The 115,343-nt window shown below is 42.7% G+C and carries 114 protein-coding genes, 1 pseudogene and 2 other annotated features (1 of these 117 cut by a window edge); of the genes and pseudogenes, 74 read left to right on the top strand and 41 right to left on the bottom strand.

Features of this window, described 5'->3' with window-relative positions; translation table 11 throughout:
- Positions 1-902: 902 nt before the first annotated feature.
- Together V1500_RS08915 and V1500_RS08920 are read right to left on the bottom strand one after the other, a co-directional pair.
- Positions 903-2,669, bottom strand: a complete 1,767-nt coding sequence (locus V1500_RS08915; protein WP_409305207.1) for a B12-binding domain-containing radical SAM protein — start codon at positions 2,667-2,669, stop codon at positions 903-905.
- Positions 2,670-2,865: 196 nt separating this feature from the next.
- Positions 2,866-3,921: an acyltransferase family protein gene (locus V1500_RS08920; RefSeq protein ID WP_409305208.1), complete on the bottom strand. Its 1,056-nt coding sequence runs from the start codon at positions 3,919-3,921 to the stop codon at positions 2,866-2,868.
- Positions 3,922-4,400: 479 nt separating this feature from the next.
- Here V1500_RS08920 and V1500_RS08925 point away from each other — a divergent pair, with 479 nt between their 5' ends.
- Positions 4,401-4,907, top strand: a complete 507-nt coding sequence (locus tag V1500_RS08925) for a methylated-DNA--[protein]-cysteine S-methyltransferase (RefSeq protein ID WP_409305209.1) — start codon at positions 4,401-4,403, stop codon at positions 4,905-4,907.
- Positions 4,908-5,022: 115 nt separating this feature from the next.
- Here V1500_RS08925 and V1500_RS08930 read toward each other — a convergent pair whose 3' ends face one another.
- From V1500_RS08930 to V1500_RS08940, 3 genes are all read right to left on the bottom strand, one after another.
- A complete protein-coding gene (locus V1500_RS08930) occupies positions 5,023-5,652 on the bottom strand; it encodes a class D sortase (RefSeq protein WP_409305210.1) in 630 nt (209 codons plus the stop codon).
- A gap of 57 nt (positions 5,653-5,709) precedes the next feature.
- On the bottom strand, positions 5,710-6,153 hold the full coding sequence (locus tag V1500_RS08935) for an LPXTG cell wall anchor domain-containing protein (RefSeq protein ID WP_409305211.1): 444 nt from the start codon (positions 6,151-6,153) through the stop codon (positions 5,710-5,712).
- A gap of 313 nt (positions 6,154-6,466) precedes the next feature.
- Complete coding sequence (locus V1500_RS08940; protein ID WP_409305212.1) at positions 6,467-6,907, bottom strand: YkvA family protein; 441 nt, start codon at positions 6,905-6,907, stop codon at positions 6,467-6,469.
- 223 nt (positions 6,908-7,130) lie between these two features.
- Between V1500_RS08940 and V1500_RS08945 the strand changes: the two genes are divergently transcribed.
- On the top strand, positions 7,131-7,307 hold the full coding sequence (locus V1500_RS08945; protein WP_409305213.1) for a Spo0E family sporulation regulatory protein-aspartic acid phosphatase: 177 nt from the start codon (positions 7,131-7,133) through the stop codon (positions 7,305-7,307).
- A 333-nt stretch (positions 7,308-7,640) separates the two neighbouring features.
- On the opposite strand, the gene V1500_RS08950 is transcribed toward V1500_RS08945, so the two are convergent.
- The 3 genes and pseudogenes from V1500_RS08950 to V1500_RS08960 form a co-directional block, all read right to left on the bottom strand.
- Complete coding sequence (locus V1500_RS08950) at positions 7,641-8,372, bottom strand: ZIP family metal transporter (protein WP_409305214.1); 732 nt, start codon at positions 8,370-8,372, stop codon at positions 7,641-7,643.
- A 191-nt stretch (positions 8,373-8,563) separates the two neighbouring features.
- A complete protein-coding gene (locus tag V1500_RS08955) occupies positions 8,564-9,784 on the bottom strand; it encodes an MFS transporter (protein ID WP_409305215.1) in 1,221 nt (406 codons plus the stop codon).
- Between the two features lie 450 nt (positions 9,785-10,234).
- A pseudogene (locus V1500_RS08960) lies at positions 10,235-10,342 on the bottom strand (hypothetical protein); the annotation flags it as partial.
- A gap of 662 nt (positions 10,343-11,004) precedes the next feature.
- On the opposite strand from V1500_RS08960, the gene V1500_RS08965 reads away from it, so the two are divergent.
- A complete protein-coding gene (locus V1500_RS08965) occupies positions 11,005-11,445 on the top strand; it encodes a MarR family winged helix-turn-helix transcriptional regulator (protein WP_409305216.1) in 441 nt (146 codons plus the stop codon).
- Positions 11,446-11,653: 208 nt separating this feature from the next.
- Positions 11,654-13,348: a M3 family oligoendopeptidase gene (locus tag V1500_RS08970; protein ID WP_409305217.1), complete on the top strand. Its 1,695-nt coding sequence runs from the start codon at positions 11,654-11,656 to the stop codon at positions 13,346-13,348.
- Between the two features lie 729 nt (positions 13,349-14,077).
- Here the strand turns inward: V1500_RS08970 and V1500_RS08975 are convergent.
- Both V1500_RS08975 and V1500_RS08980 read right to left on the bottom strand, forming a co-directional pair.
- Positions 14,078-14,953, bottom strand: a complete 876-nt coding sequence (locus tag V1500_RS08975) for an IS3 family transposase (protein ID WP_409305893.1) — start codon at positions 14,951-14,953, stop codon at positions 14,078-14,080.
- Positions 14,950-15,243, bottom strand: coding sequence for a transposase (locus tag V1500_RS08980; protein WP_409300131.1), 294 nt, complete (start codon positions 15,241-15,243; stop codon positions 14,950-14,952). Before V1500_RS08980 ends, V1500_RS08975 begins: the two co-directional genes overlap by 4 nt.
- A gap of 601 nt (positions 15,244-15,844) precedes the next feature.
- Between V1500_RS08980 and V1500_RS08985 the strand changes: the two genes are divergently transcribed.
- The 5 genes from V1500_RS08985 (at position 15,845) to V1500_RS09005 (ending at position 18,633) form a co-directional block, all read left to right on the top strand.
- The gene (locus V1500_RS08985; protein WP_409305218.1) at positions 15,845-16,159 is read left to right on the top strand and encodes a transposase; all 315 of its coding nucleotides are present in this window, start codon (positions 15,845-15,847) and stop codon (positions 16,157-16,159) included.
- 82 nt (positions 16,160-16,241) lie between these two features.
- Positions 16,242-16,988, top strand: coding sequence for a transposase (locus V1500_RS08990; RefSeq protein WP_409305219.1), 747 nt, complete (start codon positions 16,242-16,244; stop codon positions 16,986-16,988).
- Between the two features lie 4 nt (positions 16,989-16,992).
- Positions 16,993-17,109 carry a hypothetical protein gene (locus V1500_RS08995; RefSeq protein ID WP_409305220.1) on the top strand — a complete coding sequence of 39 codons (117 nt, stop codon included), beginning with the start codon at positions 16,993-16,995 and terminating at the stop codon, positions 17,107-17,109.
- On the top strand, positions 17,109-17,267 hold the full coding sequence (locus V1500_RS09000) for a hypothetical protein (protein WP_409302963.1): 159 nt from the start codon (positions 17,109-17,111) through the stop codon (positions 17,265-17,267). The genes V1500_RS08995 and V1500_RS09000 overlap by 1 nt, the downstream gene beginning before the upstream one ends.
- 322 nt (positions 17,268-17,589) lie before the next feature.
- The gene (locus V1500_RS09005) at positions 17,590-18,633 is read left to right on the top strand and encodes a hypothetical protein (RefSeq protein WP_409305221.1); all 1,044 of its coding nucleotides are present in this window, start codon (positions 17,590-17,592) and stop codon (positions 18,631-18,633) included.
- A 43-nt stretch (positions 18,634-18,676) separates the two neighbouring features.
- On the opposite strand, the gene V1500_RS09010 is transcribed toward V1500_RS09005, so the two are convergent.
- Both V1500_RS09010 and V1500_RS09015 read right to left on the bottom strand, forming a co-directional pair.
- Positions 18,677-19,423, bottom strand: coding sequence for a hypothetical protein (locus tag V1500_RS09010; RefSeq protein WP_409305222.1), 747 nt, complete (start codon positions 19,421-19,423; stop codon positions 18,677-18,679).
- Between the two features lie 170 nt (positions 19,424-19,593).
- Positions 19,594-19,770 (bottom strand): YkvS family protein, encoded by a 177-nt coding sequence (locus V1500_RS09015; protein WP_409305223.1) that lies wholly within the window; start codon positions 19,768-19,770, stop codon positions 19,594-19,596.
- Between the two features lie 365 nt (positions 19,771-20,135).
- Here V1500_RS09015 and V1500_RS09020 point away from each other — a divergent pair, with 365 nt between their 5' ends.
- Entirely contained in the window at positions 20,136-20,330 is a 195-nt protein-coding gene (locus V1500_RS09020) for a hypothetical protein (RefSeq protein WP_409305224.1), read from the top strand.
- Positions 20,331-20,393: 63 nt separating this feature from the next.
- Here V1500_RS09020 and V1500_RS09025 read toward each other — a convergent pair whose 3' ends face one another.
- The gene (locus tag V1500_RS09025; RefSeq protein ID WP_409305225.1) at positions 20,394-20,894 is read right to left on the bottom strand and encodes a sigma-70 family RNA polymerase sigma factor; all 501 of its coding nucleotides are present in this window, start codon (positions 20,892-20,894) and stop codon (positions 20,394-20,396) included.
- A gap of 517 nt (positions 20,895-21,411) precedes the next feature.
- Here V1500_RS09025 and V1500_RS09030 point away from each other — a divergent pair.
- A complete protein-coding gene (locus V1500_RS09030; protein WP_409305226.1) occupies positions 21,412-22,152 on the top strand; it encodes an SDR family NAD(P)-dependent oxidoreductase in 741 nt (246 codons plus the stop codon).
- A 53-nt stretch (positions 22,153-22,205) separates the two neighbouring features.
- Here V1500_RS09030 and V1500_RS09035 read toward each other — a convergent pair whose 3' ends face one another.
- Positions 22,206-23,051, bottom strand: a complete 846-nt coding sequence (locus V1500_RS09035) for a thermonuclease family protein (RefSeq protein WP_409305227.1) — start codon at positions 23,049-23,051, stop codon at positions 22,206-22,208.
- Between the two features lie 434 nt (positions 23,052-23,485).
- Here V1500_RS09035 and V1500_RS09040 point away from each other — a divergent pair, with 434 nt between their 5' ends.
- The 4 genes from V1500_RS09040 to V1500_RS09055 all read left to right on the top strand — a co-directional run bounded on the left by V1500_RS09040 (position 23,486) and on the right by V1500_RS09055 (position 27,600).
- Positions 23,486-23,752, top strand: coding sequence for a phosphocarrier protein HPr (locus V1500_RS09040; protein WP_409305228.1), 267 nt, complete (start codon positions 23,486-23,488; stop codon positions 23,750-23,752).
- On the top strand, positions 23,752-25,470 hold the full coding sequence (ptsP, locus tag V1500_RS09045) for a phosphoenolpyruvate--protein phosphotransferase (protein WP_409305229.1): 1,719 nt from the start codon (positions 23,752-23,754) through the stop codon (positions 25,468-25,470). The genes V1500_RS09040 and ptsP overlap by 1 nt, the downstream gene beginning before the upstream one ends.
- Positions 25,471-25,902: 432 nt before the next feature.
- Positions 25,903-26,688, top strand: a complete 786-nt coding sequence (locus V1500_RS09050) for an SDR family oxidoreductase (RefSeq protein WP_409305952.1) — start codon at positions 25,903-25,905, stop codon at positions 26,686-26,688.
- 36 nt (positions 26,689-26,724) lie between these two features.
- On the top strand, positions 26,725-27,600 hold the full coding sequence (locus V1500_RS09055; RefSeq protein WP_409305230.1) for an NAD(P)-dependent oxidoreductase: 876 nt from the start codon (positions 26,725-26,727) through the stop codon (positions 27,598-27,600).
- A 606-nt stretch (positions 27,601-28,206) separates the two neighbouring features.
- Here the strand turns inward: V1500_RS09055 and V1500_RS09060 are convergent.
- A complete protein-coding gene (locus tag V1500_RS09060) occupies positions 28,207-29,349 on the bottom strand; it encodes an aminotransferase A (RefSeq protein ID WP_409305231.1) in 1,143 nt (380 codons plus the stop codon).
- A 158-nt stretch (positions 29,350-29,507) separates the two neighbouring features.
- Between V1500_RS09060 and corA the strand changes: the two genes are divergently transcribed.
- The gene (gene corA / locus V1500_RS09065) at positions 29,508-30,494 is read left to right on the top strand and encodes a magnesium/cobalt transporter CorA (RefSeq protein WP_409305233.1); all 987 of its coding nucleotides are present in this window, start codon (positions 29,508-29,510) and stop codon (positions 30,492-30,494) included.
- A 63-nt stretch (positions 30,495-30,557) separates the two neighbouring features.
- On the opposite strand, the gene V1500_RS09070 is transcribed toward corA, so the two are convergent.
- Complete coding sequence (locus V1500_RS09070) at positions 30,558-31,025, bottom strand: RrF2 family transcriptional regulator (protein WP_409305235.1); 468 nt, start codon at positions 31,023-31,025, stop codon at positions 30,558-30,560.
- A 174-nt stretch (positions 31,026-31,199) separates the two neighbouring features.
- Between V1500_RS09070 and hmpA the strand changes: the two genes are divergently transcribed.
- Both hmpA and V1500_RS09080 read left to right on the top strand, forming a co-directional pair.
- The gene (gene hmpA, locus V1500_RS09075; RefSeq protein WP_409305237.1) at positions 31,200-32,426 is read left to right on the top strand and encodes an NO-inducible flavohemoprotein; all 1,227 of its coding nucleotides are present in this window, start codon (positions 31,200-31,202) and stop codon (positions 32,424-32,426) included.
- Between the two features lie 350 nt (positions 32,427-32,776).
- Positions 32,777-33,682 carry a chemotaxis protein gene (locus tag V1500_RS09080; protein ID WP_409305238.1) on the top strand — a complete coding sequence of 302 codons (906 nt, stop codon included), beginning with the start codon at positions 32,777-32,779 and terminating at the stop codon, positions 33,680-33,682.
- Between the two features lie 160 nt (positions 33,683-33,842).
- On the opposite strand, the gene V1500_RS09085 is transcribed toward V1500_RS09080, so the two are convergent.
- On the bottom strand, positions 33,843-34,349 hold the full coding sequence (locus tag V1500_RS09085) for a YkyB family protein (RefSeq protein ID WP_409305239.1): 507 nt from the start codon (positions 34,347-34,349) through the stop codon (positions 33,843-33,845).
- A 484-nt stretch (positions 34,350-34,833) separates the two neighbouring features.
- Between V1500_RS09085 and V1500_RS09090 the strand changes: the two genes are divergently transcribed.
- On the top strand, positions 34,834-36,927 hold the full coding sequence (locus V1500_RS09090; RefSeq protein ID WP_409305240.1) for an EAL domain-containing protein: 2,094 nt from the start codon (positions 34,834-34,836) through the stop codon (positions 36,925-36,927).
- 789 nt (positions 36,928-37,716) lie between these two features.
- Here V1500_RS09090 and V1500_RS09095 read toward each other — a convergent pair.
- The gene (locus tag V1500_RS09095; RefSeq protein ID WP_409305241.1) at positions 37,717-38,580 is read right to left on the bottom strand and encodes a metallophosphoesterase; all 864 of its coding nucleotides are present in this window, start codon (positions 38,578-38,580) and stop codon (positions 37,717-37,719) included.
- Positions 38,581-38,754: 174 nt separating this feature from the next.
- On the opposite strand from V1500_RS09095, the gene V1500_RS09100 reads away from it, so the two are divergent.
- The 4 genes from V1500_RS09100 to V1500_RS09115 all read left to right on the top strand — a co-directional run bounded on the left by V1500_RS09100 (position 38,755) and on the right by V1500_RS09115 (position 43,661).
- Entirely contained in the window at positions 38,755-40,596 is a 1,842-nt protein-coding gene (locus tag V1500_RS09100; protein ID WP_409305242.1) for an SLC13 family permease, read from the top strand.
- Between the two features lie 384 nt (positions 40,597-40,980).
- Positions 40,981-42,189 carry an EAL-associated domain-containing protein gene (locus V1500_RS09105; protein WP_409305243.1) on the top strand — a complete coding sequence of 403 codons (1,209 nt, stop codon included), beginning with the start codon at positions 40,981-40,983 and terminating at the stop codon, positions 42,187-42,189.
- Positions 42,190-42,249: 60 nt separating this feature from the next.
- Complete coding sequence (locus V1500_RS09110; RefSeq protein ID WP_409305244.1) at positions 42,250-42,474, top strand: hypothetical protein; 225 nt, start codon at positions 42,250-42,252, stop codon at positions 42,472-42,474.
- Positions 42,475-43,004: 530 nt separating this feature from the next.
- Positions 43,005-43,661, top strand: a complete 657-nt coding sequence (locus tag V1500_RS09115; protein WP_409305245.1) for a DUF3993 domain-containing protein — start codon at positions 43,005-43,007, stop codon at positions 43,659-43,661.
- A 49-nt stretch (positions 43,662-43,710) separates the two neighbouring features.
- Here V1500_RS09115 and V1500_RS09120 read toward each other — a convergent pair whose 3' ends face one another.
- Positions 43,711-43,950, bottom strand: coding sequence for a glutaredoxin family protein (locus tag V1500_RS09120; protein ID WP_409305246.1), 240 nt, complete (start codon positions 43,948-43,950; stop codon positions 43,711-43,713).
- A 61-nt stretch (positions 43,951-44,011) separates the two neighbouring features.
- Positions 44,012-44,968 carry an MBL fold metallo-hydrolase gene (locus tag V1500_RS09125; protein ID WP_409305247.1) on the bottom strand — a complete coding sequence of 319 codons (957 nt, stop codon included), beginning with the start codon at positions 44,966-44,968 and terminating at the stop codon, positions 44,012-44,014.
- 185 nt (positions 44,969-45,153) lie between these two features.
- Here V1500_RS09125 and V1500_RS09130 point away from each other — a divergent pair, with 185 nt between their 5' ends.
- From V1500_RS09130 to V1500_RS09140, 3 genes are all read left to right on the top strand, one after another.
- Positions 45,154-45,393 carry a YkuJ family protein gene (locus V1500_RS09130; RefSeq protein ID WP_409305248.1) on the top strand — a complete coding sequence of 80 codons (240 nt, stop codon included), beginning with the start codon at positions 45,154-45,156 and terminating at the stop codon, positions 45,391-45,393.
- Positions 45,394-46,158: 765 nt separating this feature from the next.
- Positions 46,159-46,593 (top strand): cyclic-di-AMP-binding protein CbpB, encoded by a 435-nt coding sequence (cbpB, locus tag V1500_RS09135; protein WP_409305249.1) that lies wholly within the window; start codon positions 46,159-46,161, stop codon positions 46,591-46,593.
- Positions 46,594-46,903: 310 nt separating this feature from the next.
- On the top strand, positions 46,904-48,343 hold the full coding sequence (locus tag V1500_RS09140; protein ID WP_409305953.1) for an MDR family MFS transporter: 1,440 nt from the start codon (positions 46,904-46,906) through the stop codon (positions 48,341-48,343).
- A 78-nt stretch (positions 48,344-48,421) separates the two neighbouring features.
- Here V1500_RS09140 and V1500_RS09145 read toward each other — a convergent pair whose 3' ends face one another.
- Positions 48,422-49,174, bottom strand: a complete 753-nt coding sequence (locus V1500_RS09145) for a sulfite exporter TauE/SafE family protein (protein ID WP_409305250.1) — start codon at positions 49,172-49,174, stop codon at positions 48,422-48,424.
- Positions 49,175-49,277: 103 nt separating this feature from the next.
- Between V1500_RS09145 and V1500_RS09150 the strand changes: the two genes are divergently transcribed.
- The 3 genes from V1500_RS09150 to V1500_RS09160 all read left to right on the top strand — a co-directional run bounded on the left by V1500_RS09150 (position 49,278) and on the right by V1500_RS09160 (position 52,146).
- Positions 49,278-50,162, top strand: a complete 885-nt coding sequence (locus tag V1500_RS09150) for a LysR family transcriptional regulator (protein ID WP_409305251.1) — start codon at positions 49,278-49,280, stop codon at positions 50,160-50,162.
- Between the two features lie 75 nt (positions 50,163-50,237).
- Positions 50,238-50,948, top strand: coding sequence for a 2,3,4,5-tetrahydropyridine-2,6-dicarboxylate N-acetyltransferase (gene dapD / locus V1500_RS09155; protein WP_409305252.1), 711 nt, complete (start codon positions 50,238-50,240; stop codon positions 50,946-50,948).
- 70 nt (positions 50,949-51,018) lie between these two features.
- Positions 51,019-52,146 carry an N-acetyldiaminopimelate deacetylase gene (locus V1500_RS09160; RefSeq protein ID WP_409305253.1) on the top strand — a complete coding sequence of 376 codons (1,128 nt, stop codon included), beginning with the start codon at positions 51,019-51,021 and terminating at the stop codon, positions 52,144-52,146.
- Positions 52,147-52,188: 42 nt separating this feature from the next.
- On the opposite strand, the gene V1500_RS09165 is transcribed toward V1500_RS09160, so the two are convergent.
- Positions 52,189-53,019: a mechanosensitive ion channel family protein gene (locus V1500_RS09165; RefSeq protein WP_409305254.1), complete on the bottom strand. Its 831-nt coding sequence runs from the start codon at positions 53,017-53,019 to the stop codon at positions 52,189-52,191.
- A gap of 763 nt (positions 53,020-53,782) precedes the next feature.
- Here V1500_RS09165 and V1500_RS09170 point away from each other — a divergent pair.
- The 3 genes from V1500_RS09170 (at position 53,783) to V1500_RS09180 (ending at position 58,627) form a co-directional block, all read left to right on the top strand.
- Complete coding sequence (locus V1500_RS09170) at positions 53,783-55,537, top strand: ABC transporter ATP-binding protein (protein ID WP_409305255.1); 1,755 nt, start codon at positions 53,783-53,785, stop codon at positions 55,535-55,537.
- 15 nt (positions 55,538-55,552) lie between these two features.
- Positions 55,553-57,373, top strand: a complete 1,821-nt coding sequence (locus tag V1500_RS09175; RefSeq protein ID WP_409305256.1) for an ABC transporter ATP-binding protein — start codon at positions 55,553-55,555, stop codon at positions 57,371-57,373.
- A 594-nt stretch (positions 57,374-57,967) separates the two neighbouring features.
- Positions 57,968-58,627: a potassium channel family protein gene (locus V1500_RS09180; RefSeq protein ID WP_409305257.1), complete on the top strand. Its 660-nt coding sequence runs from the start codon at positions 57,968-57,970 to the stop codon at positions 58,625-58,627.
- A 48-nt stretch (positions 58,628-58,675) separates the two neighbouring features.
- Here V1500_RS09180 and rnjA read toward each other — a convergent pair whose 3' ends face one another.
- Both rnjA and V1500_RS09190 read right to left on the bottom strand, forming a co-directional pair.
- A complete protein-coding gene (gene rnjA / locus V1500_RS09185) occupies positions 58,676-60,343 on the bottom strand; it encodes a ribonuclease J1 (protein WP_409305258.1) in 1,668 nt (555 codons plus the stop codon).
- 3 nt (positions 60,344-60,346) lie between these two features.
- Complete coding sequence (locus V1500_RS09190) at positions 60,347-60,562, bottom strand: DNA-dependent RNA polymerase subunit epsilon (RefSeq protein ID WP_409305259.1); 216 nt, start codon at positions 60,560-60,562, stop codon at positions 60,347-60,349.
- Between the two features lie 918 nt (positions 60,563-61,480).
- Between V1500_RS09190 and V1500_RS09195 the strand changes: the two genes are divergently transcribed.
- The gene (locus V1500_RS09195) at positions 61,481-62,278 is read left to right on the top strand and encodes a Cof-type HAD-IIB family hydrolase (protein WP_409305260.1); all 798 of its coding nucleotides are present in this window, start codon (positions 61,481-61,483) and stop codon (positions 62,276-62,278) included.
- 41 nt (positions 62,279-62,319) lie between these two features.
- Here V1500_RS09195 and def read toward each other — a convergent pair whose 3' ends face one another.
- Together def and V1500_RS09205 are read right to left on the bottom strand one after the other, a co-directional pair.
- Positions 62,320-62,874, bottom strand: coding sequence for a peptide deformylase (gene def / locus V1500_RS09200; RefSeq protein WP_409305261.1), 555 nt, complete (start codon positions 62,872-62,874; stop codon positions 62,320-62,322).
- A gap of 288 nt (positions 62,875-63,162) precedes the next feature.
- The gene (locus V1500_RS09205) at positions 63,163-63,294 is read right to left on the bottom strand and encodes a YjcZ family sporulation protein (protein WP_409305954.1); all 132 of its coding nucleotides are present in this window, start codon (positions 63,292-63,294) and stop codon (positions 63,163-63,165) included.
- 334 nt (positions 63,295-63,628) lie between these two features.
- On the opposite strand from V1500_RS09205, the gene V1500_RS09210 reads away from it, so the two are divergent.
- From V1500_RS09210 to lpdA, 5 genes are all read left to right on the top strand, one after another.
- A complete protein-coding gene (locus V1500_RS09210) occupies positions 63,629-64,285 on the top strand; it encodes a YkyA family protein (RefSeq protein ID WP_409305262.1) in 657 nt (218 codons plus the stop codon).
- A 572-nt stretch (positions 64,286-64,857) separates the two neighbouring features.
- A complete protein-coding gene (gene pdhA, locus V1500_RS09215) occupies positions 64,858-65,973 on the top strand; it encodes a pyruvate dehydrogenase (acetyl-transferring) E1 component subunit alpha (RefSeq protein ID WP_409305263.1) in 1,116 nt (371 codons plus the stop codon).
- Positions 65,974-65,976: 3 nt separating this feature from the next.
- Positions 65,977-66,954 (top strand): alpha-ketoacid dehydrogenase subunit beta, encoded by a 978-nt coding sequence (locus V1500_RS09220; RefSeq protein ID WP_409305264.1) that lies wholly within the window; start codon positions 65,977-65,979, stop codon positions 66,952-66,954.
- Between the two features lie 160 nt (positions 66,955-67,114).
- Entirely contained in the window at positions 67,115-68,455 is a 1,341-nt protein-coding gene (locus V1500_RS09225) for a dihydrolipoamide acetyltransferase family protein (RefSeq protein WP_409305265.1), read from the top strand.
- 5 nt (positions 68,456-68,460) lie between these two features.
- Positions 68,461-69,867 (top strand): dihydrolipoyl dehydrogenase, encoded by a 1,407-nt coding sequence (lpdA, locus tag V1500_RS09230; RefSeq protein WP_409305266.1) that lies wholly within the window; start codon positions 68,461-68,463, stop codon positions 69,865-69,867.
- Between the two features lie 62 nt (positions 69,868-69,929).
- Here the strand turns inward: lpdA and V1500_RS09235 are convergent, their stop codons facing one another.
- Entirely contained in the window at positions 69,930-70,199 is a 270-nt protein-coding gene (locus tag V1500_RS09235; protein WP_409305267.1) for a hypothetical protein, read from the bottom strand.
- Positions 70,200-70,534: 335 nt separating this feature from the next.
- Between V1500_RS09235 and V1500_RS09240 the strand changes: the two genes are divergently transcribed.
- The gene (locus tag V1500_RS09240; RefSeq protein WP_409305268.1) at positions 70,535-70,777 is read left to right on the top strand and encodes a hypothetical protein; all 243 of its coding nucleotides are present in this window, start codon (positions 70,535-70,537) and stop codon (positions 70,775-70,777) included.
- Positions 70,778-70,890: 113 nt separating this feature from the next.
- Positions 70,891-71,757: a polysaccharide deacetylase family protein gene (locus V1500_RS09245; RefSeq protein WP_409305269.1), complete on the top strand. Its 867-nt coding sequence runs from the start codon at positions 70,891-70,893 to the stop codon at positions 71,755-71,757.
- Between the two features lie 83 nt (positions 71,758-71,840).
- Here V1500_RS09245 and V1500_RS09250 read toward each other — a convergent pair whose 3' ends face one another.
- Positions 71,841-72,275, bottom strand: coding sequence for a DUF1885 family protein (locus V1500_RS09250; protein WP_409305270.1), 435 nt, complete (start codon positions 72,273-72,275; stop codon positions 71,841-71,843).
- A gap of 151 nt (positions 72,276-72,426) precedes the next feature.
- Between V1500_RS09250 and V1500_RS09255 the strand changes: the two genes are divergently transcribed.
- The gene (locus tag V1500_RS09255) at positions 72,427-72,723 is read left to right on the top strand and encodes a DUF3055 domain-containing protein (RefSeq protein WP_409305271.1); all 297 of its coding nucleotides are present in this window, start codon (positions 72,427-72,429) and stop codon (positions 72,721-72,723) included.
- A gap of 320 nt (positions 72,724-73,043) precedes the next feature.
- Positions 73,044-73,163: a GapA-binding peptide SR1P gene (locus V1500_RS09260; RefSeq protein ID WP_409305272.1), complete on the top strand. Its 120-nt coding sequence runs from the start codon at positions 73,044-73,046 to the stop codon at positions 73,161-73,163.
- A gap of 568 nt (positions 73,164-73,731) precedes the next feature.
- Here the strand turns inward: V1500_RS09260 and V1500_RS09265 are convergent.
- Entirely contained in the window at positions 73,732-75,207 is a 1,476-nt protein-coding gene (locus tag V1500_RS09265) for an aminotransferase class I/II-fold pyridoxal phosphate-dependent enzyme (protein ID WP_409305273.1), read from the bottom strand.
- Between the two features lie 237 nt (positions 75,208-75,444).
- On the opposite strand from V1500_RS09265, the gene V1500_RS09270 reads away from it, so the two are divergent.
- From V1500_RS09270 to trpA, 9 genes are all read left to right on the top strand, one after another.
- Positions 75,445-76,404 (top strand): NAD(P)H-dependent flavin oxidoreductase, encoded by a 960-nt coding sequence (locus tag V1500_RS09270; protein ID WP_409305274.1) that lies wholly within the window; start codon positions 75,445-75,447, stop codon positions 76,402-76,404.
- Positions 76,405-76,446: 42 nt separating this feature from the next.
- Positions 76,447-76,719: a UPF0223 family protein gene (locus tag V1500_RS09275; RefSeq protein WP_409305955.1), complete on the top strand. Its 273-nt coding sequence runs from the start codon at positions 76,447-76,449 to the stop codon at positions 76,717-76,719.
- Positions 76,720-76,791: 72 nt separating this feature from the next.
- Positions 76,792-77,028 (top strand) — a binding site (T-box leader).
- Between the two features lie 113 nt (positions 77,029-77,141).
- Positions 77,142-77,392: a binding site (T-box leader), on the top strand.
- Positions 77,393-77,538: 146 nt separating this feature from the next.
- Positions 77,539-78,948, top strand: coding sequence for an anthranilate synthase component I (gene trpE, locus V1500_RS09280; RefSeq protein WP_409305956.1), 1,410 nt, complete (start codon positions 77,539-77,541; stop codon positions 78,946-78,948).
- A complete protein-coding gene (locus tag V1500_RS09285; RefSeq protein WP_409305275.1) occupies positions 78,929-79,540 on the top strand; it encodes an anthranilate synthase component II in 612 nt (203 codons plus the stop codon). Before trpE ends, V1500_RS09285 begins: the two co-directional genes overlap by 20 nt.
- Entirely contained in the window at positions 79,512-80,534 is a 1,023-nt protein-coding gene (gene trpD, locus V1500_RS09290) for an anthranilate phosphoribosyltransferase (protein ID WP_409305276.1), read from the top strand. Before V1500_RS09285 ends, trpD begins: the two co-directional genes overlap by 29 nt.
- A 2-nt stretch (positions 80,535-80,536) precedes the next feature.
- On the top strand, positions 80,537-81,313 hold the full coding sequence (gene trpC / locus V1500_RS09295) for an indole-3-glycerol phosphate synthase TrpC (RefSeq protein ID WP_409305277.1): 777 nt from the start codon (positions 80,537-80,539) through the stop codon (positions 81,311-81,313).
- Between the two features lie 34 nt (positions 81,314-81,347).
- Positions 81,348-81,956: a phosphoribosylanthranilate isomerase gene (locus V1500_RS09300; protein WP_409305278.1), complete on the top strand. Its 609-nt coding sequence runs from the start codon at positions 81,348-81,350 to the stop codon at positions 81,954-81,956.
- An 18-nt stretch (positions 81,957-81,974) separates the two neighbouring features.
- On the top strand, positions 81,975-83,177 hold the full coding sequence (gene trpB, locus V1500_RS09305) for a tryptophan synthase subunit beta (protein ID WP_409305279.1): 1,203 nt from the start codon (positions 81,975-81,977) through the stop codon (positions 83,175-83,177).
- Entirely contained in the window at positions 83,174-83,962 is a 789-nt protein-coding gene (gene trpA, locus V1500_RS09310; RefSeq protein ID WP_409305280.1) for a tryptophan synthase subunit alpha, read from the top strand. Before trpB ends, trpA begins: the two co-directional genes overlap by 4 nt.
- A gap of 172 nt (positions 83,963-84,134) precedes the next feature.
- On the opposite strand, the gene V1500_RS09315 is transcribed toward trpA, so the two are convergent.
- Positions 84,135-84,755 (bottom strand): DUF1054 domain-containing protein, encoded by a 621-nt coding sequence (locus V1500_RS09315; RefSeq protein WP_409305281.1) that lies wholly within the window; start codon positions 84,753-84,755, stop codon positions 84,135-84,137.
- A gap of 223 nt (positions 84,756-84,978) precedes the next feature.
- On the opposite strand from V1500_RS09315, the gene V1500_RS09320 reads away from it, so the two are divergent.
- Both V1500_RS09320 and V1500_RS09325 read left to right on the top strand, forming a co-directional pair.
- The gene (locus V1500_RS09320) at positions 84,979-85,176 is read left to right on the top strand and encodes a hypothetical protein (RefSeq protein ID WP_409305282.1); all 198 of its coding nucleotides are present in this window, start codon (positions 84,979-84,981) and stop codon (positions 85,174-85,176) included.
- A gap of 301 nt (positions 85,177-85,477) precedes the next feature.
- Positions 85,478-86,272, top strand: coding sequence for an inositol monophosphatase family protein (locus V1500_RS09325; protein WP_409305283.1), 795 nt, complete (start codon positions 85,478-85,480; stop codon positions 86,270-86,272).
- A 566-nt stretch (positions 86,273-86,838) separates the two neighbouring features.
- On the opposite strand, the gene V1500_RS09330 is transcribed toward V1500_RS09325, so the two are convergent.
- Positions 86,839-87,024 (bottom strand): YlaF family protein, encoded by a 186-nt coding sequence (locus V1500_RS09330; RefSeq protein WP_409305284.1) that lies wholly within the window; start codon positions 87,022-87,024, stop codon positions 86,839-86,841.
- Between the two features lie 114 nt (positions 87,025-87,138).
- Here V1500_RS09330 and typA point away from each other — a divergent pair, with 114 nt between their 5' ends.
- Genes typA through V1500_RS09345 form a run of 3 tightly spaced genes read left to right on the top strand, consistent with a single transcriptional unit; the run spans position 87,139 to position 89,613 of the window.
- On the top strand, positions 87,139-88,983 hold the full coding sequence (gene typA, locus V1500_RS09335) for a translational GTPase TypA (protein WP_409305285.1): 1,845 nt from the start codon (positions 87,139-87,141) through the stop codon (positions 88,981-88,983).
- A 24-nt stretch (positions 88,984-89,007) separates the two neighbouring features.
- A complete protein-coding gene (locus V1500_RS09340; RefSeq protein ID WP_409305286.1) occupies positions 89,008-89,313 on the top strand; it encodes a YlaH-like family protein in 306 nt (101 codons plus the stop codon).
- Between the two features lie 9 nt (positions 89,314-89,322).
- A complete protein-coding gene (locus V1500_RS09345; protein ID WP_409305287.1) occupies positions 89,323-89,613 on the top strand; it encodes a hypothetical protein in 291 nt (96 codons plus the stop codon).
- Positions 89,614-89,880: 267 nt separating this feature from the next.
- Here V1500_RS09345 and V1500_RS09350 read toward each other — a convergent pair whose 3' ends face one another.
- The 3 genes from V1500_RS09350 to V1500_RS09360 form a co-directional block, all read right to left on the bottom strand.
- Complete coding sequence (locus tag V1500_RS09350) at positions 89,881-90,336, bottom strand: hypothetical protein (RefSeq protein WP_409305288.1); 456 nt, start codon at positions 90,334-90,336, stop codon at positions 89,881-89,883.
- Positions 90,330-90,530, bottom strand: a complete 201-nt coding sequence (locus V1500_RS09355) for a YlaI family protein (RefSeq protein ID WP_409305289.1) — start codon at positions 90,528-90,530, stop codon at positions 90,330-90,332. The genes V1500_RS09350 and V1500_RS09355 overlap by 7 nt, the downstream gene beginning before the upstream one ends.
- A 228-nt stretch (positions 90,531-90,758) precedes the next feature.
- Positions 90,759-91,232 (bottom strand): YhcN/YlaJ family sporulation lipoprotein, encoded by a 474-nt coding sequence (locus V1500_RS09360; RefSeq protein WP_409305290.1) that lies wholly within the window; start codon positions 91,230-91,232, stop codon positions 90,759-90,761.
- A 159-nt stretch (positions 91,233-91,391) separates the two neighbouring features.
- On the opposite strand from V1500_RS09360, the gene V1500_RS09365 reads away from it, so the two are divergent.
- Positions 91,392-92,720 carry a PhoH family protein gene (locus V1500_RS09365; RefSeq protein WP_409305291.1) on the top strand — a complete coding sequence of 443 codons (1,329 nt, stop codon included), beginning with the start codon at positions 91,392-91,394 and terminating at the stop codon, positions 92,718-92,720.
- 82 nt (positions 92,721-92,802) lie between these two features.
- Here the strand turns inward: V1500_RS09365 and V1500_RS09370 are convergent, their stop codons facing one another.
- A complete protein-coding gene (locus tag V1500_RS09370) occupies positions 92,803-93,300 on the bottom strand; it encodes a peptidyl-prolyl cis-trans isomerase (protein WP_409305292.1) in 498 nt (165 codons plus the stop codon).
- A 247-nt stretch (positions 93,301-93,547) separates the two neighbouring features.
- Here V1500_RS09370 and V1500_RS09375 point away from each other — a divergent pair, with 247 nt between their 5' ends.
- Entirely contained in the window at positions 93,548-93,829 is a 282-nt protein-coding gene (locus tag V1500_RS09375; RefSeq protein ID WP_409305293.1) for a YlaN family protein, read from the top strand.
- 385 nt (positions 93,830-94,214) lie between these two features.
- Positions 94,215-97,655 (top strand): pyruvate carboxylase, encoded by a 3,441-nt coding sequence (gene pyc / locus V1500_RS09380; RefSeq protein ID WP_409305294.1) that lies wholly within the window; start codon positions 94,215-94,217, stop codon positions 97,653-97,655.
- 59 nt (positions 97,656-97,714) lie between these two features.
- Here pyc and V1500_RS09385 read toward each other — a convergent pair whose 3' ends face one another.
- A complete protein-coding gene (locus V1500_RS09385; protein ID WP_409305295.1) occupies positions 97,715-98,683 on the bottom strand; it encodes a COX15/CtaA family protein in 969 nt (322 codons plus the stop codon).
- A gap of 546 nt (positions 98,684-99,229) precedes the next feature.
- Between V1500_RS09385 and cyoE the strand changes: the two genes are divergently transcribed.
- The 7 genes from cyoE to V1500_RS09420 all read left to right on the top strand — a co-directional run bounded on the left by cyoE (position 99,230) and on the right by V1500_RS09420 (position 106,178).
- A complete protein-coding gene (cyoE, locus tag V1500_RS09390) occupies positions 99,230-100,168 on the top strand; it encodes a heme o synthase (protein ID WP_409305296.1) in 939 nt (312 codons plus the stop codon).
- A gap of 278 nt (positions 100,169-100,446) precedes the next feature.
- The gene (gene coxB, locus V1500_RS09395; protein ID WP_409305297.1) at positions 100,447-101,526 is read left to right on the top strand and encodes a cytochrome c oxidase subunit II; all 1,080 of its coding nucleotides are present in this window, start codon (positions 100,447-100,449) and stop codon (positions 101,524-101,526) included.
- Between the two features lie 43 nt (positions 101,527-101,569).
- Entirely contained in the window at positions 101,570-103,444 is a 1,875-nt protein-coding gene (gene ctaD / locus V1500_RS09400) for a cytochrome c oxidase subunit I (protein WP_409305298.1), read from the top strand.
- Positions 103,444-104,073, top strand: coding sequence for a cytochrome (ubi)quinol oxidase subunit III (locus V1500_RS09405; RefSeq protein ID WP_409305299.1), 630 nt, complete (start codon positions 103,444-103,446; stop codon positions 104,071-104,073). The genes ctaD and V1500_RS09405 overlap by 1 nt, the downstream gene beginning before the upstream one ends.
- Before the next feature lie 4 nt (positions 104,074-104,077).
- Positions 104,078-104,413, top strand: a complete 336-nt coding sequence (gene ctaF / locus V1500_RS09410) for a cytochrome c oxidase subunit IVB (protein WP_409305300.1) — start codon at positions 104,078-104,080, stop codon at positions 104,411-104,413.
- 202 nt (positions 104,414-104,615) lie between these two features.
- On the top strand, positions 104,616-105,515 hold the full coding sequence (gene ctaG, locus V1500_RS09415; RefSeq protein WP_409305301.1) for a cytochrome c oxidase assembly factor CtaG: 900 nt from the start codon (positions 104,616-104,618) through the stop codon (positions 105,513-105,515).
- A 201-nt stretch (positions 105,516-105,716) separates the two neighbouring features.
- Positions 105,717-106,178, top strand: coding sequence for a DUF420 domain-containing protein (locus tag V1500_RS09420; RefSeq protein WP_409305957.1), 462 nt, complete (start codon positions 105,717-105,719; stop codon positions 106,176-106,178).
- Positions 106,179-106,386: 208 nt separating this feature from the next.
- Here V1500_RS09420 and ytvI read toward each other — a convergent pair whose 3' ends face one another.
- The gene (gene ytvI / locus V1500_RS09425; RefSeq protein ID WP_409305302.1) at positions 106,387-107,448 is read right to left on the bottom strand and encodes a sporulation integral membrane protein YtvI; all 1,062 of its coding nucleotides are present in this window, start codon (positions 107,446-107,448) and stop codon (positions 106,387-106,389) included.
- A gap of 181 nt (positions 107,449-107,629) precedes the next feature.
- Positions 107,630-107,992, bottom strand: coding sequence for a YugN family protein (locus V1500_RS09430; RefSeq protein WP_409305303.1), 363 nt, complete (start codon positions 107,990-107,992; stop codon positions 107,630-107,632).
- A gap of 347 nt (positions 107,993-108,339) precedes the next feature.
- Here V1500_RS09430 and V1500_RS09435 point away from each other — a divergent pair, with 347 nt between their 5' ends.
- From V1500_RS09435 to V1500_RS09455, 5 genes are all read left to right on the top strand, one after another.
- The gene (locus V1500_RS09435; RefSeq protein WP_409305304.1) at positions 108,340-109,386 is read left to right on the top strand and encodes a CAP domain-containing protein; all 1,047 of its coding nucleotides are present in this window, start codon (positions 108,340-108,342) and stop codon (positions 109,384-109,386) included.
- A gap of 416 nt (positions 109,387-109,802) precedes the next feature.
- Positions 109,803-110,273: a YlbD family protein gene (locus V1500_RS09440; protein ID WP_409305305.1), complete on the top strand. Its 471-nt coding sequence runs from the start codon at positions 109,803-109,805 to the stop codon at positions 110,271-110,273.
- A 29-nt stretch (positions 110,274-110,302) separates the two neighbouring features.
- Positions 110,303-110,548 (top strand): YlbE-like family protein, encoded by a 246-nt coding sequence (locus V1500_RS09445; RefSeq protein ID WP_409305306.1) that lies wholly within the window; start codon positions 110,303-110,305, stop codon positions 110,546-110,548.
- Between the two features lie 93 nt (positions 110,549-110,641).
- Positions 110,642-111,067, top strand: coding sequence for a hypothetical protein (locus V1500_RS09450; RefSeq protein ID WP_409305307.1), 426 nt, complete (start codon positions 110,642-110,644; stop codon positions 111,065-111,067).
- 62 nt (positions 111,068-111,129) lie between these two features.
- Positions 111,130-111,576: a YlbF family regulator gene (locus V1500_RS09455; RefSeq protein WP_409305958.1), complete on the top strand. Its 447-nt coding sequence runs from the start codon at positions 111,130-111,132 to the stop codon at positions 111,574-111,576.
- Between the two features lie 99 nt (positions 111,577-111,675).
- On the opposite strand, the gene V1500_RS09460 is transcribed toward V1500_RS09455, so the two are convergent.
- Positions 111,676-112,002 carry a hypothetical protein gene (locus tag V1500_RS09460; RefSeq protein ID WP_409305308.1) on the bottom strand — a complete coding sequence of 109 codons (327 nt, stop codon included), beginning with the start codon at positions 112,000-112,002 and terminating at the stop codon, positions 111,676-111,678.
- A 174-nt stretch (positions 112,003-112,176) separates the two neighbouring features.
- Between V1500_RS09460 and V1500_RS09465 the strand changes: the two genes are divergently transcribed.
- Entirely contained in the window at positions 112,177-112,452 is a 276-nt protein-coding gene (locus V1500_RS09465; RefSeq protein WP_409305309.1) for a YlbG family protein, read from the top strand.
- Between the two features lie 67 nt (positions 112,453-112,519).
- On the opposite strand, the gene V1500_RS09470 is transcribed toward V1500_RS09465, so the two are convergent.
- Complete coding sequence (locus V1500_RS09470) at positions 112,520-112,909, bottom strand: methylthioribose kinase (RefSeq protein WP_409305310.1); 390 nt, start codon at positions 112,907-112,909, stop codon at positions 112,520-112,522.
- A 663-nt stretch (positions 112,910-113,572) separates the two neighbouring features.
- Between V1500_RS09470 and rsmD the strand changes: the two genes are divergently transcribed.
- Both rsmD and coaD read left to right on the top strand, forming a co-directional pair.
- Complete coding sequence (gene rsmD, locus V1500_RS09475; protein ID WP_409305311.1) at positions 113,573-114,139, top strand: 16S rRNA (guanine(966)-N(2))-methyltransferase RsmD; 567 nt, start codon at positions 113,573-113,575, stop codon at positions 114,137-114,139.
- A 12-nt stretch (positions 114,140-114,151) separates the two neighbouring features.
- Positions 114,152-114,646, top strand: coding sequence for a pantetheine-phosphate adenylyltransferase (coaD, locus tag V1500_RS09480; protein WP_409305312.1), 495 nt, complete (start codon positions 114,152-114,154; stop codon positions 114,644-114,646).
- 102 nt (positions 114,647-114,748) lie between these two features.
- On the opposite strand, the gene ylbJ is transcribed toward coaD, so the two are convergent.
- A protein-coding gene (gene ylbJ / locus V1500_RS09485; RefSeq protein ID WP_409305313.1) for a sporulation integral membrane protein YlbJ crosses the window boundary here: on the bottom strand, positions 114,749-115,343 show its 3' portion. Its footprint extends 617 nt past the window's final position; the window shows 595 of its 1,212 coding nt (coding positions 618-1,212); the start codon falls outside the window, past its right edge; the stop codon is at positions 114,749-114,751.

Genomic DNA, 115,343 nt, shown 5'->3' on the forward strand with positions numbered 1-115,343 from the left:
TAAGGGGCTTATGCCAAAAATTTATGCATCCGCATTTAATATTGGTGGTATTAACAATGTCACCTTATATGAAAAAGCAACAAGTCGTGAGAAGCATCATTGGCCGCCCAATGCCAAAGTAAATAGAAAGCAAAAATGATATAAAGCGTACTGAATTTTTGCTTTTGCTATATAAAAACCAGTAACTTTCCCTATAAAAAACGTATAATCACAGTTTTTTTCCATAACACATGATGATTGCCAGGCTAACCTGCCCTTATGCTCAATATGGTGGGTCTTATGCTCGAAATACAAGTATTTAAGCTCGAAATCTGGAATATATGATCGATATCCGGCACTTTATGAGCGAAATCCGGAATTTATGCTCGAACTGCCTTCAGAAAAAGCGTTAAAGAATTTACGACCGTACCGGCTTCAGAGAAACACGTAACACTAGTACAATCGAGCCCCATTCAGCAAATGACATACATATATTTTGTGATCGAGCAGTCATCAGCGAATAACGTACATATATTTTGTGTTCGAGCAGGCTTTTGCGAATGACGTACACATATTTTGTAATCGAGCAGTCATCAGCGAATGACGTACAAATATGGTAATCGAGCAGTCATCAGCGAATGACGTACACATATTTTGTAATCGAGCAGTCATCAGCGAATGACGTACACATATGGTAATCGAGCAGTCTTCAATGAAAGATGAACCGCTATTACGGACGAGCAGCCTTCCGATGAAGACCTTATACCGACAATATTCAGCGAACGGAAGACGTAAAACGAAATATATACGCGAACAGCCTTAAGAGCGGGACCTATATACCAAATCAGATATATTCCGGTATTTCCGTTAGTTACCAGCACAAAAAAACGGCCACTTTCAAAAAGTGGCCGTGTAGTCTTATTTTATTGCAGCGAAATTTCCGCCTCTGATTTCGGATACCAATAGATTTTTGCACCTTTTCCTGCAGGGTCGAAATAGGCTACCAGGACAGATGAGCCAGGGGAGATTTCCCCTGTTTCAAGGTATTCCTTAATGTTTAGGGGAACCTCCTCGAGCATTGTATGCTTATAGAGCTCTTTTTCGCCAAGACCCAATGCCATAAATTCCGCACCCAAAATGGATGGGTTGTCAAGCAGGTCTCCATAGATAGCAGATCGGTCGTCTTTTTCATACGTAGAATCCCACCATGGTTTGCGAGGCTTATATTTTTGGCCGGCGAAGTAATCGTATTTCATAAGACTGACGGCAGCGTCTAAAAATTCAGGCTTTGCTGCTGCAAGGAATTGATTAAGCCTCCGGTAAAGGTCCTCAAGCTGGTGGCCGATTCTTGACCATCCTTGTTCGTCCCAGTACGTCCCAAACTCCTGGAAGAAATCGAAAGGCGTTTCGAATGCTTGCGTAACAAGGAACTCAACGGTAGTATCCATTCTATGATCGTTCCAATATTTTTCCAGCACGTCCTCCACTTGTTTGATCCGTACGATATCGTCAAAGGAAAGAACATTATTGCCGAGGATTTCATAAGGAGAATAATCACTGTAAATATAGTCGTGTTCCTTTGCCCTTATTCTAAGCCCTGTACCGCGGAGCATCTTTAAAAATCCAAGCTGAAGCTCCTCCGGCCTCATGGCAAATACATCATTGAACGTCTTGCGGAAAGACATATAATCTTCTTCCGGGAGTCCTGCAATCAAGTCAAGGTGCTGGTCGATTTTTCCGCCTTCTTTTACCATGGTTACTGTTCTTGTAAGCTTTTCAAAATTCTGTCGCCTCATCACCAAATCATTAGTATGGTCGTTGGTGGACTGGACACCGATCTCGAAACGGAATAAACCGGCAGGGGCATGATCATTCAGGAACTGTATGACTTCTGGCCTCATGATGTCTGCTGTGATCTCGAATTGGAACACAGTGCCCGGTCTATGCTCGTCAATCAGGAATTGGAACATCTCCATAGCATAACTTCTGCTGATATTGAATGTCCGGTCTACGAATTTAATCGTCTTGGCTCCATTTTCCATCAGGTATCGTATATCTGATTTAATCTTTTCCCTGTCAAAATAGCGGACTCCCACTTCGATGGAGGAGAGGCAGAACTGGCAGGAGAAGGGGCAGCCGCGGCTCGTTTCGATATAAATGACCCGCTTCGACAGGTCCTTGATATCTTCTTCAAAGCGGTAAGGCGAAGGAAGCTCCTTTAAATCCAGCTTTGCGCCATTAGGCTGTATTTTCTTCTTTCCATCTGCCCTGTAGGCAATGCCGGGGACGTTTGTGAATTCTTGCTTTCCTTCAATCTCAGCCAACAGCCGTTTGAAAGTATCTTCTCCTTCACCGATTGCGATAAAATCAGCCTGGGGAATCCTGTCCAGCCAGTATCCTACATCATAAGTGACCTCTGGCCCACCAAGGACAATGATAAGCTCCGGCTTTATTTTTTTCAGCATCTGGATCACTTTAATCGTTTCTTCTATATTCCAGATGTAACAGCTAAATCCGAGCACATCCGGGTTTTTGGTATACAGGTCGCCTACTATATTCATCGTAGGGTCCTTGATTGTATATTCTGCGAGCTTCACATCAAATTCCGGGGCGGCACTGGCTTTCAGATACCGGATTGAAAGGCTCGTATGGATAAATTTTGCGTTTAACGTACTTACTATAATATTCATATAAAAGAGCGAATGAACGCGTCTCTCCTTTCAAATGTTTCCTGCTGTTTAAAAATGACATAATTCTGTGCTTTAAAAAATATCAACACTATATTCTACCACAGTATTGACTATCGAACAGAAGAAAAAACGTAAGAGAATATGAGAGACACTGTCCATGCAAAAAATGCGCCATGGCGGCGCATTTTTAGCTTTGTTACCTGTATGTGGAGGACTGCTTTCCCGATTGCTGGCCCCGGTTGAGAAACACGCCAATGGTTTGCAGCAATTTTCTTGTTCTGGATATTTTTAATTCAATGATCGGCTGTGCTAGCGAAGCGATCACCTTGCTTGAAAGGATCATTGTGATAACAAGAGATATTCCCGCCAGCATGATGAATTGCTCGGCGTGGGTAAAATAATTATGGATGTCACTTTCCCTGAATATCCTGACAAAAAATCCGTGGAGCAGATACACATAAAGCGTCTGTTTGCCCCATTTTGTAAAGAAATACTGTCCACGTGGAATCAAGGCAAGGAAGCTGAACACCATGATCAAGCTTAATCCATAAAAACCGAGCCTTTTGAACATCGAAATGATGCTGGCAGATTCAAGCTCTGAATATGGTTTAGAACCAAGGAGCCATTTATAATTAATATCCGGGTAAATATAGAAGCCTGCGAACACGATTGCTCCGATGATAAAAGCCGCTGCTTTTATCCGGAAGGTAAACAGCTTTTCAAGCTGGTCACGATCCAGGTAGTAGCCGATCAGGAACATCGGGAAGAAAACAAAGGTCCTTGAAAGGCTTAAATAATTGGAAATGGAATCAACATATCCAACCAACAGTGCAATGATCAGGGAAATGGCGATACCGGTCATTGGTTTAAGTTTGGCAAAACCGAGAAGCATAATATTCCAGCAGAATAAGCTGATTAAGAACCAGAGCGACCAATGGGGGTCAAGCAAGTCCATCTTAAAATTGGGTTTGCTGTACAAATAATAGTAAAACACGGTGTAGATGACCTGAAAAATCACATAGGGCAGAATCAGCTTTTTTGCAATCTTTGCCAGGTATCCCTTTTGGTAAAAGCCTTTGGCGAAAAAGCCCGAAACCAGGATGAACGCCGGCATGTGAAAAGTGTAGATTGTTTTATATAATGCGTAAATCACTTCGTTGTCATGGATGAATGTTTTTAAAAGATGCCCGAAAACGACAAAGGCAATCAAAATGAACTTGGCATTGTCAAAGAAATTATCTCGCTGCTTCATGATACCCTCCAGTAGAGAAGTTAAAGTAGATGCTCGTCTTTTCCTTTAATACCCGCCATTATATAAAAAAATGCCGATTTCTAAACATGTAATTATATCCAGATAACTTGTGATAGCGTGATTGCAGTCTTTTCTGGTAGTATTCCAATAATTGGAATTTTAGTTCAAAAGGAATGCATGATTGAAGAATCTGTTTACAAAGGTTTAGCCCGACCAGGGAAGTGAATGAAATTGGATGCTTGCACAACTTAGCTGTTACTCGGAATATATGAAAAAGTTTTACATTTGTTCAACAGCCAGGGCTTTTCCCGGGATTACTATAAAAACGAAATGTAGCCAAGTAAACGGAAATAACTGAAACTGGACTGGGCATTGCAGTTGGCTATAGAATAATGGGAGAGCAGAACGGAGAAGGGCCACTTAAGGAAGCATCCGGCAGGTTCCTTCCAAATGTTACTAATAGAGGAGGTGAAGCCAAGATGGAAAACTTGTATTACAGCGTTTATAGTCATCCCGTGATTGGCCGCCTTTATGTAATAGCGAGTGATGAAGAGCTGATTACCTTGGCGATTGGCGAGGATGATTTCGAGAGGGAGTCAAAGAAATATCCAGCGGTACGAAAACATGACCATCCTTTGTTTCAGCAATTATTCCCGCTGCTTGACTCATATTTCTCAGGCAGGGAAGTCGATTTCCAGATTCCGCTGAGAACGGCAGGGACACCTTTTCAAAGGGCTGTGTGGGAACAAATGAAGCTGATTCCTTACGGGGAAACGAGATCATACAGTGAGATAGCAGAAGAAATCAATCGTCCGAAGGCAGTAAGGGCAGTCGGGCAGGCAAGCAGGGCCAATCCTTTCCCATTTATCGTACCATGCCACAGGATCGTCGGAAAGAGCGGGGCCCTGACAGGTTATGCAGGAAGCAGGGTAAATATCAAAGAATGGCTTTTGCAGCTGGAAAAGAAAACCACTCCGTCAGTATAGTTAGGTTTTTACGAAAGGGGCATGTACTGAGCAGCATGTCCTTTTCTTTATTAGGACATTAAATACATATATGAGCTCCTTATTTAAAAGTTTCGTATGTCTTGTGGCAATTTGCCTATACTGATTGATCTATCAGCGTTGCTTGGATAATGTAGCGTTCTGGAGCCCGTCCCACATAGTTAAAAGGATAGCAAGTGGTTAAGGTCAACAACGGGGAGCTTTTTTTGACTATGACCGTTCTGTCTTCGGCATCGGTAATATAAATCTCGTTGATCCTGTATGAAAAAATATTTCCATCATATTCAACATTCATAATGTCCCCTTTTTGCAGTTCCTGCAGCCTGAAAAAAACAGTGTCTCTATGACCGCTCAATACGGTGTGTCCGCCGCCGGCCGGTGATGTAGTAAGGTCACTGACGTACATCCCGACTCCTTTTTTTAGTACTGTTTCTTCTGCTCCCCAATATACAGAGTATTTTTGCTGCAGTTCAGGGATAAAAAGGGTAGCGATTTTCTTTCCTTTTATATGTTTCTCTTTTGTTGAAGGAGTTTGGGGATTAGATCCCTGCTTCTCCACAGGCTTTGATTGCACCGCCTCTGTTTGCCGCTCGATCTTGCTGTATTTATTTACTTCTTCTCTATTCATAGACTCCGCAGAGGAACTGCCTGTATGCCATTCCAGAAAATAATGCAGGGCGATCCCGCATCCCAACAGGATTAAACATATACCTTTCCACCGTTTCATCTCCTTGTCCTCCTTAAAAAAGGAAAACGACCATTGTCGTTTCCCCTTATATCTTCATCAGTTAATTTGTTTCTTTTGGAAAACGAGAATTGTACCAGCAAAAAGAAGAAGAGCGCCCAATCCGATCATCATGACTGAGTTTGTTGCGGTATCTGGCAATTCTTCACCCGAAGAATCCCCGGAGGCCGTATTATCCTCTCCTGATGTGTCAGCGGCTCCTGTAGAAGACTCAGAATCAGAATCGGTCGTGTTATCTTCGTTTTGCTGACTGGCTACGAACTGATCGTATTCACCCTGAGACACCTCACACGGCAATCCGTCGCTGTCTCTGTCCAGATCATGCGGGTCATCATCTGCGCTGTATCCATTTGCATACCAAAAATCCATGACTGCCTCATTACTTGAAAACTCACCGCAATCCCTGTCGGTTTCAGCACTTGCATTTGCATATCCCACAAACAAAAATGCGAAAGCCAAAACAGATGCAAACAAATTTTTCATAAGTTAATGTCCTCCTTGGAAAATATTTGGTAATCCGGTTACAATTTTAGGCAGTAATCGTCAAATTTTCAAACGATTAGGGAAGTTTTTTGGAAAAATAAGAAAATTTTACTACTGCACGTGATGCCTCCAGATATATAACAGGAAAATAGTCATTTTAGCTCAGTTTAACCATATTTTTATAAATATTATATTTTTATTGTACTTCCCATGAGTAGGAGCGGTTTTTTATCACCTGTAGTCGTGGAAAGCGGAACGAAAAAGGGACAAGCCCCAAGGCATGTCCCTTTTGTTTTGTTAACCAAAATTCGGTTTATGCTTCCATCGACTTGGATAGAGGTGCATCGCTAGGCAATGTGTGCTGCTGCTCATCCTGCCAGTCCAGGAATGCTTCTAGATCCTTGTCCACCTGGGAAATGACTAAGCCTATCAAGGCTGCATCATCAAGAATGCCCAATCCGATCAGAAAATCCGGTACAAAATCTATGGGGGAAACAAAGTAAACAATAGTAACCAGAATCATAAGCAGGCTCCGATATGGAATCTGTTTATACTCACCCTTGGACCACGCTTTTACCAACGCAAAGAGTGTTTGCATCCTCTCCCAGACTCCAGATAGGGTATGTTCGTTTTTGCTTGCTTTTCCTTCAGCCTTGTTTAATAAGCCGCCCGTATCTTTTTTTCCGCTCGCATAACGTTCAGCCTCTGATTTAAAGAGGGAATAAGCTTTAGTCAAGATCGAATTCTTCTCCATAGACACCACTCCTTCGATATCTTTTAGTATACCACTTGTCTGAGTATTAAAAACTTGTTCCTCGAGGGGGAAAATGTCGAATGTTAAAAGATATTCTAACAATTTAGTGGGAAATGGTGGTGATTTTTTAATTTTTTTGTCTAGTTTTGCGATATCGTTTACATATTATGAAAATTTTGTAATAATCCAAAAGTATTGATTTTTAGAAGGAGCATCGCCAGTAATGAACGTGAACCATTATAGTACCTTAATTTCGACGATTTCTATAAAAAGAAAAGAGATGATCACTAACGCGGAGGAATATGGATTGACACATAAACGGACCCTGAATTCCAGTCAGGAACTGGACAAGCTGATTAATGAGTACTTGCATTTGAAAAATAATTGCGGAAGATCCTGAAAATGGTTATATCATTTTGAAGAGTCCATTGAAAGACCTTCTCCATTGATCGCTAAATAGTATTTACCAATCAAATATTTATAACTGTAGAGGTTTACCAAAATGTGCCTTGTTGATTGTAAAATCAACGGCTGCCTGCAGGAATTGCCAGATCTTTCCTTCACCAAGTTTACAATACTGTAATATTTACGAGGTTTCATACATAAATGCTTGTATGTATATGGAAATTACCCATTGCCTAAATCCAGTGAGAAGAAAGCGCTGTCTTATGCAGAATAATACATAAAAAACCCCTCCGCCTTATGCAGAGGGGATGTGTTTTCCAGTTATCTTTCACACGATTTCAAGCAGGAGGATCATAAATAGGAGGCCGACGATGAAGGAATACGTCGAGGTCCTTTCATTCCCGTCACCATGGCTTTCCGGGATTAGTTCCTTATATACGATGAACAACATTGCTCCTGCTGCAAAGGCAAGGCCGTAGGGTACAAGAAAACTGATATAGGTGGTCAGGTAGAATCCGAGCAGGGATGTCACAATTTCAATGGCTCCCGTTAATGTTGCCAGGATAAAGGCTTTAATCTTGCCTATTTTTTGATTGATTAAAAACAATGCAACCAAAAGTCCTTCAGGTGCATTTTGCAGTCCGATCGCAAAAGCTATCAAGTTCCCTGTATCCTGGTGCTCTGAGGCGTAGCTGACTCCGACCGAAAGTCCTTCTGGAATATTATGCAGGGTAATGGCCGAGATAATCAGCAGCGCTTTTTCATCAAATTCTATGCCGCTTTTTGAATGCTCCAAATCCATATGGGGAATATTTTTTTCAAGCAGGGTCAAGGCGGCTACGCCAAGCGTAATCCCAATAACCAGCTGGATATAACTCCCCGATTCAATGGATTGGGGTATAAGGCTTAACAAAGAAGCAGCCATCATGATTCCGGCAGTGAAAGCGAGCAGCGTATCCCTGAATCTGTGAGTGATTGACCTGGAAATAAAAAGGATGACCAGGGCACCTGCACCGGTAGACATGGCGGATAATATACTTCCGATCAAAACTTCACTCATTTTATCCCCCTCTTTATTTATATAAAATGATTTCTTCCAGTCCGTAATTCCCAAAATACTATATGCGCGGCCAGGGCGGAATGTTTATCATCGCCCAAGCTTTATCTGCTGCACGGCCTATCGTTTGGCGCAGTCTGGGAAGGCAAATATTGTTTACGTAAGGAAATAAAATAATGTTCTCCATGTTTGTTTTATGCCGCATTCCATTTTTTTAGCTTTTGGTCTGAAGGCAGGAATAGTCCAGCTGCGGCAAGCAGCGGGAGGAACCCGACCAGCTTTATCATGCTTGCTATGCCGATCGCATCGGCAATGGATCCAAGGGCGACAGAACCAACCGCACCCATCCCGAAGGCAAATCCTACCGTTAAGCCGGCCATGGTCCCGACCTTACCGGGAACCAGTTCCTGGGCGTATACGACTGTGACAGAAAAGCTCGTCATGAGCACAAAACCAATAATAAAGAGTAATATTGCGGAAATCACTGGCGAAGCAAACGGCAGCATGACAGTGAACGGAAGGCTGCACAGCTGGGATACCAGAATCACGCGCTTTCTGCCATAGCGGTCTGCCAGAGGCCCTCCGAAAAATGTACCGAGGGCTCCAGCCGCCAGGAATCCAAATAGATAGTACTGGGCTGTCCTGATGGAAAAGTCATGCTCCTCCAGCATGTAAAAAGCATAAAAATTTGTCATACAGGATATATACCAGGACCGGACAAAGATAATGAACAAGATCAATGCTACGGAAATTCCAATAGCCCTGCTATTCTTCCGGTCCTTTGTATCACTTTTAGCCTTCTTTTTCGGCAGCATGTGAAGATTTCCGGAATACCATTTTGCAATGTATGAAAGAAGCAGGACAGCCGTCAGCGCGACAGGGGCAAACCAAAGGGCCCCATGCTGTCCAAAAGGAACCAATATGAGTGCTGTAATCAATGGGGCTAAAGCCTGGCCGCTGTTGCCGCCAACCTGGTAGATAGATTGGGAAAGCCCGCGTTTTGGACCGCCTGCCATAAATGCGACGCGTGAACCTTCTGGATGGAAGATGGCGGAACCCACCCCAATCAGCATCACGGAACATATCACCGAAATGTAGTTCGGTGAAAATGCTAAAAGAATAATGCCCGCCATTGAGCTTGTCAATGCGATCGGCAATGCAAAAGGCATCGGTTTTTGGTCTGTATACCAGCCGACCACCGGCTGCATCACAGATGAAATAATATTTAAGGCAAAAGCAATAAAGCCGAGCTGGGTGTAACTTAAGCCCATTGATTTCTCAAGGATTGGAAACATGGCAGGAACCACGGATTGAAGTGAATCATTGAGCAAATGGCAAAGTCCGATAATGACAAGGACACCGTAAGTGGTAGAGCCTTGCATTTGTTTTTTTATAGCGTATGCTGTGCCTGGCATGAGGTCATCTCCTATTTTTGTCATAAAATACGAAAATATGTTAACAGCCGAAATCACCTTTATGCATATAGAAAAATCGGCCTGGTTACGGAATGTGTTTCAAATATAATATCATAAAACCATTTTACGCCCTTTTATTGGAATCTATCGAAAAAACGCCATTTATATATTTATATTTATATAGAAAGGCTCTGTAATTCTGCTTTTTATAGAAGTCAATATCAGCACTGTTTTCACTGGCTGAGTTCAGAAATTCAGAGAGTTATAAACAGCTCTTCCATTTGTCGCACGATTCGTCTTTTTTTGTAAAAGGAAGGGTAAATCCACCTAGTATCGGGCAGTCAATCTCAATATAAGTATGACAAGACCAAAAAAGTGGTTTCAAAATGATGGGACAGCACTAAAGAATGAGGCTGTCTCGGGCTGCTGCATGTTCTCCCGCTTTCACATCTAGGAATGAGTCTGCGGCAACGAAATTTCGACTTTAGTTCCATGATTCCTTTTACTTGTAATCTGAATCGAAACGTTGAATAATTCTATAATTCTTTTACTTACAAAGAGCCCTAGCCCCGTACCCGTTGCCTTTGATGGATAGAAAGGGTCGAAGGCTTTATTAACTGCGCTTTCTCCATTCCGGTTCCGGTATCAATAATTTTGCAGCAGGGCAGGAGATTGTCCTTTCAATAGCATAATCTCAAGGCTGCCTCATATACCGATATAGCTTCATACCCATTTTTCACGATATTCAATAGTGACCTGTTGCCTGCAATGATCAAGAAAGTAAAAAGAGACTTATAGTCTATCCATATATATTTGCCGGACTTTTTGACTTATATATTCCAGGACACTTCGTCCGCAGGAACTTGAACCTGCTCTCTGCCTTTGTTTGCTGCTTTTCCATCGGGTATGTAATAATGTATATCCAAGCTTGCCGGTAATCCATATAGGAACGCCAGGGATCAACATCTTAATGACTTTTTCCATATAATCGATTGGCTATCCCGATATAAAAAATTATACTGTTCTTACCAATAAACATACATTCCTCTTCTTTTTTCTTTTTTTTCAGTATAACAAACCGCTAAAAAAAACTATAGTAGGCCAGTCTTATCAGAGCGAAATTGACAAACGCTGTCCAATTTCATATAATAACCTTGAATTCGAGATACTTTCCTGATGGTTTATCAGAATCTTCATATATAATAAAGGTCGTGAAATATTTGGAACAAGACAGCATAAAACAATCCTTGAAACTATTTATCGTTTTATCTCGGGCGCATCGATCCCTTAATGATATTGTAAATAAGTATATTGCCGAACGAGGCCTGAACCCTACCGAATTTGCTGTGCTGGAATTGCTGTACCACAAGGGGGATCAGCCGCTTCAGCAGATAGGCGGTAAAATCCTGTTAGCCAGTGGAAGCATAACATATGTGGTTGACAAACTTGAGCAAAAGGAATACTTAAGGCGGGTTGCCTGTAAGAGTGACCGCAGGGTTACATTTGCCCAGATCACAGATAAGGGCAAAGAATTTATCGAGTCCGTTTTTCCGGAACATGAAAGGAAAATCGATGAATTGATGAATGAACTTTCACCTGAGGAAAAAGATACAGCAATCGAATTGCTAAAAAGAGTCGGAAAGAATGCGGCGGGTCAATAAACAAGTCATCTTCATTCAGTGAAGGTGATTTTTTTTGCAAGGGATTGCGGTAACCAATCAAAGTAATTTCCCTTCGCTATATATGAATTTTGTTATAATTCCAGACAAAAAGTAGAAGAAATTTCTGAATTTATAATATAATAGGTTGGTACAGGTTTTTAACATGCCTGTCTGGTTCAGGTGAGATAATGACTTGGGAGATGATTAAATGAAATTTACTGAATATGAATACAAACGTCCTGATATGGATGAAGCAAAGGTACAATTCTCAGAAGCCCTGGCTCGATTTACATCTGCTTCCACAGTTGAGCAACAGAGCGAAGCGATGAATGAAATAAACAGCATAAGAAATAAATTGAGCACCATGTTTTCGCTCGGATACATACGCCATTCCATTGATACGACGGATCCATTTTACAAGGAGCAGAATGATTATCTTGATGAGATCGCTCCAGAACTCGAGAACCTTGTGTCCCAGTATTACAGGGAGCTCGTTTCATCCAAATTCCGCAGCGAGCTGGAAGCAAAATACGGCAAGCAGCTCTTTGCCCTTGCTGAAGGCCAGCTGAAAACTTTCTCTCCGGAAATCATTCCACTGCTTCAGAAAGAAAACAAGCTTTCTTCTGAATATACACAGCTGCTTGCTGCCGCCAAGATCGATTTTGAAGGGGAGGAACGGACGCTTCCTCAGCTGCAGCCGTTCATGGAATCCCCTGACAGAGAGATGAGAAAGCGTGCCAGCGAGGCCAGCTTCGGATTTATGAAGGAAAATGAGCAAAAATTGGATGAAATCTATGATAGCCTTGTCAAGGTCCGCCATGAAATTGCCCAGAAGCTCGGATACAAAAATTTCGTGGAGCTTGGCTACCACAGAATGCATAGAACGGATTACAATGCCGACATGGTGGCAAACTTCCGCAAGCAGGTAGAGGACTATATTGTTCCGCTTGCAACGAAGCTTAAGGAAAGACAGCGCGAAAGACTAGGCTTAGAGCAGCTGAAATTCTATGACGAAGGCTTCAAGTTCGAATCGGGAAATGCCACTCCGAAAGGCGATCCTGAATGGATCATCGAAAACGGCAAAAAGATGTATGAGGAGCTGTCTTCTGAGACAAATGAATTCTTTACGTTCATGACAGAAAATGAGCTGATGGACCTTGTTTCGAAAAAGGGAAAAGCAGGCGGCGGATATTGCTCATTTATCGAGGAGTACAAGGCGCCGTTCATCTTCTCCAACTTCAATGGAACGTCGGGCGACATCGATGTCCTCACGCATGAGGCGGGCCATGCTTTCCAGGTATACAGCAGCAGAAATTTTGAAATACCTGAATATAACTGGCCGACATATGAAGCATGTGAGATTCATTCCATGAGCATGGAATTTTTTACATGGCCATGGATGGACCTGTTCTTCAAGGAAGAGACAGATAAGTATAAATATGCCCATTTAAGCGGCGCTCTGCTGTTCTTGCCATATGGTGTGGCGGTCGATGAATATCAGCACTTTGTTTATGAAAATCCTGAGGCAACTCCTGAGGAAAGAAAGCAGGCGTGGAGACGGATTGAAAACAAATATCTGCCTCACCGTGATTATGATGGTAATGAATATTTGGAGAAGGGCGGCTTCTGGCAGCGTCAGGGCCATATCTACAGCACGCCTTTCTACTATATTGATTACACACTTGCACAAATTTGTGCGTTCCAATTCTGGAAACGTTCGATTGAGGACCGCGAAGATGCCTGGAAGGACTATCTCAACCTGTGCAAGCTTGGCGGAAGCCAGTCATTCCTAGGCTTGGTAGAGGCTGCAAACCTCCAGTCACCGTTCGAGGATGGCACAGTTGAATCCGTGGTCGGCGTAATCGATGAATGGCTCGAATCAGTAGATGACAAAAAGCTATAATGGTAGCAAAATCGCTAATCCGTTTCTTGCGGGTTAGCTTTTTTTTGTATGTTTGGTGCATCATGATATGAGATTAGGGATTTTTGTCGTGAGGGAGCAGTATCAGGCATTATACAGTGGGAGAATTAACGTTTTAAGAGAATAAGAGCATAAAATAGAGCATGAATGGCAGAGAGTTACTTGTAAATTTCAGAACTATTAATAGAGTTACGGAGTCTGGAGTTCATGCTTTAATTGCATGCTTTTCAAATTTTAAGGATACGGAAAAAGAGGGGAAGCATGGTTCATATATTTATCAAAAATAATGAGCAAGGAAATCTTCAAATTTTATAACCATAATTGTGATAAGATAAACTAGCTGTTCCGGGATTTATGCTCGAATCTAACATCCGAGGTATTAAAGCTGAAAAAGCCGGCATACATTTTAATTTTTTTACAAAAATATGATATAAAACTGTTTAGCATAGGAAGAACTGAAGTAAAATACCATATTTTATTAGGATAATTGTGATTTATGCTCGATATTAGGATTTTTATGCGCGAGTATTCTCAATTAATGCTCGAAGTTCAAGTATTTATGGACTTCAGTCAAGAAAGTGGACAATAGGCTTTGATTTTATTTTGTTCTAAATCTCTAGCGCATTTCGTTTGCTGAAGGTTTCTGAAAGTGATCAGTCAAAAACCTGACTGTTCACTTCATACCCAAATGGTGAAATTATTAGTTATAAACTAGCTTGCGAAACCCATATTTCTCTCGAATTGATTAGGTGAACAGAAGCCTAAAGTCGAGTGTTTCCTTCTTTGGTTATAAAAACTGCTGATGTAGTAATTGATTGCTTTTGTTGCTTCTGCCCGAGACTTAAAACGTCTTCTATAAATTAACTCTTTTTTAATTGTCGCATGAAACGATTCTATGCAGGCATTGTCGTATGGATTGCCTTTTCTGCTCATGCTGATTTTAACGTTAAGTTCCTGCAGCCTCTCCACATACTGGTTAGAACAATACTGGGATCCTCGGTCAGAATGGTGGATTAATTCCTTTGTAGGCTGCCGCGTCAGGAGCGCCATGTTTAAAGCCTGCAGCGGCAGTTCCTTTTTCATATGGGAATCCATGCTCCATCCCACTATTTTTCGGGAAAACAAATCCATCACGGTCGACAAATAAACCCATCCTTCCAGGGTCCAAATGTATGTAATATCTGCTACCCATATCCGATCCCGCGCTTGCGCACGAAATTCTTGATTTAAAAGATTAGGATAAAGGCGCAAATCATGATTGGAATCCGTGGTCACGACAAATCTTTCTTCCGGGATAGCACGCAAACCTAAATCCTTCATGATTCGGGCGACCGTTTTTTTTGAAATCGTATATCCCCATTCGATTAAATCATGATGGACCCTGGGACTTCCATAAGTTCCTTCACTTTCATAGTAAGATTTTTTTATTTTCTGCTGGATTTCTTTCTTGTAAGCCTCTCTTTCGAGGTCGACCCTATCTTTGTTATCTATCCACTTGTAATATCCACTCTTCGATACTTTTAAGACTTTACACATCATCACCACAGTATGTTCATCCCGATGAGCATAGATGAAACTGTAAATTATGCTTGGTTTTTTGTGAAGATGTGCATAGCCTTTTTTAGAATTTCATTTTCCTCTCTTAACTGCTGAATCTCTTTTTCATGCTGTTTTTGTAGTTTTTTAAGTTCTGCAGGTGTTATATATGTCTCTTTTTCTGTCCCGTTTCTTAATTTCTTCTTATATTCACTAACCCACCTGCGAAGAGTGGGATACGGCACTTCCAGCTCGTATGCTACTTCCCGGGCTACCCGGCCCTCCTCAACCACTAATTTAGCTACATATTCTTTAAATTCCGGATCACGATGTTTCCCCACTCTGAACACGTCCTTTTAATAATTATGTTTATTATAAGTTATCTTTTTTACGTGTCCACTTTTTAGACTAACTTGATTTATGCTCGAAATCTCAAAAATTATGCTCGCAAATGCAGATTTATGCTCGAATACAACATTCTAGGTATTAGAGCAGTAAAAAGCCGGGGTACATTTTAATTTTTATTGAAATATGATAAAAAACCGTTTAGCAAAGGAAAAACGAAAGTAAAATACCATATTTTATTAGCAAAATAGTGATGTATGCTCGATACTATTAATTTTATGCGCGAGTATTCTGAATCAGTGCTCGGTATTCCGGAATTTATGCTCGCAATTCCAAATTCATGCTTGAATCTAACATCCGAGGTATTAGAGCTGAAAAAGCCGGCATACATTTTAATTTTTTAAGAAAATACATGATAAAAAACTGTTTAGCAAAGGAAGAACGAAAGTAAAATACATATTTTTATTAGCAAAATGGTGATGTATGCGCGATACTATTAATTTTATGCGCTATATCTTTTAGGACCCCTTAATCCATTGGACACCGAAAATGCCTAACCCTTACACTAGGTACAAGTAAAAATAAGGGGGTGCATAAATGCCCAAAAGGAAAATTGATGTTATTGAGGATGTAAAAAAGCAATATGTCCGGATGGCGCTGGAGAGTGGAAGAATGGCCTCCATTGCCAGGAAGGCAGGAATTTCGACGAACACAATAAGAAAATGGATCAATGAATACGATGATGAAGTCCGTGATGGCATGGAGGCTGAAGGGACTGCCGTCCTTTCAGAGAACCCTACGAAAGATGAACTGATGGAGAAGTATGAAAAGGCGATGAAACTGCTTGGGGAAAAAGAACTGGAGGTGGCGATGTTAAAGAACCTGTTAAAAAAAAACAATTCCCCTAAGTAATCGTCTGGAGGAAATATACCTCTGGGCCAGCGAAGGTTTTCCAATAAAGCGTGCAGCCACCGCACTGGGAGTGAATCGATCCTTGTACTACCATCACTATAAAGAAGAAAAAAGAGACGAAGAAGGAACGGCCAGGCGTGGAAGGCCCTTCCCGGGCTTCTCTGAAACCCTGTCGGGTCATAGGATATCGGATGAAGAGATCGAGGAGTTCCTGATGGAGGCAGTCGAGGGGGAAGAAGGCATTTACGGATATAAAAAGCTGACCCACCACCTTAAGGTAAGGTATGGTCTGAAGATCAACAAAAAGAAGGTCATGCGGCTATGCAGGAAACTTGGGATCCTCTTGCCTGTACGGCATGCGCCCTCCCCTTATCCAAGAAGGCTGGCCAGGCAGCACGTGATCAACGGGCCAAATGAGCTGTGGCAGGTGGATATCAAGTATGGCTCCATCGAGGAGAGTGGCAGGTTCTTTTTCCTAGCCAGTGCCATTGATGTCTATGACCGGAGCATTGTCGGCCATTACCGAGGGTCAAGCTGCAGGGCAGAGGACATTACGGAGATGCTTAAGGAAGCACTCAAGAGCCGTAAAGTGGCGATTCCAGAGAAAGAGGATGAGTATTCCATCATCATCCGAAGCGATAATGGACCACAATTCCTGAGTAAGCATTTTGGTGAATTCTGTATGGAACAGAAGGTGTACCATGAACGGATCCCGCCAAAATCGCCCAACCTGAATGCCTATATCGAATCCTTTCACAGTATTATTGAACGGGAGTGTTACCAGCGACATGTTTTTATGCTTCGAAGAAGCCTACTACTGGATCGATGACTTTATGGATTTCTATAACAACAGGAAGTATCATGGCAGCCTGAAATACCTCTCCCCTTCGGGTTACCACCAGCTTTTCTTGGAGGAAGGGCCTGTTGAGGAGAGAGCAGTAAGCCTCTGATGTGCAGATTGACTCCTTCTTCACCTACCAACCAGGAAAGTGATGGAGCGAAAGTGTCAAGCGAAGTGGGCTTGACACTGCAGAGACATCATTTACAATCGGCAAAGGTAAAGCAGGAGGATAGGAAAATGAAAAAGATAGCTAAACGGAGAAATTAGTAGATCGTGTCCTAAATTAGGGGGCCAAGCCGATATTCTGGAATTAATGCTCGATTCCGGTGTTTATGCTCGAAATCTCAAAAATATGCTCGAATTCCCTGATTTATGATCGAAGTCGCAATTTGCTTACCGTAATGAGTATATTGCTATTTAGGCAGATTGCACATCTATACCAGCGATGTAAATTCAGGCCCGGTCAATTAGTCTAAAAAGAAATGCATGCATAACTGGGATTCATCCATTAAACAAAACAAAACATATTCCTGCCCTGTGTTAAATCTCCTGCCTGTACATATATATGATATGAGGAAGGGGGGACGGGATGTTTGCTAGGTGGACTGCAGCCTTTCAGATTGCAGCCGTGTATGTCGGAACCATTGTGGGTGCCGGCTTTGCAACCGGAAAGGAAATCGTTGAATTTTTTACTCAATACGGATTTTATGGATTTTTAGGAATCCTGATGTCCGGTTATATATTCATTTTTACTGGAGCCAAAATGATGATTCTTTCCTCCAGGATGGGTGCCGCTTCATATGAGGAGTTTAACAGGTTTTTATTTGGCAGAAGAATGGCGGCCGCGGTCAATATTCTATTCCTTTTTATGCTGCTTGGAGTAACGGCAGTCATGATTTCAGGAGCGGGGGCGGTGTTTGAGGAACAGCTTGGATTCTCAAGGACTGCTGGGGTGCTATTCACGATCATTGCGGCTTCCATTGTCCTGATGCTGGGGATCAAAGGGCTGTTTGCAGTAAACTCCTTTGTCGTGCCGATCATGATTTCATTTAGTGTCATGCTTTGCGTATTGACACTGATGAATACAGGAGTAACAGAATCGTTTTACACAGTGCCTGCCAAAGGAATCACATGGCAGACGGTCCTGTCGCCGTTTGCCTATACTGCCTTTAATCTTTCACTGTCACAGGCCGTCCTGGTGCCGGTAGCCAAGGAAGTGAATGATGAAAAACTGATAAAGAGAGGGGCAATTCTCGGAGGGGTATTCCTTACAGTCATTCTGCTGACCGGACATTTCTCGCTAGTGACTCTCCCAGGTGTCGGACAATATGAAATACCATCGGCGGAGCTGATGAAAAATGTGGCATCAAGCTTTTATTTAATCTTTATTTTGGTTATATATGGAGAAATCTTCACTTCGGTAATTGGCAATATTTTCGGATTGCAGCAGCAAATCAGCATGTACTTTAATGTCCCTATTCTGGTTATTATCCTGGGAATATTTTCGGTTGCATTCCTGCTCAGCGAGGTCCAATACGGCAAGCTATTGGGTTATTTATATCCCATGTTTGGCTATATCAGCATGGTATTCCTGGTTCTTGTTTGGCGGACAGACATTAGGCAGAATACGTAAAGGCGGACGATTCATATGGCAATCGTCCGCCTGTTTGTATTCCTTACTTGTTTTTGACAATCGTTTTGCCCATCTCCAGGAACGGCTGGCGTAAGTCTTTATCTTTCGTAGTATAGATTAAGAGCCTTACCGGATTTTCTTGATCTTTAATCAGGACGGAAGTTACCACATCGTTGCCACTGATTGTTTCTTTGATCACTCCGTTTGGAACTGAAAGCCCTGCATCCGTTACCGGTTTTACCTGATCCGCAATGGATTTTAACAGAGTGTCTGTATTTTGCTCTATATCAGCCCAATTGACATCGGCAGGAAGGACCTCAATCCTCATGAACAACTCTTCATTCTGTTTAAATACCAGGCTGTCTTTGCCAGGTTCCTCGCCATACAGTTCATATTCTGGCAGCACATACATGCTGAAATTTTGATTATCGCTGTTTTTTACAAATGCTGTTTGTTGTTTTTCAGAACCGTCTTGTTTAAATGTGAGGTTTTGTTCAGGTATACGGACTATGTCGCTGGCAGGTTCTGTGTTTTCTTCGCCTGCTTGATCACTGGATTCATCCTTGTTTTCAGTGTCGCCTGATTCTTGATTTTCGGCAGAACCGCCGGTTGTCTGGCTGCTTTCGGTCTCATTCTTCTGGCTGCTTTCAGACTCGGTTTTCTGATCGGTTGTCGCCTTTTCTTCTTGATTTGCCTTTTCTCCGGCCTGATTCTCCGGGTTTGTGCCGCATCCTGCCAGTAATAGCCCGGTTAGTGAGAAGCCTAGTACTAAGAAGTGTAATTTGCGCATGTTTTTCCCTGACCTTTCTAGATTCAGATTAGTTGTGCTGTGGTTACCGGTGTTTTTCTTAATCTACATAATTAGACGTGCCTGTATGTTAAAGGTTACAGAAAAAAACACTTTCGAAAAAAATATCGGCAGCCAAGTTGATATCTTGGCCTGCCGTATCATCGACAATACTATTGAATGACTTTGTAGTTTTTGTGATTGACAACTGTCTTCTGTTCAAGCTCCAGATCACGGTAATTATCCATAATTGTTAAATCTACGATGACCGAGTTTTCGTTTACTTTTTCAACAACCCCCCGCAAACCTTCACGGAATTCAATGATATTGCCTACTTCCGCTTTTTTCATTGGACACCATCCTTTACTTGCATTATAAATTGAATTTGAATACCTGACTGCCATTTGTCCCCGCTTAGCTTTGGGTTTAAAACAATAAAAAACATGATGGGTTTCTGCTGCAAATTCAAATAATTTTAATAGTTTACTATACAGTTTGCACTATTTTGATAGTTTCGTAAAGATGATATTTCAAATATATAACAATTTTCACAGAGGTGTAGACAATTCTCGGCAAAAATTGCAGAAAGCGTTAACAACCCAAATATACAAAGCGGATTTAAGAACGGTATGTGTAAGCAACCAAATTAGGTTATTGAATAAAAACGCCAGACATGGGAAACTAGATGAATGACAGGAAGAACGGAGGGATTGCTTTGACAGAACAAGAAGTAAATGAAATATTGGATAAGCTAGCTTCCAGAGAAATAGAAGCTCATTTAGTGGAGAAGCATGAGTTCCTTGCTTTTCGAAATGTACTGGTCAAACGTGAGGACTTTAAGCATTTCCGTGGCATTGCCCAGCATGGAGGAAATGTGTTATACCAGTACTTAGATGAAGCAAGAAGTTAATGCCCATCATAATCAAGAGCCATCCGGAAATCATTCCAGGATGGCTCTTTTAGCGGGTGGAGATTATTGCCCCGCTTGGAGTCCAGAAAGTTCTTGTTTCATCTTCGCGAGGGCCGTCTGCCTCCACGACTTCACAAGAGTGGCGGTGACACCGCATTCATTTGCAATTTCAGAAATTGTTTTCTGTTCCAGAAACGCTAAGACCACCCATTTTGTTTGGCAATCGGTCAAACCCGTGCAATAGGAAAGAAGGATTTCCTTTTGCAATGGATGGTCCACTACAATCATTTCCTCACTGAGGCTGTCCGTTTCTTCTCCCATTAGGGTAACCTTCGATTGTCTCGCAGCATCATTTCGAAGTGCGATTAGAATTCTTCCTCTTATCATGGAATACGCGTATGTGGAAAAAACGCCTTTTTCTTTTTCGTATTTGGTATGAGCCTCCCATAAAGCTTCCAGTCCTATCTGGAAGTAATCCTCCTTATTTTTATAAATGGAGAGTTTGCGGATGATGCTGCCGATCATCGGAGTGTAGGAATCTGCTAGTTCAGAAAACGCAGCCAATGTGATCACCTTGGTGAAAAGTGCACTTTTCCTTTATTCCCGGGTGATACCAATGTAGCTTTACACAATTTTTATAGCCAGGCAGGGTAATTCAAGAAATTGCACGCGAAAACATTATTTCTTCATCATAGGTGATCGAAAATTTAAGAATGGGCAAAGAATATAGAATAAATCAAGCTTTTCCAGATAAAAAATTTTGTCTGGATTGTTAATCCTTTTCTCTTATAACAGGCTGGGGTGGGTGTGCACTTCTCTATAAATATCACTGGAAATTTGTATGTGCTTTGTTTAAATCTCGGAAGTGGAGTAGTACGCCTTTCCGATCAATGTGGTCGGAGAAGTTGTATGCTGGTTTTTCAAATATTAGAAGTGTGGTAGTATGGCGTTTCCGATCAATGTCAGTAGAGGTTTGATATGATGCTTCGGCATGATATGAGCAGGGGAATGGTTGCAGCAAGGATATTTGTGGTACATAGTAAGGGTGGATATATGGAATTCTTTATTGAGGTGAAAGAATATGAACTGGAAGAAAAAACATGTAATAGTAACAGGATCAGGAAGCGGGATAGGCAAGGGGGTTGCTCTGCATTATGGGTCCTTGGGAGCCCATGTCATAATCGCAGAAATGGATGAAGAAAAAGGAAAGGCTGTTGAAGGGCAGATCACCTCTTCCGGGGGAAAGGGCTTCTTTATTAAGACTGATGTGAGGGATGAGGCAAGCATCAGGAATATGCTAGAAACGGCGGTACAGAAATTCGGTCCCATACATGTCCTGATCAATAATGCGGGTGTGTCAAAATTTAAAAATCTCCATGAATTAAGTGTGGCCGAATGGGATGATATTCTGTCCACGAATTTGCGGAGTGTCTTTATTGCATCAAAGGAAGCCTCGAAAAATATGGAACGAGGGGCCGCTATCGTGAACATTGCTTCGACTCGCGCATTTATGTCAGAGAAAGATTCTGAGGCATACGCTGCGAGCAAAGGAGGAATTTTTGCGCTTACACATGCGCTTGCCGCTTCTTTGAGTGAACAGGGCATCAGGGTGAATTCAATCAGCCCCGGATGGATTCAAAATGAGAACTATGACCAGTTATCTGAAAAGGATCACCTCCAGCACTGGTCTGGACGGGTAGGGAAACCTTCCGATATTGCCAGAGCGTGTCTTTACTTGACTGATCCGGAAAATGACTTTGTAAATGGAGAAAATATTGTCGTTGACGGCGGCATGACAAGAAAGATGATTTATGAAGAATAGAAACAAAAGGACCCTGATTGGCTGCATCAGGGTCTTTTTATAAAGTGGCGGCACTATCTCTGGGCTTTCCTGAAACCCGCTTTTTTTGCGTCGGCCTCTGTGCAGAACATTTCTTCTGCTTTAGTAGCATCATAGGACTGCCCTGAAGGGACATGATAGATTTTATCGCCGCGGGAATTAATGTTTCCTTTGATTTTTGGATTTGCACATGAAGAACCTTGGTTGCTTCCTGTTTTATCGGCAGGAGAATTGGGTAATATGACAGTGTCATCAAAACCCCGGTCCGTTGCGTAATTTTCGATTGACCAGATCCCTAGTTTTTTCTTCTTTGCATCTTCCTGAAGGCTGCGGAACTCATCAATGTATTTTGTGTTTGGGGCATACACATAAGCCACTCTCGCCAGCCCTTTTTCGATCAGCAGCTTATTGGCCATTTGTCCATCGACATATAAATAAGCAAGGAGCCTCCCGTACTTGTCCCGTTCACTGATTCCCGTTTCAACCTCAATCGCAGTCCCGGGCGCCAACAGCTTTTTTACGTAGTCGCTTGCTTCGCGGCCGAATGGCTGAACGGGTTTGTCAGGGTGTACGGTTTCAGGCGTGTCGACCAATAGAAGCCGCACTGTTTCTTCTCGTTTTCCAATCTTGATTTTGACAGTATCTCCATCGACTGGGTGCACCACTTTTGCCGGGAAGGTTTTGCCTGCTGCCTCCTTTGTTGCCGGCTGTGATTCACTTGCTTTTTCTTCACCATTCTGCTGAGCCGTATCTCTTTCAGTCTGCCCTGTACGTTCTGTATCCTGTCCACTCTTGCTCTCCAAGGTCCCCTGGCACGCGGTTAATGCCAGCAGTGAAAAAGCAAAGACGAAAAGGAAAATAACGCGATAAGATTTTTTCATGTTGTCCCTCCGGTCCGTTTGGTAGAATATCCTTTTTATCTTAATAAATTTTTAGCAGAATATCGATATATTTGAACGCGGTATCCTCATTTTAAAATAAGTTCCGGATTGTCGAAAAATGAAAGAATTGGAAGAACAAAACAGAATTTACCCGGCTGAAATTTTAGAATTTTGCGATAATGAAAACGCCGTTATTTTTTTGCATTTTTTGTGCGTAAAAGGGCGCTTTTTGATTGTCTAGAGAAGCAAGGAATGCTATTCTGAATTAGGAAAAGAACTGCTTCAGATCATGAAAGAATGCTGAAAGCTCTTACATTCCTTCCTGGCTTGCATTTCAGTTGTAACATAGATTTTCCTAAGTTAGGGAATGATGAAAAGGGATATAGCCGGAATGAACATTTTAATATTTTTGTTTGTAAAGGAGATTGATTATTTTGGTACAAAAAACATTTAAGGTAATCGCTGAAACAGGAATCCACGCACGCCCTGCAACTCTTTTGGTACAAGCAGCAGGCAAGTTCGATTCAGAAGTAAACCTTGAGTATAAAGGCAAGAAAGTAAACCTTAAATCCATCATGGGTGTTATGTCCCTTGGAATCGGCAAAGATTCAGAAATCACTATTTCTGCAGAGGGTTCAGATGAGCAGGACGCTCTTAACACATTGCAAGAAACTTTAAACAAAGAAGGTTTAGCTGAATAATGTCAACAATCCTAAAGGGTATTGCCGCGTCGAACGGCATTGCAATTGCAAAGGCCTATCGTTTAATTGAACCAGACTTGTCTGTAGAGAAGAAAACGATTGAATCAACCGGAGATGAGCTAGCACGTTTTAAGCAGGCAGTTGAAGTTTCCAAGACTGAATTACAGGCTATTCGCGACAGGGCGGAGAAAGAACTCGGTGCCGATAAAGCGGCGATTTTCGATGCGCATTTATTAGTCGTCAGCGACCCTGAGTTGCTGGGCCCAATCGAGGATAAAATCAGCTCTGAATCCATTAACGCTGAATTTGCATTGAAGGAAACGGCGGATATGTTTGTAACCATGTTCGAACAGATGGACAACGAATATATGAAGGAAAGAGCGTCCGATATCCGCGATGTGACCAAGCGTGTATTGTCGCACCTTCTTGGCGTCCAGATTCCGAATCCGAGCATGGTTCAGGAAGAAGTAATCATTATCGCAGAAGATTTAACACCTTCAGACACTGCGCAATTGAACCGGCAGTTTGTAAAAGGATTTACAACTGACATCGGCGGTCGGACTTCCCACTCTGCCATCATGGCACGTTCCATGGAAATACCGGCTGTTGTAGGTACAAAGGAAGCCACTGCTTCCATTAACAATGGAGATCTTGTAATTGTTGATGGCATCAATGGGGAAGTACATATCAACCCTACTCCTGAAGTCGTCGAAAATTATAAAAAAGAGTTCCATGCCTATAATGAGCAAAAAGCTGAATGGGCCAAGCTCGTCAACGAAAAATCCGTTTCCAGGGATGGCCATCATGTCGAGCTTGCTGCAAACATTGGGACTCCTAAAGATCTTGAAGGTGTCATTAACAATGGCGGGGAAGGCGTAGGGCTATACCGTACAGAGTTCCTGTACATGGGCAGAGACCAGCTTCCTACTGAAGATGAGCAGTTTGAAGCCTATAAGGCTGTTTTGGAAGGCATGAACGGAAATCCTGTTGTTGTCCGTACTTTGGATATCGGCGGCGACAAGGAGCTTCCATATCTTGAGCTTCCGAAGGAAATGAATCCATTCCTTGGCTACCGTGCAATCCGTCTATGCCTGGAAGAACAGGATATTTTCCGTACTCAATTGCGTGCACTTCTTCGTGCAAGCCAATATGGGAACCTGAAAATCATGTTCCCGATGATTGCAACTCTTGGTGAATTCCGCCAGGCTAAAGCGATTCTGGAAGAAGAAAAGCAAAAGCTTGTTTCAGAAGGCATGAAAGTGGCAGATAAGATTGAATTGGGAATCATGGTAGAAATCCCTTCTACAGCGGTCATGGCCGATACATTTGCAAAGGAAGTTGATTTCTTCAGCATCGGAACCAATGACCTAATCCAGTACACAATGGCTGCTGACCGTATGAACGAGCGAATTTCCTACCTCTATCAGCCATACAATCCGGCTATTTTACGCCTGGTCAAAATGGTTATTGATGCTGCTCATAAGGAAGGTAAATGGGCTGGTATGTGCGGAGAAATGGCGGGGGATGAAATCGCTATTCCATTGCTTCTAGGCCTTGGTCTTGATGAATTCTCCATGAGCGCAACTTCCATTCTGAGAGCACGTTCTCTAATCAGCAAGCTTTCTAAAGCTGAAATGGAAGAGCTTGCGCTTTCCGTCTTAGATTTAGATACAAATGATGCAGTAAAAGAAGCTGTCGAAAAAGCAGTGAATAAATAGAACAATGCAAAGGGCTGGATATCCGAGCAATTGGTATTCGGCCCTTTTTGTACAAAGATTTGTCAGGAATGACTGTCAGTAATGCTTTGTAGTATTAAAAATTTTTAAAAGAAACTAAAAATTTTCTCTTAACCAGGTTTATCTTTATGGCAGCCGGGTAAAGATGTAATGCAAGCACAGTTGTTTAGCTCGGTTAAAGCAGCTGACATTCTCATTTCCCCCTTTGATGCCGGACTGAGGTTTCCTCAGCCGGCTATTTTTTGCTGCTGCCATACTTCAGCTTGGAAACCATTCCCGCAAAACCACATGAATTTTTATAGAGATATGCAGGTGATGTTATGGCACACTGTATCAATAACAAGAATTTTTTCATTTTTCAGGACAAGAGGCTATAATGAAAATATATTATATCGATCATAGGGAGGGATTGATCTGGATTATCAGCTAAAAGGTAAAATCGCACTCATTGTGGCGTCAAGCCAGGGTCTTGGAAGGGCAATAGCCATAGAACTCGCCAAAGAGGGAGCTAATGTTATGCTCGCTGCCCGCAATGAGGAAAAATTGAAACAGGTTCAGGAAGAGATTAGGATCATGACAGATGAAACGGTGCTTTATACGGTAACTGATATCACTCAAAAGGACGAGATCAGGCAGCTTATCGATAAAACAGCAGAACAGCTGGGCGGCATTGATATTCTTGTTAATAATTCGGGAGGACCGCCGGCAGGAACATTTGCACAGATGTCAGATGATGATTGGCAGAATTCTTTTGAGCTAAACCTTTTAAGCTATATACGGTTAATTCGGGAGGCAATGCCCTATTTGAAAAAACGGGGCGGCAAAATCATCAATATTGCTTCGACATCCATTAAAGAGCCGATACCGGGATTGATTTTATCCAATACATTCCGTACTGCGGTGGTAGGCATGTCAAAAACACTTGCTGAAGAACTGGCGCCTTATGGCATTTTAATCAATACAGTCGCTCCGGGCAGGATCGCCACAGAACGTGTCCAGCATCTGGACCAATTCAATGCCGACAAGAGAGGGATGGCAAGGGAGAAGATACAGGAGCTGGCCGAGAAAAATATACCTTTGGGCCGATACGGAGAACCGGAGGAATTTGCCCGTGTGGTGGCGTTTCTGGCATCTGGTGCAAATACATATATGACCGGAAGCGCTTTCTTAGTTGACGGAGGTATGGTTAAATCCATTTGAAATGCAGACAAAAATAATTTGGGAGTGACGTATTAAGTGCTTACTAAAGAAAATACTGTGGTAGGTTTTATTGGAACTGGTGTAATGGGGAAAAGCATGGCTGGACACTTGATGGAGGCTGGATATGAGCTATACGTATATACCAGGACAAAGGAAAAGGCAGAGGAGCTGCTAGAAAAAGGGGCAAAATGGGCTGATTCCCCGAAAGAAATAGCACAGCATGCTAACGTCATCATCTCAATCGTTGGATATCCCCAGGATGTAGAAGAAATTTATCTGGGTACAGAAGGCATTGTTCCTAATGGAAAAGAAGGTACATATTTGATTGACATGACCACCTCCACACCAACATTAGCAAAAAAGATTTTTGAGGAAGCCAGAAAGCATGGCATGCATTCGCTTGATGCTCCTGTATCTGGCGGTGACATCGGTGCTCGCGAAGCCCGTCTTGCCATCATGGCTGGAGGCGATCAGGAGGATTTTGAAGCCGTAAAACCGATTTTTGAAATCATGGGCAGCAATATCGTTTACCAGGGCCCGGCTGGTTCAGGCCAGCATACGAAAATGAGCAATCAAATTGCCATTGCATCAAACATGATCGGAGTCTGTGAAGCGATCATTTATGCACAGAAAGCAGGCCTAAACCCGGAAACGGTTCTTAAAACAATCACTACTGGCGCAGCGGGAAGTTTTTCGCTGTCCAACCTTGCGCCAAGAATGATTAAGGGCGACTTCGAGCCCGGCTTCTATATCAAGCATTTCATCAAGGACATGGGCATTGCCCTGCAAGAGGCCAAAAGGATGGATATGGAAACGCCAGGACTTTCGCTGGCCAAATCCTTATATGACCAGCTTGCTGAAGCCGGTGAAGGCGACAGCGGCACCCAGGCTTTGTATAAGTATTGGGCTTAATTTGAGATAAGCATATGGCCATGGCTGCCATATGCTTATTTTGTTTTGGAATGGAGGGCATAATTTAGCACAACAAAATGTTGTAAGGCCTTTTCCTGTTAAATTCTCTCTAAAAGTAGTGGGCTGCTGCGTTGCTGAGATGGACTGATGTAAGCAAAAAAGAGAGGAGCTCGTTCAAATACATGTAATAGAATCATCAGAAAAAACGATAAGATCGTCACTGGATTGCCTGGAAAAGACCAAAAAAGATCTGCTTTAGATTCATAATGGGAAAAATCGAATGCCTGGGCAGCATTTTAAATGAGTTTTACGAACGAAACACCACATTTATGCTCGAAATCCATAATTTATGCTCGAAACTCACCAATATATGCTCGAAATCCATAATTTATGCTCGAACTCCCTATTTTATGATTGAAGTCCTATTATGATTTGATCGACCAGTGCTCGATCAAATGTTCTCTAACGAAGCAATAGGTATCTTAATTGAAGTCCTGTTTTACGGCCATATCGACTGCATATTCGAACCTTAATACACCTTAACCCGCCTGCGGCATGCCCCAGACGGAAAAAGCACACAGCTAAATGCGCCATGTGCTTTATCACTTACTTAAAAAACTTTTCCATCCTGTCCAGTGCCTCGCGCAGTGTGTCCTGTGAATAGGCGTATGATAACCGGAAATAACCTTCCCCAACCGGAGAAAAAGCATCTCCCGGTACGACTGCCACACCAGCTTCCTCCACAAGCTTTAAGCAAAAGTCCAGTGAGCTTCCATATCCATCAGGAATTTTGATGAAAAAGTAAAAGGCTCCGTCTGGCTTTACTACATCCAGAGTCATGCCGGTCAAGCGGTTATACACATAGTCCCGTCGTTTTGAGTATTCCTCTTTCATCGGAAGAGCGTCATTAAATCCATCGGTGAGCGCGGCAAGTGCCGCTTTTTGCGAAACGGATGATGCACAGGCTACATTGTATTGATGCACCTTCAAAATATGGCGCGAAACAACAGCAGGAGCAAATATGAATCCAATCCTCCAGCCTGTCATTGAATGAGATTTGGATAATCCATTAATTACAATAGTTTGTTCCTTTAAAAAGGAAGCGATCGATGTATGATTTTGGTCGAAAACGAGTTCACTGTAAATTTCATCCGCCAGTACAAAAATATCTTTTCCTCTTACTAAATCTGCTATATCCTCCAGCTCAGCAGCCGTCAGCGTGACGCCGGTCGGATTGGAAGGGTAGGGCAGTACGATGCAGCGGGTATTTTCAGTTATGTACTTTTCAATTATGTCTCTGGTAAGACGGAAGCCATTTTGAGTGGTATCAGCGAATATCGGCTTTGCTCCGCACATCTTGATGATTGGGTCATAGCCGGGATATACAGGTCCGGGCAGGATGACCTCCGTTCCTTCAGTCAATAAAGTGCGGAAGGTGACATCGATCGCTTCACTCCCGCCGACCGTAACGATAATTTCCTCATTTGCGTCATAATCAAGTCCGTATTTTTGGGAGACGTATTTCGCTGCGGCTTCCCTCAGTTCCAGAAAACCGGCATTATGTGTATACACAGTAAAATCTTCGTCAATCGCTGTTTTGGCCGCTTCTTTTATATGCGGCGGCGTCGGAAAATCCGGCTGGCCGATTGTCAGAGAAACGGTATCCTTCTTATCAGCAACCAAATTATAAAATTTGCGTATTCCTGAAATTTGTAACTCCTTAACTCGTGGATTCACTAGATGTTCCATTGAATTTCCTCCTGAACTCATCCATTGATATATGTGATAGCCATCAAGGGATGTCGCTTTAAATAACGATGTGTTAGCGATATAATGTTGTTAATTGCTTTAATTCAACATTCTAACAAAAGTCATGCAATAATTGAACATTGATGAAAGGGTTTCTTATGATTCGTACTTATGCTGTCAGAAAAGACGAGGAATTGATTGTAAATGTTCCTGTAGAAGAGCTGGTAAAACATATGGATGATTATATATGGATTTGGGCGGACTATTACCAGCCGAGCGCGGAGGAGATTTCTACGCTATCCACATCGTTTTCCTTTCATCCTCTTGCAATCGAGGATGCTATGGACGATTTTAACCAGAGGCCCAAAATCGACTTCTATGATGGATACCAGTTCCTTGTACTTCATTCCATCCATAAGGCAGAGTTATGTGCCGTTGAACTGGATATGTTCGTGAGCAAAAAATTCCTTGTCACCTTTTATAAAAAGCCGATTGAAGAGCTTGAATGGATATGGGACCAGGTGGAAAAAAGCCTGAGTCTCCGTAAAGGCCCTTTTTTCCTGATGCATCTGATTATTGATAAGCTTGTGGATGAATATTTCCCCGTCCTTTATAAAATCGAAGACGAACTAGACAATATTGAGGATAATACTGCCAACAAAACTATCAGTGAATTGATGGACCAGCTGTTTGATATGCGCGAAGTTCTATCCGGGATTCGCAGGACGATTCTCCCTATGAGGGATTTGCTGTATCGCATCACTCATTCTGACCGTCTTCAATATCTGCTGGAGCAGCAGCTTTACTTCAATGATGTCCATGATCATCTTCTTAAGCTGTCAGAGATGATTGAGTCACACAGGGAATTCTCATCTGATATTAGGGACAGTTATTTATCGCTTAACTCCAATAATATGAATAAAGTCATGATGACACTGACCGTCATTACCACGATCTTTATGCCGCTGACTTTTATAGCCGGCGTGTATGGCATGAACTTCGAGCATATGCCGGAGCTTCATTGGCGATACGGCTATCCTGCCGTGCTTGCTGGAATGGCAGCGGTAGGATTGTGTATGTTTGCGATTTTTGTCAAAAAAGGCTGGCTCCGGGTTAGCCTGCAAAGAAGACGAAAGAAAAGCTGAAAACAGCAAAATAAATGATAAGAAAGAGGGCTCCATTTAAAACAGGAGCCCTTTTTTATGTCATTATACAGGTTTTACTGGTTCTGTTACGTCCAGTTGTTTCATGCGGAACAGTTCCTTCAGCAAGACATTGTTTGCAGCCACATCTTCAAGTGAAAAGCGATCCAGCACCTGGAAGAAAGCCTCCATCGCAGATGCAAGAACATGTTTCAGAGAACATGCGGATGTGATGAGACAGTTTTTTTCGTCCTGGAAGCAGTCGACAAGGTAAAAGTCCTCTTCGGTCTTGCGGATCACTTCTCCCAGGTTAATCCGGGCTGGGTCCATGGCAAGGCGAAACCCGCCATTTCTCCCTCTAATAGTTTCGATATAACCTAATTTGCCAAGATTGTATATGATTTTCATCAGATGGTTCTTCGATATATCGTAGGCTTCAGCAATGTCCTTAATATTGGAAAGCTGTTCCCTGTCCTGGGAAGCCAAATATATTAAAACACGAAGTGAGTAATCGGAATAGTTGGTTAATCTCATGGCAACTCCTTCAAACTCTATTTTATACAACTCTATCATAACATGGTTGTGAACAAATTTTAAACATTGCAACTCCGGCAATAAAAACATGTATTTGAAATATTGCTTTTTATCAACCTCACTCTTAATATAAAGATGTATTTAAAATATATCTTTTTGAAAGAGGTATTACATATGCTGAATGCAAAAACAATTGAAATTATTAAATCTACTGTTCCCGTCCTGGAAGTGCACGGTGTTGAAATTACTACCGTATTTTATAAAAATCTATTTGAAAAACATCCCGAGCTATTAAACATATTCAACCATGTAAACCAACAGAAAGGACGTCAGCAAACAGCGCTGGCGAATACAGTGCTTGCTGCTGCAAAATATATAGATCAGCTGGAAGCAATCATACCGGCCGTTACATTAATTGCCCACAAACACCGCAGCTTAGGCATCAAGGCAGAACATTATCCAATCGTAGGAGAAAATTTGCTTGGCGCGATTAAACAAGTATTGGGGGATGCGGCAACGGATGAAATCATCAATGCCTGGGCAGAAGCCTATGGTGTGATTGCTCAGGCGTTCATTGATATTGAACATCAAATGTATGCTGACGCTGCTGCAAAGCCCGGCGGATTTGAGGAATTCAAAGAATTCACAGTGGTAGATAAGATTCAGGAAAGCGATGTTATTACATCCTTCTACCTACAGCCGGCTGATGGTTCAGCCGTTCCGGTTTTCGAGCCGGGGCAATATGTGACAGTCCGTGTAAGCATTCCGGGAGAGAAGTACCTATTTAATCGCCAATACAGCTTGTCCAATGCTTCCGGCAAAGAAGCGTTAAGAATCTCTGTCAAGCGTGAGGCTGAGGGAGATGTACCGAACGGAAAGGTTACCAATTTCCTTCACGATAGAGTAAAGGTTGGGGATACGATTGATCTTACAGCTCCGGCGGGCCAATTCACATTAAACTTGAAGGAGCAAACTCCTGTAGTATTCATTGCCGGCGGTGTTGGTGTCACGCCGTTCATGAGTATGGTCCAAAGTGTTGCCGAACAGCAGCCAGAGCGTGAGACCTATTTTATCCAGGCTTCAAGGGACGGCCGACACCAGGCATTCAAGCCAGAATTGAAGGGATTAAAAGATAGATTAGCAAACTATCAGTTAACCTTTGTTTATGACAATCCGACCGAAGAAGACAGAAATGATGAGGACTTCGGCAAGCAGGGGTTCGTGGATGCAGAATTTATTAAACAAACAGTTGGGGATGTCAGTGCGGATTATTATATTTGCGGACCTGTTCCATTCTTGCGCTTCGTGATCACCAGCCTGAAATCATTGGGTGTGCCTGAAGAAAAGATACATTTTGAATTTTTCGGTCCAGCTGTAAATCTTGATGAGCAAACGGCCTAATTGAATAGGGACCATGCATTTGCATGGTTCCTCTTTCATTTTTTGTAGTCTATTAATGGATTTGATTTGCCGGCATCCTGTTATGAAATTAGCTTGGAGCAAAGTCCAAGCAAATAGATGATATGAAGGAAGTTCCAAAAGAATCACAGTAAACATCTGTTCATATTGCTGACACACTTTTTCTCTTGGATGGATAAACCTTAACCAGCCCTATTAAAAAAAAGTGAAAAAATCCGAAAATATGAATATAAGAATCAATACAATCTTGGTTCATTCATTATTTGACAGTCCAGAAGATTAGGGTAGTATTAGGCTGCTGCCAGTCATTTAGGACAGGAAGGGCGAACAATATGGAACAAAGTAAAGGAATCTTGCTTGAAAGCGGAACGAATGAGCTTGAAATAGTAGAGTTTGGTATCGGGAAAAACAAATTTGGCATAAATGTGATAAAGGTGAAAGAGATTATCAATCCGGTTGCGATCACCATTGTACCGCATGCCCACCCAAACGTAGAGGGTATTATTGAATTAAGGGGGGAAGTGCTCCCGGTCGTCGATGTGGCAAAGACCTTGGGATTCCCAGCTTCCCAAACCCCTGCACAGGACAAATTCATTGTTGCTGAATTTAATAAACAAAAAATCGTATTCCATGTACATAGTGTGACTCAGATACATCGGATATCCTGGAAACAAATTGAAAAGCCTTCCGGAATGTACCAGGGGCTTGAAAGCCAAATTATAGGAGTGATCAAGCTTAATGGCGAAATGCTGCTGCTGTTGGATTTCGAGAAAATTGTGGTGGAAATCAATCCGGAAACTGGTATCAATATCCAACAGGTCAAGAAACTTGGATCCAGGGAAAGGTCAAATAAGCGGCTTGTTGTCGCAGAAGATTCACCGCTCTTAAGAAAGCTCCTTCATGATACATTGACTGAAGCAGGATATCACAATTTGGAGTTTTTTGAAAACGGCAAGGATGCCCTTGAATATCTGGAGTCAATGGCCGCTGCCGGAAAATCCGTTGAGGAAGAAGTTCAAATCATTATTACCGATTTGGAAATGCCCCAGATGGACGGCCATCATTTTACTAGAAGGGTCAAGGAAAGTGCAGAATTGGGAGGATTGCCTGTTATCATTTTTTCTTCATTAATAACGGATGATTTGCGCCATAAAGGACAAGTTGTGGGTGCGGATGCCCAGGTCAGCAAGCCTGAGATCGCTGAGCTGATTAAGCTAGTAGACGAACATATTTTATAAAGACGAAAAACCGGTTCAAAGCTGTCTTCCTGGCTGAATCGGTTTTTTTATCACTGCAAGGTGTAATTGCAGCTGCGGTTAGATGACAGTAACACGATACCGCGAAAGATTTTTGACGCCTCAATCAACCATTATCAGCAGCCTTGCCAACCGTGCATTCCTACCATTTAAATCCTTTTCCAAGAAATGTGGAAGGGAAGTTATTGTGGAACGATTTATCATGCATTCGCTTACGGCGGGTATTCCGGGGGGCGTTCTCGGTCTCTTTTTCCTCCTTGATGCCGGTATAAGTCTGAAGGATCTGCTTTGCTTTTGACAATGAAAGGGAAGCCTTCGGATTTCGTGCAGAGGCAGTCCGGCTGCCTAAATGAGGTAGGTTTTTCAAATCTTCCTTTGATGGGGGCAGATGAAAAATATACTCTTCACATTGAATGATTAAATCAGATTGCTGGGCTGAATTTCTTGGATTATCAGAAAAATGCAGACCAAGCTTTTTAGCCTTGCCTTCCTGAAGTAATTTGTTGATCGAAGTGCGTTTCAGATGATAGAGATATTTAGGGTCCAATGCGGTTTTGGCATGCTTGTTTACGACGAATATGGCTTGGACAACCGAAGTAACAGAAGGGGACATGCTGCTGGTACTGTTGCGGTTTGTGCGGTGATCCATTTTAAGTCTCCTCTCCAACTTTGTGCCGTGTATTATATATTATACCATGTCCCGGGCAGAAGGAAAACATAGGCTGCATTGGCCCGGACATAATCGTCCCTTTCGCAAGGCCAGCCAATCCAGAAGCTAATTTATCATGTTATGTTGGGTTTAATGTCCATATCTGGGGTCAAACGCCTGGGGTTAATGCCGCCATTTTGGAAAGGCGTGACATATAACATGTTTCTGTCCCCATACAGCAGCAGATCCGTATTCCCTTCAGCTAAAACAGGAGAATAGCAGGGGATATTCCAAGTGCTTTTGTATAGGTAGCATTCATACTCGAAATAGTTTCACAATTCCCATAGTTTCTTTTATAATAATAACAAATGATAAATTTCGACAATTTTTCTAATTTATGTAAATGTGGATATAAGGGTCCGACAAACTTCGTGTCAGGAAAAGTGATCGCTAAGAGGGAGTTCATTATGTTAGGGTGAAAAAAATGGAACAAGCGAAAATCCTTTTAAAAACAGAGCTGCAGCAATTTCAAAAGAGCGAGGGCATGGAAAAATTTATTATCGATATTATCTTTAAGCATGTCAGAGATTTTTTAATTATTGTAAAAGTCGAAGAAGGACGAAGGTTTCGCTATTTGTTTGCTAATGAGACAGCCCTGAAACACGCTGGCCTAAGCCAGGGATTCATTGGGGAACTTGTTGAAGATGTTCTGCCCAAAAAGCTTTCCAGGCAGATTTACCGGCAATACAGCAGGGTCTTTGGCCGTGAAGAGGACATTTCCTACAGAGATGAGATTATACATAATGGTACCAAGCTGTTTGGTGAGACAGTCCTTAATGCAGTGCGCGATGAACAAGGAGTTGTCAGGTATATTGTAAGCGTTACCAGAGACATGACTGCTGCAGTACAGGAAAAGAAGAGAATGATAGAAAGCCAGCATCGATATAAATCTGTCATTGACCACAACCTTGATGCCATCTTTTCGCTGGATCAAAAGGGAGTCATTCTGTCAGCTAATCCGGCTTCTTATCAAATAATAGGCTATACTCAAAAGCAGCTGACAGGTCGTTCCATCTTTCATTTACTTGAGGATGAAGATGTACCGCACTTTCAACGGAGATTTAAGGAAACAATGGATGGTTATTCAAAGGAATGCCAGCATTGCCGGTTTATCCACAAAAAAGGAAGGCTTTTGAGGGTCCATCTGAAAACCATTCCAATTGTGATACATGGTGAGATAAATGGTGTGTATGTCATTATGCGCGACATCACGGAACAGACAGTCAATATGGAAAAGATCAGCTATATGGCATACCATGACCAGTTGACAGGGCTGTATAACCGGACGGCACTTATAAGGGATATCAAAATTGAGATATTTAAAAATGAAAGCTGTAAAAAAGAGTTTTCGCTTTTTAGCATTGACCTGGACAGATTTAAATACTTAAATGACACTCTCGGCCATGAAGCAGGAGACCTCATGCTTAAAAAAGTGGCTGAACGCCTCCTGTCCCTGGAAGGGTACGAATATAATGTCTACCGCCAGGGCGGGGACGAGTTCAACATTCTGCTCAAGAAAGGGGACGGCAAGACCGCCAATGATTTCGCGGCTGAAATATTTAAAACGTTCCATCCATCCTTTCAGCTGATGCTGCTGGATTACTTTATAACACCAAGCATCGGGATCAGCACTTATCCGCATGATGGCAATGAGAGCGAGTTATTGATCAGGCGAGCTGATGCTGCCCTTTACCAGGTAAAGGCAAGGGGAAAAGCGCACCATCAATTTTACAATAAGGAAATGAATGTCCACGTCCCAGGCATGGTTGCGATGGAATCCCATTTAAGAAGGGCAGTAGAAAATGGCGAGCTGGCTGTTTTTTATCAGCCGCAGGTTGACCTCAATTCCAACCAGGTCTGCAGTTTTGAAGCATTGATCAGATGGGATAATCCAGTTCTTGGGTTTGTCCATCCCGGCGAATTTATCCCCCTTGCAGAGGATACTGGCTTAATCATTCCGATAGGAGAATGGCTGATTGAAGAAGTGTGCAGGCAGATCAGGGTCTGGAAGGAAAGAGGAGTCCCTGATATTAAAATAGGGATCAATCTATCTCCAAAGCAGTTTTTGCAGCCCAACCTTTGTGAAATAATCCTGCGTTCCATACAGGCAAATTCCATATGCCCTTCCAATCTGGAAATCGAGATCACAGAAGGGGCGATGCAGGATGCGGGAGAAACAATAAAAATCCTGAAGGATATGAAGCAAATGGGCCTTACCATTTCGGTGGACGACTTTGGCACAGGGTATTCTTCCTTGAACTATTTAAAACAATTGCCACTTGATACTTTAAAGATTGACCAATCTTTCATAAGGGAAATCCTGACAGACCAGAAGGGGGCTGCCATCACCACAACAATCATCCATCTTGCACACAGCCTGGATTTGGAGGTGATTGCGGAGGGTGTTGAAACCGGTGAACAGGCGGAATATCTAAAGGCAAATAAATGCAAAAAAGCACAAGGATATCTTTACAGCCGGCCTCTTCCAGCTAAAGAAATCGAAACGCTTTTTTTGTAACAGGCAGTAACCATTAACATCTCTTACCACTTCCTTACAGCATAAGTCCTTTATGCTGTTTTTTATAAGCCCTTTAACTGTATTATTCTTGTATATCAACTAACTCCCGTCCTATCTTTGCTGCCTTATTTAAAAAACGCTATTAAATTCAACATGTATATTTACGATAAAAGAAGTAAGGAACTTTGCGGCATCTGGGCGCTCCGGTTGAAATCGCCAATGTCTGTGCGCATCAGATGCATCAAAATTCCGCGATTCCTCTACATGCATTTTTTCTCTGTCCGGTGATTAGTCAATGTCCTTGAATTTGTTTTCTATTTCCCTTTTGTGGTGTTTTTGGTATTGAGGAAAACCAGGAAGCTCGTTTAACTGCAGCCGAGAGGGTCTACTGTTATTGTGGATGGGTGGTGCCGGAATGTGAAATAATCAACCACCCAGTGATATAGAGTCCATATTATAAAATTGTCAAGATAACACCAATTATGCGGTATTGCGAAAACCTTGATATGACCCAGCAATTAGTCCATGATGTATTTGAATATTGAATTTTTGTACCGAAGCAATTAATGAAACTTAACAGTCTGACTGATTTGGCTCATTAATTTCAATGAAAAAACCTGCTTCCAGAAAGCAGGCAATTGAAACGTGGCTAATCGCAAAAAGCATATAGAATAAGGAAAATAAAAGAAGTTTTTTTCGGTAAGCTACTAATGCTATAATTTATACATAATCACAAGTAGAAAATAAATAAAAATGATATTTGACTCACACAAATTTCGTCAAAGTATGCTATGATTCAGACTGCAGCCTAATAACAGTAAGTTCGGGCCTTGATAAAAAACGATAGGGAAGGCGCGTTGTGCCTAAACCTCTATTAACATGCAGTTTTAACTCTCCCACGTCATAAGTTCCTTCCCGATAAATCTCGGAGTATGGCGGAGTTACAAGGGCTCCGAAAAAGGGGATCTGGACCTGGCCTCCATGGCTGTGGCCGCTCAGTTGAAGCTGTACATCGTATTTTGACGTAGTGACAGCAGTGTCAGGGGCATGCGAAAGCATAACCGCTAAATGATTGCGGGGAATACCCTGCAATGCCTTATCTATATCAGGGCTGCCGAGCATGGGTTCATCCAGTCCGGATATATATATTTCATCTCCACCGAGCAATTGGATCTTTCTATTTGAGTTCCTTAGAAGGATAAAGCCGGATTTACTCATGATCCTGCTGTAAAGCTCAGATCCATAGCCGCCATGATCATGGTTTCCGAATATGCAGAATTTGCCGAGCCTGGCTTTGCATTCCTTCATGACCGGGATGATTTCATCGTAGCCGGTGTATTGATCCGGTTTATCCATAAGGTCACCTGTAAACATGATCAAGTCAGGGTCCAGCGAATTAATGACATGGATGATTTCTTTTAGATCCTGCAGCTGGAATTGAAAGCCGAGATGAGTATCGCTGAATTGGACAATTTTTACACCATCAAATCCTTTGGGGACTGCCTTGCTGCTAAACGATAAATGATTGATTTCGAGCCAGCCTGGCTCAATTTTATTAATATAATATTTGCCGCCCAGACCTGCGCCTGTGACAGTAAAAAGGGACCCGAGGGCTTTTTTGAGGAAAGATCGTCTGTTCATTTTTTTATTCATTATAATCAACCTATCTTTTCGTAAACATTACTTCTCATACTAACAAACAATAAACATTAAATAAACATTAATAGACTTATTTTATTTTTCCTGGTTTTGCTATATGACAGAACATTGTTGATATAAAAATAAAACGATGTTCTTTATGGTTCAACATCTATTCGGGGGTACAGAATGACTCAGCAAATGCAAATGCTATTTACTTTTATCATACTTGTCACTGCCACGGCTCTTTTTGTCCAAGGTAAAATAAGGTCGGACCTGATTTCGCTGACTGCGCTCCTTGCGCTAAGCCTGGGTCAAATACTTACGCCTAATGAGGCATTGTCCGGCTTTTCCAATCCTGTTGTCATCATGATTGCGGGTTTATTCGTGGTAGGCGCAGGGGTTTTCAACTCGGGTTTGGCAGAAAAACTAGGGAACCGCCTTCTTGAATTATCAGGCGGAAGCGAAATTAAGCTATTCTTAATCGTGATGCTGACCGCTTCCGTATTTAGTGGGCTATTAAGCAGTACCGGGACTGTTGCCGTGTTATTGCCGCTTGTGATGAGCATGGCACTGAAACAGCAGGAAAGTCCTTCCCGATTTCTGCTCCCGCTTGCGTACGCAAGCAGTCTGGGGGGAGTGCTGACACTTATATCAACACCCTCCAACATGATTGTCAGCAATCTGCTGGAATCCAATGATTTTGAACGATTATCTTTTTGGGACTTTACACCAATAGGCTTGGCCATTTTGGCTGCGGGACTCCTCTTCATGCTTACAGCCGGTAGAAGGCTTTTGCCGGATGATAAGGTTGTCGCAAACAACAGCGAGAAGGAATTATCCCCATCCGAACTTGCGGGAATGTACAAGGTTTATGACCGCCTTCATTTCGTCACCATACCTGGGGATTCGAATATCGTAGGGGATAGGCTGTCAGACCTTCTATTGCCGGTCAGGTATGAGATAACCGTGATTGAAATACTTCGGAATGGAGAAGAAACCATTTCTGCAAAGGCTGATGAAGTGCTTCATCCTGATGATGTCATCCTTGTTTTTGGCGAGGAAGACTCAGTAAAGCGGCTGGCAGCAGACTATGAATTAGAACTGCTGAAATTCAGCGCAGACAGGGTGGAACAGCACTTCTTAAGCAGCGAATTTGGTTTAACGGAAATTTTGATCGTTCCTCACTCAGATTTTGAAAACCAGACATTGCGGGATGTCCATTTTAGGGAAAAATATCAATGCAGCGTTCTGGCCATCAACCGCAAGGGTGAATACATCCAGGCAGATGTGGGGACCGAACAATTAAGGCCGGGAGATGCACTGCTGGTTCATGGTGAATGGGAGAACATCGCACGGATTTCTGCTGACCTGCAGGATGTTATCGTTATAGGAAGTACATCAGAAGTAGAGCCGGTTAACACCTATCCTGCCGGAAAAGCAAAGCTTGCAGCAGGGATTGTGGGTGTCATGCTCATTCTTCTGTCATTGAATGTGATTCCACCGGTTTTGTCCATTCTTACCGCAGCTTTTCTGATGATCGTGTCAGGCTGTGTGCGTTCCATGGAGGAAGCCTACGGGCAGATCAACTGGGAATCAGTTGTGCTGATTGCAGCCATGCTCCCTCTTTCTGAAGCGATGGAGAAAACAGGCGGTACCCAGCTTGTCAGTGAAGCCCTGATCAGTGCGCTATGGCAATTCGGTCCATATGGGCTGCTGATTGGATTCTATTTACTGACCATGGCACTAGGACAATTTATTTCCAATGCTGCCACGGCAATCATTATAGCCCCGGTTGCGTTTGCGGCTGCCATGAGCTTGCAGCTGAGTCCTTATCCATTCTTGATCTGCATAGCGGTGGCAGCAAGCATGGCTTTCTCTACACCGGTCGCTTCACCGACCAATGCTCTGGTCATGACTGCGGCTGAGTATCGATACCGAGATTTTGCTTTGATTGGGATTCTTTTGCAAATCTTTATTGGGGTCATTATGATCTTTACAATACCGATTTTCTTTCCTTTTAATGGCTGATGTTTCTCGATTTTTATTGAATACCTGAAAACTACATTTGCTTTGACGACCACTGTAAACGGCAGCCTGCCGCCAGAACGCAGCGTACCATTGCCATACCGATCACAGAACTATAAAAAGCCTGTTGCTCATTCTTATTGATACGATTCAAGCGAGTCATACAATATGAATGGAGGAGCAGGCTTTTTTTACATATTCCCGGTTATTAAGAAAGAAATTGAGTCATATTTCCCCGTTTGCACAGACCTTATATGATCCATTTGGCCACCTGGATTTTTTCGCCGCAAATTATGTTTATTGGCTGGTTGTTCTAATGATATAATTTTGGTAATAACTTATGATTTTTGCACGCAGCAAAGTTTTCTGCCAGGGGGGATACTATCGATGGACGCTATGGAAATCTTGACAAATCTAGACCAGGTGCAGCCTTTTTATCAGCCGATTTTCAGTGCGGATGAGCATAGGGTAATCGGTTATGAAATCTTGGGCCGGTTCCTGCATGAATCTCAATACATCAGCCTGGGACCTTTCTTTAAAGATTCCACCATCCCTGAGGAATTCAGGATTGAAGTGGACAATTATTTACTTGAAAAAGCACTTTCTCAATTCGCTGATCATGGCGAAACGGACTATATGATATTCATTAATCGTGACCCCGATCTGCTGGTATTGAACGATGGAGATATACTTCTTGATATTTTAAAAAAATATCTTGGCCCCGAAGACCTTCACCGGATTGTCCTTGAATTGTCCGATACCGATTCTCCGGAAATAATGGAGCAGCTTCAGCATCTCTTGGCTTATTATCGGACTTACGGGATAAAGATTGCGGTGGACCATTTAGGTGAGGAAAGCCATCTTGACCGGATTGCCCAAATATCCCCGAATATACTGAAGGTCAATCTCGAGCAGCTGCGGAGAACGGGTACAGACTCACATCAGGTCGTCCTGTTTTCATTAGGCATGCTTGCGCGGAAAATCGGTGCCAGCCTTCTGTTTGAAAGCATTGAGCAGAATTATCAGCTTCGCTTTGCTTGGAAGAACGGAGGCCGTTATTATCAGGGGTTTTATCTCGCTAAACCTGCCGCTGGGCTCATAGACAGAAATCATTTGCGCGATAAACTAAAAACGGAAGGCCGCAGCTTCATTTCGTACGAAAAAAATAGGCTTGAAGCCGTCTATCAAAAAACTGTAAAAATGAATGAAGGCATGCAAATGCTCCTCCAAAAATATAAGAAGCTCGATACATTTGAAAAGCTTCTCCTTGCACTAGGAGAATCACTGTCAAAAGTGTGCTTCAGGCTGTACATCTGTGACGAGGAAGGATTTCAAAGATCCCCCAATGTATGGCAAAATAACGGCGTTTGGGAGGTCAAGCATGAATATATGGAGAAGAATTGGAGCTGGCGCCCGTATTTTTTGGAAAACATAATTCGAATGAGATATGAACAAAGAGGGATTCTTTCGGATTTATACAGTGATATCGAAACAGGAGAAACAATAAGGACCTTTTCCTATCCATTGGAAAACAATTGTTACCTGTTTATCGACCTTTCCTACTCTTATCTCTATGAAAGCGATTCTTTGCTATAAAACTTGAATAAATCTGTGATTCCAGAGCCACCATAAAACAGTGGCAGGAGGTTACAGACTATGGTAATTTTAATCATTTTTGCGGCAGCAATCATTTTATTCTCTGTCTTTTACACGCTTTCAGTTGGCAGGAAACAAAGGGCAGTCCAAGGGGAGTATGATTCTCCTATCAATGAGTCTGTCCGGCGTCATCCATACTTGTTAAACCCAATCTTTCTCGCCATTTCATTGTTTGTTGTTTTAGCATTTGTCCTGATTTTTTATTGGTCTTTGGTTTACATTTGATAATTAAATCTATTGTTTAGGGTTACAGGTAAACAGAATATTTAAAGTGTAACAAAAGTATGAATGCTATTGTAAAGTATTCGGCTTTTGTTATTTTTTTGGCCTTTTTGTGTAATTCTCAAGGCCCGTTCCGCTCCTTTGTATTATTTACCAATCATATTCTAAGTTTTATAGGGAAGCTTCAGGGTACAAAAAAACAAACGCAGAATAAAAATGATGGAGTTATTTTAGAATGTTTAAAGGAGACGTTCCTTCCATTTCCTGAAGAACAAATCGCGATGTTGGTTTTACACAGAAACGTCCTTGACAGCTGCTATGAAGGCCCCGCGTGCCGGCATTTAAACAGTAATTGTCCTTCGTCACGATTATGAGGGACTCGTGATCGTTTTTAGCCGGAAGTAACCTTCTTTCCATCAAGGGCCTTGTTTCCACTTTTAAAATGTATTTTTCCGTCAGATGTTTTTTATGTATTTTTATTCAATACTGGAAATAGTTCACCATTCAAATATGTAGATAAGGATGTGATTGTTATGAAAGGAATCTTCGGGGCTTTGATTATTATGTTTGCCGCGTTCTTTATCGGCACAGGAACTGAGGCGAAGGTTAGGGAAATTCATAAGCAAGAGGTATATCAATTTCTGCAGGATGCTTTTGGCCAGCAGGTTAGGTTGAGTGAAGAACCAAGAACGAAGGCAGAGATTAAAGCGATTTTGGAGCCGTATTTCACAGAAACATTCATCCGCGTATTCATGAAGGAAAATGTGAAAAAGGTTAACGGGGGCTATGCAACATTAGGCACCGACTTTGCGCTTTATTACATACCATTTTTCACGTATGGCGGGAGCACAGAAGTAATTCATGACAAAGCGGGAAGGATGATTGTGCTGGAACGGTTTGGGGCAAGTGGTGACGGGCCTGTAACCGAAGATAGCCATACGGAGTCAGTTGCGCTTGTTAAGGAAAGAGGAGGATGGAAAATAACTGACGTGTCATACGAAAGGAATCTTGCAGAGAAAGATTTGCAAACGGATACCGGTTTTTTAGAAATGGATGCACAGAATAATCCGGCGGACAATCATAAAACACGGAGTATCACCGAGTATTTTTTTGATGAGCCGCAAGCTTTGCTAAGCTTTGGCAGCTGGATTAGTTCAGCATTATTGGAAAGGATTGCGGCTAAAATATAATGAAAAGGCAGAGGGAAGGCGTAATAAGCCTTCCCCCGGCTGTTCATTTTTAGGCGCTAATATGAAGAGCCCTTTGCAGTCTTTCCTGGTCAAAACCGATGATGACTTCATCGTCAATGACAATGGTCGGAGTGGAATAGGAGCCGTGTTTTGTTGTAAGTTCTTCCCTTGCATTTTTGTCAGCCTTGATATCTTTTTCAATATAGGGAAACTTATATTCATCTAGAAACATCTTTACGATTTTGCAGGGAGGGCAGTCTGGCTGTGAATATACAATTATATTAGGCAATGTTGGTTCCTCCTTCGAAAATTATAGTCAACCTTTTAATAATATACCTCAAGAATACATCTTAGGGTATTTTATGCTTTGCACAGTAATCGATCAAGCCCATGGAGCTTACCATAAGGTCAAGCTTAATGATTTCGAAAACAGGATGGTCCGACGGAACCCCCTTCTCGGCTAAATGCTGGTATACTGCCTGATAGATGGCTCTTTCGGTTGCGGAAATTTTCTCGCTCACATCTTGATAATTATTGTAAGCCTGGCCTGCTGCATCAGTAAAAACAGGCAGCCATTGCTTGAGGTGCTGATACACATCCTCAGGGTGTTCTGATACGCCGAAATGTCCAAAGTAAATCCGGTCGATTTTAATATCCTGATATAATTTTGCCGATTTCAGCATTTCTTCCGGATCGAACTGGTTCGGGGAGGTGGAGGGCAAATAGAAATCGATGCCGTCGACTGCCAGCTCCCTGTAATAGATCCCGACTGTATCACCAGCGAACATTCCATTGGATACCTCGTCGTATATACTCAAATGATGGTTTGCATGTCCTGGGGTGTTATAAAAGGTAAGGGTCGAGGTATTTGAAATATCGAGTGTATCCAGATGTCTTTTTACAATGATCCGATCTTCAGGAACAGGAACGACAGGTTCAAATAGCTCGTCGAATTTTTCTCCGTACACCGCCCTTGCTCCGGCAACGAGGCGGGAGGGGTCAACGAGATGGCGTACTCCCTTTTCATGTACGACAATTTTTGCGTTGGGGCATTTCTGCAGAAAAAGGCCAGCCCCGCCGGCATGGTCCAAATGGATATGCGTCAGAATGATATATTTAATATCCTCCAGGGAAATATCCATTTCGGCCAGCCCTCTTTCAAGGAAGGGGATGGAAAGGCTTGCAGAAGTTTCGACAAGGGTGAGTTCCTTTTCTTTAATGACATATGTACCTGTGCGATTGGAACGTTGCATATCATAGCCGTCAATTAGTGAAATCCTTTTGTCAAGTTCAAGAATATTACTCAAAAATAATTCGCCTCCTCGCCAACTTATCCATGTACAAATTACAATGATTATTTTATTCTGTAATTATGGCCATGTAAAGAAATGAGTTTAGATAATTCTGAATTTAATTGACTATGGTTATGGGATAGAAATTTATGTTATAGTGAAACCTATTGATAAGGTTTTATGTAGAAAGGAGAGGTAGTATGTCGCAATTACAAGGCATTCTAACCAGATTAAAAAGTCTTCAGGAACAAGCAAAGGAAACGGAATCGGCTCAGCGTTTTTTTGAAATAGATGGAGTGAAGATCTGCCAGGTTACATATTTCAGCAAAACCGACATGTTTGAGTTGGAAGTATTCAATGAAAAGGGCAAGTCTTCCAAATATCAGTTTGACAACATTGATATGATTACTATTGAAATATTTGATTTACTGCAGTCTTAATGACTGTCGAATGGCCGTTTTGCGTACAGCAGGGCGGCTTTTTGTTTTTTCATATAAGAAAAACCCGTTTCTTGATTTTACAAAGCACTAGCCTACTTCATCCCGTTTCTTGTATGTAATAAACGCTAGCCTACTTCACCGTTCTTAAATTTAATAAAACGCTAGCCTACTTCACCGTTCTTAAATTTAATAAAACGCTAGCCTACTTCATCCCGTTTCTTGAATTTAATAAACGCTAGCCTGCTTCATCCCGCCTCTTGAATTTAATAAAGTGCTATCCCACTTCATTCGTTTTCTTGCTCTTAGTAAAACTCTAGCTTCCATCATTCCTCCATCTGAAAGATTGCATGTAAGGTAATGCCTGTGATCCACAGCCTAAAGGTGCATGAAATACCGAAGTTATCACATCCTAAAGGTGAAAGGAGTGAGCCGGAATGTATCTCCCAATCGTGGTGTGCCCAAATTGCAGATCTGAGCATGAGATGAGCAGGCAAATCCTTACTGCCCAATCGAATCAAAATGTAATTTATTCCTGTCCTGCATGCGGATATATGGTAAGAGACATTGAAACCAGCAAGGGATAGGATTTTTTTCTGTTTAGTTTGAATACATAATCAAAATTAAAACAAGAAAGATTTTTTATCATATGCTACACTAGAAATGTTGAAAGCGTTTTTTCTGCGAAGATTGGGGTATGTCTTATAAGTATGCTTTTTCAACATAGCTAGTAAAAGATACGTATCACATATGGTAAGGAGTTTTAACATGATTGGCACAAAATATGGGGATTTATTGAATTCCTCTGTGAAAGACTTATTGATACCATCCGAAAGGGTTGCCCACGTACAGGTGGCCAATAACCTTGAGCATGCCCTGCTGGTACTTACAAAAAGCGGGTATACCGCAATACCGGTTTTAGATCCGATGTACAAACTTCATGGCCTGATCAGCACACCCGCGATTCTTGATTCGATTCTCGGTTTGCAGCGCATTGAATTCGAGCAGCTGGAGTGTAAAAAGGTATCCGAAATCATGAACACAAAGATACCGCGTCTTAGTGTCGAAGATACACTGGAAAAGGGGCTGGAATTGTTAATCGATCATCCTTTTGTATGCGCGGAAAACGAAGAAGGCGTTTTTGAAGGGATCTTAACAAGAAGGGCTATACTAAAAAATCTACATGATGCTGATAAGAAGTAAGTTTTAGAGATGGATGCCTCCTGACGGGGGCTGGATTATTTTTAATAAAGAATGCCTATGGATGCTTTACCTTAAAATAATAAAGGCACAGGCATTTAACAATATAAAACAAGGATTTGCTGCATCTTTTCGTAAAACCTTTTATATATCCAAGGCTGCAGAGAATAGAGGCCCTGTCTTGCATTTTACATGCGCAAGGTTTTATGAGACGGGCATATAAGAAAAGTGGTGAAACTCCCTGGCACAGGCTCTTGAACAATACATACCGGAAGAATTTAAGAGAAAAAGGCCATTCATTTTGGCAGCGATCATGCTTGCGATGTTTATGGGGGCGATAGAAGGAACCATTGTTTCCACCGCCATGCCTGCCATTGTCAGTGAATTGGGGGGCTTCTCCCTCTACAGCTGGGTATTCTCGGGATACTTGCTGATGAATGCTGTAACAGTGCTCATATATGGAAAGCTTTCCGACTTATTTGGCAGAAAGCCGATTTTAACCTTCGGAATCGTCATATTTTTAGTGGGTTCTGCGCTTTGCGGGTTCGCCGATTCGATGAAGGAATTGATCATATACCGATTCATTCAGGGGTTCGGGGCAGGGGCGGTCATGCCTGTTGCCTCCACGATCGTCGGGGATATATATGCAGCCTATGAACGTGCGAGGATCCAGGGGTACCTGTCAAGTGTGTGGGGAATATCAGCGGTGCTTGGGCCTGCTTTGGGTGGTCTCCTGGTTCAATCAGTTACGTGGAAACTTGTATTCTGGATTAATATCCCGCTCGGAATCCTATCTATCGCTTTGCTCTGGGGATTCTTGAAAGAGAAGATAGAGAAAAAGAAGCCAGAAATCGATTACCCCGGCGCCCTTCTTCTTACCATTTCAATCACCTCATTTATGCTGATTCTCGTGGAAGGCGGTGTGGCCTGGCCCTGGAATTCCATCCAGCTTATCTCTTTAGCGGCATTATCAGCAATAATGATGGCTTTATTCATCAGGCAGGAAAGAAGAGCGGCAGAGCCGATGATGCCTTTTGAAATTTGGCAGGAACGGTCCATTCTTATTGCCAATATTGTATCGCTGACTACAGGTATCATGCTGATCGGTTTGTCCACATTTCTGCCGACCTTTGTGCAGGGGGTTATGGAAAGGTCCCCTACAGTGGCCGGCTTTACGCTAACTGCGATGTCGATAGGCTGGCCGATTGCATCAACTGTTGCAGGAAGGCTGCTGATGAAAATAGGCTTCAAGTTAACCTCCGTGATAGGAGGCATCTCTCTTATAGCAGGAAGCCTCATCCTGGTGTTCCTTCCTCCTGGAGCAGGACCGCTTGTGGCAGCTGCCGGCTCGTTTTTTGTAGGGGTAGGCATGGGTCTTACTTCTACCTCGTTTATTGTAATGATCCAAAATACGGTGGCTTGGGAACGACGGGGGATCGCTACGGCGTCCAATATGTTCATGAGGAACCTTGGCAGTACGATTGGTGCCGCCCTGTTAGGGGGCATCATGAATATGCGTCTGCATAATTATCTCGAGGAACATAATGACACCGGGGTATCTCTTACGATTGATTCGGCCAATAAGCTCTTGAATAAAGCAGAGCGTGCTGAACTGCCTCCTAAGGCAGTACAAATCCTTCAGGATGCCCTCACAGCTTCATTGCACGGAGTGTATCTGATTGTCCTGCTGTTTGCCGTAATCAGCCTGATACTCTTGTTAAGGGTGCCGAAAGAAAAGAAGGCCGAAGAGTAAAAAATGTAGCGATAAAAAAATGCCCGAACATATCTGTTTGGGCATTCTTTTTATGAACAGCTTCCCGTCCGGCTGTTATTAACTGATGTTCTGGCTGATCACCCGGTATATTAACTGGCAGATCAGTGCGATTGTGACTGCATGCAAGATTAGCTTCAGCTGCCTAGGCGAAATATGGCGGGCTGCGCGGATTGCAAGCTGGGACCCAGCCAATGAACCGATGGCATAATAAATGGCGAGCCTCCAATCGAAGTTTCCTGCAAGAAGATAGGTCGAGAAGGCTGCAGCACAGCTGATGAAGGTCTGGAACCGGGTAAAAGCAAGTGCCTTCAAATAGCTCGCTCCGTTATTCAGAAACGTGTACATGAGCAGGGTTGCTTGTCCGGGACCAAACATGCCGTCATACACGCTGATTCCTAAAAGGGAAGGATATGCTTTTTTAGGCAGCAGGAAATTCTCGCCGTCCCTGGATTTGGGCTTTTTGGTAAAGCTGATGATGAATGCTGACAACAGAAGGATAATCGCAGCAATATTCATTGTTGTTTCACTGAATGAATTCGCAAGCAGTCCTCCTGACAAACCTCCAAACAGTGCAAAAGGAATGAGGGGCCATACCTGGCTCCATGTCAACTCCCTCTGCCTTAATAACGTATAGAAACTGGAAAATGACGAAAATATGTTTGAAAACTTTGCTGTGGCAATGACATGATGAATCGGTATTCCGACAAGCAGCATGGACGGCATGCCAATCAATCCGCCGCTCCCGGATATGGTGCCGACGAAGCTTGCTGCAAATCCAATAAGTATTAACAATAGTTCTGTCATGTTCATTCACTCTCTCTTTCACTTGTATTATAAGCTTGGATTAGTGATAATGAAATTTAGAGAATATTAACTTATGCCATAAGAAAAAATTATCAAGAGAGTGATGAACATGATTTTTTCCGAATATCAATTATTGAGTGTCCTCGCTCAGGAAATGAATATGAGAAAGGCCGCAGAGAGGTTATTTGTATCACAGCCTGCCTTGTCCCAAAGATTGCAATCTATAGAAAAGGAATGGGGAACCAAGCTGTTTCTGCGCTCACAAAAAGGTCTTTCACTCACTCCCGCAGGTGAGGCAGTCATCAAATTTGCCAATGAGATGCTTGAAAAGGAAGAAAAGGTTCGTGAAAGCATCAATGCCATGGAGCATGAGGTATATGGAACGTTGAAGATTGCCTGCGCTTCGATCGTCGGACAGAATTGGCTGCCCAAGGTCCTGAAGAAATTTGTCCAAAAACATCCATACGCCAAGATTTCATTGATTACAGGCTGGAGCAGCGAGATTTTGAAATCGTTATATGATGGAGAGGTCCACATAGGCATCATTCGAGGCACCCCTGACTGGAAAGGCGTCAAACAGCATCTTTTTAAGGATATGCTTTATCTCGTGGATACAGAGATGGATGACTTGAATCAAGTGCTGGAAACGGATCGTCCATTTATCCAATTTAAAAGTGATTCGAACTATTATCAGGAAATCCAGGATTGGTGGTTCAGGCAATTCCAGACCCCTCCGCGGAACACGATCGTTGTGGACCAGATTGAAACCTGCAAACAAATGGCCATGAACGGGATCGGCTATGCCATCCTGCCTGCAATCACACTGCACGATTATGATAAGAATATCTTCAAGATTCCTTTGCTGGATGAGCATAACCATTCCATGGAGCGGGATACCTGGCTCTGCGGTTATGAATCCTCCTTTCAATTAAAGCAGGTCCAGGCCTTTGCGAATGTGGTGGAGGAGTATATAAGCGGAAAAGATAATATATAAAACGACATACTTGTCACATATGCTTTAGTTTGGTAAATTTATAACTAGCAGTTATACATATGGAGGAATTGACACATGAAAATGATGGATGCAAACGAGATTATTTCTTTTATTCAAAATAGCACAAAGTCTACACCTGTAAAGGTATATGTGAAAGGTGACCTTGAGGGCGTTGATTTCGGCGCAGACTCCAAGGCGTTTATCACTGGCAATTCCGGTGTGGTTTTTGGTGAATGGGCACAGATCAGTGAAGCGATCAGCTCAAACGAAGGAAAAATCGAGGATTATGTTGTAGAGAATGACCGCAGAAATTCTGCCATTCCATTGCTTGACCTAAAAGGAATTAAAGCACGTATCGAGCCAGGTGCCATCATCAGGGACCAGGTTGAAATCGGCGATAACGCTGTAATCATGATGGGAGCTTCCATCAATATCGGTGCGGTTATCGGTGAAGGAACCATGATCGATATGAATGCTGTCCTGGGCGGAAGAGCAACGGTTGGAAAGAACTGCCACATCGGAGCTGGCGCTGTCCTTGCGGGCGTTATTGAGCCGCCATCAGCAAAGCCGGTAATCGTTGAAGACAATGTATTGGTGGGAGCAAATGCTGTGGTATTGGAAGGCGTGACAATCGGAGAAGGTTCTGTTGTCGCTGCCGGCGCTATCGTAACGAAAGATGTACCTCCTTACTCAGTTGTGGCGGGGGCACCTGCAAGAGTCATCAAAGAAATTGATGAAAAGACAAAGTCCAAGACTGAAATCATGCAAGAGCTTCGCCAGCTGTAAATGTAACCGAATATTCTACTTAAAACGTGGATGGCATCACATCCACGTTTTATTATATGGAGGAAAATTTATGGCAGATTCAACTGTCTTTACGGCCATTCGCCGTGATTTGCATAGAATACCTGAGGTCGGGTTCAAAGAATTTAAAACACAGCAATACCTGCTGAACTATATTAGCAGCCTTCCGTCGGATCGGATTGAGGTCAAAACCTGGAGAACCGGCATTTTTGTAAAAGTATCCGGAAGCAGCCCGAGTAAGCTGATCGGCTATCGTGCTGACATCGACGGCCTGCCAATCCCTGAAGAAACAGGCTTTTCCTTCGCTTCTCAGCATGAGGGCTTCATGCATGCATGCGGCCATGATTTCCATATGTCCATTGCCCTCGGTGTTTTGACGTATTTTGTTCATAACCAGGTTCAGGATGACCTTCTGTTTATTTTTCAGCCCGCTGAGGAAGGGCCTGGAGGCGCAAAAGAGATGCTTGAGACAGATATTATGCGTGAATGGAAGCCTGATATGATTATGGGTCTTCACATTGCTCCTGAATACCCGGTGGGAACCGTGGCAGTGAAGGAAGGAGTCCTTTTTGCAAATTCATCCGAGCTGTTCATAGATTTAAAAGGGAAGGGCGGGCATGCTGCTTACCCTCACCAAACGAATGATATGGTGGTGGCTGCCTGTTCACTTGTTACACAGCTGCAAACCATTGTCTCCCGAAACATAAATCCCTTTGATACAGCAGTAGTGACCATTGGCAAAATTTCAGGGGGTACCGTGCAAAACATCATTGCTGAAAAAGCAAGGCTTGAAGGGACAATAAGGACTTATACCGCTGAATCAATGGATAAGGCAAAGACAAGAATCGAACAGCTGGTGGAGGGAATCCGTGCCGGCTACCAATGTGAGGCAGTCATCGATTATGGCAGCGGCTATTACATGGTGTATAATGATGAGAAGCTGACAAGGGAATTTATGGATTGGGCTGCTGCAGAACCGGGAATCAATCTGGTTGAATGTGATGCGGCCATGACAGCGGAGGATTTTGGTTTTATGCTGAAGGAAATTCCGGGCTTTATGTTCTGGCTGGGGGTAAATTCAGAGTTTGGACTTCACCATGCAAAACTGAATCCGGACGAGGAAGCAATCGGCACTGCCATTTCCGTCCTTACAAAATATATGAATCTTATTGGGAATTGAAGAGAGCCAGGGGACAGCATAACTGTCGCCTGGCTTTATTCTTTAGGAATCGTTTTGTGCCGCATCTAAGCGTTCAAGTACTTCAAGGATCCTTTGTCTCATCTTCCTTTCCAGGGCATCCTGAGCGCCATTTACTGTCCTTGCAAGGACACGTATGGTAATGTTGGAGTCAAGGGACTCCACGCCAAGAACCCTGGGGTTATCAACAAGTATTTTTGATTCTTCCAGGGCAATCAGCCTGCAGGCTTCTTCAATAAGCCGCATTGCCTGATTTACATCCTTCTCAGGCGAGATGCTGATATCCACCAGGGCCCTCATATTGCCTCTGGAATGATTGCTCAGGCTTGTGATTTGCCGGTTCGGGATAAAATGAAGGGTTCCGTCAAAATCCCTTATTTGAGTTGTCCGTAAACCGAACTGCTCCACAATGCCAGAAAATTCTCCGATAGTTATATAATCTCCTACATCCAGCTGTCTTTCCAGCAGGATGAAGAAGCCGGTCACAACATCGCTGACAAGACCCTGAGCCCCAAACCCGACTGCAAGCCCCACTACACCGGCTCCGGCAAGGATGGCTGTGGCCTTAATCCCCATCAATTGCAGAATCGTCACAACTAATATAAAGCTTAAAACATATCCAACGGCGTTTTTTGTAAGCCCCTCAAGTGTCTTAGTCCTGCCCGCCGATCTATTTTCCTTATCTTTGACCTTCCCGAAACTGGCAGTAATTACTTTATTCGTAAAGGTCCTGACAACCAGAAATATGATATAAACCGCCAATATTTGCAGCAAAATGGAGCCGACTGTAACAAGTATCGATAACCAATCGAACCGATTGAACGAAAATGTAGTCATACTTAATAAGTTCTGCACCCCAGAATCCCCCCTTATTTCTATGCTATATGTTTTTGTAATGGACTAAACCATCTTTGTATTCCCTGACTCAAAATGAGCTAAACGCCAAAGGTCCAGCCAGGCCATCTTGCAATCTATAAGAAGGGCAGTTTTAACAGGCTGCAGCGGCAGGACCGAGTCATAAGACATGCAATTTTGGACGAAACGAGTATAATAGAACTATAAACAATCTTATTTGATTGTTTTCCTTTTACTCATTTTAGCGACCAGTGGAGCTGGCCGCTTTTTTTGTGTTTATCAAACCAAATCTCATCTTTGACGCACTATCAGACCTAATATCTCAACATGTTTTAAGAGTATGTATAAAGAAGGGTTGAAACAGAAAAACGGATAGCGCTTGTTCAGCCGCATCAGGCATAAGCGAGGAGGCCTTTTCAAGCCGCCTCAGCGGGATTGCATATAATTCGGTAACATTAAGGCAATAGTTGAGTAATAGCAAACTTCAATCGTCTTAATCATCACGCTAAAAAATAGCGAACAGCCTTTCTTATATAGGAAGGCTTTTAGTGCTGTCCAGGATAAAAAAACCAGGAAAGATTCGGTGCATTGTTTTCAGTTTCATGAAATGCAGACGAATTCAAGAATTTTTCAAAAAATATAAAAATTGTTAAAAATCTGTGGAAATTTATTTCGAAAGTCGATATATTTAGTAATACGGTTTTATTTTGCCGGGGGGTTTTCATACATAATTTGAAAATGGCATAAAAAGGGGGAAGAAGGATTGGAGACATTCAAAAAGCTTAAACAGTTTTACTGGCCATATAAAGCCTATTTCATTTATTCAGTATTGTTTCTAATATTGATTACTGGCATAACTGTTGTGTATCCGATCATCCTGCAGCTTACCATCGATGAGGTGGTAGTGAAGGAGAAATACAGCTGGATTCCGTATCTTGCGTTCGGGTTCGTAGCCATAATGGCAGTCAAGGGAGTGGCGACATTCATTCACCAATATACAGGTGACCTGTTCGGGATTAAATCCGTCTATTCACTTCGGAATGAACTATACAAAAAGCTGCAATATTTACCTTTCAGATATTACGATAACGCCAAGACTGGAGACCTGATGTCACGCCTGACGGCTGATGTGGAGGGTTTCCGTTTCTTTCTTTCGTTCGGCTTTGCTGAATTGATTCGTTTTGTTTTATTGATTGGGATTTGCTTTTGTGTCATGATCTATTACTCTGTGCAGCTAACCTTTGTTACACTGGCGACTCTGCCTTTTTTGGCAATCGTGGTTTATAAGTTTGATAAGGCAGTTCATCCTGCATTCCGGAAGGTACGCCAATCCTTCGGGAAGCTGAATACGAATGTGCAGGAAAACATCAGCGGAATCAACACCGTAAAGTCTTTATCAAGGGAAGGCTTTGAAATCAATAAATTCAATAACTCCAATGGTGAATATAAAACACATAATCTTCATAATTCCGGAATTTGGGCGAAGTATTTTCCGCTGATGGAATTGCTCGGAAACATATCAGTCGTATCGCTATTGTCATATGGAGGATATCTTGTCATAGAGGACCGGTTAACTGCAGGTGAGCTGGTTGCGTTTTACAGCCTGGTCTGGTACATACTTTGGCCGATCATCAACCTTGGATTTGTCGTGAACCTGTTTTCGCAGTCCAAGGCTTCCGGCGAGAGATTGCTGGAAATCCTGGAGGAGGAAAACCATATTAAGGAACCAGCCAATCCAATAGAAAAAGACCAATTGACTGGGGCGGTTGAGTTTAGAAAGGTCAGTCTTCAATATAAGGGAGAGGACCAGCTTGCATTGGAGAACGTTTCCTTTAAGGCGGAACCCGGTAAAATTATCGGCCTGATAGGTGCCACGGGAAGCGGGAAAACTTCAATCACTCAGCTGATCACCCGTTTTTATGAGCCTTTGGAAGGTGACATTCTAATAGACGGAAAAAATATCAAGGAATATTCTTTATATACATTAAGACATAATATCGGCTTTGTCTTGCAGGAATCGTTCCTATTTTCTTCGACCATCAAGGCGAATATCTCCTATGGAAGGCCTGACGCCTCTATGGAGGATATTGTTGATGCAGCGAAGAGGGCCCAGGCTCATGAATTTATCATGAACCTTCCTGACGGATATGACACAATGTTGGGCGAGAGAGGGATGGGGTTGTCAGGGGGCCAGAAGCAGCGGATTGCAATCGCTCGTGCCATCTGTGTAAATCCAAGCATCCTCATCCTGGATGACGCAACCAGTGCCGTCGACATGGAGACAGAATCTAACATTCAAAATGCTCTCAGGGAAGTGATGAAGGGCCGAACGACATTCATCATCGCACACCGCATTTCGTCCCTGAAGCATGCAGACGAGATTCTGGTGCTCGAGAATGGCAGGGTAGTGGAGCGCGGGGTACATGATGAACTGATTCATAACAGGGGAGTTTATCAAAGAATTTATGAAATCCAGTATAAAGACCGGGAAGCGATTCTTCAGTCGCATTCGGTGTAATAAGGGGGGATAGGCGTGAAACGAAGCGAAGTAAAGAAAAACGTGCTGGAACGTTTTAATTATTCCACGGACCAGGCGATAGAGAAGCCGTTTAATTGGAGCCAGATGCTGAGGCTATTCTCATATATGAAGCCCTATACGAAGAATCTGCTTCCTTTATCAGGATTTGCGGTGCTGATCACAACAGCCGTGCGTTTGATCATTCCGATTCTGATAGGTGTATATACACTGGACAGAGCGGTGAAAAACAAGGATACAAACTTGCTTGTTACCTTGATTTCGGTTATTGCAGGCCTTTATATACTTTCTTATGCAGCAAATATCTTCAGGATCAAATGGATGAATGAATTGGGGCAAAACGTCATATATGACCTGCGCCAGCATTTGTTTACGCATGTCCAGAGCCTGTCACACAGATTTTTTGACAAGCGTTCTGCCGGTTCCATTCTAGTGCGGATCATGAATGACATCAATTCCCTTCAGGAGCTGTTCACAAACGGAGTCATCAACCTGTTGATGGATATGATCCTATTGATAGGGGTCATCGGGATTCTGTTCACATTAAGCCCGCAGCTAACATTGGCCATTATGATTATCCTGCCAATCATGTTTTTCATCTCAACCAGCCTTCGAAAGAACATAAGACGAAGTTGGCAGATGGTACGAATAAAGCAGGCGAAGCTCAATTCTCACCTGAATGAGAGCATCCAGGGAATCCGGGTAACGCAGTCGTTTACACAGGAAAAGGAAAACATGGCGTTCTTCGATGGCATTAATAACGAGAACTTCGAAAGCTGGAATGATGCATCCCGGAAAAATGCAACCTTCCGCCCACTGGTCGAAATGACCAATGCTGTCGGCACAGCTGTATTGCTCTGGTACGGATCCACCTTAATCCAAACAGATCAATTATCACTAGGAGAATTTGTTTCTTTCGCGTTCTACCTGGGAATGTTCTGGGAGCCGATCTCCCGCCTTGGCCAGGTTTATAACCAGCTGCTTGTCGGTATGGCCTCCTCAGAAAGGATTTTTGAATTCCTCGATGAAAAGCCGATCGTTGATGAACGACCTGGAGCAGTAAGGCTTGATGACATGAAGGGTCATATTGAATTCGACCACGTTGAATTCTCCTATGATGAGAAACGCAAGGCATTAAAGGGAATAAGTCTGGAAATGAAAGCAGGCCAGACGGTGGCTCTTGTTGGCCATACTGGAAGCGGAAAGACGACGATTGCCAACCTGATCAGCCGATTCTACGATCCGACAGGGGGTTCAGTGAAGATTGACGGTGTTGACCTGCGTGATTTGTCGATCCACAGCTTGAGAGGGAATATAAGCATCGTGCTGCAGGACACCTTCATTTTCTCCGGCACCATTATGGAAAACATCCGCTTTGGTCGACCCGATGCAACAGATGAAGAGGTTATTTCCGCAGCAAAGGCGGTTGGTGCCGATGACTTCATCAATAGGCTGTCCAGCGGCTATCAAACAGAGGTAGAAGAGCGAGGGAATGTTTTGTCGGTAGGCGAACGCCAGCTGCTTTCTTTCGCCCGTGCACTGCTTGCTGATCCAAGGATATTGATATTGGATGAAGCGACTGCAAGTATAGACACAGAAACAGAAATGAAGATTCAAGAAGCATTGCGTACGCTTTTAAAAGGGAGAACTTCCATTATCATCGCTCACAGGCTCTCAACCATCCGTGAAGCGGATCGTATTTTCGTCCTGCGGCAGGGAGAAATCCTCGAGGAAGGAAGCCATAGTGAGCTGATGAATTATAAAGGCGAGTATTACCAGCTGGTAAAAGCCCAGTTCAATGTTCAGCAGGCTGGATAATATATGTAACGATGGCCCGGCATCAGTGGATGCCGGGTTTTTTTTACATGTATTGCTGGGAGTTTGGAAACATCAAATATGGATAACAAAAAACCATGAGACAGGGTATTAATTCCGGATAAAACAGGACTTTTTTTCATCTCATACCCTATTTTATTCAGCATCTCTGGCAAACCATTCAACTATTGGAGCATTTCCCTTGCTATTATTCCCAATTCTAGCTGCAAAAGATATTTGTTTGTCTAGTATAGATCACATCTCCACGTACCCTCACACAGTTTAATTTCCATATGGAAATTGAATCGACCGTCAGACTGTTGTTCCTTCACTGACAATTTGCGAGGATCATCGTAGCTCCATCGTAATCCACCTTCACTGACAATTTGCGAGGATTAATCGCATTTACATCTTACTTTCCTTCACTGGCTGTTTGCAGCAGTCGGAGCTCTCTCGTACCCCAATACATTGACCATTGCAAAAATTTTTATCGGAATCTCATTCTAATCCTCATTGAATGATTTGCGATGAAAAGGTAAGGTCATTGTGTTAAAATAGGACCATGCTTTGGAAGTAGGATATATGGAGGTATTCTTTGTGAAGAAACAGTTCGCAGTTATTGGACTTGGGCGGTTTGGCGGCAGCATTTGCCGCGCTCTTACCGAGGAAGGAATGGATGTGCTGGCAATCGACATGAATGAAGACAGGGTAAATGAATTTTCTATGATTGCCTCCCATGCGGTTGTAGGGGATACTACCGATGAATCGGTATTGAAGAGTCTGGGTATCAGGAACTTTGACCACGTAATCGTGGCGATTGGAGATGATATTCAGTCCAGCATTTTGACGACCTTGATGCTAAAGGAACTGGGAGTTAATAAAATTACCGTTAAAGCACAAAATGATTATCATGAAAAAGTACTTTTAAAAATTGGGGCGGACCATGTTGTGCATCCTGAACGTGACATGGGAAGAAGGATCGCCCATAATATTGTTTCAAATAACGTCCTTGACTACCTTGAGCTTTCTGATGAACACTCCATCGTCGAAATCATTGCGAGTGAGAGGATAGACGGCAAATCCATTTTGGATATGGATGTGCGAGCAAGGTATGGCCTTAATATTGTTGCGATTAAGCGGGGGAATGACATCAATGTTTCCCCTCAAGCTGATGAATCAATCCAAAAAGGAGACATTCTTATCGTCATCGGTGCGGATTCGGATATTAGCCGGTTCGAGAGAAAGATTTTAGGATAATGACAGCAAAAAAGAACCCTTCCAGCAGCGGAAGGGTTCTTCAATATGTTAGACTTCCATAATAATCGGAAGGATCATTGGGCGTCTTTTTGTTTTTTCATATAAGAACGGAGCCAGTGTATCGGTGATCTCGTTCTTGATTTCTGACCATTGATTCGTTTTTCTTTCCATTACTTTATTCAAGTGCTTGTTGATCAAGGATTGGGCGTCGCTTATCAAGTCACCTGATTCTCGCATGTATACGAAACCTCTGGAGATTAAATCAGGGCCCGCTGCAATTTTGAATTCCTTCATATTGATGCTGACGACCACCACCACTAATCCTTCTTCAGAGAGGATCCGGCGGTCACGAAGTACAATGTTCCCGATATCGCCAATACCGCTGCCGTCAATATAGACATTGCCAGACGGAATCTTCCCAGCCACCTGGGCTGTATCGCTGCTCAGTGCAAGCACTTCGCCATTATCCATGATGAAGCAATTTTCTTCAGGTACACCGCAATCCATCGCATGCTGGGCATGTAATTTTTGCATCCGGTATTCACCGTGGATCGGCATAAAGAATTTAGGCTTGATCAAACGAAGCATCAGCTTTTGTTCTTCCTGGCCGCCATGACCGGATGTATGGATGTCATTCAACGGGCCGGCAACTACGTCTGCACCTGCACGATACAGCATATTGATTGTCCTTGATACACTCAAGGTATTGCCCGGGATTGGCGAAGAAGAGAACACCACAGTGTCACCAGGAATAATCTGTATCTGTCTGTGTGTGCCATTGGCAATCCTTGATAAGGCAGCCATAGGCTCTCCCTGGCTTCCGGTACAAAGAATGGTTACTTTGTTTGCAGGAAGGCGATTGATCTGATTAGCATCAATGAACGTATCCTTCGGTGCAGTAATATAACCTAAATCCAAACCGATATTAATTGCCGCTTCCATACTGCGCCCAAAAACGGCAACCTTTCTGCCATGTGATACAGCAGCTTCCACCACCTGCTGCAGACGATGGATATTAGAAGCGAACGTAGCGAAAATGACGCGTCCATCCACTTTACGGAAGATGTCCTGAATGCTTTCGCCTACACGCCTTTCGGACATAGTGAAGTGTGGCACCTCAGCGTTTGTACTGTCAGAAAGCAGGCAAAGTACCCCTTCTTTTCCGATCTCTGCCATTTTGGTCAGGTTGGCAGGTTCTCCTACCGGTGTAAAGTCGAATTTGAAATCCCCTGTATGGACAATTTGTCCAGGAGGAGTCTTTACTACGATTCCGTAAGAGTCAGGAATACTGTGGGTTGTCCTAAAAAAGGTAACGGAGGTTTTCCGGAATTTGATGATATCGTCTTCCTGAATCTCGATCATTTTTGTCTGTCGCAGAAGACCATGCTCCTCTAGCTTGTTTCTTAGCAGCCCCAGAGCTAGCTTTCCGCCGTATACAGGAATGTTGACCTCTCTTAATAGGTATGGAATTCCCCCGATATGATCTTCGTGTCCATGTGTAATGAAAAGACCTTTGATTTTCTCTACATTCTTTACCAGATAACTGTAGTCAGGTATTACATAATCGATGCCCAATAGCTCGTCCTCAGGGAATTTGATGCCGGCATCGATTACGATGATTTCATCCTGGAACTGAACTGCGTATGTGTTTTTGCCGATTTCGCCTAAACCGCCCAGGGCGAAAACAGCAGTTTGATCATTTTTTACAAATTTCATAAATTATCCTATCTCCAATACATTAAAATCTTCATTATGTTCTTTTTCATATACTAAATAGTCCTCGCTTACTTTTTGGACATACTCCACATTAAAATTCCTGTCCTTGATTGCCAGACGTACTTCCCGCTCGGTATTGGCCGCCACATATATGGTTTTAGTATTCTCGCGAACGGGGACTTGTGATGCATCCTCTTGGTAGTAAACCTTAAATATCATAAATGAATCGCTCCTATCTTCTATTTAATTGCTTTTTTCATTATATATAAAAACAACAATTATTTCATGTTATGCATATGCATGCCAATACCTCTATTGACAGGCATGAATTTGCAAGGGCTGCGTATGTTGTTTGGTCCGTTTATTTCTGGATTACACAGAATTATTATACCCTAATAACATCATCTGAAATGGTAAAATGTTACTATTTTAAGGATGTTGTTCGAATATTTTTCCTTCTCTGCACGCGTCAGAATAAAGGCCCATTGTCATATAGGCAATCCAGGATCAATCATATGCAAAGCTTTAGTAAAAGTAGCATATGGTGAAAAACAGGCAATGCATCTGTTTATGCCTTTACTACATGTCAGCCTTTTATGTATATCCTTTGTGAATTCCAGGTATCTATAATGGCGTTTGATTATATCGCTGATTATAAAGGAAAACTTGAAAAACGTGGAGGTTGGAAGAAATATCATACCTTTAGACTTTACAATAAGGAATAAGCCCTTCGCAAGTTTTTGAAGGGCTATTTTACGAAAAGAAAATCTATGCGATTGTTTTCTTTCTCAAAAGACCATGCCATTGTCTCTGCAACTTTCTTCGCAGTTTCTTTAACATGGTGGATCACTCCCCTTATCTAATATTGTAAAGGAATATCAAATAATGTAAATAAGTCTTTCTGGGTTCTGGCTTATTTTTTTTGCCTTTTTTGCTGCATGCGGGGAAAGGGGACATTAAAATCTGTATTAATATATGTATATTCTAGTATTTTTTGCACCGTTTTCTCTGGCAATTTTTTGAAATGTTGTTACATAAGCCGCCGGGAATCTCTTATCAACGTGTAATTTCTTGACAATGACAGTCCTGGGGTATTAAATGTGTACATATTAAAGAGTAATCATGCAATCATAAATCATGAAACTTGGATTAGGATGTGAAGTTGTGAAGATAGTATTTTTTGATATAGATGGGACGCTGCTCGACCATGATAAAAAATTACCGTCCAGTACCAAAAAGGCGATCGAACAATTGCAAAATAACGGAATCTATGTAGCGATTTCCACTGGAAGGGCTCCGTTTATGTTCACCGAACTTCGAAAAGAACTGGGAATCGAGACTTTTGTAAGCTTTAACGGCCAATATGTGGTATTTGAAAATGAAGTAATCTATAAACACCCGCTTGCTCTTGATGAAGTAAGGGCGTTGCATAAAGCTGCCAATGAAAATGAAAGCACTCCACTCATTTTTCTGAATGAGAAAACAATGAAATCGAGTGTCAAACATAGTGAAAGAATCGTCGAGGCAATGGGGAGCCTAAAGTTCACTCATCCAGAACAGGACGAGCATTTTTATGAGGACCATCAGATCTATCAGGCTCTTCTGTTCACGACGGGTGAGGAGCAGAAATGGTATGAGAATAAGTATGACAGCTTTCGATTCATACGCTGGCACAAATATTCGGTGGATGTTTTACCTAAAGGAGGCTCAAAGGCCGGTGGCATCAAAACCCTAATGGAGAAGGTTGGATTCAAACTGGAGGATGTCTATGCTTTTGGCGACGGCCTTAATGATATTGAGATGCTGGAAACTGTGGGACATGGAATTGCCATGGGAAATGCGTTGGATGAAGTGAAGGGCTTTGCTGATTACGTTACAACCGGTGTAGATCAGGATGGGATCTATAATGGACTTAGATATTATAAGCTGATTTAACAGATGGAGCACGATCCGAGAGGACTGGATCGTGCTCCTTTTTATCTTTCTATGACGGTTGCCCCGTCCGGCGCCAGATATGGATTTTCTTTGTTTATGCGATCGTAGAACATTACACCATTCAGATGGTCGATTTCGTGTTGAAACACAATAGCTGGCAGACCTTTTAAGCGCAAGGTCACTTTTTCTCCATCAGCTGAAACCCCTGTTACTGTAATTTTTGCATATCGGGGTACAAAGCCAGGCACAGCTTCATCGACTGAAAGGCAGCCTTCGCCTGTGGCAAGGTAGGAAAGCGCAACAGAGTGGCTTATAATCTTTGGATTAAAAAGCGCATAGGAATAAAGAGTGCCATCCTCATCCTTTACATGTACGGCTATCATTCGCTTGGGAACATTTATTTGTGGTGCCGCAAGTCCTATGCCGGGCCTTAGTCCATATTTTTCGGCTAATTCCGGGTCTTGACTATTTTTCACATACTCCAGCAAACTCAGCAGAATTTGTTTGTCTTCACCTGAAGCAGGAAGCGGCACCTCCTCAGCCGTTTGTCTTAGTACGGGATTTCCGTCTCGTATGATATCTTTCATTGTCAGCATTCCGCCTGCACCTCAATCAATTCTTAAATTATGTATTTACAGTCTACCAAATAGGCCTGAAAAAGTTAACGGATTAATGCCTGAGATAAAATTGATTCCTTTTGCTTAGCTGGTCTAACTTGATACATGGTTTGCGGGAGACTCTCCTGAACCAGGAGGATTATAAATAAAAGCAGGACAGCCATACGGCCGCCCTGGGCTGCTGGAAAGACATGCTGCGAAAATTGAAGAATTTCTTGCTACTTCCGGAAAATGCGGGTGAAAACCGAAGTAAGCAGAAAAGGAATCTTAGAAGCCGCAGCTGGCTCCAACAATGATTAGCAATATAAACAGGACAACGATCAACGCAAAGCCTCTGCCAAAGCCCCCGACTGGCGCAACCGGATAGCCATAGCCCGGAAAAGCAGAAACCGGGGACACCGGATAGCATTGGCCATATCCAAAGCTGGGTCCATACGGGGCTGGCGCAACCGCGGCCGGTGATACGCCTGGGGCTGCTGGAATATTTTCATAATTCATCATGTGGGACTCCTCCTGTATTTGTGAAATCATGCCAAAATCCAAACATTACACTATAGCCTATGCAATTTATATGGGGATGTGAGGGCGGATGCCCAGCTGCGGCAAGAAGAAAAACAATCTGAATATCAAAGCTGCTTCGGCAGATCTTATCGAAATTAATAGTGTATGTTTATTGTAAAAAAAGGGTACATCCCTTATAGTAGATTATGTTATGGGTTAGGGGGAGTCTCCAGTGAAAAAGTATGTTAGTTTGCTCTTTATGTTAATGATTGCGGCAGGTCTATTATCTGCCTGTTCCGAAAGGCCGGAAGAACAAATATCTTCGATCCTGGAAGAAGCAGTCAAGAAAGAGCAAGGATTTGAAGAGCAGCAGGCTCCGATCATTGAATCCGAAAAAGAGGAAAAAGAGCTGTATGGAAAAATCATTGGGCTAAGCATGAAGGAATTCGACCAAATTGTGAAGCTGTCGGACAAAGCGCTTGAGAATCTTGATAATCGTGAAAAATTGATCGATAAAGAGCGTAAAAGCATCGAAGCTTCCAAAAAAGAATTCGACAAAGTGGATGAAAAGGTTAGAGAAATAGAAGACAAAGCAGCGAAAGACAAAGCAGAATCCCTGCAGAAATCCATGGAGGAAAGATATGCTGCCCATGACAGCCTGTATGCCTCGTATAAGAAAAGCCTTGCTAAGGATAGGGAACTCTATACCTTCTTTAAAAAGAAGGATTTAAAGATGGAAGAGCTTCAGGCGAAGATCGATGAAATAAACGCTGCTTATGAAGAAGTCATCAAAGCAAATGAAAAGTTTAATTCTGCTACAGAACAGTATAATAAAGATAAAAAGCTATTCTATAAAAGCGCTGGATTGAATTCCGGCGATAAGAATTAAAAGCGGACACCACTTGGCTGGGTCCGCTTTTTTTATTTCAAGACAGCACATTTCGCTTTTTTGTATCAATACACGTTTTATACAACGGATTATTATTTTAAGTTAGCGATTTAGTTAATTGCTGAATTGGAAAACTTTATGATTAAAGGAAAAACTGATTGGATACCCTTTAACACGAGAGATATAAATATTATATTGAGTTAATTCTTTCAAGATGAAAATTTAAATGAAACTGATATATATAATACAGAAGGTGTGTTTATTGTATAACAGTTTGGAAATGGAGGAATTTCAATTTATTTTTTATTGAAGTGAAAAGGTTGTAAATTTAGAGATGATAGTAATTGACGAATTAAATCGAGTTAGGTACACTTAAATCGGAATAAAGCATTGTATCATATTGGTTGCCGACAACATTGGTACAGAAATGTCATTGGATTAAGGTTCATCTTTTGACATGTTTCGGTGTTGGCTAGTGTGGGAATTAAACACTGATGTGGACCATTGCAAACAACAATTGAAATGCTTTACAAATATAAAACCTTTTTAAATGAAAGGATGAGGTGGCACAGATGGCTTCTAAATCTCAAAAAGCTCAATTTGATGTCAAGACACAGTTTGAGGCTATTGGACAACAATTTCAAACGCTTCAAATCTTAAATGAAGAAGGCCAGGTAGTGAATGAAGCAGCAATGCCTGAATTATCTGATGAACAGCTTCAAGAATTGATGAGACGCATGGTGTATACACGTATTCTTGACCAGCGTTCCATTTCACTGAATAGACAGGGGCGCCTTGGTTTCTATGCACCGACTGCAGGGCAGGAAGCTTCCCAGCTTGCTTCACAATTTGCTCTTGAAAAAGAAGACTTCATTCTTCCTGGATATCGTGATGTACCGCAAATAATTTGGCATGGCCTTCCTTTGTACCAGGCATTCCTTTTCTCTCGCGGACATGTAAAAGGCAACCAGATTCCAGAAGGCGTAAATGTGATTTCTCCGCAAATCATCATTGGCGCTCAATATACCCAGGCTGCGGGAGTAGCTCTAGGCATGAAGAAGAGAGGCAAGAAATCTGTTGCTATTACATATACAGGCGACGGCGGTGCTTCTCAGGGTGATTTCTATGAAGGCATCAACTTTGCGGGCGCATTCAAAGCACCGGCGATTTTTATGGTTCAAAACAACCGATTTGCTATCTCTACTCCGGTTGAAAAGCAATCGGCTGCTCAAACAATCGCTCAGAAAGCGGTTGCAGCTGGTATCCCTGGTATCCAGGTTGATGGTATGGATCCATTGGCAGTTTATGCTGCGGTTCGCCAGGCTCGTGAACGCGCTGTGAACGGAGAAGGCCCAACCCTGATTGAGACAATGACGTATCGTTATGGCCCGCATACAATGGCTGGTGATGATCCGACACGCTATCGTACAAGCGAACTTGATAATGAGTGGGAACTTAAGGATCCATTGGTTCGTTTCCGTAAATATCTTGAAGGCAAAGGCCTCTGGAATGAAGATATGGAAAATGAAACAATCGAAAAAGCAAAAGAAGATATTAAAGAAGCAATCAAGATGGCTGATGAAACTCCAAAGCAGAAGGTAACAGACCTGATGGAAATTATGTACGAAGACATGCCAGCCAATCTTAGAGAGCAGTATGAAATTTATAAAGAGAAGGAGTCGAAGTAAGCTATGGCTCAAATGACTATGATACAAGCAATTACTGATGCGCTGAGAACAGAGCTTCGCAACAATGAGGATGTTCTTGTATTCGGTGAAGACGTCGGTGTGAACGGCGGGGTTTTCCGTGCGACGGAAGGTCTGCAAAAAGAATTCGGCGAAGATCGTGTATTTGATACGCCGCTTGCTGAATCTGGTATCGGCGGTATGGCAGTTGGTTTGGCACTTCAAGGCTTCCGTCCGGTTCCGGAAATCCAGTTCTTTGGATTCGTATTCGAAGTAATGGATGCGATTGTTGCTCAAATGGCACGTACTCGCTACCGTTCAGGAGGACGCTATAGCCAGCCGATCACAGTACGTTCACCTTTTGGCGGAGGAGTTCATACACCAGAGCTTCACTCAGATGCCTTAGAGGGCTTGATGACACAGTCTCCTGGCTTGAAAGTGGTTGTGCCATCCACTCCTTATGATGCTAAAGGCTTGTTGATCTCAGCGATCCGTGATAACGATCCTGTTATCTTCCTTGAACACTTAAAACTGTATCGTGCTTTCAGAGAGGAAGTTCCGGAAGAGGAATATACAATTGAAATCGGTAAAGCAGACGTCAAGCGCGAGGGTAGTGACCTTTCTATCATCACTTATGGAGCAATGGTTCATGAGTCACTGAAAGCTGCTGAAGAGCTGGAGAAGGAAGGCTTCTCTGTAGAAGTAATTGACCTTCGTACGATCCAGCCTTTAGATATCGAAGCTATCATCTCTTCCGTTGAGAAAACGGGACGTGCAATTGTTGTACAGGAAGCCCAAAAACAAGCTGGGGTTGGTGCACAGGTTGTAGCAGAAATCAACGAACGTGCAATCCTTAGCCTGGAAGCCCCAGTACTGCGTGTAGCAGCTCCTGATACAATCTATCCGTTCTCTCAAGCAGAAGGGATTTGGCTGCCAAACTATAAGGATGTAATCGAAACTGCGAAAAAAGTATTGAACTTCTAAGAAGGAATGGTCTGGGACAAGCAGTGCTTGCTCCCGGGCATCTGCGCTATTAGTGCTGTCCAGCTTCTACTTATTGGACATCTGCGCTTTCTTTAACAACATGAAATAAGACTTTTTTCTACAAAGTATTGTATGATTTAATAATAGGAGGTTGAATTCAGTGGCATTCCAATTTAGACTCCCTGATATAGGAGAAGGTATCCGCGAGGGTGAGATAGTAAAGTGGTTCATTAAACCGGGAGATAAAGTACAGGAAGATGATGTGCTTTGTGAAGTTCAAAACGATAAGGCCGTTGTCGAAATTCCTTCACCGGTTGAAGGAACTGTTGAAGAAATCCTTGTTGAGGAAGGAACAGTTGCTGTTGTCGGTGATGTTCTGGTAACTTTTGACGCACCGGGTTATGAAAACCTTCAATTTAAAGGTGAACATGAAGAAGCACCTAAAACTGAAGCTCAGGTACAGGCAACTGCTGAAGCCGGCCAGGAAGTAAATAAAGCTGAAACGGCTGAGCCAGCATCTGCTGGAGCAACAGGTGCAGGCGCTCAGGCCCAAGCAGATGTAGATCCAAACCGACGCATTATTGCGATGCCATCTGTGCGTAAATATGCACGTGAAAAAGGTGTGGATATTCGCCTTGTTGCCGGCTCTGGAGATAATGGCCGAGTAATGAAAGACGATATTGATTCATTCCTATCTGGCGGAGCTGCAGCACAGCCAGCTGAACAAGCTGCACCGCAAGCTGCCGAGCCTGCTGCACAGGAGGCAGTGAAGGCACCTGCTGCCATCCCTGCTGGCCAATACCCTGAAACCCGTGAGAAAATGAGCGGAATCAGAAAAGCAATTGCAAAGGCAATGGTCAATTCCAAACATACTGCTCCACACGTTACATTAATGGATGAAATTGATGTGACGAAATTGGTGGCTCACCGCAAGAAGTTTAAAGATATTGCTGCACAAAAAGGAATCAAGCTTACTTTCCTTCCTTATGTGGTGAAGGCTTTGACAAGTGCATTGCGTGAATTCCCTGCACTTAATACTTCTATTGATGATGCAACCAGCGAGATTATCCATAAGCATTATTACAATATTGGTATTGCTGCCGATACAGAAAAAGGCCTTCTTGTACCTGTAGTTAAGGATGCTGACCGCAAATCAACTTTTGCTATCTCAAACGAAATCAACGAACTTGCTGGAAAAGCGCGTGAAGGAAAATTAGCTCCTGACGAAATGAAGGGTGCTTCTTGTACCATCACAAATATCGGTTCCGCAGGAGGTCAATGGTTTACACCTGTCATCAACCATCCTGAAGTTGCCATCCTTGGAATCGGCCGTATTGCTGAAAAACCTATCGTACGTGACGGGGAAATAGTTGCCGCACCAGTTTTGGCACTATCACTAAGCTTTGATCACCGTATTATCGATGGCGCAACAGCACAAAATGCATTAAATCACATCAAGAGATTGCTTAACGATCCAGAACTATTGTTAATGGAGGCGTAATTAAAATGGTAGTAGGAGATTTCCCAATTGAAACAGATACTATAGTCATCGGTGCAGGCCCTGGCGGATATGTTGCTGCAATCCGTGCTGCACAATTAGGTCAAAAAGTGACAATCGTAGAAAAAGGAACTGTTGGAGGCGTCTGCTTAAACGTTGGATGTATTCCTTCTAAAGCACTGATTTCTGCAGGTCACCGTTTCCATGAGGCTCAGCATTCAGAAGATATGGGGATTACAGCTGAAAATGTTAAACTTGACTTCTCCAAGGTACAAGCTTTCAAAGATTCAGTAGTAAAGAAGCTTACTGGCGGAGTTGAAGGCCTTTTAAAAGGCAATAAAGTCAACATCGTAAGCGGTGAAGCATATTTCGTGGATGCAAACACGCTTCGTGTAATGTCTGAAACTTCTGCACAGACTTATACATTCAAGAACGCTATTATTGCTACTGGTTCAACTCCAATCGAGTTGCCTGCATTTAAATACACTAAGCGAGTGATCAATTCTACTGGTGCCCTTGCCCTTGAAGAAGTTCCTGCATCCATGGTCGTAATCGGAGGCGGATATATTGGCACAGAGCTTGGCGGAGCTTATGCAAACTTTGGGACTAAGGTTACCATTCTTGAAGGCGCTGATACGATTCTTGCCGGTTTTGAAAAGCAAATGTCAACTTTGGTTAACCGCAACCTTAAGAAGAAGGATGTAGAAATCGTAACCAAAGCCTTGGCTAAGGGTGTTGAAGAAACAGAAAACGGCGTTGTAGTGACATATGAAGCAAATGGACAGGAACAAAAAGTCGAAGCTGATTATGTATTGGTTACAGTTGGCCGCCGTCCAAATACAGTTGAACTGGGCCTTGAGCAGGTTGGAGTAAAAATGACGGACAGAGGCGTAATTGAAATCGATAAGCAGTGCCGTACAAGTGTAAGCAATATTTACGCAATCGGTGACATTGTTGCTGGGCCTCCATTGGCGCACAAAGCATCATATGAAGGAAAGATTGCTGCCGAAGCGATTGCTGGACATTCGTCTGAGATTGATTACCTGGGAATTCCAGCCGTTGTATTCTCGGAGCCTGAGCTTGCATCAGTAGGATACTCCGAGCAGCAGGCGAAGGAAGAAGGAATTGAGGTCAAAGCCGCCAAATTCCCGTTTGCTGCAAACGGGCGTGCACTCTCTCTGAATGCTGCCGAAGGCTTCATGAAACTTATTACACGTAAAGAAGACGGCCTTGTAATCGGTGCACAAATCGCCGGTCCTGGAGCTTCAGACATGATTGCTGAACTTGGATTGGCGATCGAAGCAGGCATGACTGCTGAAGATATCGCAATGACAATCCATGCTCACCCAACTTTAGGTGAAATCACTATGGAAGCAGCTGAAGTTGCGCTAGGCAACCCGATCCATATCCTTTAATAAAAGATGGCAGGCAGCCTAGGCTGCCTGCACCGTTCTAACTTTTCACAAGAAAAAGCACACTACCTGCTGGTAAGTGTGCTTTTTTGGTTTATTTCAATGGCGTCAGAAACAGCTTTTGTAATCGCCTGTCTTGTCTCCTTATCGCCAGATATTGTCCTGGTGATTTCTCCTTCTTTGGAAATGACGACTATGGCCGGAAAAGAACTTACCTTCAAGGCTTCCATTTCTAACTTATTCTTTTCGGTATCCATTAGCTGCAGTTTATCAATTTCGACGGGATACGCCTTTTTCAAATCAAGCAGGGCTTCATAATATTCATCTTCCGACATATAATTAGATTCATTAGAAAAAAAGAGAATCTGGCCTTTATGTTTCCGTAGGGTCTCTTGACTATTAGACATGCCATAACTGCACGAGGAAAGGGACATTAAGCAAAAAAATAAGATAGCAATACCAAGAAGTTCAACTCGCCTCATAAGCAGCTCCTTTTTTAATGAATTTAAACACATTCTATCATGAAAAACCCATTTTTCTGGGTTTGTCATGCATTTGAAAAATAAATGCAAAGGAATTGGAGATTAATAAATTTTTTAAAACAAAATGAAATATATTTGAAAAGAGAGAGTAAGGAGTTGTACTTATTTTAAAAAGGGGTTAAGGAGCTGTGAAAAGTTATATTGTGTTTCTTTTTCAATTAATGGTTTGGAGCGGTTATACAGTAGCTGAATGGCTGTCCAGACACGACAGGCTGATCTTTAAAATCCTGATGTTTTGCATTTTCACTTATCTGGCTGTATACATAGGCAAAGCAGTCCTTAAATCTGTTAGAAGGACTTTTTTTATTACCGTCGTAAGCCTGACAAGCTACGGCGTCATTCAGCTTATTTTACAGAGTCTGATCTATTGATTAGCAACACATATTAATATATTTTTTGTATAATAGTGGTAGATAAAAGGACCGGCCATCTATAACGGCACGCCAGTATAGACTTTTAAATTTGTAAACTCGGAGGGCCAAAATTGAAGAACACAGGACCATTAATTATACTCATATTTCTTATCTTGCTCAGCGCCTGCTCGCAAAGATCGGCTAAAGATGAGGAAGAGCCGATCCAAAAGAAAGAAACGGCTTTTGGAACTGCTCACAAAGAATCAGACCATCCTGATACCTCAGCTGTTGAAAAACAGCAGGAACAGAAACAGCAGGAAGAGAAACAGCAGGTTCCTGCAGAGAACGCTGTCAAGCCATCAAAGGCCCAATATCGACTGAACCCAGCCAATTGGTCCTTCAAGCCTATAGGAAATGCCAACCCAAAAGTTGCCTTGCTGACATTTGACGACGCTCCGGACAAGTATGCTCTGGATATAGCGAAATCATTGAAGTCTCTTGGGGTACAGGCCATATTTTTTGTGAATGGCCATTTCATTGCCACCGAGCAAGGGAAGGCAAAATTAAAGCAAATCCATGACATGGGTTTCTGGATTGGAAACCATACATATGACCATGTATCGTTAAAGGATTTGCCGGGAAAGCAGCAGTATAGTGAAATTGTAAAGTTAAACGATGAAATCCAAGCAATAATTGGTCAAAGGCCTAAATTTTTTCGGGCTCCTTTCGGCTTGAACACAGATTATACCCGGAAAGTAGCAGCTGATGAAAAAATGCTGTTGATGAACTGGACATACGGATATGATTGGGAAAAGGATTTCCAGGAAAAAGGAGCGCTTACCAAAATCATGCTGGAAACTCCTTATTTGGTGAACGGTGCCAATCTGTTATTGCATGATCGTTCTTGGACGTCGGAGGCGATTGCGGGCATTGTGAAAGGGCTGAAGGAGAAAGGGTATGATATCCTCGATCCTGCCCTCATCGAAGTTCCAAAATGATTGTAAGTAGGACGCATGAAAAATTGGGCTGACCATATTGCAGGGTCAGCCGCTTTTATATCTTTTCAATTGCAGGTTACATATTATTTTCTTGGATAATAATACATGACTCTATTATTGAACAGCTGAAGCTCGCCTTTTAGCTTCTTCGCAAGGAATTTACAAAACTCATTCGCTTTCCCTTTGTCTCCAAAGGTGGAGGATTCAGGCAATGTAACCTGGATATAAGTCTGGATCCGTTCATTTTCAGAATCATGTGCAATTATTTCCTGGTCGACGCCTACGAGAATAAGATTGTATCTATCGGCGGTTGAGTGAAGATACATCCATTTTCCACCTGAATCCGCAGTTTCTTTTATTTCGTATGGAAAGGCGCTGTTTTCATAATTCCAATCTACCTGCCTGCCAGTTTTACCGGTAATCTCTTTGTAATAGTTAAATAGCTCTTTTACTTCGTCAAGAGTAATTGTTTCCTTTTCCGAACCCGGAACGAGTTTAATATAGGCATCTTCGGACATGAGCTGATTCCCCCTTGAAAACATCCTTGTATGTATCCATTTTTTATCTTAGCACCGCCAGGAAGTTATTGACAATAGCTTAGGCTATCACTTGAATTAGAGTTTGGTTGTAAATTATAATAATAGTCAGACAATTCAAGGGAGGTATGGAATGGAACTATTCGAAAAATTGTATGATGAGAACGAGACAGTCAAGGTGAGATTTGTGGGGTTTACCTCCGGAGAAATCAGATTTGATTATTGTATTGTCTATACGAATATGTTCTTTGGCAAGCCGCTGGTCATATGCATGCAAACCGGCCGCTCCACCGTACTTGAATTAAGGGATATACAACATTACGAATACCTGCAGAATATATTTAAAATAGAATATCATCATGCGATAGAGCTGGCGGAATTTCTTAAAGAAACATTGCCGGAAGTCCCGTTCATGGCCGAATATGAGTAGAATGGGAGCATAATCCTAAGGGAAATAAGCCAACTATTTTCCGCGACTGAGTTATCCCGAATTTCAATCCCCGTATAATTGCTGATCACGCCAGAACCGGCAGGTAAACCTGCCGGTTCTTTTTTACATTAATCAGCATCGGCAGAGAAAAATAAATCATACTATTTATTATTAATGAAAAAAAACTCTGGATTATTAATTTAATGTGACATACAAATTAGGCTTGAAAAATTAATTGTGTTATATTATTATAGATTTATAAATTAAAGCGTTTTCATTTTGGTTTCTGACTATACAAAATTAGGAAGGGGTTTTGTAAAATGGGAACAATTATTTGCCAGAACTGCAACAGCATCATCGAACACTTTGAGGATGAAAAAGTAACCAAGCTATATTCCAAATGCGGCTGTCATGAAGAAACTGAACGTAATAATAATTAAGCGAGTCCACTGTATATATATCAAAGAAGGCACCTGTTTTTTGACAGGTGCCTTTGTTGTTAACATTGGGATGAACGTTGTTTAATGCCGGAAACAACATGTAAATTTGCTTTGTCAGACACAAGATTTTGTAAGCAGGTAAGCCTCTTATCCATTTTAAATAATAATGAGCCATGTACCAATGAAGATAAGGTTAGTATTCCTGTCACAGCTTAAGGTAAAAAACAACTCTCGAATGTTTTTTAAGTCCACCGACGGTTCCGCTTCTATATCAAATAAACAAAACTTCCTGATAAAATGTAAATTCCCTTAAACATTTTTATTTACTTTCTCCTGTTTATGATCGATATACGAGGTTTAATGCTCGAACTTTTAGACTGATGTTCGATGAGGAATTTACGCTCAAATCTCGTGATTTATGCCCGGACACACAAATTTTTAAAATCGGCGGTCCGAACCGCCAGCCATAAACTCATATAGCTTAATGCCAAATTGGCCGAACATAAATAAAAAAGCCACAGAAACAGCCCCCAGGTGATGATACCAAGGGGCTTTATTCATATAATTATTATTTAATTGCTCGATGTTCTTTAATAACGCGCAAATTCTTTAATTCCGCGTCTTCTGGTCCTTGTACAGGAAGGCCGACTTCCATATTCTTTTTAATATATTCGATGTTATCTTTAGTAATGATTTCCCCCGGGATAAAGATTGGAATTCCAGGTGGGTAAACCATGACAAATTCAGCAATGATTCGGCCGACGGATTCTTCAAATGGAACAACCTCTGTTTCTGAATAAAAAGCATCCCGCGGCGTGAGTGCGAGTACTGGAATGTCAGGGAGCAGAACATCTGTGTGTGTTGTTTTCCCTTCGTTTTGCTTCTTATGTTCAGCGGACAATTCCTTTAATGCCTTGATTAATATGTCTGCTTCTTTTTTTGTATCACCAGGAGTGACGATACAAAGAATATTGTAAAGATCAGATAGTTCTACTTCAATATTATGCTTTTCACGAAGCCATTTTTCCACATCATAGCCGGTGATTCCAAGCTCTTTGACAGAGATGATCAGCTTTGTCGGATCGTAATCATATGTGGCCATTGTGCCCAGTATTTCTTTGCCTACGCAGAGGAGACTGTCTATTTCGTTAATTTCGTCACGGATATAGTTTGCAAGCTTGATTGACATCTCAGCCAATTCATGACCCTGGGTAGCCAGCCGTTTCCGTGCTACATCAAGGGAAGCAAGAAGGAGGTAAGATGTCGATGTGGTTGTCAGCATGCTCAGGATTGATTGAACCCTGTTCGCCGAAACAAGGCCTTCACGGACATTTAATATGGAGCTTTGTGTCATTGAACCGCCAAGCTTATGTACGCTGGTAGCAGACATGTCGGCTCCGGCCTGCATGGCTGAAAGCGGCAAGTCTTCATGAAAATGAATATGAACCCCGTGCGCTTCGTCCACCAGAACAGGTATGTTATAAGAATGGGAGATGTCTACGATCTTCTTCAGGTCAGCTGAAATCCCAAAATAAGTCGGGTTGATTACCAATAAACCCTTTGCATCAGGATGCTGTTCTAAAGCGTGCTCTACAGATATCGTTGTAATGCCGTGTGAAATCCCAAGATTCTTATCAATTTCAGGATGGATGAAAATAGGAACAGCACCTGAGAATACGATGGCAGACATAACAGACTTGTGCACGTTGCGGGGGACGATGATTTTATCTCCAGGTCCGCAAACGGCCATTACCATAGTCATGATTGCTCCGCTGGTTCCCTGGACAGAAAAGTATGTATGGTCAGCGCCAAAAGCTTCTGCAGCCAGGTCCTGTGCTTGTTTGATGATCCCCTTTGGAGCGTGAAGGTCATCCAGGGGAGAAATATTGATCAAATCAATGGATAATGCATTTTCACCTATAAAGTCACGAAATTCCGGATCGATGCCATTCCCTTTTTTATGGCCGGGAATATGGAATTGGACTGGATCTTTTTTCGCATGGGCCACTAAAGCCGAGAATAAGGGTGTATCATGTTGTGACAATAGTTCTTAACACCTCTTTGACAATAATTTTTAGAATGGCTTTCTAAAACGTAAGCCTTATAAAACAAACATATGAAATTATAGCATCTCTGTTAGGTTTTGCATAGAAGAAGCAAATATGAATTTTTTTGAATAATTTTATACCGTAGTTTCGTAGTCATGAGGAAAATTCCTAGTCTTCCCTTGACATATTTTATACACTAATAAATAGTAAACGTTTTTTTAGGAGGAAGAATAGTGAACTGGAAAACGAGGATCACTGAGCTCTTGGATATCCGTTACCCGATCATTCAGGGCGGGCTTGCCCACCTTGCCTATTCCGAACTGGCTGCAGCAGTGTCAAATGCCGGCGGGCTTGGACAGGTAACGGCGATGTCAATGAACTCACCGGAGGAATTGAGGCTTGAAATCCGCAAGACAAAAGAGATGACGGACAATCCATTCGGGGTCAATTTTGCGATTGGCCAGCATGGGAGGCCTTATGAGCACTTTTTGGAGGCAGCTGTTGACGAGGGAGTAAAGGTTTTCACGGTAACTGGAGGCAACCCTGCTCCGTTTTTTGAATTATTAAAAGGGACCGATACGAAAAAACTGGTTCTGGTTGCCGCCAAAAGGCAGGCCGTAAAAGCGGAGGAGCTTGGAGCCGATGCTGTAATGGTCGTTGGCCAGGAAGGCGGCGGACATCTTGGCCGCGATGATATAGGTACGGCGGTACTTGTCCCACAGGTTGTTGATTCGGTTTCCATTCCTGTTGTAGCTTCCGGCGGCTTTGGAGATGGCCGCGGTTTAATGGCTGCACTGGCACTTGGTGCAGAAGGCATTGAAATGGGAACTCGCTTCATTGCGACAAGGGAATGTGTCCATGCCCACGAAATATATAAAAAGGCACTTGTCGAGGGCAACGAAAATGATACAGTTGTAATCAAGCGTTCATTGGGTGCACCCGGGCGGGCCATTTCAAACAACTGGACCCAAAGAATCCTTGAAATGGAAAAAGAACAGCAAGGGTATGAGGTTCTTAAGGATTACATAAGCGGGAAGGCGAACATGCGTTACATATATGATGGGGAAAAAGATGTGGGATTTGCCTGGGCAGGCCAGGTTATGGGCTTGATTCACGATGTGCCATCCGTTAAGGAACTTTTTGCGAGAATGATAAAGGAAGCTGAAACTATCCGGCAAAAGTGGGCAAAGTAAAGAAATAGAAACTGTAAAATATGCGAGGAGCGGGTGATGCAGATGGACTACCAATATCCTATGGATCTGGATTGGAAAACAGAAGAAGTGATCGATGCCATCAAATTTTATGAGGCCATCGAGAAAGCATACGAAGATAAAATACTAAAAGAAGATTTGTTGACTGCTTACCGCCGTTTCAAAGAAATTGTACCTGGCAAGGCTGACGAAAAAAGATACGATGAAGAATTTGAGGAAGTGAGCGGTTATTCCTCCTATCGCGCAGTTAAGAAAGCAAAGGAAACGGACGACGGTTCCTGGGTCTCTATGAAGTAATTATAGAATTTTTTAAAAAGTACTTGATTTTTGCTATTCAACGCTTTATGATATTAAATAACAAATCGCAGAACAAAAGCTTTGACGAAGAATAGTAGCTAAATGGATGCATTATAGAGAGCCGGTGGCTGGTGTAAACCGGTATGGATTATTTAGTGAATGGGCTTCCGAGCTCCAAACCGAACCCCTCGTGGAAAGTAGGCTTTGGCGAATTAGTCTCATCGTTACAAGAGGCAGGCATTGATCTGATGCCATAAAGTGAGCTGTAATGGCTAATAAAGGTGGTACCACGGGTTCCTCGTCCTTTTTGGATGGGGGCCCTTTTTGTATATTTTAGCACTGATGGAAGATGCAGCTGGGAGACAATGGTGAATTGCATGATTGTTTCAAAGATATGCTGTTTAGCACCATACAACAAAATGAAAAAATCGCAGATCAAGAGTAGTAGCCTTATGAGTGTCGCTTCAGAGAGCCGGGATGGTGGGAGCCGGTGTGAGATCATTTGGTGAATGGACTTGAGAGAGATTTCCTGAACTGTTAAGTAGGGAAATACGGAATCCTCCGTTAACGGGATAGGGTACGAAACGAATCGTTTCTTGTATCTGAAAAGAGGGAAAGCCATGTGAGGCTTTCCAATCGAGGTGGCACCGCGGTATATTACATCGTCCTCTATGAACACAATTGTTGTGTTCATAGGGGACTTTTTTATTTTCGATTGCTGTCTGTAATACAGGCTTAAACATCATCCTGCACTGCTGTATCTAACAATTTAGCTACTAAAAGAGCCTTACCTGACAAAAGGAGCGAACGATTTTGGAAATGACAAATTCGAAACACAATAATTTTACTTATAGAATGGCCACGGTCCAAGGCGATACCCACACTCCTGTATCACTGTTCAAAAAGTTAAAAGGAAAGAAAAAGTTTTTGCTGGAGAGCTCAAAAAAGCATGCTGCTAATGGACGTTATTCATATTTGGGGGTAAACCCATCTTCTGAAATAAAGTCCTTTGGAACCAAGATTCTTTATAAAGATTTAAAAACAGGTGAGATTGCCGTCCATGCCGGCAGGATTATTGACTTTTTGAAACGGGAAATCCAAGGGCCGCAAATTGAGAGCATTCCTTTTCCGTTTTATGGAGGAGCGATAGGTTTCTTCAGCTATGATGTGATTCGTCAGTATGAAGAAATAGGTGAAGTTCCCAAGGACGAGATTGCGATGCCTGATTCCCATTTCATGGTTTGCAGCGAACTTTTCGTTTTTGACCATATTTCCCAAACCATCCATTTGATAGCTTTAGGGGATGAAACGGCGGAAATATTGGAGGGTAAGCTTTCGTCAATGAAGCAAATGCTTAATGAGGAATCTACAGGGACGGTTGATGAGGCTCCAGTGCTTGACTTCCAGCCCACTGTGAGCAAACAGGAATTTATGCAAAGAGTTGAAACCATAAAAGAATCCATAATAAAGGGAGATATTTTCCAGGCTGTCCTGTCACAAAGGTTCATATCGGATATCGAAGGTGACCCATTCGAGATATACCGGAAACTGAGGATAGCCAATCCATCACCTTATATGTATTACCTGGATTTTGAAGATTATCAGGTGGTAGGCTCTTCTCCTGAGAGCATGGTCAGAGGCGTTGGCAGGGACGTGTACCTAAATCCGATTGCTGGTACAATGCCCCGGGGGAAAACCGATGAAGAAGACGCAATATTCGAACAAACATTATTGGCAGATGAGAAAGAGCGGGCTGAGCATATGATGCTTGTTGACCTGGGGAGAAACGATCTCGGAAGGGTCAGTAAGATTGGGTCGATTCGAATTACCTCCTCCATGATTGTGGAACGATATCAATTCGTCATGCATCTCGTTTCAGAAATTGCAGGTACGTTAAGGGATGATTTAAGCCCATTGGATGCCCTGGCTGTCTCGCTGCCAGCGGGGACCGTGTCGGGAGCGCCAAAAATCGAATCGATGAAGCTGATCAATCGGCTTGAACAAAAGAAGAGAGGCTTATATTCCGGAGCTGTTGGTTATGTAGGATTCAATGGGAACCTGGATATGGCGCTTGCCATCCGCACAATGATCGTCAAGGATGATAAGGCCTATATCCAGGCTGGCGCGGGCATTGTATATGACTCCAAGCCCGAGAAAGAATACCAGGAAACGCTTAATAAGGCTAAATCATTGATGGGGGCGCTGAAGAATGATTTTGTTAATCGATAATTATGATTCATTTACGTATAATCTGTACCAATATATAGGTGAAATTGATGAGGATATTGTGGTCAGGAGAAATGATGAAATCACTCTGGAGGAAATCGCCGAAATGAAGCCGGAAATGATTATTTTATCCCCCGGTCCGGGCCGTCCTGAAAATGCGGGTGTGTGCATTCCAGTAATAAATAAATTCTTTGATAAGATTCCGCTGCTCGGGGTGTGCCTTGGACATCAGGCAATTGGTGCCGCGTTCGGCGCCAATATAACGGCAGCAAGCAAAATCTGCCATGGAAAAACTTCAGATATGGTCCATAACGGCGAAGCGCTGTTTGCAAATTTACCAAGCCAGGTGGAAGTCATGAGATACCATTCCCTTGTTATAGAAAGGGAAGCGGCCATTGAAGACCTGGACATTCTGGCAAGAGATTTATACGACGGCGAAATTATGGCTGTGAAGCATTCGAGATACCCTGTGTATGGAGTACAATTCCATCCTGAATCAATCGGTACTGCTGACGGCAGGGAAATGATCAAGAATTTTATAGAAATCGCAAGGGGGAAACAAAACAATGAAACAATTTCTGCAAAAGTTGTCTGAGCGAACAGCATTAACGGAAGAAGAAATGAATTCAGCAGCACGTTCGCTTTTATCGGCTGATATTACCGACAGTGAAATAGCAGCATTTCTGGTTGCCCTTAAATCCAAAGGAGAAACAGCATCGGATATAGTAAGCCTGGTCCAGGTACTGCGTGAGAATGCTGTTCCGATTGCGACAGAATCACAGAATATCATGGATAACTGCGGAACAGGAGGGGACGGCTCCCAAAGTTTTAATATCAGTACTACATCGGCGTTTGTTATCGCTGGAGCCGGTGTAAAGATTGCCAAGCATGGCAACCGCAGCGTTTCAAGTAAAACAGGCAGTTCTGATGTCCTTGAGAAGCTTGGTGTCTCATTGAATACAGACCCTGGCCTGGTCAATGAAATGTTGATGGAGAACGGAATTGCTTTTTTATTCGCTCCATATGTACACCCTAAAATTGCGAAAATCATGAAGGTAAGGAAAGACCTTAAAATTTCGACCATCTTTAATCTTATTGGACCATTGACCAATCCTGTGAATCTCAGCAGCCAGCTTCTGGGCATTTACCGAAATGACATGCTGGAGATGTTTGCAGACGTCCTTCATCGTCTGGGGCGCAAGCGGGCAGTTGTCATTAACGGGGCAGGCTCCATGGATGAAGCAAGCCTTCAGGGAGAAAACAACATCGTACTAATGGAAAATGGAGTGATTACGCCAATAACCCTTCATCCGGAAGAGGTAAATCTTCCTTTGTACCCGAATGAAGCCATCAGGGGTGGAGATTCACACGAAAACGCAGAAATCCTGCTGAATGTTTTAAAGGGCAGGCCTGGAGCGCACAGAGATACCGTCCTTTTAAACGCAGGTCTTGGCATATTTGCAAACGGGAAAGCATCCACCATTAAAGAAGGAGTGGAGCTTGCAAAGGAAAGCATCGACAGCGGCGAAGCCTTAAATAAACTGCAGAAACTCATTCGTTACAATCAGAAAAAAAGCGAGGTCGTCTAAAATTGGAAGATATTTTAAAGAAAATCATCACTGTCAAGGAAGCTGAGGTCGCTGAACTGAAGGCCGCAGCATATAGCTACGAAGAACCGGCAATAAAAGCAACACGTACCATGTACGAGGCAATCAAGAATGCAGAAGCTATCGGCATCATCGCTGAGATCAAGAGAGCTTCCCCGTCAAAAGGGGATATATTCACAGACGTTAATCCCACCGAACAGGCGAAAACTTATGAAAGATTTGGAGCTTCCGCCATATCTGTCCTGACGGATGAGACATTTTTCAAAGGAACGATCGAGGATTTACAAAAGGTTAGGGGGGCTGTACAGGTACCTCTTTTATGCAAGGACTTTATCATCGATGAAATCCAAATAAAAAGGGCCATGGCCGCCGGTGCCAATGTCATATTATTGATTGCTGCCGCTCTTGATCAGGAAAGATTAGCAGAATTATATAGTTTTACAAAAGGACTTGGCCTTGAGTCCATTATTGAGGTCCATGATGAATATGAACTGGAACGTGCCATCAAATTGAATCCGCAGCTAATCGGCGTTAACAACCGCAATCTTAAAAACTTTACAGTAGACCTGGCTGTTACAGAACGGCTTGCAAAAGCATTGGGTTCTTCTTCCGAGGCGCTGTTAATCAGCGAGAGCGGAATAAAAACCCGGGAAGATATTTTACGGGTAAAAGCCGCGGGGGCTTCTGCCGTGCTGGTAGGGGAGAGCTTGATGGCCGGCGGGAACCCGGAAGCCAAGCTCAAGGAATTCCAGCTCTTATAAACTAGTGAGGGATGCAATAGAAAAGGAGAAAGTGATGATCGTAAAAATTTGTGGAATTACGACAAGCGAGGCGGCTCAGGCTGCTGTATCCGCCGGGGCGGATATCATCGGGTTCGTTTTTGCAGAAAGCAAACGAAGAATCGACCCTGAAAAGGCCGCATCGATTAAATCTGCCATTGGCGGGAAAGTAAAAGTCGCAGGAGTCTTTGTGAATGAGGAGCCTGCCGAAATAAACAGGATTCACGGAATAGTTGGACTGGACTATATACAGCTTCATGGTGAGGAAACACAAGAATACATGGATCAAATGCCATCCCCGGTTATTAAGGCATTTGGTGTTGACTCGAAAGAGAGGCTTTTGGAGGCAGCCGCTTTTTCACCCGACTATTATTTATTCGACAGCCCTAAGGGAAAGTATCGCGGAGGCAATGGACTTTCGTTTGACCTTAGCCTTATGGACGGCTCCGCGATCCCAAATAATAGAGTCATCCTCGCTGGGGGACTGACACCTGAAAATGTAAGAGAGGCCATTGAAAGGGTTAATCCAGCGGGTGTGGATGTATCAAGCGGAGTGGAGACCGATGGCAAGAAGGATATTGCTAAAATACATGCTTTCATCAAGAATGCCAAACAAACGTATTAATAAAGGAGATATTTACAAATGACAACTTATACACAGCCAGACCATACTGGCCATTTTGGAATGTATGGCGGCAGATATGTACCAGAAACCCTTATGACTGCAGTTCTTGAACTGGGGCAGGAATACGAAAAAGCCAAGAAGGATGAGGAGTTTCAGAAAAAACTAAACTATTACTTTACACAATATATTGGACGGGAAAATCCGCTGTACTTTGCGGAAAATCTTACGGCTCACGCCGGCGGTGCAAAAATCTATCTGAAGAGGGAGGATTTGAACCATACAGGTGCCCATAAAATCAATAATACGATTGGCCAGGCTCTGCTTGCACTAAGGATGGGCAAGCGCAAGGTAGTTGCTGAAACCGGGGCAGGACAGCACGGAGTAGCGACAGCCACAGTATGCGCCCTTCTCAATATGGAATGCGTAATCTTCATGGGGAAGGAAGACATAGAAAGGCAAAAGCTTAATGTGTTCAGGATGGAACTGCTCGGGGCAAAGGTCGTATCAGTTGACCAGGGAAGCGGAACACTTAAGGATGCCGTCAATGAAGCGTTAAGGTATTGGGTGGCAAATGTAGATGATACACATTATATTATGGGCTCAGTCCTCGGGCCTCATCCTTTCCCGCAGATTGTCCGAGATTTCCAGAGTGTGATAGGCAAGGAGACGAAGGAACAGATCCTGAAGGCGGAAGGGAAGCTTCCTGAAGCGATTGTTGCTTGCATTGGCGGTGGCAGCAATGCAATGGGCATGTTCTATCCTTTTATTGAGGATTCATCAGTAAAGCTTGTCGGTGTAGAGGCAGCCGGAAAGGGTCTCCATACTGATAAGCATGCGGCGACCATGGCAAAAGGAGGCAAAGGAGTCCTGCATGGTTCATTGATGTACCTGCTGCAGGATGAAGACGGCCAAATCCAGGAAGCTCACTCCATTTCGGCAGGTCTCGACTATCCGGGTGTCGGGCCGGAACACAGCTACCTGAAGGATCTGGAACGTGTAGAATACACTTCGGTCACAGATGAAGAAGCAGTCGAAGCATTTATACTTCTTTCCCGCAAGGAAGGGATCATTCCTGCCCTTGAAAGCTCTCATGCCATTGCCCACGCTGTCAAGCTTGCAGGTCAGATGAGTGCCGATGAGATTCTTGTAATCTGTTTGTCAGGCAGGGGAGATAAGGACGTAAACACGATTCGCAGCTACATGGGAGGGAAACCGGAATGACTCAAAAACGATTGGAAGACGCACTGAAAAACACCCTGGACAGAGGAGAAAAAGCGTTCATCCCATATATCATGGCAGGGGATGGAGGACTTGAACGATTGAAACAAGATCTTTTGTTCTTCCAGGAAGCAGGAGCTACTGCCATTGAACTGGGTATACCGTTTTCCGACCCTGTCGCTGATGGCCCTGTAATACAGCGTGCAGGAGAGAGAGCTTTGAAAAATGGCACCACCCTTAGAAAAATCATCCGTGAATTGGTGGAAATCCGTGATATAGTAACACTTCCAGTCATATTGATGACATATTTAAATCCGGTATTTACGTACGGAGTAGACCAATTTGCAAAAGATTGCGGTGAAGCTGGAGTTTCGGGCTGTATTATACCTGACCTGCCTTTAGAGGAATCAGGCCTTGTGTCCGGTGCATTACAATCAGCAGATGTTGCGCTCATCCAGCTTGTTTCGTTAACAAGTCCACAGGAAAGGATCAAGCAAATCGCTGACAGTGCAGAAGGGTTTCTATATGCCGTTACAATAAAGGGAATTACTGGTGCAAGGAAAACTTTTGAACAAGAAACTGGACAGTTCTTGCAAGCAGTGAAACTAATCAGCAATGTCCCTGTATTGGCTGGATTCGGCATATCAGCTCCTGAACATGTAGCAGAAGCAGGGCAGCATTGTGATGGGGTGGTTGTGGGGAGCAAGATCGTGGAACACCTTCAGCACGGAGATTATGAAAGCATAAAAACATTGATCAAGGCTTCGAAGGAACCGCTAAGTATTTAAATAAGCCTCTGTATGTAACCCTGTTTTTTTAACCATGAAATTTGACTAAAGCAGAAGCAGAAATCCCGGCTCATTGGACTATAACCTTGCCGGGATTTTTTGTTAAACATTGTGTTTATTTGTAGAATGGTCAGCTGGAATCGGGCTTCTGCCTAATTTTAAGCGCAGGTGTTTACCTCATCTTGTATAGGGGTATTAATTTGTCAAACGCATCCTGGATCACTTGTAGAAAAGCGTCGTCAGAAAGCTTAAGGACATCCTCCCGGGAAACTTGAATTCCGCATAGAATTTCAGCCTTCTTGACAGTTTGCAGCCTCTGGAACATGTTTGTCAGGTCCTGGACAGCCACTTGCTTATGCTGGATTACTTCAGGCTTTGTATGGTCCACTGACCACACGTAATTCTCAGGTATCATATTATATATATCATTCACATTGCTCTCGAGCGTTTTGCCGAAATTTGATTTTTCTTGTGCTTCATAAATCACGGCAAACCAGACAAACATATGTGATTGCCAGAGTCCGATCTGGAAATGCGGAACCATTTTATACCCTCTGCTATTGGCGGCGAATGCCACCCAGGTATCGTTCGGCGGATTGATTGTTCTTCGGGCATGTTTTGCCACATGGGGAAACAGGGTTTCACCAGTCTTGGCAGACAGCTCGTTTGAAAAGAAATCACCAAGTGATTGCAATTTGGGCTGGATGCGCTCTTTTAAAGCCTCCATACGGGCATCAAGTCCGTCGATCTTGAAAACATTAAAATCTTCGGCAGTAAACTTTGTTGGATTCATATGTTGTCCTCCTGAAAAAATTCATGAATATAGTGTAGCACAGGGGACGATAAAACAGAAAAAATTTGCTATATATACAATCTTCCGCAAGATCTTTCACGCAGCACAGATATAAACTTCCGCTTTGTTTTTGGATAGATATTGTTGCGATTCAGATGCGGGAATCATAATATATAGAAAAACAAGTTTCAGAAAATTTGGTCAATGAAAGGGGAAGAAACATATGAAGCAGGTTGTAAATCATGCGCTTAAGGCAAAAGAAGTTGAAAGACATAGAGCAGCAGTACTCCGTTTGGAAATGGATTATGAACTGGCGACTCTTTTCGATGCCATTGGGGAAAAAAATGAACAAAAGAAAAATCAGTGCAAAAAGAAGCTTGAGCGGATCAGATTGGAACTGTTAAGGCTGAATGCCCTATAATGCGGGTTTCGGATGAAAAATAAGGAGATAATTAGCTAGAAAATGAAACTTTATTATTATCAGGGTTTATATGCATATTTTTAGGCGGGCACTTCTGAAATAAAGGAAAGTGTCCGTCTTTTATATCACTCATTTTCATTGGTTCTTTCCTATAGGATGGAAAAAGCGAAAACTCAGCAGGACAGTCTTCGAAAATCCAGAAACTTGAAGAAGGCATGTCTTTCGGTTACTCTTTTAATACAAAATAACAAATCCTGAAATAATAGTAGTGTTTATGCAAGCAAAGAGTGGAGGAGACCTCATGGCAAATTGGGAACAAATTGATACATACGCAAAGCAATGGATCAAAGAAGCCGGAGAACGGCTGAAGAAATCTTTCGAGGAAAAGCTTAATATAGAAACGAAGACGAACCCGAATGATTTAGTGACAAATATGGACAAAGAAACAGAAAAATTTTTCCTTGATAAAATTACAGAAACCTTTCCGGGCCACCGGATTTTAGGAGAGGAAGGAATCGGGCAGGCTGTTGAAGACCTGTCAGGGATCGTGTGGATTATTGATCCAATTGACGGAACAATGAACTTCATCCACATGCAGCGCAATTTTGCCATTTCCATTGGAGTATATGAACATGGGGTAGGTCATATCGGACTTGTATATGACGTTGTGCATGATGAATTGTACCATGCCAGGAAAGGCTATGGTGCTTTCATGAATGATAAAGAGCTCCCTCACCTGGAGCAGGCAAAGGTGAGTGAAACGATTCTTTCGCTGAATGCCACCTGGGTTACGGAAAACCGCCGAATTGATCCTTCCGTTCTCGGGCCTTTGGTAAGGGATGTAAGGGGGACGAGATCCTATGGTTCAGCCGCTCTTGAATTGGCATTTGTGGCAGCTGGAAGGCTTGATGCATATATCACGATGCGCCTCGCTCCATGGGACTTTGCCGGAGGAACAGTGATAATCGAGGAAGTAGGCGGAGAGGTAACAGACCTTTATGGAAAAAAACTTGATTACTTGAAAGGCGGAACGGTCTTCGTTTCCAAGCCGGGGCTGCATGAGGAAATAAGCAAGAAGTATCTAAAGGAGTTATAGATGAATCGCCGCGATATGCGGCGGTTTTTTTTACTTGAAAAGAGAATTGTTCGTAATGAGTTAAAAGTACCGGGGGGAATTATTGGGAATGAAAGAGGGTAAGCTGTGATAATTATGATAAATGAATGAGTTCTATCAGTATGAAGTTCAAATCTTCGACGTTATTTTTGGAGATTTAGCTTATCGCCATTATGAAGACCAATTTATCAACGTTTTGAATGGAATGCTGCTTCATCGCCTGTATGAAGATCCTTTCTTCAAGGATTTGAGCTGGAAATGCAGCTTTATCCCTTGTATGATAGCAGAATCGTCATAAGTTTTTAAGGAAATGTAGCTTCTGACCGTTTGAGGACCATTCTTCAGCGTGTGTTATGAAAAAAATACTTCATCGCATATTTGTCCTTTTAGTCAAAGGTTCTTTTACAATTTGCTGCTTGCAAGAAAATTTGTGCCTAGCTAGAGCAAATATACATTCTCGACAGCACAAAAAAAATCGCCGCTCCCCGCGACGATTTTTTTTATTATGTAGTGAATTCTAAGTTTGAGTATACGCTTCCATTAAAGCTCTAGAGTTTCCCCTTTTCACGCATTTTCTTCTTCTGTGTGAAGCCCATTCCCATAAAATAAATAAGTGCGATTAAACTGATAATGATTCCAACTACACTTTTTTCGCTAATGGCGATGCCGGTCCAAATCATGCTGGCAACGGCCATTAATGCAATAAATAATAGGTTCCATTTAATATCGCTCATTATTCTCACCCCGTATAATTCTATTGTACAGAATTTCTTGCTTTGTTTCTACTATGTTTGTGATATAATATGTAAGTTAATGGGACAGATATAACATAACTAGGAGTGAATTTTTTGAAATCACGTAATGATATTCGCAACATCGCGATCATTGCCCACGTTGACCATGGTAAAACAACGCTGGTAGATGAACTTTTGAAGCAATCAGGAACTTTTCGCGCAAACGAGCACGTTGAAGAACGTGCAATGGATTCCAACGATCTGGAAAGGGAACGCGGAATCACCATTCTTGCGAAAAATACTGCTGTTCAATATAGAGACACGAAAATTAATATCCTGGATACTCCAGGACATGCTGACTTTGGCGGAGAAGTAGAACGTATCATGCGCATGGTGGACGGAGTTCTGCTTGTGGTGGATGCCTACGAAGGTACAATGCCGCAAACTCGCTTCGTGTTAAAGAAAGCATTGGAGCAAAAACTTACACCAATTGTTGTTGTAAATAAAATTGATAAAGATTCTGCCCGCCCGGGAGAGGTTATTGATGAAGTTCTGGATTTATTCATAGAGCTTGGCGCTGATGAAGACCAACTGGAATTCCCGGTTATCTATGCTTCAGCGATCCAGGGGACAGCAGGCACTGATCCGGACCCTGCCAAACAGGAAGAAAACATGGAATCTCTATTCGAAGCGATTGTGGAAAATATTCCGGCACCAATTGATAACAGAGAAGATCCGCTTCAGTTCCAGGTTGCCCTTCTTGACTACAATGATTATGTAGGACGTATCGGAATCGGCCGTGTATTCCGCGGGACGATGAAGGTTGGCGAACAGGTTGCCCTTATGAAGCTTGATGGCAGTGTCAAGCAGTTCAGAGTTACAAAAATCTTCGGTTTCATTGGCTTAAAGCGTGTAGAGGTTCAGGAAGCTGTGGCTGGGGACCTGGTAGCCGTTTCCGGAATGGAAGATATCAACGTAGGTGAAACAGTGACACCTGTAGACAACCAGGAGGCTCTTCCTGTCCTCAGGATTGACGAACCTACACTTCAGATGACTTTCCTTGTAAACAACAGCCCGTTTGCCGGACGTGAAGGTAAATTCGTCACTTCCAGAAAAATCGAAGAAAGACTTAAGGCGCAGCTGGAAACAGATGTGAGCTTGCGTGTAGAAGATACTGATTCTCCTGATGTGTGGATCGTGTCGGGGCGCGGGGAGCTTCACCTATCCATCCTTATTGAAAATATGAGGCGTGAAGGATACGAGCTTCAGGTTTCTAAACCAGAAGTAATTGTCAGGGAAATTGACGGGGTCCGCTGCGAGCCGGTAGAACGCGTTCAGATTGATGTACCGGAAGAACACACTGGTGCCATTATGGAATCGATCGGTGCCCGTAAAGGGGAAATGCTCGACATGATCAATAATGGAAGCGGCCAGGTCCGTTTGATATTCAATGTGCCTGCACGCGGCCTAATTGGCTATTCTACTGAATTCCTGACACTGACACGTGGATATGGAATCATGAACCATTCCTTTGACAGCTACCAGCCGATGCAGACAGGACAGGTAGGCGGAAGACGTCAGGGTGTGCTTGTATCCATGGAAAATGGTAAAGCGACGCAATATGGAATTATGGGTGTCGAGGATCGCGGAGTAATTTTTGTTGAGCCAGCCACAGAAGTTTATGAGGGAATGATCGTGGGTGAACATAACCGCGAGAACGACTTGACTGTAAATATCGTAAAAGCGAAGCAAATGACCAATATGCGCTCAGCCAACAAGGACCAGACTACCACGATGAAAAAGGCGCGCATCATGTCCCTTGAAGAGTCTCTTGAATACCTGAATGACGACGAGTACCTGGAAGTAACGCCAGAATCCATCCGTCTTCGTAAAAAGATTCTTGACAAGAATGAGCGTGAAAAAGCGGCTAAAAAGAAGAAATATGCTGAACAAAATTAAGTAAAGATGTGGGGATGAGGAGAAATGGTCCAGGAGCGGTTGACATTTTTTGCAGCATTATTCAATGTAGATACAAATCCTGAGGCTGGTATGTGGTATTTGTACGCTACAGTATTTTTACTGTGCATCATTGTCTATAGATTGGGGTTTGCAAAGAAGCTGCCTTTATTACAAAATGCGGTCATATATTTTGTAATGGGCCTTGGATGCACGATCCTCACTTTCTTTGCAGTATTTTTGCCGGTATGTGAAGGTCTGGTGGTTGCTATATTGGTTCTTGCTATATACAAGCTTCGCCTTCACAATCATAAAAACGAAGAGCAGGCGTAGAGGGACAGAATGCGATCATTACAGGATGCAGTATACAATTGGCTTACGATAAAAGTGGTTTGTGATGCAAGGCCTGATGATACAGCGGCTGCCGACACTCTGAACCTTTTTCAGCAGCTTTTGCAAGATGAACATCATGTGGCATCGATAAAGGTAAATAGGGAAGAACCTTTCTACTTCGTGGATATCCAAACGAAGCAGGAGGAGCATAAAAAGCTGCGGTTCCCTATTGAGCTCATCGATGTGATGCTCGAGCAAATGATCGCTGAACCGGAAAAATATAAAAATTATAACGACTAAAAAAAACCTTGCGTTGCCTGGACGCAAGGTTTTTTGTCATTTCTCAAGCATATATGTCGCCTTTACTTCTGAAGGACGTTCACCCACGGTCAGGCACACAGAATTCGCCTGGTTCAGCAAAAAGATTCATGCAGTGTACTTTCATCCGCTGTTACACATCAAATTTCCGGTACTTCACTTGGCGGATCCGGCTGTTTTTTTAATCCATCATACTGGAGCGATTGTATAAACGGGTCCTATATTTCCTGAAACCACCCATATGCCCGGTCAGCGGTGTTTTCGTTCTCTTGTCAAAAACGGACGAGAGAAGATCGGCAGGCAAAATGCATATACAATGTGACCCGCCGTCCATAATCCAAAGCCTCTAAGGTCTGAAGGTGAAGTTAACATTTCAACCGCCCAGAAGCTGAGAGGGAAATATAAAAGTGATGCAGGCAAAACCAGTAAGAAGCTGACAATAAATTGCCCTGACGCTTTCTGTATCATCCAGGCCGATGTTAATACTGTATAAGCCACCCCGATGGCCAAGGATGTTACCAGATGAAAACTGAATTCCCAAGCTTCACTCCACTCTGTTAATCCAATGGCGGGCAGGAAGTCAACATTCAATAACAGGGCATATACCCTGATTCCTGAGATGGATTCGAACAGCTTAAGCAAAAAGCCGAGAATCAATCCGGATAACAGGCCTGTGGCCATGCCGACTGCGATATTTTTTACCATTCATCATCCTGTTTTTTTGCACGGTACAGCCTGAAGTTGCCAGTCTCCATCCGGTTGTTTGTCTTTTGCTCAATTCGGTTATAGCATGCCTGGCATAAGTAAGTATGTATTGGGCGATTCCGTAATTTTTTTGCTTGGGGTGAAAAATCAGGAATCGACTCGATTACGTCACAAATTACACATTTCACTCTCATCTCGGGTCCTCTTTTCTCTATTCGGTACAAATTAATTTTTATGATTCATACAAGGTGCGATTTCAGAAAGGGCCGCACCGTTTCTGTAACTTCAATGTAATAAGTATAACATGATATGAGTGGAAAAAAGATATAAAACGCAGTTGGTCTCAAGGTTTGAAAGGTACGGCTAAAATAAATGAAAGATCCCTGGTGTTAACCAGGGATCTTTCCTATTCCATAAGCTATTTATCCATCACCCGTGCTTTCTGGTGTGATTCGCTTTTCTATGTCCGATAATTCATTTAGGATTCCCCTTAAAGGCTTGCCCTCTTTTATATCAACTGACACTTTCTTTAACCTGTCACTGATATCCGGATCCGCGACAATCTCAACGCGCTCACCGAACGGATGGTTTTTTAATGCTTTTGCCACATTGCGCTTTACTTTGTATGCCTCCGGACCATTTAGCTTTCCGTCAACATCAATGCCGACTATAATGTAGTGATTCATTACGATGGCGGTCGCATTATTGACACCGGGAACCCCAAGCGCCATTTCTACAAGGCGGTCAGCAGTTTTTTGATTGGTGTGCCTTTCGTGCTCTTCCACAGGATTATCCTGGCCACCGTCAAGTACTCCTGGACGTTCACCGTTTGTACCGTTATTTGTACAGGCTGAAAGGATAAAATAAAGCATGATAATCAAGGCTGCCCTCTTCATATGCACACCCCCGCGCATGACAATTTGTTCATAGTCTGTATTTATTCTTCTATCTTTATGTAAATGGACATATATTTTAGCAACAATCTCGTCCACAGCATAAACTATACTGAACGATTGGTGGACTTTTCTGGAGAATGAACAGGCAGGGGGCTTCATATGAATAAAATCTATGTGTTAGATACCAATGTCCTGCTGCAGGACCCATATTCCATTTTTTCTTTTGAGGAAAATGATGTGGTCATACCAGCTGTAGTGCTAGAGGAGGTAGACTCGAAGAAAAGATATATGGATGAGGTAGGCAGGAATGCAAGGCAGGTATCGAAATTAATTGATGGCTTCCGGGAGGTAGGCAAGCTCCATGAAAAAATCCCTCTCCATAACGGAGGAACGATTAGGATCGAATTGAATCACAGATCCTTTCATCAGCTTCAGGAAATTTTCGTTGAAAAGACGAATGATAATAGGATATTGGCTGTTGCTAAGAATCTTTCATTGGAAGAAGAAACCAAGGAGGATGGCAAACAGGTCATCCTCGTTAGCAAGGACACGCTTGTAAGGGTTAAGGCAGATGCAATAGGATTGACTGCCGAGGATTTCTTAAATGATCGTGTTGTTGAACTGGACCATATTTACAGCGGCTATCAGGAGGTTTTTGTGCCTAAGGAAACTCTGGATAAATTTTATGCAAAGGGTACTCTTTTGCTCTCTGACATCATGGCTAACCGTTTGTATCCCAATCAATTTGTACTGATGAAGGATGCACTTGGCGGCTCATCATCGGCTATTGGAATCTTTGACCAAAATAAGCAGACTGTAAGAAAGCTTGTCTTTGACCAAGATCATGTCTGGGGCATCAAGCCGAGGAATGTGCAGCAAACGATGGCCCTGGAAATTCTCCTTCGGTCCGATATCCCGCTTGTGACACTGATTGGAAAGGCAGGTACCGGGAAGACGCTGCTGGCGCTTGCAGCAGGTCTGATGCAGACAGAAGACCTTGGCCATTATAAGAAATTGCTGGTGGCAAGGCCGATCGTGCCGGTGGGCAAGGATATTGGTTTCCTGCCGGGAGAGAAAGAGGAAAAGTTAAGGCCGTGGATGCAGCCGATCCATGACAACCTGGAATACTTATTTAACACGAAAAAACCTGGAGAGCTTGACGCCATCCTTGCAGGAATGAGTTCGATCGAAGTTGAGGCGCTGACCTACATCCGGGGCCGAAGCATCCCTGACCAGTTCATCATCATAGATGAAGCCCAAAATCTGACGAAACACGAAGTTAAGACGATCATTACAAGGGTAGGGGACCGAAGTAAGATCGTGCTTATGGGAGACCCTGAACAAATTGACCACCCATATTTAGATGAATACAACAACGGCCTCACTTATGTCGTAGAAAAATTCAAGGATCAGAAAATGGCAGCTCATGTTAAGCTTGTCAAAGGAGAACGATCGGGGCTTGCACAGCTAGCTGCAAATATATTATAAAAAGAAGGCAGTCGAAAAGAAAAGGTCGGTTTGGACCGGATCTTTCCTGATCTGCCTTTTGGAGCATAGGCCAGTCAAACTGTTATTCTATGCGAAATGCGCGAACGTTGGTGATGGGGTCTGCAGCATTGGATCCGTCTCCGAAATATACATGGACAGGGCCATCTTCTTTTAGAGGCTTGCCATCCTTTGCGAAGCCTAAAATGAATTGTTTTGCCTCTTCCAGGCTATATTCACGTTCGCCAGAAGCTGTCTCTATAATGAGTACAGAGGCATTGGCATCCGGCGCGGCATTTTTGATGAATGGCTCCAATGGCATTCCGAAGCTGCCAGTTAATATCCGTTCTTTCTCATATTTCTTTTCGGTTTTAAGAGTTGGAGGGAATACGGCCCCTTCCTGGATCTCTCTTGACCAATGCTTGGATGTGGCCTTTGTATACTCTTCCAATTCATCCCGAGCCACTTTCTTTGTCGTAAAATATGTATTTAAATCAACTTTTCGATCATCAAAGATCCAGACTCCTGAATCGAGTGTAATAGGAAATGTGACTTTGCCGTGTATAGTCATAATCGATTCCAAACCATTTCATTCCTTCCAGTATAAATTCTGTGTGTCATAACCTGTATCAACTATAATGCCCTCTCTTAGTATAGTAAATTTGAAGCAAAATGTCACAGCAAGAATCAATGAGAAAGACAGAGGCTGTTGTAAAAGCATTCGGACAGAACAAGGCTAGCAAATTGTCCTGCTATGTTCTTGCTTTTTCAGCTAAGTAAGGGTAAAATTTAGAGATAAGATTTAATCGCTCTGAGCGGGGGGATTTAATATGGCATCCGAAATGCTTGTCAACCATCGTGATAAAGCCTTTGCCTTACTGAAAGCTGATGCTGACAAGATTTTAAAACTTATAAAGGTACAAATGGACAATCTGACTATGCCGCAATGTCCTCTATATGAAGAGGTTCTTGACACACAAATGTTCGGCTTATCTCGTGAAATAGATTTTGCTGTTCGTTTAGGCCTGGTAGAAGAATATGAGGGAAAAACCCTCCTGGAAGCACTGGAAAGGGAACTTTCAGCGCTGCATGAGGCCTCGCTACGTAAATAAAAGTACAATAATTAACTCAAACAATCGGAAATGGTTGTTTGAGTTTTTTTATAAGGTAATTAGAATGAAAACCCCATCCGCTAGTTTCTTTAATTATTGGATTAATTTATTATTTCCATTCAGTGTCAAATGGTATATCATTTGTCATTAATAGTATTACATATTTAATTTTGCTAGTGAGATAGACATAAAGTTTGCATGTTGATGTTCTCTATATTAAAATTTTCACAAGATTGAAAATTGAATTCCTTGTTAGCCTCTGGGTGTGTAAAGCATCCGAAATGGGTATAAGAAGGGAAATGGACCAAGGCAGTAAGGGAATGGGCTTTGCCCATTTCTTTTTTAATAAACTATTTGAATATACATAGAAGTGGTGGGTGTAGGAATGGAACGACGTATTAAGAAAGTGTTGGCCGCAAACCGCGGAGAAATTGCAATTCGAATCTTTAGGGCGTGTACCGAGCTTGGAATCAGGACGGTAGCGATCTATTCCAAGGAGGATTACGGTTCCTATCATCGTTATAAGGCAGATGAGGCTTACCTTGTCGGAGAGGGAAAGAAACCGATAGATGCATATTTGGACATTGAAGGCATCATTGACATTGCCAAGGCCAGCGGGGTAGATGCCATTCATCCCGGTTATGGCTTCCTCTCAGAAAATATCGAATTGGCCAGACGCTGTGAAGAGGAAGGCTTAATCTTCATAGGGCCAAATACAAAGCATCTCGATATGTTCGGAGATAAGGTAAAGGCGAGGGAACAGGCGCAGCTTGCGAATATTCCGGTCATTCCGGGCAGCGACGGTCCTGTCCAGGGATTGGAAGAGATCATTTCATTCGGGAAACAGCACGGATTCCCAATCATTATAAAAGCTGCATTGGGTGGCGGGGGACGCGGCATGCGTATTGTCAATAAGCTTGAGGAAATCAGGGAAGCATATGACAGGGCCAGGTCTGAAGCAAAGGCTGCGTTCGGCAGCGATGAGGTTTATGTTGAAAGATTTATCCAAAATCCTAAACATATTGAAGTACAAATCCTTGGTGACAAACAGGGGAATATTGTCCATTTATACGAAAGAGATTGCTCAGTACAGCGTAGGCACCAAAAAGTGGTAGAGGTCGCTCCGAGTGTGTCGCTGTCCGGCTCTTTAAGGGACAGGATCTGCCAAGCTGCGGTGGACCTGATGAAAAACGTGGACTATGTAAATGCCGGGACAGTCGAATTTCTCGTCAGCGGTGAAGAATTTTTCTTCATCGAGGTTAATCCGCGCGTACAGGTGGAACACACCATTACAGAAATGGTTACCGGAATAGACATCGTCCAGTCTCAGATTATGATAGCCGAGGGATATGGCCTTCATGACCCGGAAGTGGGCATACCCGCTCAGGAGAAAATCCATACCCACGGATACGCGATTCAATCACGTGTCACCACTGAAGACCCATTAAACAATTTCATGCCGGATACAGGAAGAATTAATGTTTATCGCTCAGGCGGCGGCTTTGGCGTCCGTCTTGATGCAGGGAACAGTTTCCAGGGGGCTGTTATCACACCGTATTATGACTCACTCCTTGTGAAGCTTTCAACACATGCTCTGACATTCGAACAGGCTGCTTCCAAAATGGTACGGAATTTGAAGGAATTCCGGATTCGCGGAATCAAGACGAATATTCCATTCCTGGAGAATGTAGTTAAGCATGAAAAATTCTTGAGCGGAGAATATGATACTTCCTTTATTGATACCACTCCTGAGCTTTTTGTTTTCCCTGTCCGAAAAGACCGTGGAACAAAGATGCTTACCTATATCGGAAATGTAACGGTGAATGGTTTTCCGGGTGTAGAAAAAAGAAAAAAGCCGATTTTCGACAAGCCGCAGATTCCGGTTCTGGAAAAAGGTGCTGAATTCCAGAACGGAACAAAGCAAATCCTCGACAGCCAGGGTACCGAAGGCCTGGTAAATTGGGTGAAAAACCAGAAGGAAGTACTTTTGACAGATACAACTTTCAGGGATGCTCATCAATCTTTGCTTGCGACTAGAATCAGGACACGGGAGCTGCTTCAAATTGCGGAGCCAACGGCAAAGCTGCTGCCTAACCTATTCTCTTTGGAGATGTGGGGCGGGGCCACCTTTGATGTAGCGTACCGTTTCTTGAAGGAAGATCCTTGGGACAGGCTTCTGTTCTTAAGGGAAAGAGCACCGAATGTACTTTTCCAGATGCTGCTTCGTGCGTCTAATGCTGTCGGTTACAAAAACTATCCGGATAATGTTATCCATGAATTCGTAGAGAAATCGGCGCATGCGGGAATCGATGTTTTCCGGATTTTTGACAGCCTGAACTGGGTGAAGGGAATGGAGGTAGCCATCGATGCTGTCCGCCAGACCGGAAAATTGGCTGAAGCGGCTATTTGCTATACAGGAGATATCAATGATCCCACCAGAAGGAAGTATGATATCGATTATTATAAGAATCTGGCAAGAGAGCTTGAGAACCAGGGTGCGCATATTCTGGGAATCAAGGATATGGCAGGGCTGCTGAAGCCGGAAGCTGCCTACAGGCTAATATCTGAACTTAAAGATACAGTGGATATACCGATCCATCTTCATACCCATGACACGAGCGGAAATGGAATTTATATGTATGCCAAAGCAATTGAAGCCGGTGTCGATATCGTCGACACAGCATTAGGATCCATGGCCGGCCTGACATCCCAGCCAAGCTCTGAAACCCTGTACTACGCTTTGCAGGGAAATGCAAGGCAGCCGAAAGTCGATGTGAAATCACTGGAAAGCCTGTCACATTACTGGGAAGACGTGCGCAAGTATTATCAGGATTTTGAGAGCGGCATGAATTCACCGCATACTGAGGTATACCGTCATGAGATGCCAGGCGGCCAGTACAGTAACCTCCAGCAGCAGGCAAAGGGCGTGGGCCTTGGAGAGCGCTGGGCAGAGGTAAAAGAAATGTACCAGCGCGTAAACGCAATGTTCGGGGATATTGTAAAGGTTACGCCTTCATCGAAGGTTGTAGGGGACATGGCTCTATTCATGGTGCAAAACGATCTGGATGAAGAATCAGTGATCGAAAAAGGCAAGTCCATCGATTTCCCTGATTCTGTGATTGAGATGTTTGAAGGGCATTTGGGCCAGCCGCATGGCGGGTTCCCGGAAGAACTGCAAAAAGTAATTCTAAAAGGAAGAAAACCGCTTACGGTGCGACCGGGAGAACTTTTGGATAATGTGGATTTTGATGCATTGAAGGAAGAGCTCTTCAATGAAATCAAACGGCCGGTGACAAGCTTTGACGCGGTTGCCTACGCGCTTTATCCTAAGGTATTCCTTGATTATGTTAAAACTGTTGAACAGTTTGGCGATGTGTCAATGCTGGACACTCCTACCTTCCTGTATGGGATGCGCCTTGGTGAAGAAATTGAAGTGGAGATCGAGACCGGAAAGACACTAATGGTCAAACTGGTTTCCATAGGGCAGCCACATGCTGACGGCACACGCATTGTTTATTTTGAATTAAACGGGCAGCCAAGGGAAGTTACAATTAAAGATGAAAGCATCAAATCCGCCGTCCAGGCTAAAATGAAGGCAGACCCAAAAAATGAACAGCACATTGGCGCTACAATGCCAGGAACTGTCATTAATGTCGTCGTAACAAAAGGGGAAAAGGTAAATAAAGGAGACCATCTGATCATTACAGAGGCTATGAAGATGGAAACTACTGTCCAAGCGCCATTCTCAGGCACCATTGAAGAAATATATGTGTCTAATGGAGAAGCGATCAATACAGGCGATTTATTAATAAAAATAACTAAATAAATGAAAGAGGCCATCCCTTTTGTGAGGGATGGCCTTATGTCGTATTTTCCTAAAGCTTCTTACTGGGCAGAGGCAGGCGGTATTTCAGGTGCTTTATCCAAGCTTTCAAAATACGCGAGGTTTTGTTCATTTTTGCTGCTTCTTTGTGAGAGCAGCTGCAGATAGCTCATGACCCCAAAGAAACATGAAATGAATAGGGCATGTGACAATGCGATATACAGGTTAAGGCGGGTGAAGATGATAAAGGCTCCGGCCGTTACCTGAAGTGCAACCAGGATAAAGGATATGATCCAGCCCCAGTATATCACTTTTTGGTGTTTATAATGCTTGATGGCAAGATACGTAACATAGGCAACCCATATGAATATCAGTCCGGCGGCAGCACGATGGCCCATTTGTACCCATTCGTACAGGTTTTCTGGCAAAACGGGCGAAGAATTGACACACAGCGGCCAATCTTTGCATACCAGGCTGGATTTCGTGTGGCGGACTAGGGCTCCTGTGTATACAACAACGAAGCTGTATATCATGATCCCATTTATGTGGGATTTCATTCTCCGGTCAATCACCAGCTTTTCTGCCTCGAATTTTTTATCCACTTCAAAAATCAACAGCGTCAGGAGAAGCACTGATGCAAATGAGACAAGAGATATCCCAAAATGCATGGCCAGAACAAAATCGGACTGTCCCCAGATAACAGCTGCCGCTCCAATCAATCCTTGCGCCACCAAAAAGAAAATGGAGATAAGGGCCAGGAATTTGGTCTCCCTTATATGTCCAATCTTCTTCCAGCTCCAAACAGAAAGGATCAGCACCATAAAACCTACAGAACCAGATACAAGCCTGTGGGCGAGTTCAATTACCAGCTCCAGTGTAATATCTGTAGGGACGAACTCGCCATTGCATAACGGCCAGGACCTGCCGCAACCCATCCCTGATTCTGTTTTCGTAACAAGTGCGCCCCCAAGGAGGATCAGTAGCATCCCGAATGTTGTAAATACCGCAAACCACTTTAACGCCCGATGCACTATAGGTCACCTACTTTTTTATGATTCTTTCATTCTAGCGATGCATTTTATAAAGAAAAATAAATAATAAACAGTGTTATGAAATCGTTTTTATTATCCACTAGATATTACACAAAACGTAAGTTTTTTACAAGCGGACATTTCTGATTATTTATCTTTATTTTGTTGATGAATGGTTGAAAGTTGCTAAATTGTCTGATAGAAATAAGAAGTGGGAATTTTGCTTCTTTTCTATTATACAAGGCCGGATTGTTTGATAGCTGACATAATTTATTGCGGGAAGCATGCAAAGTCCATTCACAATTTGGTCAAAAATTATACAAAAAAAATTCACAAATTTAGAAGATTTTGTGTTTTAATATACAGAAGAAGGGGTTTCCAAAAATGGAAATTATAAAAATGTTATACTCAACATATAATTAAAGAACTATTTCTAAGTTTGATTGACACTTCCTTAATTACAAATGGAGAAAAGTATGAAATAATATACTAGGTGTATACCAAACGCTTTTCTTGTTTGTGGAAATTATGAAGGAGGAAATATATATGTCTAATTCAAGGGCTTTGCCTGATGCTGCCATAAAGGACAGTGATGGGACCCTTCATTCTGCATTACCAGAGACAACAGCCTGGAAGGACTTCCTGGCTTTGATAAAGATTGGCATTGTCAATTCAAACATGATTACCACTTTCACCGGCTTGTGGCTGGCTCTGCATTTTTCAGGAATGCATTTCCTGACTAATCTGGACCTGGTTTTTTATGTCCTTGCTGGCTCGGGGCTGATTATTGCTGGTTCATGCAGCATTAATAACTATTATGACCGCGATATCGACCACTTGATGGAAAGGACCAAGTCGAGGCCCACGGTTACAGGGAAGGCATCCCCTTCAAAAGTGCTTGCTCTTGGACTTGCACTTATCGCTATAGGTTTGGTGTTTTTGGCGCTTGCAAACTTTATGACTGCATTCATCGGGTTTTTAGGAGTTTTTGCCTATGTAGTTCTATACACGATGATTACAAAAAGAAGGTATGTGTCCAATACGATTGTAGGAAGTATCTCGGGTGCCGTTCCTCCGCTTATCGGATGGGCAGCTGTCGATCCTAATCTTGATATAATCGCATGGATGCTATTCTTGATAATGTTCATCTGGCAGCCGCCTCATTTCTATTCACTTGCGATGAAGCGATGTGAAGAGTACAGAGCTGCTAATATTCCAATGCTGCCAGTTGTGAAGGGCTTCAAGGCGACAAAGCGATCCATCGTCCTTTGGGTAGCATGCCTGCTTCCGGTAGCTTTTTTCCTTACTGATCTTGGGGCGCCTCTAGTCATTCTGGCAACCATATTAAATCTGGGATGGCTTATTCTCGGGCTTAGCGGGTATAAGATGAAGGATGATTTGAAGTGGGCAAGGCTTATGTTTGTCTACTCCTTAAATTACATGACAATCCTATTTGTTGCGATGGTCATCGTAACCCTGATATAGCAGGATTACCAATAACATATGCATGATGTTGCACCAGCATCTGGAGCGTTTTAAACGAGAAGCGCTCCAGGTGATTTACATAAATTAGCGGCAAGGCCTTGAACGAATCATAAGATTTGTCTTTCTTGTTAGATTATCTGATTGTAGTTTCAATGGAACCGGATATCAAAATCAGGAGTTCTTTCTCATTGCAGAAATTTTTAATAGAGAGAATTTTCACAACCAGCCATACTACGACTTATGGGGAAATTTTTTACGAAAGAGGGGTTTCATAAGCTATGAAAAAAAGGCTGCACATGTGGCGACTAGCTTCACTGTTTGCTGTATTGGCTTTAATCCTGGCGGGTTGCGGAGAAGCAAATATTTCAGCGTTGCAACCAGCAGGTGAAGTTGCACAGACACAGTATGACTTAATGATCTTAAGTACATTGATCATGGTGTTAGTTATCGTTGTAGTTGTCGCAATATTCTTAATCGTTATCTTCCGATTCCGCCGGAAAAAGGGTGATAACTCAATTCCTAAACAAATAGAAGGAAGCCACAAACTCGAACTTATCTGGACAATCATTCCTATCCTTCTATTGATCATCCTTACGATTCCGACTATTATTACTACTTTCGACTTGGCTGATACAAAAGCGATGGAGAAGAAGAATAGGGATGGCAAGAAAAAGGATGAACTTGTAGTAAATGTCCGTGCCAATCTGTACTGGTGGGAGTTTGAATACCCTGACCTAGGGATCGTAACCAGTCAGGATTTAGTCGTGCCAACAGATGAAAAGGTTTACTTTAACCTGACTGCCTCAGATGTAAAGCACTCATTCTGGATTCCAGCGGTAGGCGGCAAGATGGATACAAATACCGATGGTGAAAATCAATTTTGGCTTGAATTTGACAGCAAGAAGGCAGATGATGTCAAAAACACATTCCTGGGGAAATGTGCCGAGCTTTGCGGACCATCCCATGCGTTGATGGATTTCAAAGTAAAGACAAAGTCGCGTGAAGAATTTAATCAATGGGCAGAAGACATGAAGGCTGCAAAAAAACCTGTTGCTGAGGGAGACGTTGCCAAACAGGGTGAAGAAGTCTTCAATAAAAGCTGCATTGGCTGTCATGCTGTATCTCCTAGCGACGCAAGGCCGGCAGCAAGCCGTACTGCACCTAACCTTGCTACATTTGGCGAACGTGAAAAGATTGCCGGAGTCCTTGAGCATAATGAGGAAAACCTTGCAAATTGGATTAAGGACCCGCAAGAATATAAGCCTGGTAACACGATGCCTTCATTTAAGGATATGGACCAGGAACAGATCGATGCCCTTGTAGAATATTTAATGGGGCTTAAGGTTGAGGAGAAATAATAGTTTACTAGTGGAACATTGATTTACATGAGGAGGTTAAACCGTGAGTACGCACGCTCAGAAAAAAGGATTTGGCGCTGTGGTATGGGACTACTTAACAACAGTGGACCATAAGAAAATTGCCATCCTGTACTTAATTGCTGGCGGACTGTTCTTTGTTGTCGGAGGACTGGAAGCGATGTTCATCCGAATTCAGCTGGCCGTTCCGAACAATGACTTTGTCAGCGCCGGCCTATATAATGAAATACTTACGATGCACGGAACGACCATGATCTTCCTGGCAGCCATGCCGCTGATATTTGCTTTTATGAATGCTGTCCTTCCGCTTCAAATTGGAGCGCGTGACGTTGCATTCCCTTTTGTTAATTCACTTGGTTTCTGGTTGTTTTTCTTTGGTGGGGTTTTCCTAAACCTATCTTGGTTCATGGGAGGAGCCCCAGATGCAGGGTGGACATCCTACGCTTCGCTGTCCCTTCATTCCGAGGGACATGGGGTAGATTTCTATGTATTGGGCCTTCAGATTTCCGGTCTGGGAACATTAATTGGGGGTATTAACTTCCTTGTAACCATTATCAATATGCGCGCTCCAGGGATGACCTATATGCGCATGCCGCTGTTCACCTGGTCTTCATTCGTGGTTTCAGCACTTATCCTGTTTGCATTCCCGCCGCTGACTGTTGGGCTGGTATTAATGATGTTTGACCGTATGTTCGGCTCCAACTTCTTTGTTGTGAATGCAGGCGGTAACACGATAATCTGGGAGCATTTATTCTGGATATTCGGACACCCTGAGGTATATATCCTGATTTTACCTGCTTTCGGCATTTTTTCTGAGGTATTTGCCACTTTTTCAAGAAAAAGATTGTTCGGATACTCTTCCATGGTATTCGCAACTGTCCTGATTGGTTTTCTTGGTTTCATGGTATGGGCTCACCATATGTTCACAGTAGGTCTAGGACCAATCGCTAACGCTATATTTGCAGTAGCAACAATGGCAATCGCTGTTCCTACCGGAATTAAGATCTTTAACTGGCTATTTACCATGTGGGGCGGAAGCATCAAGTTTACGACACCAATGCTGTATGCGGTTGCTTTTATCCCGTCGTTTGTTGCGGGCGGAGTTACAGGAATCATGAATGCTGCTGCACCTGCAGATTACCAGTACCATGACAGCTATTTCGTTGTTGCGCATTTCCACTATGTAATTGTAGGCGGTGTGGTGTTCGGCCTTTTAGCGGGAACTCACTTCTACTGGCCAAAAATGTTTGGAACCATGCTTAACGAAACAATGGGCAAGATTACATTCTGGCTGTTCCTGATTGGATTCCATTTAACATTCTTTATCCAGCACTTCCTTGGATTAATGGGTATGCCTCGACGCGTATTTACCTACCAGGCAGGCCAAGGCTGGGAAACCCAGAACCTGATCAGTACGATCGGTGCCTTCTTTATGGCAGTGGCGATTCTAATCATGCTTATTAACGTGGTTATGACTCAGGTGAAAAATGTAAAGGTTGGCAATGATCCTTGGGGAGACGGCCGTACACTAGAATGGTCGATTCCTTCACCGCCTCCATTCTACAATTTTAAGCAGCTGCCGCTTGTTCGCGGCTTGGATGCATGGTGGGTAGAGAAGATGGAAGGCAAAAATGAAATGACACCTGCGGAACCAATTGGGGACATTCATATGCCTAATTCATCGTTCCTGCCGTTTGTTATTGCATTCGGGTTGTTCGTAGCAGCCTTCGGAGCATTGCATCACCGAGACAAAGGAGTAGAATGGGATGTACCGGTAATCATCATTGGCTTGCTCATCACCTTTTCAGCCATGCTGATCCGTTCAATCAAGGATGACCACGGATTCCATATCCATAAAGAAGATCTTATAGCAGAAGAGCAAAAGGGAGGGAATGCATAATGCACGCTGAAGAAAAATTCACAGATGCTTCCTGGCCGGCTGCTCCAGAAAAAGCTACCCTGGAAGGCAAAAATAAATTTCTTGGCTTCTGGCTATTCCTTGGCGGAGAGACAGTCTTGTTTGCTTCCCTGTTTGCAACCTATCTCGCTTTAAAAGATAAAGTTCCGAATGATACACATGCACTAGCTAAGGACTTATTTGAATTGCCTCTCACATTTGTGGCAACTATGCTGCTTCTAACAAGTTCTCTTACAAGTGTATATGCTATGTATCACATGAAGAATAACGACCATAGTAAAATGCAGGCATGGCTTTTGGTAACTGTACTTCTCGGTTTCGGGTTCCTTGGCCTTGAGGTTTATGAGTTTAATCACTATGTCCATGAATTTGGACATAAATTCACCAGCAGTGCCTTCGGTTCAGCATTCTACACATTGGTCGGGTTCCATGGAGGGCACGTAGCATTCGGTTTGATGTGGATTCTTTCATTGATGGTTCGTAATGCAAAGCGCGGGCTCAATCTATATAATGCACCGAAGTTTTATGTAGCGAGCCTATACTGGCACTTCATCGACGTTGTATGGGTATTCATCTTTACCGTAGTATACTTAATGGGAATGGTGGGATAAACTGATGGCGAACGATCAAACGAATTCAGCTAACCCAAATGTAAATCTGAAATACAGACGCAGAAAGAATGCAGAGGAGATGAGGCATCAAGTAGTATCTTTCTCCTTAATGATCTTCTTGACACTCATCGCATTTCTTGCAGTGGCAGTGGAAGATTTCCAGCATTGGTTTACAGTTCCTTTCATCCTTCTGCTGGCTGTTGTACAGGTTATTTTTCAGCTTTATTATTTCATGCACATGAAGCACAAAGGACATGATACAATAGCCTTGTTCCTGTATTCAGGTGCTTTGGTTGGGGCGATAACCATACTTACTTTTGTTACGATTACATGGCTTTAGTCCAAATAGAAAACCGGCTACCTGGTAGCCGGTTTTTTTTGTGCGATCTTAAATCAAAAAATCAGGGCTCGTCCAATCTTGAACAGCTGTAAGAGATGTTGGGTAATTTTCCTTATTGTCCCTGATAAACTTATATTATCCTTCTAAAGGGGCAGATGATATAATAGTAGAAAGGAAGTAATTTTTTTTTCGGGGTGATAACATGTCGATCAGTATATTTGGCTTCCGTGCTTTATGGAGCCCGTACTTCTTTGTGGCCCTCGTTTTGCTTACAATTGCTTATTTTATTTTGACTACAAAGTATAGAAGCAGATTTTCCGGCAGTGAGCGGCATACAGCAGGACAAGTTTCTCTTTTTGTAACGTTTATGGTTTTATTGTACATCATCAAAGGATCGCCTCTGGACCTGCTGGGGCATATTATGTTCAGTGCACATATGGTACAGATGGCCGTGTTATATTTGGTCATGCCGCCTCTATTGATCATAAGCATTCCAAACTGGATTTGGAGAAAACTGTTCACCTTGTCTGCATTTGACCGTATATTCAGCTTTTTTACCAAACCGCTGATTGGTTTGCTGGTTTTTAATCTCTTGTTTTCTTTTTACCACATCCCGCTTCTCTTTGATTTCATAAAAACTGATATGTGGATTCATGCTATTTATACGAGCGTATTATTCGTTACTGCCATATTTATGTGGTTTCCGCTTGTCAACCAGCTTGAAGAAAAGCAGACTCTTACCGGATTATACAAGATTGGGTACATATTCGGGAATGGCATACTTCTAACGCCAGCCTGTGGACTGATTATTTTTGCTGATAATCCGCTTTATTCAACATTCTCGGATCCTTCTGCCTGGTCGAAAGCGATGGAGTTATGTGTGCCATCTTCATCCCTGGCAGGGTTAAATCTGAGCGGCCCCGAGCTTTTTAATGGACTGCCATTGATGGATGACCAGCAGCTTGGCGGAGTATTGATGAAAGTGATCCAGGAAGTTGTTTATGGAGTGGTGCTTGGCTATATTTTCTTTGCATGGTACCGAAAAGAAAACAATGATAATAAAATTGACCCTCTTTCGGGAGAAGGCTATCCAGCGAAATAAAACCTGCACTTAGCAGGTTTTTTGTTTGAGCAGCTGTTAATCTGCAAATGAAAATGCCAAATAAGATTTGATGGTGTAAATCCTTTCCAGTGGAAATTTGATCATTTTGTTAATAAAGTATTCAGATGATTGAATTTGTACAAATCCTTATATAAAATAAATGAGATAAATATATAAACAGAGAGGGCGTTTTTGTCTATTATGTCTTTACCGATTCTGCCTACTATCAGCACGACATTTATCGTTTTGAGTGCGGTGACTGTTGCAATTGGCTGGTATCAAATTAAACAGCGTAAAATTGAGAGCCACAAGAAAACGATGATTGCCGCAGCAATTTTTGCCTTAATCTTTTTTATCATTTATGCATCTAGAACTATTTTTATTGGAAACACCTCATTTGGCGGTCCAGACGACATTAAGATCTATTATACGATTTTCCTTATATTCCATATTACTTTAGCTACCACAGGGGCAGTTTTTGGTATTGTCACTCTGTTGACAGGCTTTACAAATAAGCTCGCCAGGCATCGAAAGCTGGGACCGATTACGAGTATAATCTGGTTTTTTACAGCGATTACAGGTGTAGCGGTGTATTTATTGCTTTATGTCTTCTATCACGGAGGAGAAACTACATCTGTCATTAAGGCAATCCTTGGTTTATAATATTGGCAGTAACAGTGGTTTGACCAGCTTGATTCAGTTAGTGCAACTAGTTAGATATATTGAAAATGCCGCTCTGTTTCTGGAGGCGGCATTTTTTATTTTTTTGTTGGAACCTTTAGACCCGATCGATAAACGGGATGAGAGATAGTTGATAGTTAGATAGAATCCCTGCCAGATATGAAAGAGCATTTCATATGATGTTTCCTGATTACATGCCTTTTCTTTCCAGTTTGAACAGACCAGCTTCACTTGCGGAATTGATAGCGATCAAAAGAAAAGGCCCTATGAGAAAACCAAATATTCCAAGGAGCTGCCAGCCTATATACATACTGATTAATGTAGTAAGCGAAGAGAGCCCGATTTGGCTGCCCATCACCTTTGGCTCTACAGTTCTGCGGATTATGATGATAACCACGCCAAGGATTGCCAGTTTTGCCGCCAAAACGATATCTCCGGTCAGAAGGTTAAAAAGCGACCATGGACCAAGGATCATTACAGACCCAATGATAGGGATAAAATCCATTATCCAGATGATGAATGCCGTAAATAATGCTGTCTCCGGGTGAATCATGAGCAAACCTACAAGTGCGACAAGAAAAATTAGTACGCTCATAAAAAACTGCGCCTTCAAGAACCCGATGATGACAAAGGACATTCTTGATGACATATACCTGACTTTATCCGCCGTGCTGTCGGAAAGGCAAGAGTATATTCTCCGTCGTAAGTCAGGGAGATCAAGCATAAACAAAATCAATGCAATGAAGTATACCAAGAGGCTTACAAGATAATTAGGGAGGAGGGTGATGAAAGCGGAAAGCTGCTGAATGCTGATCAATCCTCCGAGCTCTTCTCTTAACCGATTCAGCAGCTTGTTGATCTGGAATCCAGCTTGTTCGACGAAGGCTTGTGGAAGTCCGGCGGATGCAGTTTCCATTCTTGCCTCATAGTCACTCCAAATTTGACTGACATCATTTATGTAACCCGGTGCTTGTCTGATGAATTGTACGGCATCGGTAATTACTTTTGTAGTTAAAAAATAGATGGAAACAAGGAAAACCAGTATAAATCCGATAAAGACAAGCGCAGCAGACCATCTATGCTTGATTGCCAGCTTTTGCTGCAGCTTATTGTTGAGGGGTTCCAGGAAGAGGGCTGTAATGAATGCTGTAACAATCGGCAATGAAATTGGAATCAGGTAGAAGGCAAGTAATAAGGAAGTAAATGCGATGAACAGCAGAATAAAGGGCTTCTTTGTAAAAAAACGTTTCAAATGGCCGGCAACTCCTTTTACAACTGGACTTATTTTTGATTATAGACTGAAAGCATGCTAACATACAATGAAATGAGAATCCCAATAAGCCCGGAGCTTTCGTGGGAAATCTAACAGAGCCGGCAGGGGATCTTGAAAAATAAAACGCACGAAAAAGCTCGTGCGCTGTAGATTGCTAGAATTAGAGACCAGTGAATTCATCAAGTTTGGCCTTGATGGAGCCAAGGATTTTCTCACATTGCTTGACCAATGTTGGGGGGAAGTGTTCTCCCTCTCCATATTCAATTCCATGAGGATAATAATGTTTACCTAGTAAGGGAGTCATCAGCTGTATCACTGCTTTATGGGCTCCTACATCTCCTTCTGTGGCATAGCCCAGTACCCTCAGATAGAAAACGCCTTCTTTAAGCTCGAACTTACGGTCGAAGCTTACTCTTTCATAGTCCCACTGTTCAGCGCGGATTAACCCGTGCTCAGGCATAAGCTCATCGAGCCAATTTAAGTCAGCGGTTACATTTTCAAAACCAAAGCTTTCAAATTTCACGTAGTTTTACCTCCCGAGTTCCGAATAAAAGAATGGAAAAATGATCAACATGGAGAATAGTATGTATGAAAAGCTTTTTTCTCCAAATAGGTTAATAGACAGACAAATTTTCCTCATAATTTATAATAGCCTGAAATTATTCAAGTTGCAATGAGTACATGGCTTAGAAGATTAATTCTTCACAAAAGTTACAATATTTGCGCGAAGCACCTATTCTATAAAAGGAAAGCAAACAATGCTATAATGATATAAAATAATGCCAAACGGAAAATTGGGTACATCTTTTTTTATTCACACAATCAGAGAGGAGGAGTCTTCCTCTGCGTACTTTGATCAAAGTATTAGTTTTGGGAGCGGTTTTTTTCATCATTGGAATTTACTTTAATATTGGCCAGGAAGGCGGAAACAGAGGCATACTGATAGGCGACCAGGGAACAAAGCAAAAAAATACTGACGACCCCGCAAGGAAGACTAGCTCTGATTCCTCATCACCTGAGGGATTCCCAAGGGAAGGCATTGGTTCTTTTCTAGGGAAAAGCATTACGTCCGCCACCAAACTCTATGGCAGCCCGGCAAGAGTCGATCTATCTGCTTTCGGTTATGAATGGTGGATCTATAATCAGGATAAAAATCAGTATTTTCAACTGGCTGTTTTGGACGGAAAGGTCGTGTCTGCTTACGCAATAGGCAAGGATGCCAATATTTATCCTTTTAAAATCGGTCAGTCCATTGATGAAATTTATTCACGGTTGTATATAGAAACATATGTTGACATAGATACCAAGGAAAGTTCCTATCGTTTTGAGCTGTCGGAAGAAGATATGAACATGAGGCCGCTGATCAAGCTGGGCTCTGTATATGCCCAGGTTTACTTGGATAAATTCACAGGAACCATATCCAGTGTGCGCTTTTTGGATAAGGCAACATTGGTGAAACAAAGGCCATATGAATTGACCTATAGGGGCAAGCTGAGTGAAGAAGTCCCGCTTTCTGTCCAAGAATGGGCAAAAATAGAAGAAGGCAACAAGAGACAGATTTTTGATATAACGAATATTATCAGGAGCAGATTTGATATACCGGAGCTAGAATGGGATGAGCAAACCGCCCGTGTAGCATATCTTCACAGCCAGGATATGTCCGAAGCCAGCTATTTTTCCCATACTTCCCCAACAAAAGGCGAACTCAGTGACCGCTTGAAGGAAGGGGAAGTCAGCTATGTGGAGGCCGGCGAGAATATTGCAGCGAAGTATGTGGATGCTGCTGCTGCCATGGAAGGCTGGTTAAATAGCGAAAGCCACAGGGAAACCATGTTGAATGAAGATTTTACACATTTGGGTGTCGGTGTTTACCGAAACTTTTACACCCAGAATTTCATAGAGAGTGACGGACAGTAATCAAAACTTTATCGGACGAGCCAGTGCATGGCTCGTTTTTTTGTGCTTATTGCCGCTGTTGTAAGGACAAATACTTTCCGTGCCGATTTCATCAGACAAAAACACACCGAAAAATCGGCGGGAACCCTTTATATCACCATAAATTTATCCCGAAGTAACAGGGACCGTGCTCAGTAAGATGTTCAAAACCAAAAATAAAGTCATTGACCTGGGAAAGAACCTTCTAAAAATAAATGGTCATCCTTAACAGAGCAGCCATCAAACTTCAAAGATATGCATATAATGTCTGTACAATCGAACAGTATCCTGACACGGAAACGCTTAATGGCAGGCAGTTACGGCTGCAGAGCCATTCACATATACCCATTTCCATGCATATTCTTTAAGCAGGCGTATGTCTTGTTGGGGAGGGTAAGATGATGCCAGAAAATAAAATGGATTCATCGGTTGATGAATTTCGCGAGTTTATCAAGGAGCATCCGAAACTGAGGCAGGAGGTGAAAGACGGAAAGTATACGTGGAAAGAACTGTATCAGGAGTGGTATCTGCTTGGGGAGGATAACGAACAATGGCATCCATACAAAAAGAATACGGATGAAATTTCTAATAAAGAAACTAAAGCAGTGGAAGTAAAAGAAGTGGAAAATCGGGAAAATTCCAAGCCAGATAAGGAAGACGCCGATAAGAGCGACCTTATAGCCTTGCTTATGAATTATATGAAAAATATGGATATTAATCAGCTCCAAAAATACATCGCAAATGCGAATCAGGCGCTTGCCGCGATCCAGAGCCTTCTAACTTCGCTAAAGGGAGGAGAAGGGGCATCGCAGGAGCATGTCAGACCGGAACCAGTTAAATCTGATCCTTTTGTGTTTAGGAAGGACTGATTCTTAATTATAGAAGGGAGACTGATGTTTTGCGGCAGGATATCTTAGTGCAAATTCAGGCTGATCCTGATTTAAAGAATTTTATTCGCATGCAGCCGCAATGGTACAGATATTTAATGAGACATCCTCATCAGCTGGATAAAATGCAAACAGAAGCTGCCTATTTCCTGAAAAAATCCATTCCCCACAGAATTTCCAACCTATCAAATGGTGTTCAGATGGCGTGGATGATGCTTAACATGTATCAAGCGATGAATTCGAATTCGCAAAGCTAACGGCTGGCAGATTATGCTCAGCCGTTATTTGTTATTTTTTGTGTAATTGGATTGAAATAGGAAACCCTATTTAAAAAAAGGGGGTTTTTGAAGATGAAACAAATGAGCCTCATTTTGTTCTTATTATTGATCACTTCTGCATGTAACCATGATATTCCCGAACCCGAAAACAAAATCGAAAATAAAACACAGGTTGAAAAAAAGGATGTGGAAGCCGCTGGGCCTGTTAGTGCCACGGGAGCGGAGCCATTTATCGTAAAGTATAATCAGAAGGGTGACTCTCTATTTATTGAATGCTTATTAAAGGATTACACGTTTTCTGATGCACCTGGCAAACCTCAGGTGTTTGTATCCATGTACATGGATGGAAGAAAATTGGGGGATTACCAAACAGCTGCGTTCATAGTAAAGGAAATTCCAGAAGGAACGCATAAGGTGAAGTTGATGGTAAAGGATCCCGATGGTCATACTGAAGGGCTTAGCAGAGAATTTACTGTATACATAGATTCATTATTATAGGCAAAACAAATAGCGTTATTTACAGCAGAATGGTAAAATGGGTGGTGGAGGTGAGCTTATCCATGCTTGCTACTATGGAAAGAGTAAGTATTTTGCAAAATGCCGATGAGTTGGCAGAGATGATTTTACATTCAGAGATTGGCGAAAATTATCTAATCTCATTATATAAAATGCGCAGTGACCGGGAAGCGCAGCAAAAAATAAGCCGTTTTGTTTCTTTGAAGGATATGTATGAAGAAGTTCAGAGATTTGGAAAATACCATCCCGACTATAAAAGAATCAATCTGGAAACCCGGGAAGCGAAACGCGCTATGGACATGCATCCAACCATAGCAGAATTTAAGAGAGCCGAAACGGAGCTTCAGGGAATACTCGATGAGATCAGCATGAAAATTGGAAAAGCTGTATCTGAATACATCAAGGTACCTACAGGCAACCCATTCTTTGAATCTTCCTCAAGCTGTGGCGGAAGCTGCGGAACTGGCGGAAGCTGCAGCTGTTCTGCTTAATATCGACTTAACAATCTAATTTAAGGGACTGATTCTAATGACTTGAATCAGTCCTTTTTCATTTGGCCATTTGTTGTTTTGAGAGTTAGGCCTCTCGATTTATTCAGAATGAAACCTGATGCAATCTGGGCATAGATTCCCGCAGCAGAACATTTTTCTCTGAGGAACATAGAATCGGTGGCGAAAGACGTATATCCGAGCAGGGTCCTCCCTTACAAAGGTCGTTTCACTATGCAGCTGTTTTCCTCTCATAGCTTTACCTGCTGACTGCTTGATAATTTTTTCAATCATCCCAAGATTGACGTTCCCCGAATATGTTATGTAGAGAAATGGTATGCCGGCAATCTTTTTATAATCAGCCGTTTCCACATAGGGTTCACTGACAAGCAGGCTTATAAATTTTGACCAGATTACATCGAGATCCAAAAGTAACCCTCCCATTGTAAGAATTCTTTGCTTCTTTCTATATCAAATGGTACTACGAAACAGAACCAGGTATACGGTTTGTGGTTGATACAATCGTTTTGGCTGTGCTAAACTAATTGATAATAGCCAATTTTTGAAAGCATATCTTATTCATATAAAAGGAGCTATCCAATCATGTTTGGAGCAAGGCAGGGAATCATCGTATATTTGCATACATTAAAGCAGGCTAAGATGCTTCGGAAATTCGGAAATATCCATTATGTCTCTAAGAAACTAAAATACGTTGTCATCTATGCAAATATGGAAGATGTAGAAGCCATTTCTGATAAACTAAGAAGTTATTCATTCGTAAAGAAAGTAGAACTTTCCTATAAACCATTTGTCAAAATGGAATACGAAAACTCAAAGCCTGATAAGGCCAAAGAGTATGATTATAAAATGGGTATATAAAACGGGCCTTTCTCCCTGTATAGGAGGGCCCGTTTTTTTATGTATGCGTCCGCACTGATGCTTGCTGTCAGCTGAGAGGGGGAAGGTATCTATTCATGCGCAATATCCCGATTATATGATTGTAGTAGAGGGTAGTTTCCGGAAATATGTCGGAAGGCTTTACATCAAATTCTATAATATTCTTATCCAGCTCTTCCGCAAGCACCTTGAACATATCGAATCTTTTGTTAGGTGTAAAATGCGGATTGGGAATCCCCTCTCTGCATATGTACAATGGCTGGAAATTGCCCGGGTCTGTCGGCTGTAGGATGATAATCAGGGAAGTGCGTTCCTGGCCATTTATTTTTGTATGCAAGGCCATCAGCCTTGCGACCCTATGTTTATTCGCCCTGCCGATTTCGATCAGCTCATAAATATCGGAATAACCTTCACCTAGTTCGATAAACCGCTGGATCACTTTTATCTCTCCTTACCATAACGTTTTCCATCATACTTTATCATGTAAACCTGATTATTAGAAGTTAAAGCCTCTTTTTATATTGGACAAAGCAACAAAGCAGGATGTTCTCCGTGGACTTTTACCTAGTAACATGCTGGGAATTACTCTGAAATACTACAAGTATGCGGCAATGTTAATTTCTTTTTGTTTAACTGTTTACACATTAGCAAAACAGGAGAGTTTTGGAGCATTTTGCTGCTTCCCTTTCACATTGGTGATATTCATGACCCAAATGTCCCGTAAGTTGATTCTAAACAGGAAAACAAGCGTCCAATAAAAAAAGCCCTGCAGGTCATCGTCTGCAGGGTCCTTCTATTTCCTTCAATTGAAGGTTCAGAAGGCAAAGGGAGAGGAGAAACCGGAGGAAGATCTTATGGGGAAACGTAAGTCTTCTCCGCGGTTGGCAACAACACCTACGATAGTGATGTTGTTACTTACATTATGACCATTATTATCCTTATTATTCAAAAACGTGCAGGTTTATTTTAGCAAGAAAAAAATGTTGAAAAAAGATGGAGGCCATGTCGAAGGTGGTTTATTCATTTAAGGTTGGCTGGCAACATTAAATATGTTAGGATAATTACGATGTGGAAATTTGTCAAGTAAATGTGGTGAACATATATGAGAGTGGTTTCTGGAACGTGCAAAGGAAGACCGCTGAAATCAGTACCGGGCGCAGGCACCCGGCCTACTACTGATAAAGTTAAGGAAGCGCTTTTTAATATCATCGGCCCATACTTTGAAGGAGGGACGGTTCTTGACCTGTTTGCGGGAAGCGGCGGCCTTGGAATCGAAGCTCTTAGCCGCGGAATCGACCATGCCATATTCGTCGATAAAGAATACAAAGCTGTCCAAACCGTAAAGGCCAATCTTGATGCATGCGGTTTTACAGATCGGGCCGAAGTATATCGGAATGATTCGGAACGGGCTTTAAAGGCTATTATCAAGAGAGAATTAAGATTCAGCCTAATCATGCTCGATCCGCCATACAAAAAGCAGAAGCTCGTCAAATTGCTTGAAGAAATACATAAGGAAAACCTATTGGAGGAATCCGGCATCATTGTCTGTGAACACGGGAGTGACATCCATCTGCCAGACGTCGTAGGCGGACTTGTGAGGTATCGGCAGGAAACATACGGGATCATTGCAATCTCCATTTATAAGATGGATAAGGCTGAAGCTGAATAGAGGTGTATTGATATGGCTAGAATAGCCGTTTGTCCAGGAAGTTTCGATCCAATTACATTTGGTCATCTGGATATTATTCAAAGAGGAGCCAAGGTCTTTGATGAGGTTTACGTCACGGTGCTGAATAACTCATCGAAGAATTCATTATTTACGGTCGACGAACGGGTCAGTTTGATTAAGCAGGTCACGATGCATATACCGAATGTAAAGGTGGATTCTTTTCAGGGATTGCTTGCGGATTATGCCGAATCTGTTAATGCATCCGCCATTATAAGAGGGCTAAGGGCTGTATCGGATTTTGAATATGAAATGCAGATTACATCCATGAACAGGCTCCTGAACGAAAAGGTAGAGACTTTTTTCATCATGACCAATAACCAGTATTCATTCCTGAGTTCCAGTATTGTGAAGGAAGTCGCCAAATATGGCGGCAACATCTCCGAATTGGTGCCGGAAAAGGTCAGGGAAGCACTGCTGGGCAAGTTCACAAACAATAAGCAGGTATAGGTTTTTGCTTTCTGAAATAGACTACAGATAATTTTCGGACATGCTTTAGCCCGGAAGAAGTTACAATAAAAAATAAGGAGCCTTCATTTACAGGGAGGCTCCTTATTTTTTATTATTTAGATGCTTTGCATAAATGATGATATAAACTATTAAAGAAAATAATGTGATCAAAGGCCCCCAATCATTCAGCCATTCATACAGCGTTATATTCCAGCCAGCTGCATCCCTTGCAAAGACAGGCTGAGCGTCCAGGGGCATGTCAATGTTCTCCATGCCATCGTATACAGTCAGCCAAAGAATATAGGTAATCGTCGCTGAAAGAAATCCCTGCAAGATCCTTGCGATAAAGAACGGAAAAAAGCGTATATCCGTTTCGGCAAGGATACTCGCTACCTGTGCCTGTACACTTAAACCGCTGAATGCAAGAATGAAGGATGTCAGCACAGCCTGCTGCATTAATGGAACTCCCTGTACCTGGCTCGTCATTTGTGACCCCAAAGTGATTTCAAAGATACCGGAAATAAAGGGAAGGCTGAGAGATTCCGGGAATTGGATGATCGACAAAATAGATTCTATAAGCCTGGCGAGCACTGTGGTAATATTCATATGGAAAAGAAGTTTATTAACTACTGAAAATAAGATGATGAAACCGCCAATCATGAGCAAGGTCTGTATGGAGGAAAGAACGGCATCTCCC

The sequence above is a fragment of the Peribacillus sedimenti genome, from assembly GCF_046237635.1.
Lineage (GTDB): Bacteria > Bacillota > Bacilli > Bacillales > DSM-1321 > Peribacillus > Peribacillus sedimenti.

Excerpts from the sequence above, each read along its gene's own strand:
- V1500_RS09325 (WP_409305283.1), top strand. The coding sequence starts at position 85,478 with ATGGCAAATTGGGAACAAATTGATACATACGCAAAGCAATGGATCAAA.
- rsmD (WP_409305311.1), top strand. The coding sequence starts at position 113,573 with ATGAGAGTGGTTTCTGGAACGTGCAAAGGAAGACCGCTGAAATCAGTA.
- V1500_RS08995 (WP_409305220.1), top strand. The coding sequence starts at position 16,993 with ATGGATTTCTATAACAACAGGAAGTATCATGGCAGCCTGAAATACCTC.
- V1500_RS09070 (WP_409305235.1), bottom strand. The coding sequence starts at position 31,025 with ATGAGATTAACCAACTATTCCGATTACTCACTTCGTGTTTTAATATAT.
- corA (WP_409305233.1), top strand. The coding sequence starts at position 29,508 with ATGATTCGTACTTATGCTGTCAGAAAAGACGAGGAATTGATTGTAAAT.
- trpA (WP_409305280.1), top strand. The coding sequence starts at position 83,174 with ATGACTCAAAAACGATTGGAAGACGCACTGAAAAACACCCTGGACAGA.
- V1500_RS09000 (WP_409302963.1), top strand. The coding sequence starts at position 17,109 with ATGTGCAGATTGACTCCTTCTTCACCTACCAACCAGGAAAGTGATGGA.
- V1500_RS09035 (WP_409305227.1), bottom strand. The coding sequence starts at position 23,051 with ATGAAAAAATCTTATCGCGTTATTTTCCTTTTCGTCTTTGCTTTTTCA.
- def (WP_409305261.1), bottom strand. The coding sequence starts at position 62,874 with ATGCTGACAATGAAAGATATCATACGAGACGGAAATCCCGTACTAAGA.
- V1500_RS09095 (WP_409305241.1), bottom strand. The coding sequence starts at position 38,580 with ATGAATAAAAAAATGAACAGACGATCTTTCCTCAAAAAAGCCCTCGGG.
- V1500_RS09360 (WP_409305290.1), bottom strand. The coding sequence starts at position 91,232 with ATGAAGAGGGCAGCCTTGATTATCATGCTTTATTTTATCCTTTCAGCC.
- V1500_RS08985 (WP_409305218.1), top strand. The coding sequence starts at position 15,845 with ATGCCCAAAAGGAAAATTGATGTTATTGAGGATGTAAAAAAGCAATAT.
- V1500_RS09365 (WP_409305291.1), top strand. The coding sequence starts at position 91,392 with ATGAATAAAATCTATGTGTTAGATACCAATGTCCTGCTGCAGGACCCA.
- V1500_RS09375 (WP_409305293.1), top strand. The coding sequence starts at position 93,548 with ATGGCATCCGAAATGCTTGTCAACCATCGTGATAAAGCCTTTGCCTTA.
- V1500_RS09330 (WP_409305284.1), bottom strand. The coding sequence starts at position 87,024 with ATGAGCGATATTAAATGGAACCTATTATTTATTGCATTAATGGCCGTT.
- V1500_RS09345 (WP_409305287.1), top strand. The coding sequence starts at position 89,323 with ATGCGATCATTACAGGATGCAGTATACAATTGGCTTACGATAAAAGTG.
- V1500_RS09010 (WP_409305222.1), bottom strand. The coding sequence starts at position 19,423 with ATGCGCAAATTACACTTCTTAGTACTAGGCTTCTCACTAACCGGGCTA.
- V1500_RS08915 (WP_409305207.1), bottom strand. The coding sequence starts at position 2,669 with ATGAATATTATAGTAAGTACGTTAAACGCAAAATTTATCCATACGAGC.
- V1500_RS09015 (WP_409305223.1), bottom strand. The coding sequence starts at position 19,770 with ATGAAAAAAGCGGAAGTAGGCAATATCATTGAATTCCGTGAAGGTTTG.
- cyoE (WP_409305296.1), top strand. The coding sequence starts at position 99,230 with ATGTCTAATTCAAGGGCTTTGCCTGATGCTGCCATAAAGGACAGTGAT.
- coaD (WP_409305312.1), top strand. The coding sequence starts at position 114,152 with ATGGCTAGAATAGCCGTTTGTCCAGGAAGTTTCGATCCAATTACATTT.
- V1500_RS08950 (WP_409305214.1), bottom strand. The coding sequence starts at position 8,372 with ATGAGTGAAGTTTTGATCGGAAGTATATTATCCGCCATGTCTACCGGT.
- V1500_RS09220 (WP_409305264.1), top strand. The coding sequence starts at position 65,977 with ATGGCTCAAATGACTATGATACAAGCAATTACTGATGCGCTGAGAACA.
- V1500_RS09440 (WP_409305305.1), top strand. The coding sequence starts at position 109,803 with ATGATGCCAGAAAATAAAATGGATTCATCGGTTGATGAATTTCGCGAG.
- V1500_RS09030 (WP_409305226.1), top strand. The coding sequence starts at position 21,412 with ATGAACTGGAAGAAAAAACATGTAATAGTAACAGGATCAGGAAGCGGG.
- V1500_RS09405 (WP_409305299.1), top strand. The coding sequence starts at position 103,444 with ATGCACGCTGAAGAAAAATTCACAGATGCTTCCTGGCCGGCTGCTCCA.
- V1500_RS09315 (WP_409305281.1), bottom strand. The coding sequence starts at position 84,755 with ATGAATCCAACAAAGTTTACTGCCGAAGATTTTAATGTTTTCAAGATC.
- V1500_RS08970 (WP_409305217.1), top strand. The coding sequence starts at position 11,654 with ATGAAATTTACTGAATATGAATACAAACGTCCTGATATGGATGAAGCA.
- V1500_RS09420 (WP_409305957.1), top strand. The coding sequence starts at position 105,717 with ATGTCTTTACCGATTCTGCCTACTATCAGCACGACATTTATCGTTTTG.
- V1500_RS08935 (WP_409305211.1), bottom strand. The coding sequence starts at position 6,153 with ATGAAAAATTTGTTTGCATCTGTTTTGGCTTTCGCATTTTTGTTTGTG.
- ptsP (WP_409305229.1), top strand. The coding sequence starts at position 23,752 with ATGTCAACAATCCTAAAGGGTATTGCCGCGTCGAACGGCATTGCAATT.
- V1500_RS09320 (WP_409305282.1), top strand. The coding sequence starts at position 84,979 with ATGAAGCAGGTTGTAAATCATGCGCTTAAGGCAAAAGAAGTTGAAAGA.
- V1500_RS09110 (WP_409305244.1), top strand. The coding sequence starts at position 42,250 with ATGGTAATTTTAATCATTTTTGCGGCAGCAATCATTTTATTCTCTGTC.
- V1500_RS09145 (WP_409305250.1), bottom strand. The coding sequence starts at position 49,174 with ATGAACATGACAGAACTATTGTTAATACTTATTGGATTTGCAGCAAGC.
- V1500_RS09235 (WP_409305267.1), bottom strand. The coding sequence starts at position 70,199 with ATGTCGGAAGATGAATATTATGAAGCCCTGCTTGATTTGAAAAAGGCG.
- V1500_RS08920 (WP_409305208.1), bottom strand. The coding sequence starts at position 3,921 with ATGAAGCAGCGAGATAATTTCTTTGACAATGCCAAGTTCATTTTGATT.
- trpB (WP_409305279.1), top strand. The coding sequence starts at position 81,975 with ATGACAACTTATACACAGCCAGACCATACTGGCCATTTTGGAATGTAT.
- V1500_RS09005 (WP_409305221.1), top strand. The coding sequence starts at position 17,590 with ATGTTTGCTAGGTGGACTGCAGCCTTTCAGATTGCAGCCGTGTATGTC.
- V1500_RS09105 (WP_409305243.1), top strand. The coding sequence starts at position 40,981 with ATGGACGCTATGGAAATCTTGACAAATCTAGACCAGGTGCAGCCTTTT.
- V1500_RS09260 (WP_409305272.1), top strand. The coding sequence starts at position 73,044 with ATGGGAACAATTATTTGCCAGAACTGCAACAGCATCATCGAACACTTT.
- pdhA (WP_409305263.1), top strand. The coding sequence starts at position 64,858 with ATGGCTTCTAAATCTCAAAAAGCTCAATTTGATGTCAAGACACAGTTT.
- coxB (WP_409305297.1), top strand. The coding sequence starts at position 100,447 with ATGAAAAAAAGGCTGCACATGTGGCGACTAGCTTCACTGTTTGCTGTA.
- V1500_RS09450 (WP_409305307.1), top strand. The coding sequence starts at position 110,642 with ATGAAACAAATGAGCCTCATTTTGTTCTTATTATTGATCACTTCTGCA.
- V1500_RS09090 (WP_409305240.1), top strand. The coding sequence starts at position 34,834 with ATGGAACAAGCGAAAATCCTTTTAAAAACAGAGCTGCAGCAATTTCAA.
- V1500_RS09150 (WP_409305251.1), top strand. The coding sequence starts at position 49,278 with ATGATTTTTTCCGAATATCAATTATTGAGTGTCCTCGCTCAGGAAATG.
- V1500_RS09350 (WP_409305288.1), bottom strand. The coding sequence starts at position 90,336 with ATGGTAAAAAATATCGCAGTCGGCATGGCCACAGGCCTGTTATCCGGA.
- V1500_RS09085 (WP_409305239.1), bottom strand. The coding sequence starts at position 34,349 with ATGGATCACCGCACAAACCGCAACAGTACCAGCAGCATGTCCCCTTCT.
- V1500_RS09115 (WP_409305245.1), top strand. The coding sequence starts at position 43,005 with ATGAAAGGAATCTTCGGGGCTTTGATTATTATGTTTGCCGCGTTCTTT.
- V1500_RS09080 (WP_409305238.1), top strand. The coding sequence starts at position 32,777 with ATGGAACAAAGTAAAGGAATCTTGCTTGAAAGCGGAACGAATGAGCTT.
- V1500_RS09100 (WP_409305242.1), top strand. The coding sequence starts at position 38,755 with ATGACTCAGCAAATGCAAATGCTATTTACTTTTATCATACTTGTCACT.
- ctaF (WP_409305300.1), top strand. The coding sequence starts at position 104,078 with ATGGCGAACGATCAAACGAATTCAGCTAACCCAAATGTAAATCTGAAA.
- lpdA (WP_409305266.1), top strand. The coding sequence starts at position 68,461 with ATGGTAGTAGGAGATTTCCCAATTGAAACAGATACTATAGTCATCGGT.
- V1500_RS09255 (WP_409305271.1), top strand. The coding sequence starts at position 72,427 with ATGGAACTATTCGAAAAATTGTATGATGAGAACGAGACAGTCAAGGTG.
- V1500_RS09355 (WP_409305289.1), bottom strand. The coding sequence starts at position 90,530 with ATGAGAGTGAAATGTGTAATTTGTGACGTAATCGAGTCGATTCCTGAT.
- pyc (WP_409305294.1), top strand. The coding sequence starts at position 94,215 with ATGGAACGACGTATTAAGAAAGTGTTGGCCGCAAACCGCGGAGAAATT.
- V1500_RS09340 (WP_409305286.1), top strand. The coding sequence starts at position 89,008 with ATGGTCCAGGAGCGGTTGACATTTTTTGCAGCATTATTCAATGTAGAT.
- V1500_RS08945 (WP_409305213.1), top strand. The coding sequence starts at position 7,131 with ATGAACGTGAACCATTATAGTACCTTAATTTCGACGATTTCTATAAAA.
- V1500_RS09285 (WP_409305275.1), top strand. The coding sequence starts at position 78,929 with ATGATTTTGTTAATCGATAATTATGATTCATTTACGTATAATCTGTAC.
- V1500_RS08940 (WP_409305212.1), bottom strand. The coding sequence starts at position 6,907 with ATGGAGAAGAATTCGATCTTGACTAAAGCTTATTCCCTCTTTAAATCA.
- V1500_RS09250 (WP_409305270.1), bottom strand. The coding sequence starts at position 72,275 with ATGTCCGAAGATGCCTATATTAAACTCGTTCCGGGTTCGGAAAAGGAA.
- V1500_RS08925 (WP_409305209.1), top strand. The coding sequence starts at position 4,401 with ATGGAAAACTTGTATTACAGCGTTTATAGTCATCCCGTGATTGGCCGC.
- V1500_RS09275 (WP_409305955.1), top strand. The coding sequence starts at position 76,447 with ATGGACTACCAATATCCTATGGATCTGGATTGGAAAACAGAAGAAGTG.
- V1500_RS09160 (WP_409305253.1), top strand. The coding sequence starts at position 51,019 with ATGGCAGATTCAACTGTCTTTACGGCCATTCGCCGTGATTTGCATAGA.
- V1500_RS09455 (WP_409305958.1), top strand. The coding sequence starts at position 111,130 with ATGCTTGCTACTATGGAAAGAGTAAGTATTTTGCAAAATGCCGATGAG.
- hmpA (WP_409305237.1), top strand. The coding sequence starts at position 31,200 with ATGCTGAATGCAAAAACAATTGAAATTATTAAATCTACTGTTCCCGTC.
- V1500_RS08930 (WP_409305210.1), bottom strand. The coding sequence starts at position 5,652 with ATGAAACGGTGGAAAGGTATATGTTTAATCCTGTTGGGATGCGGGATC.
- dapD (WP_409305252.1), top strand. The coding sequence starts at position 50,238 with ATGAAAATGATGGATGCAAACGAGATTATTTCTTTTATTCAAAATAGC.
- V1500_RS09060 (WP_409305231.1), bottom strand. The coding sequence starts at position 29,349 with ATGGAACATCTAGTGAATCCACGAGTTAAGGAGTTACAAATTTCAGGA.
- rnjA (WP_409305258.1), bottom strand. The coding sequence starts at position 60,343 with ATGAAATTTGTAAAAAATGATCAAACTGCTGTTTTCGCCCTGGGCGGT.
- trpE (WP_409305956.1), top strand. The coding sequence starts at position 77,539 with ATGACAAATTCGAAACACAATAATTTTACTTATAGAATGGCCACGGTC.
- V1500_RS08955 (WP_409305215.1), bottom strand. The coding sequence starts at position 9,784 with ATGCCAGGCACAGCATACGCTATAAAAAAACAAATGCAAGGCTCTACC.
- V1500_RS09300 (WP_409305278.1), top strand. The coding sequence starts at position 81,348 with ATGATCGTAAAAATTTGTGGAATTACGACAAGCGAGGCGGCTCAGGCT.
- cbpB (WP_409305249.1), top strand. The coding sequence starts at position 46,159 with ATGATTGGCACAAAATATGGGGATTTATTGAATTCCTCTGTGAAAGAC.
- V1500_RS09140 (WP_409305953.1), top strand. The coding sequence starts at position 46,904 with ATGCTTGCGATGTTTATGGGGGCGATAGAAGGAACCATTGTTTCCACC.
- ctaG (WP_409305301.1), top strand. The coding sequence starts at position 104,616 with ATGTCGATCAGTATATTTGGCTTCCGTGCTTTATGGAGCCCGTACTTC.
- V1500_RS09465 (WP_409305309.1), top strand. The coding sequence starts at position 112,177 with ATGTTTGGAGCAAGGCAGGGAATCATCGTATATTTGCATACATTAAAG.
- V1500_RS09190 (WP_409305259.1), bottom strand. The coding sequence starts at position 60,562 with ATGATATTTAAGGTTTACTACCAAGAGGATGCATCACAAGTCCCCGTT.
- V1500_RS09130 (WP_409305248.1), top strand. The coding sequence starts at position 45,154 with ATGTCGCAATTACAAGGCATTCTAACCAGATTAAAAAGTCTTCAGGAA.
- V1500_RS09195 (WP_409305260.1), top strand. The coding sequence starts at position 61,481 with ATGAAACTTGGATTAGGATGTGAAGTTGTGAAGATAGTATTTTTTGAT.
- trpD (WP_409305276.1), top strand. The coding sequence starts at position 79,512 with ATGAAACAATTTCTGCAAAAGTTGTCTGAGCGAACAGCATTAACGGAA.